This is a genomic window from Trinickia dinghuensis, from assembly GCF_003367175.1.
GTDB classification, from domain to species: domain Bacteria; phylum Pseudomonadota; class Gammaproteobacteria; order Burkholderiales; family Burkholderiaceae; genus Trinickia; species Trinickia dinghuensis.
The window spans coordinates 56919-172261 of record NZ_QRGA01000014.1; the positions used below are offsets into that span (position 1 = coordinate 56919).

The 115343-nt window shown below is 65.0% G+C and carries 106 protein-coding genes (2 of these 106 cut by a window edge); 55 read left to right on the forward strand and 51 right to left on the reverse strand.

Annotated features, from left to right (window positions below):
• Positions 1-1219, forward strand: partial view of an ArnT family glycosyltransferase gene (locus tag DWV00_RS22815; RefSeq protein ID WP_147297960.1) — the 3' portion only. It extends 596 nt beyond the left edge of the window; the window shows 1219 of its 1815 coding nt (coding positions 597-1815); the start codon falls outside the window, past its left edge; its stop codon occupies positions 1217-1219.
• Positions 1220-1239: 20 nt separating this feature from the next.
• Here the strand turns inward: DWV00_RS22815 and DWV00_RS22820 are convergent, their stop codons facing one another.
• The 8 genes from DWV00_RS22820 to DWV00_RS22855 form a co-directional block, all read right to left on the reverse strand.
• On the reverse strand, positions 1240-1866 hold the full coding sequence (locus tag DWV00_RS22820; RefSeq protein WP_245964993.1) for a DUF924 family protein: 627 nt from the start codon (positions 1864-1866) through the stop codon (positions 1240-1242).
• An 11-nt stretch (positions 1867-1877) separates the two neighbouring features.
• Entirely contained in the window at positions 1878-2297 is a 420-nt protein-coding gene (locus DWV00_RS22825; RefSeq protein ID WP_115535899.1) for a group II truncated hemoglobin, read from the reverse strand.
• Between the two features lie 23 nt (positions 2298-2320).
• A complete protein-coding gene (locus DWV00_RS22830; protein ID WP_115536060.1) occupies positions 2321-4840 on the reverse strand; it encodes an ABC transporter permease in 2520 nt (839 codons plus the stop codon).
• A 71-nt stretch (positions 4841-4911) separates the two neighbouring features.
• Positions 4912-5529, reverse strand: a complete 618-nt coding sequence (locus DWV00_RS22835; protein ID WP_115535900.1) for a DUF4126 domain-containing protein — start codon at positions 5527-5529, stop codon at positions 4912-4914.
• Positions 5530-5690: 161 nt separating this feature from the next.
• Positions 5691-6389: a two-component system response regulator KdpE gene (kdpE, locus tag DWV00_RS22840; protein ID WP_115535901.1), complete on the reverse strand. Its 699-nt coding sequence runs from the start codon at positions 6387-6389 to the stop codon at positions 5691-5693.
• A 55-nt stretch (positions 6390-6444) separates the two neighbouring features.
• On the reverse strand, positions 6445-7419 hold the full coding sequence (locus DWV00_RS22845; protein WP_115536061.1) for a quinone oxidoreductase family protein: 975 nt from the start codon (positions 7417-7419) through the stop codon (positions 6445-6447).
• Between the two features lie 155 nt (positions 7420-7574).
• Positions 7575-7964 carry a methylglyoxal synthase gene (locus DWV00_RS22850; RefSeq protein WP_115535902.1) on the reverse strand — a complete coding sequence of 130 codons (390 nt, stop codon included), beginning with the start codon at positions 7962-7964 and terminating at the stop codon, positions 7575-7577.
• 94 nt (positions 7965-8058) lie between these two features.
• Entirely contained in the window at positions 8059-8838 is a 780-nt protein-coding gene (locus DWV00_RS22855) for an SDR family oxidoreductase (protein ID WP_115535903.1), read from the reverse strand.
• A gap of 229 nt (positions 8839-9067) precedes the next feature.
• On the opposite strand from DWV00_RS22855, the gene upp reads away from it, so the two are divergent.
• From upp to rng, 10 genes are all read left to right on the forward strand, one after another.
• Complete coding sequence (gene upp / locus DWV00_RS22860) at positions 9068-9718, forward strand: uracil phosphoribosyltransferase (RefSeq protein ID WP_115535904.1); 651 nt, start codon at positions 9068-9070, stop codon at positions 9716-9718.
• Between the two features lie 184 nt (positions 9719-9902).
• Positions 9903-11996 carry a putative bifunctional diguanylate cyclase/phosphodiesterase gene (locus DWV00_RS22865; RefSeq protein WP_115535905.1) on the forward strand — a complete coding sequence of 698 codons (2094 nt, stop codon included), beginning with the start codon at positions 9903-9905 and terminating at the stop codon, positions 11994-11996.
• 291 nt (positions 11997-12287) lie between these two features.
• Positions 12288-13016 carry a YebC/PmpR family DNA-binding transcriptional regulator gene (locus DWV00_RS22870; protein ID WP_115535906.1) on the forward strand — a complete coding sequence of 243 codons (729 nt, stop codon included), beginning with the start codon at positions 12288-12290 and terminating at the stop codon, positions 13014-13016.
• 131 nt (positions 13017-13147) lie between these two features.
• The gene (purD, locus tag DWV00_RS22875; RefSeq protein ID WP_115535907.1) at positions 13148-14422 is read left to right on the forward strand and encodes a phosphoribosylamine--glycine ligase; all 1275 of its coding nucleotides are present in this window, start codon (positions 13148-13150) and stop codon (positions 14420-14422) included.
• Positions 14423-14435: 13 nt separating this feature from the next.
• Complete coding sequence (hemF, locus tag DWV00_RS22880) at positions 14436-15359, forward strand: oxygen-dependent coproporphyrinogen oxidase (protein ID WP_115535908.1); 924 nt, start codon at positions 14436-14438, stop codon at positions 15357-15359.
• 83 nt (positions 15360-15442) lie between these two features.
• Positions 15443-16171: a nicotinate-nucleotide adenylyltransferase gene (locus tag DWV00_RS22885; RefSeq protein ID WP_245964994.1), complete on the forward strand. Its 729-nt coding sequence runs from the start codon at positions 15443-15445 to the stop codon at positions 16169-16171.
• A 2-nt stretch (positions 16172-16173) separates the two neighbouring features.
• Positions 16174-16653, forward strand: a complete 480-nt coding sequence (gene rsfS / locus DWV00_RS22890) for a ribosome silencing factor (RefSeq protein ID WP_115535910.1) — start codon at positions 16174-16176, stop codon at positions 16651-16653.
• Positions 16654-16714: 61 nt separating this feature from the next.
• Positions 16715-17185 (forward strand): 23S rRNA (pseudouridine(1915)-N(3))-methyltransferase RlmH, encoded by a 471-nt coding sequence (gene rlmH, locus DWV00_RS22895; RefSeq protein ID WP_115535911.1) that lies wholly within the window; start codon positions 16715-16717, stop codon positions 17183-17185.
• A gap of 51 nt (positions 17186-17236) precedes the next feature.
• Positions 17237-17872 (forward strand): Maf family protein, encoded by a 636-nt coding sequence (locus tag DWV00_RS22900; RefSeq protein WP_115535912.1) that lies wholly within the window; start codon positions 17237-17239, stop codon positions 17870-17872.
• A gap of 15 nt (positions 17873-17887) precedes the next feature.
• Positions 17888-19351: a ribonuclease G gene (gene rng, locus DWV00_RS22905; protein WP_115535913.1), complete on the forward strand. Its 1464-nt coding sequence runs from the start codon at positions 17888-17890 to the stop codon at positions 19349-19351.
• A 59-nt stretch (positions 19352-19410) separates the two neighbouring features.
• Here the strand turns inward: rng and DWV00_RS34995 are convergent, their stop codons facing one another.
• Complete coding sequence (locus DWV00_RS34995; protein ID WP_342767001.1) at positions 19411-19806, reverse strand: hypothetical protein; 396 nt, start codon at positions 19804-19806, stop codon at positions 19411-19413.
• A gap of 112 nt (positions 19807-19918) precedes the next feature.
• Here DWV00_RS34995 and DWV00_RS34170 point away from each other — a divergent pair, with 112 nt between their 5' ends.
• Positions 19919-20077, forward strand: a complete 159-nt coding sequence (locus DWV00_RS34170; RefSeq protein WP_181885565.1) for a hypothetical protein — start codon at positions 19919-19921, stop codon at positions 20075-20077.
• Positions 20078-20125: 48 nt separating this feature from the next.
• Entirely contained in the window at positions 20126-20443 is a 318-nt protein-coding gene (locus DWV00_RS22915; protein WP_115536063.1) for a hypothetical protein, read from the forward strand.
• A gap of 182 nt (positions 20444-20625) precedes the next feature.
• Here DWV00_RS22915 and msbA read toward each other — a convergent pair whose 3' ends face one another.
• The gene (gene msbA, locus DWV00_RS22920) at positions 20626-22410 is read right to left on the reverse strand and encodes a lipid A export permease/ATP-binding protein MsbA (RefSeq protein ID WP_115536064.1); all 1785 of its coding nucleotides are present in this window, start codon (positions 22408-22410) and stop codon (positions 20626-20628) included.
• Positions 22411-22640: 230 nt separating this feature from the next.
• Here msbA and DWV00_RS22925 point away from each other — a divergent pair, with 230 nt between their 5' ends.
• Positions 22641-23435 (forward strand): glycosyltransferase family 2 protein, encoded by a 795-nt coding sequence (locus tag DWV00_RS22925; RefSeq protein WP_115535914.1) that lies wholly within the window; start codon positions 22641-22643, stop codon positions 23433-23435.
• Positions 23436-23456: 21 nt separating this feature from the next.
• Here DWV00_RS22925 and DWV00_RS22930 read toward each other — a convergent pair whose 3' ends face one another.
• From DWV00_RS22930 to dnaE, 5 genes are all read right to left on the reverse strand, one after another.
• Positions 23457-24629 carry a glycosyltransferase family 9 protein gene (locus tag DWV00_RS22930; RefSeq protein WP_115535915.1) on the reverse strand — a complete coding sequence of 391 codons (1173 nt, stop codon included), beginning with the start codon at positions 24627-24629 and terminating at the stop codon, positions 23457-23459.
• 79 nt (positions 24630-24708) lie between these two features.
• Positions 24709-26064, reverse strand: a complete 1356-nt coding sequence (locus DWV00_RS22935) for an O-antigen ligase family protein (RefSeq protein ID WP_115535916.1) — start codon at positions 26062-26064, stop codon at positions 24709-24711.
• Between the two features lie 111 nt (positions 26065-26175).
• Entirely contained in the window at positions 26176-27165 is a 990-nt protein-coding gene (locus DWV00_RS22940) for a glycosyltransferase family 9 protein (protein ID WP_115535917.1), read from the reverse strand.
• Positions 27162-28295, reverse strand: a complete 1134-nt coding sequence (locus DWV00_RS22945; RefSeq protein ID WP_115535918.1) for a glycosyltransferase family 4 protein — start codon at positions 28293-28295, stop codon at positions 27162-27164. Before DWV00_RS22945 ends, DWV00_RS22940 begins: the two co-directional genes overlap by 4 nt.
• A gap of 34 nt (positions 28296-28329) precedes the next feature.
• Complete coding sequence (gene dnaE, locus DWV00_RS22950) at positions 28330-31878, reverse strand: DNA polymerase III subunit alpha (RefSeq protein ID WP_425452817.1); 3549 nt, start codon at positions 31876-31878, stop codon at positions 28330-28332.
• Between the two features lie 204 nt (positions 31879-32082).
• On the opposite strand from dnaE, the gene DWV00_RS22955 reads away from it, so the two are divergent.
• Together DWV00_RS22955 and gluQRS are read left to right on the forward strand one after the other, a co-directional pair.
• Positions 32083-32958: a sulfurtransferase gene (locus DWV00_RS22955; RefSeq protein ID WP_245964995.1), complete on the forward strand. Its 876-nt coding sequence runs from the start codon at positions 32083-32085 to the stop codon at positions 32956-32958.
• A complete protein-coding gene (gluQRS, locus tag DWV00_RS22960; protein ID WP_245964996.1) occupies positions 32955-33968 on the forward strand; it encodes a tRNA glutamyl-Q(34) synthetase GluQRS in 1014 nt (337 codons plus the stop codon). The genes DWV00_RS22955 and gluQRS overlap by 4 nt, the downstream gene beginning before the upstream one ends.
• Here the strand turns inward: gluQRS and DWV00_RS22965 are convergent.
• The gene (locus DWV00_RS22965; RefSeq protein WP_115536065.1) at positions 33955-34971 is read right to left on the reverse strand and encodes a 1-aminocyclopropane-1-carboxylate deaminase; all 1017 of its coding nucleotides are present in this window, start codon (positions 34969-34971) and stop codon (positions 33955-33957) included. The genes gluQRS and DWV00_RS22965 overlap by 14 nt on opposite strands.
• A 194-nt stretch (positions 34972-35165) precedes the next feature.
• On the opposite strand from DWV00_RS22965, the gene DWV00_RS22970 reads away from it, so the two are divergent.
• Positions 35166-35738 (forward strand): Lrp/AsnC family transcriptional regulator, encoded by a 573-nt coding sequence (locus tag DWV00_RS22970; RefSeq protein WP_115535921.1) that lies wholly within the window; start codon positions 35166-35168, stop codon positions 35736-35738.
• A 97-nt stretch (positions 35739-35835) separates the two neighbouring features.
• Here the strand turns inward: DWV00_RS22970 and DWV00_RS22975 are convergent, their stop codons facing one another.
• Positions 35836-37290 (reverse strand): DEAD/DEAH box helicase, encoded by a 1455-nt coding sequence (locus DWV00_RS22975; RefSeq protein WP_115535922.1) that lies wholly within the window; start codon positions 37288-37290, stop codon positions 35836-35838.
• Between the two features lie 293 nt (positions 37291-37583).
• Positions 37584-38798 (reverse strand): formate-dependent phosphoribosylglycinamide formyltransferase, encoded by a 1215-nt coding sequence (gene purT / locus DWV00_RS22980; RefSeq protein ID WP_115535923.1) that lies wholly within the window; start codon positions 38796-38798, stop codon positions 37584-37586.
• A gap of 221 nt (positions 38799-39019) precedes the next feature.
• On the opposite strand from purT, the gene DWV00_RS22985 reads away from it, so the two are divergent.
• Together DWV00_RS22985 and DWV00_RS22990 are read left to right on the forward strand one after the other, a co-directional pair.
• Entirely contained in the window at positions 39020-39559 is a 540-nt protein-coding gene (locus tag DWV00_RS22985) for an META domain-containing protein (protein ID WP_115535924.1), read from the forward strand.
• Between the two features lie 42 nt (positions 39560-39601).
• Positions 39602-43171, forward strand: coding sequence for an FtsK/SpoIIIE family DNA translocase (locus tag DWV00_RS22990; protein WP_220274728.1), 3570 nt, complete (start codon positions 39602-39604; stop codon positions 43169-43171).
• 395 nt (positions 43172-43566) lie between these two features.
• Here the strand turns inward: DWV00_RS22990 and DWV00_RS22995 are convergent, their stop codons facing one another.
• Entirely contained in the window at positions 43567-44784 is a 1218-nt protein-coding gene (locus DWV00_RS22995; protein WP_484419730.1) for a lactonase family protein, read from the reverse strand.
• A 219-nt stretch (positions 44785-45003) separates the two neighbouring features.
• Here DWV00_RS22995 and DWV00_RS23000 point away from each other — a divergent pair, with 219 nt between their 5' ends.
• Positions 45004-45162, forward strand: a complete 159-nt coding sequence (locus DWV00_RS23000; protein ID WP_115535926.1) for a DUF3096 domain-containing protein — start codon at positions 45004-45006, stop codon at positions 45160-45162.
• Positions 45163-45195: 33 nt separating this feature from the next.
• On the opposite strand, the gene DWV00_RS23005 is transcribed toward DWV00_RS23000, so the two are convergent.
• Positions 45196-45441, reverse strand: coding sequence for a hypothetical protein (locus tag DWV00_RS23005; protein ID WP_115535927.1), 246 nt, complete (start codon positions 45439-45441; stop codon positions 45196-45198).
• Positions 45442-45742: 301 nt separating this feature from the next.
• On the opposite strand from DWV00_RS23005, the gene DWV00_RS23010 reads away from it, so the two are divergent.
• Together DWV00_RS23010 and DWV00_RS23015 are read left to right on the forward strand one after the other, a co-directional pair.
• The gene (locus DWV00_RS23010; protein ID WP_115535928.1) at positions 45743-47593 is read left to right on the forward strand and encodes a glycoside hydrolase family 15 protein; all 1851 of its coding nucleotides are present in this window, start codon (positions 45743-45745) and stop codon (positions 47591-47593) included.
• Between the two features lie 310 nt (positions 47594-47903).
• Positions 47904-49181: a polyhydroxyalkanoate depolymerase gene (locus DWV00_RS23015; protein WP_115535929.1), complete on the forward strand. Its 1278-nt coding sequence runs from the start codon at positions 47904-47906 to the stop codon at positions 49179-49181.
• Positions 49182-49249: 68 nt separating this feature from the next.
• On the opposite strand, the gene DWV00_RS23020 is transcribed toward DWV00_RS23015, so the two are convergent.
• On the reverse strand, positions 49250-49882 hold the full coding sequence (locus DWV00_RS23020) for a TetR/AcrR family transcriptional regulator (RefSeq protein ID WP_115535930.1): 633 nt from the start codon (positions 49880-49882) through the stop codon (positions 49250-49252).
• 301 nt (positions 49883-50183) lie between these two features.
• On the opposite strand from DWV00_RS23020, the gene rsxB reads away from it, so the two are divergent.
• Both rsxB and nth read left to right on the forward strand, forming a co-directional pair.
• Positions 50184-51035, forward strand: coding sequence for an electron transport complex subunit RsxB (gene rsxB / locus DWV00_RS23025; RefSeq protein WP_115535931.1), 852 nt, complete (start codon positions 50184-50186; stop codon positions 51033-51035).
• Between the two features lie 40 nt (positions 51036-51075).
• Positions 51076-51720: an endonuclease III gene (gene nth, locus DWV00_RS23030; RefSeq protein ID WP_115536066.1), complete on the forward strand. Its 645-nt coding sequence runs from the start codon at positions 51076-51078 to the stop codon at positions 51718-51720.
• A gap of 111 nt (positions 51721-51831) precedes the next feature.
• Here nth and DWV00_RS23035 read toward each other — a convergent pair whose 3' ends face one another.
• The gene (locus DWV00_RS23035) at positions 51832-52764 is read right to left on the reverse strand and encodes a DMT family transporter (RefSeq protein ID WP_115535932.1); all 933 of its coding nucleotides are present in this window, start codon (positions 52762-52764) and stop codon (positions 51832-51834) included.
• A 297-nt stretch (positions 52765-53061) separates the two neighbouring features.
• Here DWV00_RS23035 and DWV00_RS23040 point away from each other — a divergent pair, with 297 nt between their 5' ends.
• Complete coding sequence (locus DWV00_RS23040; RefSeq protein WP_115535933.1) at positions 53062-53493, forward strand: DUF1841 family protein; 432 nt, start codon at positions 53062-53064, stop codon at positions 53491-53493.
• A gap of 173 nt (positions 53494-53666) precedes the next feature.
• Here the strand turns inward: DWV00_RS23040 and DWV00_RS23045 are convergent, their stop codons facing one another.
• Positions 53667-54047, reverse strand: coding sequence for a c-type cytochrome (locus DWV00_RS23045; protein WP_115535934.1), 381 nt, complete (start codon positions 54045-54047; stop codon positions 53667-53669).
• A gap of 51 nt (positions 54048-54098) precedes the next feature.
• Positions 54099-54467 carry a c-type cytochrome gene (locus DWV00_RS23050; protein WP_115535935.1) on the reverse strand — a complete coding sequence of 123 codons (369 nt, stop codon included), beginning with the start codon at positions 54465-54467 and terminating at the stop codon, positions 54099-54101.
• Positions 54468-54724: 257 nt separating this feature from the next.
• Here DWV00_RS23050 and DWV00_RS23055 point away from each other — a divergent pair, with 257 nt between their 5' ends.
• From DWV00_RS23055 to DWV00_RS23075, 5 genes are all read left to right on the forward strand, one after another.
• Positions 54725-55567 (forward strand): AAA family ATPase, encoded by an 843-nt coding sequence (locus DWV00_RS23055; RefSeq protein ID WP_115535936.1) that lies wholly within the window; start codon positions 54725-54727, stop codon positions 55565-55567.
• A gap of 39 nt (positions 55568-55606) precedes the next feature.
• Positions 55607-56782, forward strand: coding sequence for a vWA domain-containing protein (locus DWV00_RS23060; protein WP_115535937.1), 1176 nt, complete (start codon positions 55607-55609; stop codon positions 56780-56782).
• Between the two features lie 36 nt (positions 56783-56818).
• Positions 56819-58042 carry a benzoate/H(+) symporter BenE family transporter gene (locus DWV00_RS23065; RefSeq protein WP_115535938.1) on the forward strand — a complete coding sequence of 408 codons (1224 nt, stop codon included), beginning with the start codon at positions 56819-56821 and terminating at the stop codon, positions 58040-58042.
• A 176-nt stretch (positions 58043-58218) separates the two neighbouring features.
• Positions 58219-59172: a transaldolase gene (gene tal, locus DWV00_RS23070; RefSeq protein ID WP_115535939.1), complete on the forward strand. Its 954-nt coding sequence runs from the start codon at positions 58219-58221 to the stop codon at positions 59170-59172.
• A gap of 38 nt (positions 59173-59210) precedes the next feature.
• Entirely contained in the window at positions 59211-59630 is a 420-nt protein-coding gene (locus tag DWV00_RS23075) for a VOC family protein (RefSeq protein WP_115536067.1), read from the forward strand.
• A gap of 15 nt (positions 59631-59645) precedes the next feature.
• Here the strand turns inward: DWV00_RS23075 and DWV00_RS23080 are convergent, their stop codons facing one another.
• The 9 genes from DWV00_RS23080 to DWV00_RS23120 form a co-directional block, all read right to left on the reverse strand.
• On the reverse strand, positions 59646-60695 hold the full coding sequence (locus DWV00_RS23080; RefSeq protein WP_115536068.1) for an FUSC family protein: 1050 nt from the start codon (positions 60693-60695) through the stop codon (positions 59646-59648).
• 264 nt (positions 60696-60959) lie between these two features.
• Positions 60960-62510 carry a monocarboxylate uptake permease MctP gene (gene mctP / locus DWV00_RS23085; RefSeq protein ID WP_115535940.1) on the reverse strand — a complete coding sequence of 517 codons (1551 nt, stop codon included), beginning with the start codon at positions 62508-62510 and terminating at the stop codon, positions 60960-60962.
• Complete coding sequence (locus DWV00_RS23090) at positions 62507-62749, reverse strand: DUF3311 domain-containing protein (RefSeq protein ID WP_115535941.1); 243 nt, start codon at positions 62747-62749, stop codon at positions 62507-62509. The genes mctP and DWV00_RS23090 overlap by 4 nt, the downstream gene beginning before the upstream one ends.
• 248 nt (positions 62750-62997) lie before the next feature.
• On the reverse strand, positions 62998-63957 hold the full coding sequence (locus DWV00_RS23095; protein ID WP_115536069.1) for a class I SAM-dependent methyltransferase: 960 nt from the start codon (positions 63955-63957) through the stop codon (positions 62998-63000).
• Positions 63958-64124: 167 nt separating this feature from the next.
• On the reverse strand, positions 64125-64898 hold the full coding sequence (locus DWV00_RS23100) for a glycosyltransferase family 2 protein (protein WP_115535942.1): 774 nt from the start codon (positions 64896-64898) through the stop codon (positions 64125-64127).
• A 71-nt stretch (positions 64899-64969) separates the two neighbouring features.
• A complete protein-coding gene (locus DWV00_RS23105) occupies positions 64970-66136 on the reverse strand; it encodes a chorismate transformation FkbO/Hyg5 family protein (protein ID WP_245964997.1) in 1167 nt (388 codons plus the stop codon).
• A gap of 8 nt (positions 66137-66144) precedes the next feature.
• Positions 66145-67461, reverse strand: a complete 1317-nt coding sequence (locus tag DWV00_RS23110) for an NAD(P)/FAD-dependent oxidoreductase (RefSeq protein WP_115535943.1) — start codon at positions 67459-67461, stop codon at positions 66145-66147.
• 135 nt (positions 67462-67596) lie between these two features.
• Positions 67597-68313, reverse strand: coding sequence for a 3-oxoacyl-ACP reductase FabG (gene fabG, locus DWV00_RS23115; RefSeq protein WP_115535944.1), 717 nt, complete (start codon positions 68311-68313; stop codon positions 67597-67599).
• 20 nt (positions 68314-68333) lie between these two features.
• On the reverse strand, positions 68334-68642 hold the full coding sequence (locus DWV00_RS23120) for a phosphopantetheine-binding protein (protein ID WP_281272664.1): 309 nt from the start codon (positions 68640-68642) through the stop codon (positions 68334-68336).
• Positions 68643-69057: 415 nt separating this feature from the next.
• On the opposite strand from DWV00_RS23120, the gene DWV00_RS23125 reads away from it, so the two are divergent.
• From DWV00_RS23125 to DWV00_RS23170, 10 genes are all read left to right on the forward strand, one after another.
• Positions 69058-69723, forward strand: coding sequence for a COG4648 family protein (locus DWV00_RS23125; RefSeq protein WP_115535946.1), 666 nt, complete (start codon positions 69058-69060; stop codon positions 69721-69723).
• Between the two features lie 61 nt (positions 69724-69784).
• Entirely contained in the window at positions 69785-71563 is a 1779-nt protein-coding gene (locus tag DWV00_RS23130; RefSeq protein WP_115535947.1) for an ApeI family dehydratase, read from the forward strand.
• Positions 71560-72558, forward strand: coding sequence for a lysophospholipid acyltransferase family protein (locus DWV00_RS23135; protein WP_115535948.1), 999 nt, complete (start codon positions 71560-71562; stop codon positions 72556-72558). The genes DWV00_RS23130 and DWV00_RS23135 overlap by 4 nt, the downstream gene beginning before the upstream one ends.
• Positions 72559-72561: 3 nt before the next feature.
• Complete coding sequence (locus DWV00_RS23140; protein ID WP_115535949.1) at positions 72562-73212, forward strand: outer membrane lipoprotein carrier protein LolA; 651 nt, start codon at positions 72562-72564, stop codon at positions 73210-73212.
• A complete protein-coding gene (locus DWV00_RS23145) occupies positions 73212-75767 on the forward strand; it encodes an MMPL family transporter (RefSeq protein ID WP_115535950.1) in 2556 nt (851 codons plus the stop codon). Before DWV00_RS23140 ends, DWV00_RS23145 begins: the two co-directional genes overlap by 1 nt.
• Positions 75764-76675, forward strand: a complete 912-nt coding sequence (locus DWV00_RS23150) for a polysaccharide deacetylase family protein (RefSeq protein WP_245964998.1) — start codon at positions 75764-75766, stop codon at positions 76673-76675. The genes DWV00_RS23145 and DWV00_RS23150 overlap by 4 nt, the downstream gene beginning before the upstream one ends.
• 28 nt (positions 76676-76703) lie before the next feature.
• Complete coding sequence (locus DWV00_RS23155; RefSeq protein ID WP_115535951.1) at positions 76704-77918, forward strand: beta-ketoacyl-[acyl-carrier-protein] synthase family protein; 1215 nt, start codon at positions 76704-76706, stop codon at positions 77916-77918.
• Positions 77915-78766: a beta-ketoacyl synthase chain length factor gene (locus tag DWV00_RS23160; protein WP_115535952.1), complete on the forward strand. Its 852-nt coding sequence runs from the start codon at positions 77915-77917 to the stop codon at positions 78764-78766. The genes DWV00_RS23155 and DWV00_RS23160 overlap by 4 nt, the downstream gene beginning before the upstream one ends.
• A 2-nt stretch (positions 78767-78768) precedes the next feature.
• Positions 78769-79293, forward strand: a complete 525-nt coding sequence (locus tag DWV00_RS23165) for a hotdog family protein (protein WP_115535953.1) — start codon at positions 78769-78771, stop codon at positions 79291-79293.
• Between the two features lie 13 nt (positions 79294-79306).
• Positions 79307-79573, forward strand: a complete 267-nt coding sequence (locus DWV00_RS23170; RefSeq protein ID WP_115535954.1) for a hypothetical protein — start codon at positions 79307-79309, stop codon at positions 79571-79573.
• 72 nt (positions 79574-79645) lie between these two features.
• Here the strand turns inward: DWV00_RS23170 and DWV00_RS23175 are convergent, their stop codons facing one another.
• Complete coding sequence (locus tag DWV00_RS23175; protein WP_115535955.1) at positions 79646-79783, reverse strand: entericidin A/B family lipoprotein; 138 nt, start codon at positions 79781-79783, stop codon at positions 79646-79648.
• Positions 79784-79903: 120 nt separating this feature from the next.
• Here DWV00_RS23175 and DWV00_RS23180 point away from each other — a divergent pair, with 120 nt between their 5' ends.
• On the forward strand, positions 79904-80422 hold the full coding sequence (locus DWV00_RS23180) for a DUF1697 domain-containing protein (protein WP_115535956.1): 519 nt from the start codon (positions 79904-79906) through the stop codon (positions 80420-80422).
• Positions 80423-80603: 181 nt separating this feature from the next.
• Here the strand turns inward: DWV00_RS23180 and DWV00_RS23190 are convergent, their stop codons facing one another.
• Both DWV00_RS23190 and DWV00_RS23195 read right to left on the reverse strand, forming a co-directional pair.
• Positions 80604-81248, reverse strand: coding sequence for an MAPEG family protein (locus DWV00_RS23190; RefSeq protein ID WP_115535957.1), 645 nt, complete (start codon positions 81246-81248; stop codon positions 80604-80606).
• 99 nt (positions 81249-81347) lie between these two features.
• On the reverse strand, positions 81348-82001 hold the full coding sequence (locus tag DWV00_RS23195; protein ID WP_115535958.1) for a glutathione S-transferase family protein: 654 nt from the start codon (positions 81999-82001) through the stop codon (positions 81348-81350).
• A 95-nt stretch (positions 82002-82096) separates the two neighbouring features.
• Here DWV00_RS23195 and DWV00_RS23200 point away from each other — a divergent pair, with 95 nt between their 5' ends.
• The gene (locus DWV00_RS23200; protein WP_115535959.1) at positions 82097-82372 is read left to right on the forward strand and encodes a DUF2164 domain-containing protein; all 276 of its coding nucleotides are present in this window, start codon (positions 82097-82099) and stop codon (positions 82370-82372) included.
• A 143-nt stretch (positions 82373-82515) separates the two neighbouring features.
• On the opposite strand, the gene katG is transcribed toward DWV00_RS23200, so the two are convergent.
• The 3 genes from katG to DWV00_RS23215 all read right to left on the reverse strand — a co-directional run bounded on the left by katG (position 82516) and on the right by DWV00_RS23215 (position 85852).
• Positions 82516-84663, reverse strand: a complete 2148-nt coding sequence (katG, locus tag DWV00_RS23205) for a catalase/peroxidase HPI (RefSeq protein WP_115536072.1) — start codon at positions 84661-84663, stop codon at positions 82516-82518.
• Between the two features lie 144 nt (positions 84664-84807).
• Positions 84808-85431 (reverse strand): hypothetical protein, encoded by a 624-nt coding sequence (locus DWV00_RS23210; RefSeq protein ID WP_181885566.1) that lies wholly within the window; start codon positions 85429-85431, stop codon positions 84808-84810.
• A complete protein-coding gene (locus tag DWV00_RS23215; protein WP_115535961.1) occupies positions 85376-85852 on the reverse strand; it encodes a hypothetical protein in 477 nt (158 codons plus the stop codon). The genes DWV00_RS23210 and DWV00_RS23215 overlap by 56 nt, the downstream gene beginning before the upstream one ends.
• A gap of 421 nt (positions 85853-86273) precedes the next feature.
• Here DWV00_RS23215 and DWV00_RS23220 point away from each other — a divergent pair, with 421 nt between their 5' ends.
• Positions 86274-88262 (forward strand): sulfatase-like hydrolase/transferase, encoded by a 1989-nt coding sequence (locus DWV00_RS23220; RefSeq protein ID WP_115535962.1) that lies wholly within the window; start codon positions 86274-86276, stop codon positions 88260-88262.
• A 36-nt stretch (positions 88263-88298) separates the two neighbouring features.
• On the opposite strand, the gene DWV00_RS23225 is transcribed toward DWV00_RS23220, so the two are convergent.
• The 3 genes from DWV00_RS23225 to DWV00_RS23235 all read right to left on the reverse strand — a co-directional run bounded on the left by DWV00_RS23225 (position 88299) and on the right by DWV00_RS23235 (position 91764).
• Positions 88299-88859 carry a YbhB/YbcL family Raf kinase inhibitor-like protein gene (locus DWV00_RS23225; protein ID WP_115535963.1) on the reverse strand — a complete coding sequence of 187 codons (561 nt, stop codon included), beginning with the start codon at positions 88857-88859 and terminating at the stop codon, positions 88299-88301.
• A gap of 58 nt (positions 88860-88917) precedes the next feature.
• The gene (locus DWV00_RS23230) at positions 88918-89475 is read right to left on the reverse strand and encodes a hypothetical protein (RefSeq protein WP_115535964.1); all 558 of its coding nucleotides are present in this window, start codon (positions 89473-89475) and stop codon (positions 88918-88920) included.
• Between the two features lie 108 nt (positions 89476-89583).
• The gene (locus tag DWV00_RS23235) at positions 89584-91764 is read right to left on the reverse strand and encodes a TonB-dependent siderophore receptor (protein ID WP_115535965.1); all 2181 of its coding nucleotides are present in this window, start codon (positions 91762-91764) and stop codon (positions 89584-89586) included.
• 38 nt (positions 91765-91802) lie between these two features.
• On the opposite strand from DWV00_RS23235, the gene DWV00_RS33765 reads away from it, so the two are divergent.
• Positions 91803-93311, forward strand: coding sequence for a FlxA-like family protein (locus tag DWV00_RS33765; protein ID WP_147297963.1), 1509 nt, complete (start codon positions 91803-91805; stop codon positions 93309-93311).
• A 32-nt stretch (positions 93312-93343) separates the two neighbouring features.
• Positions 93344-93706 carry a 5-carboxymethyl-2-hydroxymuconate Delta-isomerase gene (locus tag DWV00_RS23245; protein ID WP_115535967.1) on the forward strand — a complete coding sequence of 121 codons (363 nt, stop codon included), beginning with the start codon at positions 93344-93346 and terminating at the stop codon, positions 93704-93706.
• Positions 93707-93968: 262 nt separating this feature from the next.
• Here DWV00_RS23245 and DWV00_RS23250 read toward each other — a convergent pair whose 3' ends face one another.
• A complete protein-coding gene (locus DWV00_RS23250; protein ID WP_115535968.1) occupies positions 93969-96005 on the reverse strand; it encodes an NADH:flavin oxidoreductase in 2037 nt (678 codons plus the stop codon).
• Between the two features lie 217 nt (positions 96006-96222).
• Between DWV00_RS23250 and DWV00_RS23255 the strand changes: the two genes are divergently transcribed.
• The 3 genes from DWV00_RS23255 to DWV00_RS23265 all read left to right on the forward strand — a co-directional run bounded on the left by DWV00_RS23255 (position 96223) and on the right by DWV00_RS23265 (position 97962).
• Positions 96223-96870 (forward strand): TetR/AcrR family transcriptional regulator, encoded by a 648-nt coding sequence (locus DWV00_RS23255; protein WP_245964999.1) that lies wholly within the window; start codon positions 96223-96225, stop codon positions 96868-96870.
• Between the two features lie 90 nt (positions 96871-96960).
• Complete coding sequence (locus tag DWV00_RS23260) at positions 96961-97554, forward strand: nucleotidyltransferase domain-containing protein (protein ID WP_115535969.1); 594 nt, start codon at positions 96961-96963, stop codon at positions 97552-97554.
• Between the two features lie 108 nt (positions 97555-97662).
• Positions 97663-97962 carry a hypothetical protein gene (locus DWV00_RS23265; protein WP_245965000.1) on the forward strand — a complete coding sequence of 100 codons (300 nt, stop codon included), beginning with the start codon at positions 97663-97665 and terminating at the stop codon, positions 97960-97962.
• 44 nt (positions 97963-98006) lie between these two features.
• Here the strand turns inward: DWV00_RS23265 and DWV00_RS23270 are convergent, their stop codons facing one another.
• The 4 genes from DWV00_RS23270 to DWV00_RS23285 all read right to left on the reverse strand — a co-directional run bounded on the left by DWV00_RS23270 (position 98007) and on the right by DWV00_RS23285 (position 102722).
• Positions 98007-98504, reverse strand: a complete 498-nt coding sequence (locus tag DWV00_RS23270; protein WP_115535970.1) for a DNA-deoxyinosine glycosylase — start codon at positions 98502-98504, stop codon at positions 98007-98009.
• A complete protein-coding gene (locus DWV00_RS23275; protein ID WP_115535971.1) occupies positions 98501-99244 on the reverse strand; it encodes a chorismate--pyruvate lyase family protein in 744 nt (247 codons plus the stop codon). The genes DWV00_RS23270 and DWV00_RS23275 overlap by 4 nt, the downstream gene beginning before the upstream one ends.
• Complete coding sequence (htpG, locus tag DWV00_RS23280; protein WP_115535972.1) at positions 99244-101136, reverse strand: molecular chaperone HtpG; 1893 nt, start codon at positions 101134-101136, stop codon at positions 99244-99246. Before htpG ends, DWV00_RS23275 begins: the two co-directional genes overlap by 1 nt.
• A gap of 119 nt (positions 101137-101255) precedes the next feature.
• Entirely contained in the window at positions 101256-102722 is a 1467-nt protein-coding gene (locus DWV00_RS23285) for an aminotransferase-like domain-containing protein (protein WP_115536074.1), read from the reverse strand.
• A 158-nt stretch (positions 102723-102880) separates the two neighbouring features.
• Here DWV00_RS23285 and DWV00_RS23290 point away from each other — a divergent pair, with 158 nt between their 5' ends.
• The 7 genes from DWV00_RS23290 to DWV00_RS23320 all read left to right on the forward strand — a co-directional run bounded on the left by DWV00_RS23290 (position 102881) and on the right by DWV00_RS23320 (position 111410).
• The gene (locus DWV00_RS23290; protein WP_115535973.1) at positions 102881-103579 is read left to right on the forward strand and encodes a VOC family protein; all 699 of its coding nucleotides are present in this window, start codon (positions 102881-102883) and stop codon (positions 103577-103579) included.
• Positions 103580-103616: 37 nt separating this feature from the next.
• Positions 103617-104546, forward strand: coding sequence for a DMT family transporter (locus tag DWV00_RS23295; protein ID WP_115535974.1), 930 nt, complete (start codon positions 103617-103619; stop codon positions 104544-104546).
• An 89-nt stretch (positions 104547-104635) separates the two neighbouring features.
• Complete coding sequence (locus DWV00_RS23300) at positions 104636-105832, forward strand: aminotransferase-like domain-containing protein (protein ID WP_115535975.1); 1197 nt, start codon at positions 104636-104638, stop codon at positions 105830-105832.
• A 123-nt stretch (positions 105833-105955) separates the two neighbouring features.
• Positions 105956-106420, forward strand: a complete 465-nt coding sequence (locus tag DWV00_RS23305; RefSeq protein ID WP_115535976.1) for a RidA family protein — start codon at positions 105956-105958, stop codon at positions 106418-106420.
• Positions 106421-106455: 35 nt separating this feature from the next.
• Positions 106456-107346, forward strand: coding sequence for a PhzF family phenazine biosynthesis protein (locus DWV00_RS23310; RefSeq protein WP_115535977.1), 891 nt, complete (start codon positions 106456-106458; stop codon positions 107344-107346).
• A 388-nt stretch (positions 107347-107734) separates the two neighbouring features.
• A complete protein-coding gene (locus DWV00_RS23315; RefSeq protein WP_115535978.1) occupies positions 107735-110086 on the forward strand; it encodes a bifunctional diguanylate cyclase/phosphodiesterase in 2352 nt (783 codons plus the stop codon).
• A 52-nt stretch (positions 110087-110138) separates the two neighbouring features.
• On the forward strand, positions 110139-111410 hold the full coding sequence (locus DWV00_RS23320; RefSeq protein ID WP_115535979.1) for a chromate transporter: 1272 nt from the start codon (positions 110139-110141) through the stop codon (positions 111408-111410).
• Here the strand turns inward: DWV00_RS23320 and DWV00_RS23325 are convergent.
• From DWV00_RS23325 to parC, 4 genes are all read right to left on the reverse strand, one after another.
• The gene (locus DWV00_RS23325) at positions 111401-111919 is read right to left on the reverse strand and encodes a chromate transporter (RefSeq protein WP_115535980.1); all 519 of its coding nucleotides are present in this window, start codon (positions 111917-111919) and stop codon (positions 111401-111403) included. The two genes, DWV00_RS23320 and DWV00_RS23325, sit on opposite strands and share 10 nt — an antisense overlap.
• A complete protein-coding gene (locus DWV00_RS23330) occupies positions 111916-112497 on the reverse strand; it encodes a chromate transporter (protein ID WP_115535981.1) in 582 nt (193 codons plus the stop codon). Before DWV00_RS23330 ends, DWV00_RS23325 begins: the two co-directional genes overlap by 4 nt.
• A 127-nt stretch (positions 112498-112624) precedes the next feature.
• Entirely contained in the window at positions 112625-113083 is a 459-nt protein-coding gene (locus DWV00_RS23335) for a CopD family protein (RefSeq protein WP_115536075.1), read from the reverse strand.
• A gap of 91 nt (positions 113084-113174) precedes the next feature.
• Positions 113175-115343, reverse strand: partial view of a DNA topoisomerase IV subunit A gene (gene parC / locus DWV00_RS23340; RefSeq protein ID WP_115535982.1) — the 3' portion only. 147 nt of this gene lie beyond the right edge of the window; the window shows 2169 of its 2316 coding nt (coding positions 148-2316); its start codon lies beyond the right edge, outside the window — the gene reads right to left on this strand; it ends in the stop codon at positions 113175-113177.

Here is a 115343-nt window from a genome sequence, read left to right on the forward strand (position 1 = left end):
CCGCGGCGCCGCCGATCGCGCCGCGCTTGCGTTCGGCGCGGGCGTCGGCATCACCTTCATGACGAAGGGCCTGTTTCTGCCGCTCGTGTTCGGCGCGACGCTCTGCGCGCTGCCGGTGCTGTATCCGGCCTGCCGCGGCCGCGACTTTGCGCGCGCGATCGGCGTCGCCGCATTCGTCTTCGCGCCGTTCGCGTTGATCTGGCCCATCGCCTTCTACTGCCGCTCGCCCGAGTTGTTCAAGGTTTGGTTCTGGGACAACAACGTCGGGCGCTTCTTCGGTTTCTCGGTGCAAACGCTGGGATCGGGCAACGACAAGCCGTTTTTTATCTGGCGCGTCCTGCTCACGGCCGCCTTTCCGGCTGGCCCGCTCGCATTCGCGGCGCTCGCGACCGGCGCATGGCGCCGCCTGCGCACGCCGGGCGTGGCGATTCCGGCCGTCTTCGCCGCGGTCGGCATCGCCGTTCTGCAGGTGTCGGCGACGGCTCGCGAGCTTTATCTATTGCCCTTCATCGCCCCGCTCGCGCTGATCGCGGGCCAGGAACTCGAGCGTTGGCCGCGCGTTTTCCACGTTGCTTGGGATTACGCGAGCCGCGTGCTGTTCGGTGCGGCGGCGGTATTGACTTGGCTCGTCTGGTCCGAGATGACCGATGCGGCGAGCACGCATGCCAAAGTGCGCTGGCTCGGCCGCTGGCTACCGCTCGACTGGACGTTGCCGATCCATCCGAGCGCGGTCCTGACCGGCCTCGCGCTGACGCTCGGCTGGCTTTGGGCGATGCCCCGGCTGCGACTGACGGGCTCGTGGCGCGGTGCCTTCAGCTGGGCCGCCGGCGTCATGCTCGTCTGGGGGCTCGTCTTTACGCTGCTGTTGCCTTGGATCGACGAAGCGAAGAGCTACCGGTCGGTATTCGAGGATTTGTCGCTGCACCTCGATAGCTCGTGGAGGGCCGACGACTGCATGGCCAGCCTCGATCTGGGCGAATCGGAAGCACCGATGCTCTACTACTTCGCCGGCGTCTTGCACCGGCCGATCGCCGATGCCGACGTCGACGAGACGCGCTGCCGGTGGCTCATCGTCCAGGGCCGCCATACCGACTTCGATCCTGGCGTCACCTGGACACCCGTGTGGTCGGGCGCGCGCCCCGGCGACAACGACGAACTGCTGCGCGTGTTTTTGCGCAGGCGAATGCCGATAGAAGCGCGCACGCGCGATGACGGATAAGCCGGCGCTTGCCCTCGTCTTCAGAACGACGAACCGGGCTCGCGCAGGAAGGCAAGCTCCTCGTCGGTCGATTCGCGCCCGAGCGCGGCATTGCGATGGGGGAATCGTCCAAATCGCTCGATCACGGCCGCATGCCGGCACGCATAGTCGTAATAGCCGCCCTTGCCCGTCGAGCCCATTTCGCGAGACAGCGCTTCGAACAGACGCACGGATTCGCGCTGAGCAGCTTCCGACTCCGAGTGCTCGAACGGCAGAAAGGCGAACGCGCGATGCTCCGGAGACGGAAGATCGTGATGGGCGCCGATGCCCACGAGGCGCCGGGCCGCCGCGAGTGCGTATGCGTCGTACGCAAACGCGTCGGCGCGGCCGCGGCAGGTATTTCGCGAAAACTGGTCGAGCACGACGATGAGCGCCAACGCGCCGAGCGGCGTGCGCAGCCAGGCATCGCATTCGCCGCGCCGCGCGCGCTCGAGGGTTTCGCCGAAGCGCTCGAGAATCAGCGCGTCGAACGCGTCATCGCGCTTGAACCAACGCTTCGACGGCATGCCGAACGCCGGCATGCCGGGCTCGCCGAACCAAAAGTCGAGAACGGCCCGCGCGTCGGGATGGAGCGCGGCGTAGTCGGCGTCCGTTTCCATTCGATACATCAGCGGCTCCATCAACCCGGCCGATTCCGCATCCAATCGGCCGTATCGAAAAACGACGTGACGAGCCGCTCGCGCAGCGCCTGCGGCAACCCGGTGTCCTCCATCGCCCATGCCATGCAGCGCACCCATTGGTCGCGTTCCGACGAAGCGATCGCGAACGGCAAATGGCGCGCCCGCAGCCGGGGATGGCCAAAGCGTTCGATGTAGAGATCGGGGCCGCCGAGCCACCCGCAAAGGAACCAGAACAGCTTGTCGCGCGAGCCGTCGAGCGAAGCCGGATGCAGCGCGCGGATGCCCGCGAATTCGGGCTCGAGATCCATGAGATCGTAAAAGCGGTCAACCAGCTCGCGTACGCGCACTTCGCCGCCTACGAGGTCGAACGCGCTAGGCTGCTTCGCCTGCGCTTCGTCGTCGTTCAATTCGTTACTCATACCGTCAACCAAAAAACAAAATTTCACGCATCGCGCAACGATTGCGCGGCCGGGCGGCGCAGCACGCGCCGCAGACTGAGCCAGCCGCCGACGCCCGCGCACGCGATACCGGCGGCGATACCGGCCGGAAAGAGCCACGGATCGACGTCGACATGGAAATCGAAGACGCGCGTAGCCAGTACGATCGCCAGTGCCTGCGCACCGATGGCCGCCATCAAACCCGCGAGCGCCCCGACGACGGCGAACTCGGCGGCATGCACCGAACGCACCTGCCCATGCGATGCGCCGAGCGCCCGCAACAATGCCGATTCTCGCACGCGCTCGTCGCGCGTGCCGGCCAGCGCCGAATACAGCACGAGCAGACCGGCGGCCAACGTGAAACCGAACAGGAACTGAACGGCCCCGACCACCTGATCGACCACGTGCTGGACCTGCGCGAGGATCGGTGCGATATCGATCGCCGTCACGTTCGGGTGCGCGGCGATCAAGCCGTCGAGCACCGAACGCCGCGCGGGCGGCAGATAGAAGCTCGTGATGAACAGCGTCGGCAACCCTTTTAGCGCGGCCGGCGGCATCAAGACGAAGAAGTTGACTTTGAACGAGCCCCAATCGAGCGTGCGCACACTCGTGATCGGCGCCTCGATCGGAATGCCTGTCACCTCGAAACCGAGCTTGTCGCCCACTTTCAAGCCGAGCAGCTTGGCCAGCCCCGCTTCGATCGAAATCTCGGGCCGCGTCGTATCGCCGTACCATTTGCCGGCCGAAATGCGGTTGTCGTCGGGCAAGACGCTGCGATACGACAAGTTGAACTCGCGATCGACGAGGCGCCGCGCGTTGTCGTTCTTGTAGGCGTCGGGCACGACGCGCTTACCGTCGACCGAGACGAGCCGGGCGCGCACCATCGGTTCGAGCGACACGTTCGCGACGCCGTGCGCGGTCAGATAGTCGGTGATGGCCTGCTGCTCGTCGGGCTGGATATCGATCAGGAATTCGTTGGGCGCGTCGGGCGGTGTCGATTTGCGCCAGCCTTGCACGAGATCGTTGCGCGTCATCGCAATCAACAGCAGGCACATGAGACCGATCGCGAGCGCCGTGATCTGCAGCGCGCCGACCCAGCCGCGCCGCTCGAGCGAAGCCAGCGCGTAGCGCCAGCCAACGCCGGCCGCGACCCGCCGCCCGCCCTCGCTGCGGGCCGCGCGCGCACACAGCCAAAGCGCCGCGCGTGCCGTGGCGGCAAACACGACGAGGCCCAGCGCGAAACCGCCGGCGACGATCCCGCCGAGCTTGAGTTCGCCGGCCGCGAGCACGAGCAGGCCGCCGAACAGCGCGATACCGACCGCATAGGCCCACCATGCCGCGCTTGCCTGGCCGGCCCATTCGCGCCGCAACACGCGCAGCGGCGGCACGCGCGTGAGCGGCAAAAGCGGCGGCAGCGAAAACCCGAACAGGAGCACGAGCCCCGCGCCGATCCCCTCCAGCGCGGGCAGCGGACTCGGCGGCGGCAACGCGACGGCGATCAGGCTGCCGAGCAAGCCGAGCAGCGCGAAATGACCCAGATAGCCGAGCGCGGCGCCCAGCCCCCCTCCCGTCAGCCCGACGAATGCGAATTCGAGCGCGACGAGCGTGCGCAGGTCGCGCTCGCTCGAGCCGAGGCAACGCATCACCGCACAGCCGTCGAGATGGCGCCGCGTATAGCGATGTGCGGCCATGGCGATGGCGACGGCCGCGAGCAGCGCCGTCAATAGCGCGACGAGCCGCAGAAAGTGCCCCGCGCGGTCGAGCGTCTCGCGCACCTGAGGCTGGCCGTCCTGCAGCGATTCGAGCGCGACGCCGCGCAGCTTGCCGCCGTCGACCCGCTCATGCGCGAACGCGGCGAAACGCGCAACCGCGGCGTCGCTGCCAGCGACGAGCAGGCGATAGGTCACGCGGCTGCCGTAGCCGAGCAGCCCCGTCGATGCGAGTTCGTCGGAGCGCAGCATGACGCGCGGCGAAAAATTGACGAATGCGAACCCGCGATCGAGTTCGCGCGTGATGACGGCGCCGATCGTGAAGCGGCGATCGCCGAGCTGAACGGTGTCGCCGACTTTCGCATGCAGCGTCTCGAGCAGTTGTGCGTCGACCCAAACCGTCCCTTTCGGGGGAATGCTGTCTGCCGGACGATCGGGCGCATCGGGCCGGGGCGCGATGCGCAGCGCGCCGCGCAGGGGATAGGCCGACGATACTGCCTTGACGGCGGCCAGGCGCGCATTGGACAGCGCCTGATCTCCCGCGCCCGCGCCGGTAATACGCGACACCATGGTCGGGAAAATGTCCGTCGTCGCCGTGCGCAAACCCAAGGCGTGCGCCTCGTCGAAAAACGCGGGATCGACGGGATGATCGGCGCGCACGACGAAATCGGCGGCGATCATGCGCCGTGCGTCGCGCTCGAGCCCCTGCTGCAAACGATCGGCGAGAAAACCGACGCTGGCGAGCGCCGCGACGGCCAGCACGAGCGCGATGACGAGCATCGTCAACTCGCCCGCGCGCCAGTCGCGCGCGGTCATGCGCGCAGCCTGCCGGACCAGTTCGAACCGGCCGAGCGGCGCGCTAGGCTTGACGACGGGCGGCGCTTCGCTCAATCGCGCTTGCCTCCGATCGAGCCGAGGCGCGACACCATATGCGCCGCCATACCCCGGAAACCGCCCTGCACGCCGCGCCACAGCCGCGGCAACGCCCACATCGCGAACGCGAGAAAGCCGGCCATCAGCACGAGAAAGACGAGTGGCGCGAACAGTGCAAGCGCGAGACCGACGCAGACGAGCACGTCTTCGGTCGAGGACGCGACCCAGTTGGAAAACGGCTCGGGCGAAAGATTGATGAGCGCGCGCGTGCCGGCCTTCGTCAGATGCGCGGAGCCGGCCAGCGCGCCGCCCGCGAGCGCGGCGACGGTCAGCAGCACCGGATCGGCATGGCCCAGCGAACCCGCGGCGAGCACCGCGCCGGCGGGAATGCGGATGAACGTGTGGATGGCGTCCCAGAGCGAATCGAAGGCGGGGATACGATCGGCCAGGAATTCGAAGAAGGCCAGCACGCCGGCCGCGCCGATCACCCAGCCCGACGACTGCGTAGAGAGCGTCTCGGGCAGATGAACGATGCCGAACCGAGCGAGCACGCCGACGAGGAAGACCGTCAGATAAAGACGCAAGCCGCTGGCCCATGACAGACCCGCGCCGAGCGAAAGTGCGTCGATCATTGCGCCCTCCCCGCTTCTTTGGCGACGCCGAACAGCCCGCGCGCCGTCCGTATGCCGGATGCACGTCGAGCATGCCGGAGCATCACGTGCATGCCGCGCACCCTCGCGGTGCGCCGATGTCCCATTATAGACAGGCTGGACAGTCGAACGCCGCACCCATCTCAAACCGCGCCGACGAGCCGATAGCCGATGCCCGTTTCCGTGACGATGTGCTCGGGTTGCGCCGCATCGCGCTCGAGCTTGCGCCGCAGGTGCGCCATGTAGATGCGCAGATAGTGCTGGCTTTCGACGTGCGAGGGGCCCCACACTTCATTGAGCAACTGCCTGTGCGTCAATACGCGGCCCGCATGGCGCACGAGCGCAACGAGCAGGCGATACTCGATCGGTGTCAAATGCACGACCTCCCCGGCGCGCGTGACGATGCGCTGCGAGAGATCGACGCTGACCTCGCCGAAGCGAACCACGGCCGCCTCGCTCGCCCCGCCTCGCTGACGCCGCCGCAGGTGCGCGCGAATGCGGGCCAGCAGCTCCGGCACGCCGAACGGCTTCGTCAGGTAGTCGTCCGCGCCCGCGTCGAGCGCCGCGACTTTCTCGGCCTCCTGCGTGCGCGCGGACAACACGATGACAGGAATGTCGGCCCAAGCGCGCAACTCGCGGATGACGTCGATGCCGTCGGTATCGGGCAAGCCGAGATCGACGACGACGAGATCGGGCTTGCGCGTTGCCGCTTCGATCAAGCCCGCCTTGCCCGTTTCCGCTTCGTAGACGGTCATGCCTTCCGCCTCGAGCGAGACGCGCACGAAGCGGCGAATTTGGCGCTCGTCCTCGATCACGACGATGTTGACGGCTGATTCGGTCATGCGTTCCGAGGCGAAGCGCCCGCGTAAGCCAACGACGACATGGGCGGATGGCGGATCAGGGGATCAGAACGGTCGAACCGGTCGTCTTGCGTCCTTCGAGCGCCCGGTGGGCCTCGGCGACATCCTTGAGCGCGTAGCGCTGGCGCACGTTCGTCTTGACCTTGCCCGACGCAATGACGTCGAACAATTCCGCGGCCATCTGATCGAGCCATTCGCGCTTGGCCATGTAGCTGAACAGCGTCGGCCGCGTGAAAAAGAGCGACCCGCGGCTCGCGAACTCCGAGGCCTCGATCGGCGGCAGCGGCCCCGATGCGCTGCCGAAGCTGACGAAATAGCCGAGCGGCGCCAGGCAATCGAGCGAGCCCTTGTAAGTGTCCTTGCCGATCGAATCGTAGACGACGGGCACGCCCGCCCCATTCGTGATTTCCTTCACGCGTTCGGTGAAGTTCTCGCGCGTATAGACGATCGGGTAGTCGCAGCCGAACGTCTTCACGAGTTCGGCCTTTTCGTCCGAGCCAACCGTGCCGATCACGGTCGCGCCGAGCGCCTTGGCCCACTGGCAGACGAACAGGCCCACGCCGCCCGCCGCGGCATGAATGAGAATCGTCTGGCCGGGCTCGACGCGGAACGTGCGCCGCAGCAGGTACTGCGCGGTCAACCCTTGCAGCATCGCCGAAGCGGCGTCGTCGAAGCCGATCGCATCGGGCAGCTTCACGAGACCGTCGGCCGGCAGCACGCGCTCCTCGGCATAGGCGCCGGGCGGACGGCCGACATAGGCCACACGATCGCCGGCTTTCAAACGCGTCACGCCCGTGCCCACCTCGGTGACGACACCGGCGCCCTCCATCCCGAGGCCCGCCGGCAGCGGCATCGGGTAGTGCCCGGTGCGGAAATAGACGTCGATGTAATTGAGTCCGACCGCAGCCTGCTTGATGCGCACTTCGCCGGCGCCGGGCGCGCCTACGTCGACGTCGACCCACTGCATGACCTCGGGGCCGCCCGTTTGCTCCATTCGAATCGCTTTCGCCATGCCATTCTCCTTGCCGAGCGCGAGGCTCGAGTCGTTCGGTTCGCGCGGCAAAGCCAAAGCGAGCCGAAGCTTGTGGCCGCCGCGTCCTGGGTACCTTCAGGTCATACGGATCGTCGAAACGATTGAGACGATCGAAACGAAATACAGGTATTGCGTCAAACGGCAGCGGCAGTCCGCGCCGCCAGCGCGTCGAGCAGCATGCGCGCCGTGGCGACGTTCGTCGCGCAAGGCACGTCGTGGACGTCGCAGGCGCGCACGAGCGCGTTGATGTCCGGTTCGTGGGGCTGAGGCGTCATCGGGTCGCGCAGGAAGACGACGAGGTCCACCTTTCCTTCGGCAAGCATGGCCCCGATTTGCAGATCGCCGCCGTACGGGCCCGAGAGCATGCGCTGGACGGTCAGGGCGTGCGTATCGGCGATGCGCCCGCCCGTCGTGCCCGTCGCGATCAGCTTGCAGTGGCGCAGCGTTTGCGCATATTCGCCTGCGAGGGAGACGATGTCGTCTTTCTTATGGTCGTGCGCAATCAACGCGACGCAGGGGGTCATGGCACAGCTCCTTCGTGTTCAAGCCAAGTCAAATGAAAGGCCGATCGATCCGATCGGGAAACGCATGGGGGTGTCGGCACACCGAACGTCGAACTTAGAACGTGCCGGGATAGGTGCCGCCGTCGATGAGCCAGTTTTGCCCCGTAATGTAGCTCGCGTGCACGCTGCACAAGAACGCGCAGGCCTTGCCGAATTCCTCGCTCTGCCCGAGCCGCTGAGCGGGAATGCCGGCCGCGCGCTCGCGCCGCGCCTCGTCGACGCTGATGCCCTTCGCTTGCGCCTGCGCGTTGAGCGTCGTGGCGATGCGATCGGTATCGAACAGGCCCGGCAGCAGATTGTTGATGGTCACGTTGTGCCGCGCGACCTTGCGCGCGACGCCCGCGACGAAGCCCGTGAGCCCCGAGCGCGCGCCGTTCGACAGCCCGAGCACGTCGATCGGCGCCTTGACGGCCGAGCTCGTGATGTTGACGATCCGGCCGAAACCGCGGTCGATCATGCCGTCGATCGTCGCTTGCAAAAGCGCGATCGGCGTGAGCATGTTCGCTTCCAGCGCGCGAATCCAGTCGTCGTGCGTGAACTTGCGAAAATCGCCGGGCGGCGGCCCGCCGGCATTGTTGACCAGAATGTCGGGCGAGGGGCAGGCGGCGAGCGCGGCCGTCCGGCCCTCGGGCGTCGTGATATCGCAGGCGACCGTGCGCACCGATACGCCCGTCTTCGCGCGGATGTCGGCCGCAGTTGCCTCGAGCGTCTCCTGCGTGCGCGCGACGATGACGAGTTCGACGCCTTCGGCCGCGAGCGCCTCGGCGCAGCCGCGCCCGAGTCCTTTGCTGGCCGCGCACACGAGCGCGGTGCGTCCTGCGATTCCAAGGTCCATACTTGAGTCCCGATGAGGTTGGGCGATGGGGGCGATTGTAGAAGAATCGCCGCGACCGCGCGCGGTGTCCTCCGGCACGTCGACGATGCGACGATCGAGGGCCGCGCCGCCCCGCGCACCACGACGTCGCTCGGCCTGCTCGCCTGTCACGGAAATAACGGAAATTCGGTACGCTTGCGTCTTTCGGTAAACTTGTCTGAATATACTTAGCCGCCTCGCGCCCCCCGCCATGAAACAAGATAGCCGCTTCCCGAACCTATTCATCCTCGATCATCCGCTCATTCAGCACAAACTCACGCACATGCGCGACAAGGACACGTCGACGCGCACGTTCCGCGAACTGCTGCGCGAGATCACGCTGCTGATGGGTTACGAGATCACGCGCAACCTGCCGATCACGACGCGCCGCGTGGAGACGCCGCTCGTCGAGATCGACGCGCCCGTCATCGCCGGCAAGAAGCTCGCGATCGTACCGGTGCTGCGCGCGGGCGTCGGCATGTCCGACGGCTTGCTCGAGCTGATTCCGTCGGCGCGCGTCGGGCACATCGGGGTCTATCGCGACACCGACCATCGCCCCGTCGAATATCTGGTCCGGCTGCCCGATCTCGAGGATCGCACGTTCATCCTCTGCGATCCGATGGTGGCCACGGGCTACTCGGCCGTCCATGCGGTGGACGTCCTCAAGCGCCGCGGCGTGGCCGGCGGGGAAATTTCGTTCGTCGCGCTCGTGGCGGCGCCGGAAGGCGTGCAGGTGTTCCAGGATGCGCACCCGGACGTGAAGCTGTATGTCGCATCGCTCGATTCGCATCTGAACGACCACGCGTATATCGTGCCGGGTCTCGGCGACGCCGGCGACCGGTTGTTCGGAACCAAGAACTAAAACGGGGAAGCATCGACCTTGCGCCGCGCGGATCGCGGCGCACGCAGCGCCAGCGGCTCGCCGCCGCCGATACACACCGGCCACTTCATATCGCTGGACGCCATTCGGGTTTGTCTCGCATCAGAAAATCGCCCGGCGTGCCGTTAAACGACGTGGAACCACTCCCGTCATCGCAAGCATCGCCATGCACGGCACATATAATTTTTGGCTAGTCGCGCTATCGCTAGTGGTCGCGACACTCGCTTCTTTCACCGCGCTCGACCTTTCCGGGCGCATCGCTCAGCTGCCGAATCGCCGGCAGCGCCACGCTTGGCTCGCCGGTGGCGCCGGGGCCATGGGCGTCGGCATTTGGTCGATGCATTTCATCGGCGTGCTCGCGTTCAAGCTGCCGATTCCGGTCGGCTACGACTTCAAGATCACGGCCTGCTCGCTGCTGATCGCGGTCGGCGTGTCGTACTTCGCGCTGCACGTGATCGCCCACGACGCGCTCGGCGCGAAACGCCTCGCCAGCGCCTCCGTGCTCATGGGCCTGGGCATCGTCGGGATGCACTACACCGGCGACGCCGCGATGCTCATGCAGCCCGGAATCGTCTACGACCCCGTGCTCGTCGCGGCGTCGATCGCGATTGCCGTCGTCGCATCGGGTGCCGCGCTGTTCATCGCGCACAAGCTTCGGATCGAAGATCAGGGGCACGTGCTCGAGAAACGCATGGCGGCCTCGCTCATCATGGGACTGGCCATCACAGGCATGCACTACACGGCCAACGCGGCCGCGAACTATCTGCCGGGGGCAATCTGCGGCGCCGCCGACGGCGTCGATCTGCGCTGGCTCGGCACAACGATCTCGATCTTCACGTTCGCGATCCTGATCGTCACGCTGATGCTGTCGCGCTTCGATGCGCGCACGGCGTCGCTCGTGCAGTCGGTCTCGCAATTGAACAGCCGGATCGTGTACATGGCCGCGTTCGACGCGCTGACGGATCTCCCGAACCGGCTCACGCTCACCGAGCATATCGAGCGGGCAATCGAACACGGCAAGCAGGGCAAGGGACTGTTCGCGATCCTGTTCATGGATCTCGACGGCTTCAAGACGATCAACGATTCGCTCGGCCACACGGTCGGCGACCAGGTTCTGCAGGCCTTCGCCCAGCGCCTCGCCGATTGCGTGAGCGCCGGCGACACCGTGGCGCGCCTGGGCGGCGACGAATTCGTCATACTCGTGCGGCACATCGGCTTGCCCGAGGATGCGCAGCGCGTGGGCGAAGCCGTGCTCGAGCGCATGCGCGAGACGATTTGGGTCGAGGGGCGGCCGCTGCAGGTCGCGCCGAGCATCGGCATCGCCCTGTTCCCGCGTGACGGCGACACGGTCGAGACGCTGCTCAAGAACGCCGATGCGGCGATGTACGCCGCCAAGCGAGCAGGCCGCGGCACGTGCCGCTTCTTCGAATCGGACATGAACGAAGCCGCCACGCGCACGCTGCAGATCCAGCAGGCGCTGCACGAAGCGCTCGACAAGGAGTACTTCTCGCTGCGCTTCCAGCCGAAGTTCTACGGCCGCGACGGGGCACTGGCCGGTGCCGAGGCGTTGCTGCGGCTCAATCACCCGACGCTCGGCCTGCTCTCGCCCGCCGAATTCATCTCGATCGCCGAGCGCAACGGGCAAATCGTGCCGATCGGCTATTGGGTCGTACGCGAGGCGTGCCGGCAGATCCGCCGCTGGCAGGCGGCGGGACTCAAGACGACGAAGGTGGCGATCAACCTGTCGCCGCGCCAGCTCGCGCAACCCGATCTGCTCGAGACGATCCAGGAGATCGTGCACGCCGAGCGCATGAGCCCCGAGAAGATCATGTTCGAGATCACGGAGACGGCGGCGATGCACGACGTGCGCCGCACGGCCGAAACGGTGCACGCCTTTCAGAAGTGCGGCTTCGAGGTCGCCATCGACGATTTCGGCACCGGCTATTCAAGCTTGGCGTACTTGCAGCGCTTCCGCGTGCGGCAACTGAAAATCGACCGGTTCTTCGTCGACGGGCTCGACGCCCATGACAGCGAAGGCACGGCGATCGTCGCCGCAATCATCAAGCTGGCGCATTCGCTCGGCATGAACGTCGTAGCCGAAGGGGTCGAAACAGAGTCTCAGCGCGAAAAGCTCGAGGCGCTGCGCTGCGACCAGCTCCAGGGTTACCTGCTCGGCGTACCGCTCACGCCCGATGCATTCGGGGTCCTACTCGGCGGACCGGGCGAGCCCCTGCCGCCCAGTGCCACGGTGACGGCTTAATCCCCTCGCTCCCGCAGCCGCCGAGCCGAGCGTGCGGCTGCCGGACCGTGCGGTGCCGTGCCGCGCCTAGCGCTCGGCCCGGCAGGGGCCCGGCATGATAAAATCGCCGTCTGCTCTTCGGACGGCCTGCACGACTCGCATCGCGGCCTGCTTCACGCCAAACGGATAACCGCGACCCGCCGCCCGACACCCGAACACCGAGCCCGGCAGGACACGCACGGCTCACACGATTCGCAATCGACAAAAACGCATCATGCGTGTGCCGAAACGGCATGCGCCACGGAGAAAGGTATGGCTGGTCACTCGAAATGGGCCAACATCAAGCACAAGAAAGCCGCCGCTGACGCCAAGCGCGGCAAAGTCTGGACGCGCCTCATCAAGGAAATCCAGGTCGCGGCGCGCATGGGCGGCGGCGAGATCGATTCGAATCCGCGCCTGCGGCTCGCCGTCGAGAAAGCCTACGACGCCAACATGCCGAAGGACAACGTCAACCGCGCGATCCAGCGCGGCGTGGGCGGCGTCGACGGCGCCAGCTACGAGGAAATCCGCTACGAAGGCTACGGCATCGGCGGCGCGGCCGTCATCGTCGATACGATGACCGACAACCGCACGCGCACCGTCGCGGAAGTGCGTCACGCGTTCTCGAAGTTCGGCGGCAACATGGGCACGGACGGCTCGGTGTCGTTCCTGTTCGATCACGTCGGCCAGTTCCTGTTCGCCCCCGGCACGCCCGAGGACAAGCTGATGGACGCGGCGCTCGAGGCCGGCGCGAACGACGTCGTCACGAACGACGACGAAAGCATCGAAGTGCTGTGCGGCCCGAACGACTTCTCGAAGGTCAAGGAAGCGCTCGAGGCGGCCGGCTTCAAGGCCGAACTCGCCGAAGTGACGATGAAGCCGCAGACGGAAGTCGAATTCACGGGCGACGATGCCGTGAAGATGCAAAAGCTGCTCGACGCGCTCGAAAATCTCGACGACGTGCAAGAGGTCTACACGAACGCGTCGATCGCGGAAGAGTAAGGGATGCATCGCGCGCCGTCCGCTTCCCGCCTGAGTCGAGCGAAGCGGACGCCAAGCGCGCAGGGCAAAGACATCGCGGCCGGGCTCAATGCGCCGGCCGCCCCTTTTTTTAGTCTTCGGGGAACGATCATATGAAACTACTCGTCGTCGGTTCCGGCGGTCGCGAGCACGCGCTCGCCTGGAAGCTCGCGCAGTCGCCGCGCGTGCAACTCGTCTATGTCGCACCCGGCAACGGCGGCACGGCCAGCGACGAGCGTCTGCGCAACGTCGACATCACCGATCTGGACGCGCTCGCCGATTTCGCGGAAAAGGAGCAGATCGCGCTGACCGTCGTCGGTCCCGAGGCGCCGCTCGCCGCCGGCATCGTCAACGTGTTTCGCCGGCGCGGCCTGAAGGTGTTCGGCCCGACGAAGGAAGCCGCACAGCTCGAAAGCTCGAAGGATTTCGCCAAGGCGTTCATGAAGCGCCACGGCATTCCGACGGCCGAGTACGAGACGTTCTCCGATGCAGCCCTTGCACACGCCTACGTCGATCGCAAAGGCGCGCCGATCGTCATCAAGGCCGACGGCCTGGCAGCGGGCAAGGGCGTCGTGGTTGCCGCGACGCTCGACGAAGCGCACGCGGCCATCGACATGATGCTGGCCGACAACAAGCTCGGCGATGCCGGCGCGCGCGTGGTCGTCGAGGAATTCCTGGCGGGCGAGGAAGCGAGCTTCATCGTCATGGTCGACGGCAAGCACGTGCTGCCGCTCGCCTCGAGCCAAGATCACAAGCGCCTGCTCGACGCCGATCAAGGCCCGAACACGGGCGGCATGGGCGCGTACTCGCCGGCCCCGATCGTCACGCCGCAGCTGCATGCCCGCGTGATGCGCGAAATCATCCTGCCGACCGTGCGCGGCATGGAAAAGGAAGGCATCCGCTATACGGGCTTCCTCTATGCCGGCCTCATGATCGACGAGCAAGGCAACCCGAAGACGCTCGAATTCAACTGCCGCATGGGCGATCCCGAAACGCAGCCGATCATGGCGCGTCTGAAGGGCGATTTCTCGAAGGTGGTCGAAAGCGCGATCGCGGGCACGCTCGATACGGTCGAACTCACGTGGGATCGCCGCACGGCGCTCGGCGTCGTGCTCGCCGCTCACAACTACCCGGACACGCCTCGCAAGGGCGACCGCATCAACGGCATTCCGCCCGAGACCGACGACGCCGTGACGTTCCATGCCGGCACGACGATCGCCGACGGCAAGCTCGTGACGGCCGGCGGGCGTGTGCTGTGCGTCGTCGGCTTGTCCGATTCGGTGCGCGGCGCGCAATCGGCCGCCTACGAGGCGATCAACCAAATCGCGTTCGACGGCATGCAATATCGCCGCGACATCGGGTATCGTGCCCTGAACCGCAAGCACTGAGGCCGGGCCTCCCATGTCTGACACGACCTACGACGTCTCTCAAGTGCGCAGCTACCTGCAAGGGCTGCAAACGCGCATCGCCGACGCGCTCGGCGCGCTCGACGGCACGCCGTTCGGCGTCGACGCGTGGCAGCGCCCGGCGGGCGACCGCCTGCGCGGGGGCGGCGTCACGCGCATCCTCGAAGACGGCGCGCTGATCGAGCGCGGCGGCGTCGGATTCTCGGACGTGGCCGGCGACAAACTCCCCCCGTCGGCCACCGCGCTGCGGCCCCATTTAGCGGGACGCGGTTTCGAGGCAATGGGCGTCTCGCTCGTGATGCACCCGCGCAATCCGTACTGCCCCACCGCGCACATGAACGTGCGTATGCTCGCGGCCACCAAGGAGGGCGAAGCGCCCGTGTTCTGGTTCGGCGGCGGCATGGATCTAACGCCTTACTACGGCTTCGAGGAAGACGCGGCGCATTTTCACGGCGTTTGCCGCGATGCGCTCGCGCCGTTCGGTGCCGATCTTTATCCGCGCTTCAAGCGCTGGTGCGACGACTACTTCTTTCTGAAGCATCGCAACGAGACGCGGGGCGTGGGCGGCATCTTTTTCGACGATTTCGACGAACTCGGCTTCGAGCGCTCGTTCGCGATGATGCAAAGCGTCGGCGACGCGTTCGTGAACGCCTACCTCCCTCTGCTGGAAAAACGGCGGGCGACCCCGTACGGCGAACGCGAACGCGCATTTCAGGGGTACCGGCGCGGCCGCTACGTCGAATTCAACCTCGTCTACGACCGTGGCACACTGTTCGGGCTGCAAAGCGGCGGGCGCACGGAGTCGATTCTGCTGTCGATGCCGCCCGGCGCGAATTGGCGCTATAACTGGCAGCCGGAACCCGGCTCGCACGAGGCTCGGCTCTACAGCGATTTTCTGAAGCCGCGCGACTGGGTTTGATGGCCACCCGACCGATCGACGAGGACCGACATCTGATCTCGACCGCCCCCGCCACATCCGGCCTCGCGTCCGCCGCGCGCCCTATGCTGCCACGCCGCATCGGCCTGCTCGGCGGCACGTTCGATCCGATTCACAACGGGCACCTCGCGCTCGCGCGCCGCTTTGCCGAGCAGTTGGTGCTGACGGAACTCGTGCTGCTGCCAGCCGGCCAGCCGTATCAGAAATCGGGCGTCTCGGCAGCGCAGCATCGCCTGGCGATGACACGCGCGGCGGCCGCTTCGCTCGTGCTGCCCGGCGTCGCCGTGACGGTGGCCACCGACGAAATCGAGCATACGGGGCCCACCTACACGGTCGAAACGCTCGCACGCTGGCGCGCCAGAGAGGGTCAGAACGCTTCGCTCGCCCTGCTGATCGGCGCGGACCAGCTCTTGCGGCTGGACACCTGGCGAGATTGGCAGCGGCTGTTCGAATTCGCGCATGTGTGCGCGGCCACGCGGCCCGGCTTCGATCTGTCGAGCCTCTCGCCGGCGCTGGCCGGCGAACTCGGGCCGCGTCGCGCCGACGCGTCGATGCTGCGCTGCACGAGCGCCGGACATTTGCTTGTCGACGATACGCTCGCGCTCGACGTTTCGGCCACGGACATCCGCGCCCATGTGAAAGCCCGGCTCGCTCACGTCGGCAAGACGGGCGGCAAAGCGCTTGCCGCCGGTGCACCGAGCGCGGCAAGCACCGCGAGCGCGCCGCCGGCACCTGAACCGATCCCCGAGGCTGTCTGGGACTATATTCTTCAACATCACCTGTACCACCCGTAACCATGGATATTCGCAAACTGCAACGCGCGATCGTAGACGGTCTCGAAGACGTCAAGGCGCAAGACATCCGAGTCTTCAATACGACCCATCTGACCGAATTGTTCGACCGCGTCGTCGTCGCGAGCGGCAACTCGAACCGGCAAACGAAGGCGCTCGCCTCGAGCGTCCGGGAAAAAGTGAAGGAAGCCGGCGGCGACATCATCAGCACGGAAGGCGAGGACATCGGCGAGTGGGTGCTCGTGGACTGCGGCGATGCGATCGTCCATATCCTCCAGCCGGCGCTGCGCCAGTACTACAACCTCGAGGAAATCTGGGGCGACAAGCCCGTGCGGGTGAAGCTCACGGCCACGAGCCCGTTCGCGGGCGCGCATGCGAGCGAGCCGGAAGACGACGAAGACGAGGAGAGCGCCGCGCCCGCCGCGAAGGCCACCCGTAAGGCACCGGCCCGAAAGAGTCCCGCGCGCAAGACGAGCGCCAAGTAACGACCGCGGCGGCGCATGGGAAGAACGCCGATCCCGCGCTGCGCCTTGCTTTCTTGCTTGCATGAAACTCCACATCCTGGCCGTCGGCCATAAGATGCCCGATTGGATCAGCGCCGGCTTCGACGAATACGCGAAGCGGATGCCGCCCGAGTTGCGCATCGAGCTGCGCGAGCTCAAGCCCGAGCCCAGAACGGGCGGACGCTCGGCGCAAAGCGTGATGGCCGCGGAGCGCCAGCGCATCGAAGCCGCGTTGCCGAAAGCGGCGCGCGTCGTGGCGCTCGACGAACGCGGCCGCGACTGGACCACGATGCAACTGGCCGGCGCCCTGCCCGATTGGCAGCGCGACGGGCGCGACGTCGCGTTCGTGATCGGCGGTGCCGACGGCCTCGATCCCGAGATCAAACAGCGTGCCGAGTTGCTGCTGCGCATCTCCAGCCTGACGCTGCCGCACGGCATGGTTCGCGTGCTGCTTGCGGAACAGCTTTACCGCGCGTGGAGCATCACGCAGAATCACCCTTATCACCGCGTCTGATGCGGCGTCCGTCTTCTCGATCGGGCGCCTACGCCTAACGAGAACGAACACATGCCTCAGCCGAGTACACGCCTTTCCCCGTTTCCCTTCGTTTATCTTGCTTCGCAAAGCCCGCGCCGGCGCGAATTGCTTGCGCAGCTCGGGGTCAGTGTCGAGATGTTGCTGCCGCGCCCCGACGAAGACGCCGAGGCGCTCGAAGCCGAGCAACCCGGCGAATCGGCCCATGCTTACGTGCAGCGCGTCTGCGTGGCGAAGGCCGAAGCGGCTCGGGCGCGGCTCGTGACGGGCGGCCATGTGCCGGCACCGATCCTCGTCGCCGATACGACCGTCACGATCGACGATGCGATTCTCGGCAAGCCGAACGACGTGGAGCATGCCGTGCAAATGCTGGCTCGCCTCGTCGGACGCGAACACGAAGTTCTGACGGCGGTGGCCGTCATCGATGCCGAGGGCACCCTCCTGCCCCCGGCGCTGTCCTGCTCCACCGTGCGCTTCGCGCAAGCACCGCTCACCGCGCTGACACGCTATGCGTTGACCGGCGAGCCGCTGGGCAAAGCGGGCGCCTACGGCATCCAAGGCCGTGCCGCCGAGTTCATCGAGCGAATCGACGGATCCTATTCGGGTATCATGGGTCTGCCCCTATTTGAAACGGCCGCGCTGCTGCGCCTGGCGCGCGTTGACTTCTGAAGCTGCCGAGCCGACATGAACGAAGAAATCCTGATCAATGTCACGCCGCAGGAAACGCGGGTCGCGCTGATCCAGCAAGGTGCGGTACAAGAGCTGCACGTCGAGCGCACGTTGTCGCGCGGCCGCGTCGGCAACGTCTATCTTGGCAAGGTCGTGCGCGTGCTGCCGGGCATGCAGTCGGCCTTCATCGACATCGGCCTCGAGCGTGCCGCGTTCCTGCACGTCGCGGACATCTGGCATCCGCGCCTGGCCGGCGAGCATGCGAGCCCGCAGCAGCCGATCGAGAAGATCGTGTTCGAGGGCCAGACATTGACCGTGCAGGTCATCAAAGATCCGATCGGCACCAAGGGCGCGCGGCTGTCGACGCAGATCAGCATCGCGGGTCGCACGCTCGTCTATCTGCCGCAAGAGCCGCACATCGGAATTTCGCAGAAGATCGAAAGCGAGGCCGAGCGCGAAGCGATTCGCGCTCGGTTGACCGCCGTGCTGCCCGCCGACGAGAAAGGCGGCTACATCGTCCGTACGATCGCGGAAGATGCGACGAGCGAAGAACTTGCGAGCGACGTGGCCTATCTGCGCAAGACGTGGGCGACCGTCGTCGCGCTGGCACAGCGTCTGCCGCCCACGAGCCTGCTCTATCAGGATTTGAACTTGGCGCAGCGCGTGCTGCGCGACTTCGTCACGGACGAGACCTCGCGCATTCAAGTCGATTCGCGCGAGACGTTTCAAATGCTGACCGAGTTCGCCGCCGAATTCACGCCGGCCGTCAGTTCGAAGCTTCATCACTATACGGGCGAGCGGCCGCTGTTCGATCTCTACAACATCGAGACGGAGATTCAGCGCGCGCTCTCGCGCCGCGTCGATTTGAAGTCGGGCGGCTATTTGATGATCGATCAAACCGAAGCGATGACGACGATCGACGTCAACACGGGCGGCTACGTCGGGGCGCGCAACTTCGACGACACGATCTTCAAGACGAATCTCGAAGCCGCGCACACGATCGCGCGCCAGCTGCGGCTGCGCAATCTCGGCGGGATCATCATCATCGACTTCATCGACATGGAGAACGCGGAGCATCGCGATGCCGTGCTGGGCGAGTTGAAGAAGGCGCTCTCGCGCGACCGCACGCGCTCGACGGTGAACGGCTTCTCGCAGCTCGGGCTCGTGGAGATGACGCGCAAGCGCACGCGGGAATCGCTCGCGCATGTGCTCTGCGAGCCGTGTCCCACATGTGAGGGCAAAGGCCAGGTGAAGACGTCGCGCACGGTCTGCTACGACGTGCTGCGCGAGATTCTGCGCGAATCGCGGCAATTCAACCCGCGCGAGTTTCGGGTAGTGGCCTCGCAGCAAGTCATCGACTTGTTTCTCGACGAAGAGTCGCAGCATCTGGCGATGCTCATCGATTTCATCGGCAAGCCTGTCTCACTGCAGGTGGAGTCGAATCTGAGTCAGGAACAGTACGACATCGTGTTGATGTAGGACGCTCGCGCGCTGAGGCAAAGAGGCGGCCGTGCCGCCCTTTGCTCGTTCAATCGCGCTCAATGGCGCCACCCTCCGCCGTGCCCATGCCAGCCGCCGCCGAAGCCAATCCCGATGCCGACCGACGGCTCCGCGTAGTAGCCCGGATAGTAGGCGTAGCCCGGCGCGTAATAGTCGCCACCGTACCCGTAGTAGCCCGGTGCCGCCGGTGCGACGACGCATCCCGACAGCGAGCCGGTCAGCGCCACGGCCCCAAGCGAGATCATTAAGAAGACGAATGACTTGCGCATGATGCTCCCCTCCTGACTGTTGTTCTTTTTTAGACGAGCATCACCCACGCCGCGTTCGGCCCCGAGTTGTGTCAGCGCGTAAAAGCTGTAATGGCCGCTGTAATACGACGAAACGACCATGCCGCGGACCGCGCCGCGCATGGCCGTGCCCAATACGGGCCACATCGTTCACTTGCACCATGGGACGGCGATCCATACCTAAACGCATCGTAATTTGCGTGCTTCCGGCCAAATCTCCTACACTTTTTGTCAGTAGGGTGTTTGCAAGGAGGACATCATGGCCGAATCGATCGCAAACATAGTCGTCGCCATCATTCTGGTGATCGCCGTCGTCATCATCGCGGCATCGCACTACCACCGCGAACACCAAAGGGCACGCTGGATGCACCGCATGGACCACAATCGGCTTTGGGACAGGCTCAGGCATCGGCATTGATGTGCAAGTCTCGTCGGACCGAGCTGCATGGAGCCCCAGGAGAACGACATGCCGGAAGAAGAAGATGCGCTGTGGCAAATGAGCCAATACGAAGGCTTTGAAATCCACGTGGCCCCGCTCGTGCGGGAACACGAGGCGCAATCGCGCCCGCCGGCTTCGGAGGGATACACCTATATCGGCTACGTCTGCCATCCGGGCGCCGATCCCAAACTGCCGGGCCACGCCGTGCCGTTTCACGCCGACGGCGACGTCGGCTTCGCGAACGCCGCCGCCGCCCTCGACGAGGGCATGCATATCGGCCGCACCATCGTCGACGGGACGCACCCCGACCTGACCGTCCTCCCGCTCGTCACGGGCGGCGTGTGAGCCTCTAAGCGTCCAAGCCTCCAGCATGGATGTGTCTAAGCCGAGCGGCGAAGGTCCAGCCTGCTGACGAGCGCGGCGCGCAGCCCAGCGCCGCCCCGCCAGTCACGAACCCGAGGTCGCGCGGCCCCGCACTGCCGGAGAAGCCCGGTGCCAACGTGCGGCGAATTCGTCGAGCGCTCGCTTCACGCGGCCTGTTGCTGATATTGAATTCGATGCAGATGTGCGTACAGGCCGTTTTGCCGCAGCAGCGCCTCATGGCTGCCTTGCTCGGCAATGCGGCCCGCTTCCATGACCAGAATCCGATCGGCCCGCTCGATCGTCGAAAGCCGGTGAGCGATGACGAGCGTCGTGCGCCCTTTCATCAGCGTCTCGAGCGCCGCCTGCACGTGGCGTTCGGACTCGGAATCGAGCGCCGACGTGGCCTCGTCGAGAATCAGGATCGGTGCATCCTTGTAAATCGCACGCGCAATCGCGAGACGCTGGCGCTGCCCGCCCGACAAACGCATACCATTGCCGCCGACGTACGTGTCCATGCCGTCGGGCATCGCCTGCACGGTATCCCACAGGTTCGCGGCCTCGAGCGCCGCTTGCACGCGCGCGCGATCGGCCTCGCCGCCATAAGCGACGTTGGCGGCAATCGTATCGTTGAACAGCACGACGTCTTGGCTAACCATCGCGATCTGGCTACGCAGCGCGTGCAAGTCGTACTCGTGAATCGGCACGCCGTCGACGAGAATCTGTCCGCCCGTCGGCGCGAAAAAGCGCGGCAGCAAATTGACGAGCGTCGTCTTGCCGCTGCCCGACGGACCGGCCAGCGCGATCATCTCCCCAGGCTTCGCCACAAACGAAACGTGATCGAGCGTCATGCGATCGTCCACGCCGTAGCTGAACGTAACGTCTTTGAATTCGATCTCGCCGCGCGCGTGCTCGAGCGCGCGCGTGCCGCCGGCCGGCTCGAGCGGCTCGTCGATGAGGCCGATGATGAACTCGGCCGCCGTGACGCCGCGCTGCAGCGGCTGATTCACGTCGATCAAGTGCTTGAGCGGCGAGATCACCAGCAACATCGCCGTGACGAACGACACGAAGCCGCCGACCGTCGTCTGATTGTTCGCCGACTGCACGACGGCAATCGTGATGACGATCGCGAGCGCGAACGAGGCGAGAATCTGCGTGAGCGGCTGCGCGAGCCCGCCCGCCACCGTCATGCGCATGGCGTAGCCGCGCAGGCGCTGGCTCATCGCCTCGAAGCGATTCATCTCGTAGGCTTCGCCGTTGTGGATCTTCACGACCTTGTAGCCCGCCACCGTTTCCTCGACGATGTACGAGAGGTCGTTCGTCAGATTCTGCTGCTCGCGGCCGAGCCGGCGCAGCCGCCGGTTGATCTTGCTCACGAGCCAGCCGATGCCGGGGAGAATCACCGCGACGATCAGCGTCAAACGCCAGTTCAAGTAGAACAGATAGGCGAGCGTGAAGAAAACCGACAACGAATCGCGCACGAGCGTCACCACCACGCTCGTCAGCACGCCCAGGATCTGATTGACCTCGAAGACGATCGCATTGATCACCGTGCTCGCCGTCTCGCGCTGGAAGAACGTCGCGCTCGTGTGGATCATCCGCCGGAACATATCGAGCCGCAGTTGCAGCAAGATCCGGTTCGAAACGTACGCGAGCAAATATTGCGACGCGTACTGCGACACGCCTCGCACGAGCGCTAGGCCGATGACGGCGATCGGGACGTACCGCGTCGCGAGTTTGCTGGCATTGTGGCCGAAGCCGTGGTCGAGCAGCGGCTTGAGCAGCGCCGGAATGCCGGCGTCGGTCGCGGCGGAAAGCGCCATCGACACGACGGCGAGCACCAGCACCCAAACGACGGGTTTCAGATAAGGCCACAACCGCCGCATGACGGCCGGCGTCGACGACGTGTCCTCGCCGCCGATCGTTTTTCTCAAAGTGGCTCGGTTTTCCAAGGTATTCCTTACGTTGTTGCGCTTTCCGGCTGATGTCTCGGCCGCGTTTTGCGCCCGCGGCGATGCGATGACCGGCAAAGTTGGGCTAGCGCACCGGTGCGGCAAGACGCCTTGCGGATCGAAAGCGCCACATTATAAAGCCGGCCCGCAAAGCCCAAGCGCGCCGCGGCGCTTCCGTGGCCGGTATACTGGCGCCTTTTCCCGCCACCGCACCTTTGACCGCTTACGCCGTGAATTCGCCGCAGACCGCATCCGCAAGCGTTCAGCGCGCCTCGCTAGGCGTCGCGATCATTGCGTTGAACGCGCAACCAAGACTCGCGCAATGCCTCGAGGCGCTGCGGTTCGCCGACGATATCGTCGTAATCGACGGCGGCAGCGCGGACGAGACCGTGGCGATTGCGCGCGCGCTCGGGGCGCGCGTCGTCGTCGAGCCCGATTGGCCCGGTTTCGGCCGTCAAAAGAACCGCGCCGTCGCCGCACTCGATACCGACTGGATCCTCTCGATCGACACGGACGAGGTCGTCACGCCCGAACTCGCCGCCTCGATCCGGCAAGCGATCGATTCGCCTCGCGCCGAGGTTTACTCGCTCGATCGCCTCTCGAGCTTTTGCGGACATTGGGTGCGTCATAGCGGCTGGTATCCGGACTGGGTGCCGCGCCTGTTCAAACGGGGCGCGGCGCGTTTCTCGGACGATCTGGTCCATGAGCGGCTCGTCTTCGACGGACGCATCGAACGGCTCGCCGGCCACCTGCTGCACTACTCCTACGACGACTTCGAAACCGTGCTGCGCAAGGTCGACGCGTATTCGAGCGCCGGAGCGAGGCAACGCCACGCGGCCGGCAAGCGCGGCGGGTTCGCGCGGGCCGTGCTGCGAGGCTTTTGGGCGTTCGTGCGGACCTACCTGCTAAGAGGCGGCATCTTGGACGGGCGCAGCGGATTCATGATCGCCGTGTTCAACGCGGAAACGGTCTACTACCGATTCCTCAAGCTGCACTTGGCGAGGCAAGGCGATCGAAAGCATTGACGGCTCGCCGACAGGCTTCGATCACCCCCGATCAACCTTGAGCCATGTGGCGGCGACCGGACCGCGCGCGTCTTTCGGCAGCGGCAAATCGAGCAACTGAGCGGCCGCTTCGATGACGCGCGAAACGTCCAGCCCGGTCAAGCATTTGCTTTCGCTATCGCGGTGCCGATCACAGCCCTCGAGGCCGCACGGAACGCAAGCGCCTTCGCCCTGCAGCACATACACGTTCCCGCGCCGCCCTGATCCGATTTGCGGCCACGGTTCTTGACCCGCGGGCCACCCGGCGGGCCAAGGGCCCCAACGAACCGGATTGGACGGACCGAACAACGTGAGCGTCGGCGTGCCGCTGGCCGCGGCAATATGCGTCGCACCGGTATCCGGCCCGATAAAGAGCTTTGCCCGCCGTATCAACTCGGCCGTTTCTCCTAACCTCAGTTGACCGACAAGGTTCAACACAAACCCGCCCGCCGCCGCGGCGACACTGCCCGCATACTCGATCTCGGCTGCGGCCGGCCCGCCCGTCAATGCCACGGCGTAACCTTGATCGCGCAACCAAGCGATCATCGCGGCCCATCCCTCCAAACGCCATTGCTTGTAGCGGTACATCGGATACGGATGCAGGACGACGAAGGGGCGGCCCTGCAAAGGCGCGAGCCGCGTCTCGAACGCAGCGCGCTTGCCAGGCTCGTCGGCGATCCCCGGGGCAACGATTTCCGCACGCGGCGTGATACCCACGAGCGGCGCCAGAGCGAGGTAGCTCGTCACGGTGTGGACACGCTTATGCTCGTCGAGGGCCGTCCGGTTCAACAGAAAACGGCTCAACCGTTTGGCTCTATGAGGCTCGATGAGCCCTACCCGCTTGCGCCCCGCCGCCCAAGCGTAAAGCCGGCAACTCGACGACCCGATCGTCGCGCACGCTAAATCGTAGCGGCGCCAAAGGCGCGCTGCCTCGACTAGGCGTTGTGACCATCGCATGCGGCGAGCGACAGATATCACGCGGCGCAAGTCGGGATTGTTTTCGAGCACGCCCTCCGTCCCCTGATACACGAGCATATCGATCTGCGCCTGCGGCCATTGCCGTTTGATCGAACGCACAAGCGCAGTCGTCAGCAACACGTCGCCGATACGCTGTGTGCAGACGACTAGAACCGAGCGCGGAGCGTCGCCGAACGAAAGAGGGGACGTTGAGTTCATCGAAATCGGTGCACAGAAGTCTCGTTTGCGTCCGCACAAGCACGGGCGGCCGAAAGTGGCACCTCCCCGGACAGTTCGCTCATGCGTCGGTCGCTACGTTTTTTTCATCGTGACGGCCACGATTCGACGCGATCAACGCCGCACCGGCGTAGGCCTCCTGCCGAGCCCCCACCGTAGCGGCGCTGGCTCGATCCGCCTCCGCAAGCTCGCGCTTGCGCGCCTCGATCCAGGCCAGCAACGTTGCGCCGGTCAAAGCGAAGAACGCGGCGTTCATGACGAGCGTCAGCACATCGATCGTCAAACCAAAAATGACCGTGCTGCCGATCAGCATGATGCCGGTATACGCCGCCGTGGCGATGTGTGGGTCTGGGTTGTGCCGCTCGCGCCAAAATGGCCGGAACGTACCCGCGTACAACGAAAGCAGCGCAATCACGCCGATCGTCCCCATCTCCGCGAGGACCGAGAAGAATTCACTGTGGGCCCGCCCATTGATGATCATTTCGGGCCCCTTGCCTTGCTCGACGAGCGAGCGCATCGCCGATTCCAATCGGCCCCGCCCGACCCCGAGCACCGGATGGTGTACGTACAGTCTCACGGCGGCACGCCAAAGATCGAAACGCACGCCGACGGACGTATCCGAGTTTCCCTTGTAAAACGCTTGAAGATCCGAGCGGATAGCTTCGACCCGGGTATCCACAACCTTCGTGCTGGCCACCGCGGCGACGCAAACAATCAAAATGCACAAGATCGGGACGCGTGCCTTGACGAACCAATGCCGCCCCGCCAAGGCGGCCCATAGGAGAAACGGCACCGCAATCCAGCCGCCGCGAGCGCCCGACGCGTAAGACGCATACCCCCCGGCCAGCAACGCCAAAATGCGAATCGCGATCTCGGGCCACTTGGCCGAGCCGTCGCGGCTCAACGCCCCGAACGCCATGAAGCCCAAAATCAGCGCCGTATCGCCGAACGGAATCGGGTTCGTAAATGCATTGCCGACACGCACGGCACCGTATGCAAGGTTTGGGTGGGCGAGTTGGTACATCACCCATGCGCCCGCGAGCAAGGCACCCGCCACGAAGCCCCACCCAACGTGTCTCAGTTGCCGCACGTCCAGGGAAGCCAGCAAGAAGAAGCACGGAACCACCAACGCCAACCGCAAGAGCGGATCGAGCGCCGGGAAAGTGCCCGTGCGCAGTACGACGATCTGAAAAAAGACGATGAGGGGCATGCCGAGCATGGCCCAAACCCAGAAGCGATTTCGGCGATAAAGCTGAGCCGCGCGCGCGCGATGCTTCCCGTTGCACAAATAGACGAGGGATAGCGCAAGGATGACAAAAAAACAGTAGCCGGTGCCCCCTCTCAGCGACAGCATCAGCGCGGGTGAGAGGGCCGCCGCCGCCGCCGCGACGACACCCAACGTTCTTGCGGTATTCATCAGGTCAAACTTCCTGCATCTATCTGGTGGTACCGCAACCTGCTTGTACGAGCAGGCTCGGCTCGAGCATTCGCGAGGCCGCCATTATATCCGGTCTCAAATGGCCGACCGTCAAGCTCCCGGTGCCTCGTCGAGCAGTTGATTGACCGCCGCCGCCGCCGCGTCCGGTGAAACGGCGTCCACTCGAGCGCCGCCGCGCAATAGCACATGCCGAATGCCCAGGGGGTACCAGCGCAAGTATTTCTCCGGACGATCCTCGAAGAAGGCGACTGCCCGCAAATTCAATGCAGCCGCGAGATGGACCGGTGCGCTGTCGGCAGACACGACGACGTCGAGCAAGCTCATGGCCGCAATGAGATCCGGCACCGTCGGCGGCTCGATAACGCGCGCGGAGGAGACCGCCACGCGGTCCGAAATCAGACGATCGGCCGGATCGCGGAATATCACCAAATCGGCCCGCCCCCCCAGCGCATGCGCCAATCGAATCCAATTGTCTTCAGGCCATCGTCGCTGCTCGGCCTTGTTCGATACGAACAATCCGACTCGCGGCTTCGTGCTCGCCCCCAATGCCGCATGCCATTTCGTCCGCAACCCGGCGTCGGGATACACATGGGGTTTGAGCGCGCCGGCGTCGATGTCGGGCAGCTCGGGCATCAATCGGAAGCCGGAAAGCGCTTCGTGACGGATCGGGCGGCTGGCGACATGTTCCGGCTTGCGGTCGTCGAACTCGCTGTCCTCGTCATGCCAACGGCAATCTCGCACCTTCAGCTGCCGCGCAAACTGCATGCTGTTTTTATGCATGCCGCCGTTCGGAACGATCAGCATATCGAATCGCAAGCGCCGCAACCGCCAAATCAAAGCAAGGCGATCGACGATCGCGGTGAGGGCTCCGGGACGGACGTTCCGATCGAACTGCTTGCTATAGACATACGAGTGCACGGTGCTGACGTCGGGGTTCCCCTCGAGTACCGCCCGATTTGCCTTGTTGGCCAGCACATGGATTTCCGCAGCCGGCCATTTTGTCTTGAGCGCGCGTAAAAGCGGCGTGGTGCACACCATATCGCCAAGGAAATCGATGCGAATGACGAGTATGCGTTTCATCTGTTCAACGGCGAGTCATCACAACTCGATGCAACCAACGCCTCGGTGGACGGACGGCGCGCGTGACCGCCGCGAACCGTCGCGGCGAGTTCGAGAAGACGGGCGACATGCGATGCAACTGCCGCGTCGTAACGCAAGGCGTCTTGAGCAAGTTCGGGCGGCGCGCTCGTTTTGGAACGAAACGATTGGACCGCGCGATGCAGCGTCGCACGCAAATCGTCCACATCGCCGGATCGGAACATCAATTTCGCATGATCCGAAATCGCGTCGCAGCAACCAATGCTGTTCGAAAGAATCACGGGCGTACCGCACATCGCGGATTCGACGCCGACCAAGCCGAACGGCTCGTACTTCGACGCAAGAATCGTGAAATCGGCCGCGCTATACGCCTGTTCGAGGTCCTTGACGTAGCCGATGTAGCGGATGCGCTTATCGGCCGATACGGCCTTGCGCCCAGCCACCGCAACGACGACGGGCAAGTCGACGCCGCGCAAGGCGGCTTCGATCAGGGGCAACCCCTTGCGGTCGTGGCTGCTCGACGGAAAAAGCAGCACGATCTCGCCGTCGGCAAAATCGAACCGCTTGCGCAACTGCGCTCGCTCCGCAGCAGCACAAGGCTGGAAGCGCGCCGCATCCACGGGCGGGAACATGACGCGAATCTTCGCCTCGTCGAGGTCATACAACTCACGCAATTCGTCGCGCATCTGCACGGAATGGGCAACAACCACCTCCGCGCGCGCATACTGCCGCTTTTCCAGTGCAACCTGCCATCGATCGGAACGCCTAGGCGTGCGCCCCGTCGCCCTCATAAATCCGAGATGCGTGCCGCCGCAGATGGCGATCTCCGATGAATCGACGCGGTTACAGCCGATGAGAACATCGACCTCCGCCACCCGTCGCGCGCGTCGCAAGCGCCAAGAGAACCAATGATCGCGGAGCTTTCCCGGCAACAGCGATACCGCGATCCGGCGCGGCTCGACAAACCGGTACTCAGGCAACGTCTCGTCGAAACCGCGGGCGAAAAACGCCGGTTTCACGCCTTGCGCCGCCATCGCGCGCACCAAATCCATCGCGTATCGCTCGAGGCCCCCCCCGTAGCTCAACGCATTCGCTGAAATGCCGATCTTCATCCCGCGCGCCCGCTCCGCATCAAGTACCTGCTGGTCAATAGACAATTTCCACAGCGCTCCCCGCGAACTCGCTGCGAAGCACCGTCAGCAGATCATCGCTCGGCCGCACTCGCCATGTGTCCCCGAGGCGGATTTCCCCTTGCGCCCGGTCAGTGCAATAGGCGATCTGCACCGCCAGTCCGACGGGTGCGGGCGGCCGCTGCCGGCCTGCATCCGCGCCCCCGCCGCGGACTCCCCCGCGGCCCCCGCTCGCTTGAACCGCCACTACCGCTTCCGAGGCCTGCTGCTCCCGCGCGCAGTGCGCTTCGAGCACTCGCTTAAGGACAGCGGCGTCGGCATTGCCGTTCATCCGCATCTTCACCGCCTGCGCATAGCGGCTGCGCGCGCGTTCGAGATCCATCACCGATTCGACCGTGAAACGAATGCCACCGGTGAACGCGTCGTTACGCGCCTGCCCTTGCACGACGAGCAACTCATCTTCCTTGAACAACGCTTTGTTGGCCTCGTATTGCTCGTTGAAGACCGTCACTTCGCATTGCCCCGTGCCGTCGTCCACGAGCGCGATCAGCATCTTGCCGCGCTGGGTCATCTGCGTGCGCAGCGACGCAATGATGCCGGCGACGAGCTTGTCGCGCCCTTCCTTCAGATCGGCCAGCTTCATCCGCACGAAGCGCCGCACCTCGTCTTTGTAGGCATCGAACAAATGCCCCGACAGGTAAAACCCGAGCGCCGTCTTCTCTTCCTGCAGCTTGCGCTTCTCGTGCCACGCCGGCTCGTCGACGAGTTCGTGCCCTCGCGACGGCGCATCGCCCATGTCGAACAGGCCCGCCTGCATCGCGTTCGCGCTCGCCTGATCGGCCGCTTCCATCGCCAGCGGCACGGAAGCAATCAGCTGAGCGCGGTTCGCGTGAATCGAATCGAACGCGCCGGCGCGGATCAGCGCCTCGATCGTGCGCCGATTCACGACGCGCCGGTCGATGCGCGCGCAGAAATCGAACAGGTCGGTGAACACCCCCTCCTCACGCGCGCGCAGGATTTCCTCGATCGCGTTCTGACCGCTGCCCTTCACGGCGCCGAGACCGTAGCGGATCGTGCGCGAACGCTTGCCGTCGGCCTCTGCCACCGGTTCGAAGCGATAAGCCGAGCGGTTGATGTCGGGCGGCAGCACGGCCATGCCGTTCGTCTTGCAGTCCTCGTAGAGGATCTTGACCTTGTCGGTGTCGTCCATGGCCAAGCTCATGTTGGCCGCCATGAATTCAGCCGGGTGATGCGCTTTGAGCCAGGCCGTGTAATACGCGAGCAGCGCATAGGCGGCCGCGTGCGACTTGTTGAAACCGTAGCCCGCGAACTTCTCCATCAAGTCGAAGATTTCGTCGGACTTCTCGCGCGTCAGGCCGTTCTTCGCCGCCCCCTCGGCGAAGATCTCGCGGTGCTTGGCCATCTCCTCGGCCTTCTTCTTACCCATCGCGCGGCGCAGCAAGTCCGCGCCGCCGAGCGAGTAGCCGCCGATGATTTGGGCCATCTGCATCACCTGCTCCTGATAGACCATGATGCCGTAGGTCTCTTTCAGAACAGGTTCGACGCGCGGGTCGGGATACTCCACCGTCTCGCGTCCGTGCTTGCGCGCGCAGAAGCTCGGGATCAGATCCATCGGGCCCGGACGGTAGAGCGCCACGAGCGCGATGATGTCCTCGAAGCGGTCGGGCTGCGCGTCCTTGAGCATGCCTTGCATGCCCCGGCTTTCCAGCTGGAACACGGCGACCGTATTCGCTTTCTTGAGGATCGAGAACGACGCGGTATCGTCCAGCGGCACTTGCGCGAGCGACCAATCGGCCTTGGACGGATCGAGCCGCCGAATGTAGCGCTCGGCCCAATCGAGGATCGTCAGCGTCGTCAAGCCCAAGAAGTCGAACTTCACGAGGCCGACCGCTTCCACGTCGTCCTTGTCGTACTGGCTCACGACCCCGCCGTCGTCGCCTTGCGCGTAGAGCGGACAGAAATCCGTCAGCTTGCCCGGTGCGATCAGCACGCCGCCCGCGTGCATGCCGACGTTGCGCGTCAAGCCTTCGACGCGCTGAGCGAGCTCGAGCAACTGCCGCACTTCGTCTTCGTTGTCGTTGCGCTCTTGCAGCAGCGGCTCTTCCTTCATCGCGTCGGCGATCGTCACGTGCTTGCCCGGCTTGAACGGGATCAGCTTCGCCACGCCATCGGTGAAGTTGTAGCCGAGATCGAGCACGCGGCCGATGTCGCGCACCGCCGCTTTCGCCGCCATCGTGCCGAAGGTCGCGATCTGCGACACCGCATCGGCGCCGTACTTGCCCTTCACGTACTGGATGACGCGGTCCCGCCCTTCCTGGCAGAAGTCGATGTCGAAGTCGGGCATCGACACGCGTTCCGGGTTCAGGAAACGCTCGAACAGCAGGTTGTAGCGCAGCGGGTCGAGATCGGTAATACCGAGCGCGTAGGCGACCAGCGAGCCCGCGCCCGAACCGCGGCCGGGCCCCACGGGCACGCCGTTGTTCTTGGCCCAGTTGATGAAGTCGGCCACGATCAGAAAGTAGCCGGGGAAGCCCATCTTGACGATCGTGCCGCACTCGAAATCGAGCCGCTGGTAATACTTCTCGTGCTCGCGAGCCCGCTCGGCCTCGTCGGGATACAGCTCGACGAGACGCTTTTCCAAGCCCTCTTTCGACAACTGCACGAGGTAGTCGTCAAGCGACATGCCATCCGGCGTCGGAAACAGCGGCAGCTTCGGCTTGCCGAGTTCGAGCGTCAGATTGCAGCGCTTGGCAATTTCGACGGTATTGACGATCGCCGACGGAATATCGGCGAACCGCGCAGCCATTTCTTCTTGCGTCGCGAAGCGCTGCTCGTCCGTGAAGCGCTTCGGCCGCCGCGCGTTCGCGAGAATGTCGCCTTCGGAAATACACACGCGCGCTTCGTGCGCCGTGTAATCGTCCTCGGACATGAACTGGATCGGATGCGTCGCGACGACGGGCAGCTTCAACGCCGATGCGACCGCCACGGCCTGCTGCACGTACGACTCGCCGCCGGGCTGGCCGAAGCGCTGCAACTCGATATAGAACGCGTTCGGAAAAAGCGCGGCCCAACGCTCGGCATGGCGCTTGGCCGCCTGTTCGTTGCCGGCCGCGAGCGCGAGCCCGATGTCGCCCTGCTGCGCACCCGACAGCGCGATCAGGCCCTCGCTGAGCGGCGAATCGAGCCATGCCGAATCGATCTCGGCGCGCCCGCGGTATTGATTCGTGAGCCACGCCTTGGTCAGCAGTTCGCACAGATTCAAATAGCCGCGCCGGTCTTTCACGAGCAGCAGCAAGCGCGAAGGCTTGTCGCGATCGTCCGGGTTCATGACCCAGACGTCGCAGCCCGCGATCGGCTTCACGCCTTTGCCGCGGGCTTCCTTGTAGAAACGAACGAGACCGAACGCATTCGCGAGATCGGTCATGGCGAGCGCACCCTGGCCGTCGTCGGCGGCGGCCTTGACGATATCGTCAAGGCGCACGATGCCGTCGGCAATCGAGAATTCGGAGTGGACGCGGAGATGGACGAAGCGGGGATCTGACATGGGCCGTATTGTACATCCGGGCTCGGCCTCGGCCGGGTGCCGGATGGCCTAGGACGAGCTTTCGGCAGTTTGCGGGATAATAGCGGTTTCGCCGCCGCTCGCGCACCGCCGGAGCCGTCTTGGCCCGCCGGTCCGATCGCCTCTTTCGGGCCGCCGCCACGCCCGAATTGCCGCGGCAGTTCGTCTCGTCATTGCACCACCATCATGCGTATCGTCAATCTCGCCGCCTACCGCTTCGTCACCATCGACGCCATCGACACCTGGCGCGAAATGCTCACCGAGCGGTGCGAAGCGCTCGGCCTGCGCGGCACCATCCTGCTCGCGCCCGAAGGCATCAACCTGTTCATCGCCGGCGCGCCCGAGGCCGCGCGCGATTTCGTCGACTATCTGCGCGGCGATCCGCTGTTCGAAGGCAAATTCGCCGATCTGCAGTTCAAGGAAAGCTTCTCGGAGAATCAACCGTTTCGCCGCATGCTCGTCAAGCGCAAGCGCGAGATCATCACGATGAAGAAGCCGGCGATCCAGCCCGAACTGGGCCGCGCGCCGTCGGTCGATGCGGCCACGCTCAAGCACTGGCTCGATCGCGGCCACGACGACGAAGGCCGCCCCGTCGTCATGCTCGACACGCGCAACGCGTTCGAGGTCGACGTCGGCACGTTCGAGGATGCCGTCGATTACCGGATCACGAAGTTCAGCGAGTTTCCGGACGTGATCGAAGCGAATCGCGGCGAGTTCGAAGGCAAGACCGTCGTCTCGTTTTGCACGGGCGGCATTCGCTGCGAGAAAGCCGCGATTCATATGAAAGAGGTCGGCATCGATCACGTCTACCAGCTCGAAGGCGGCATCCTCAAGTACTTCGAGGAAGTCGGCGGCGCGCACTATCGCGGCGAATGCTTCGTGTTCGACTATCGTACGTCGCTCAATCCGCAGCTCGAGCCGACCGAGACCGTTCAATGCTTCGGCTGCCGCGCGGTGGTGACGCCCGAAGATCAAAGCTCGCCGCTTTATACGCCGGGCAAGACGTGCCCCGCGTGTCATCCGGACAAGGCCCAGGGCGAGGACGCGGCGCACGCGGCGTGAGCGACGCTCATCCTTCCGGCGCGGCGCACGCGGCGACACCCAAATCTGTTTACCGCGGCCGCTTCGCCCCCTCGCCGACGGGCCGGCTGCATGCCGGCTCGCTCGTCGGCGCACTCGCGAGCTACCTCGACGCCCGCGCGCATGGCGGCGTCTGGCTCGTTCGAATTGAAGACATCGACGGCCCCCGCACGGTGCCGGGCGCCGATCGCGCGATTCTCGACACGCTCGCGCGCTTCGGCATGGAAAGCGACGAGCCGCCCATCTGGCAAAACACGCGCACGGCGCACTACGCGCAGGCGTTTGAACGCCTTCAGCGCGCCGGGCTCATCTACCCGTGCGGCTGCACGCGCAAGGAAATCGCCGATTCGCTCGCGAGCGCTCATGCGCGCCATACGACGCTCGCCTACCCCGGCACCTGCCGGCACGGCCTGAACGGGAAAGTCGCGCGCGCATGGCGTCTGCGCGTGCCCGACGGCCCCGACGCCGTCATCACGTTCGGCGATCGCTGGCAGGGCCGGCAAACGCAGGATCTCGCGCTCGAAGTCGGCGATTTCGTGCTCAAGCGTGCCGATGGGCAGTGGGCGTATCAGCTTGCCGTCGTCGTCGACGATGCCGAGCAAAACATCACGCACGTCGTGCGCGGCGCCGATCTGCTCGATTCGACGGCGCGTCAAATCTATCTGCAACGCTGCCTGCACGTGCCGACGCCGTCCTATCTGCACGTACCCGTCGTTGCCGATGCCCACGGCGAAAAGCTCAGCAAGCAAACGGGCGCGCTTGAACTCGACGCCGCCGAGCCGCTGCCCGCGCTCGTTGCCGCGGCCCGGCACCTGGGCCTCGCGCTGGAACGCGATGCTGAGGCTGATGCGAATGCGGACGCTAACGCCAACACCAACGATGGCCGCGCGGGCAGCGCGCGCGCCGCGCCGCCCTATCGATCGCTCGACGCGTTCTACGCCGATGCCGTCGCGGCCTGGGCGAAACGGCTCGCCGCGCTCAACCGTCCCTGAAAATGAAGCTGTACGCGCTCAATGCGGGCGCACCGCCCAAGTGGGCGTAAAGCACGCGCGATCCCGGCGGGAATTCGCCGCGGCGCACTTTGTCGATCATGCCGTGCATCGACTTCCCCTCGTAGACGGGATCGGTCAGCATCCCTTCCGTGCGCGCGCACAGCCGAATCGCCTCCAGCGTGCCCTCGCTCGGCAAGCCGTATTCGGGGCCGCCGTAGCGCGTGTCGAGCACGACGTCGTCGGCACTGATCGGACGCCCGAGTCCGACGAGTTCAGCGGTGTTCTCGGCGATACGCGTGATTTGCGCGCGCGTGGCATCGGGCTTGGCCGACGCATCGATACCGATGACGCGCTCGGCTCGCCCGTCGGCCGCGAAGCCGACGATCATCCCCGCTTGCGTGCTGCCCGTCACCGAGCAGACGACGATGTAGTCGAACTTGAATCCGAGCGCCGCCTCCTGCTCGCGCACCTCCTCGGCGAAGCCAACGAAGCCTAGCCCGCCCAACGGATGCTCCGAGCAACCCGCGGGAATCGCATAGGGCTTGCCGCCGGCCGCGCGCACGCTGTCGAGCGCATCTTCCCAGCTTTTGCGGATGCCGATGTCGAAGCCGTCGGGGACGAGACGCACGTCCGCGCCGAGAATACGCGACAACTCGATGTTGCCGACACGATCGTAGACGGCGTCGGAATAGTTGACCCAGTTCTCCTGCACGAGCACGCACTTCATGCCCAGATGCGCTGCCACAGCCGCGACCTGCCGCGTCTGATTCGATTGAATGCCGCCGATCGAGACCAGCGTGTCGGCGCCCTGCGCAAGGGCCTCGGGAATGAGGTATTCGAGCTTGCGCGTCTTGTTGCCGCCGAATGCGAGGCCGCTGTTGCAGTCCTCGCGCTTCGCATACAGCTCGACATTACCGCCCAGATGCGCGCTCAAGCGTTTGAGCGGCTGGATCGGGGTGGGGCCGAACGTCAGCGGATAGCGGGGAAATCGCTTGAGGTTCATCAAGAACTCCGGTTGGGTCGAGGAAATGCCGGCGAGCATGGACGGCGGGGCCGTCGCACTGGCGGCATGTGTATGGAACACGGAAAAATGATAGGCAAATCGCCACGAAATGAGCTTGCGAAGTTTTATTGCTTGCTCTACTTTTGATCCGGTCTCACACGCTATCGATTAATAAATCGGGTTATTTCACGATCATGTGCGCAACGAAATTGCGTCGCGATTCGAGTCGCGATACCGAGCCCGCTCCGCGAACCCGCCGTCGCGCGGTCCGCACCGCGGCACCCGTCGTCGAACCCGTAGCGGTCGCGCAGCTCGACCGCATCGATCGCGCGATTCTCAAGCAGCTGCAGCGCGATGCGTCGGTTTCGAACGTCGCGCTGGCCGAGAAGGTCAAGCTCAGCGCGCCGGCCTGTCTGCGGCGCGTCGAGCGGCTCAAGTCGTTAGGATTGATTCGCGGTGTCGTTGCGTTGCTGGATCCGAAAGCGGTCGGCGCCGGCATGCTCGTCGTCATCGGCATCGTGCTCGACCGATCGACGCCGGAAGCGTTCGCCGCGTTCGAGCAGGCGGCGCGCAGTGTGTCGGGATGTATGGAGTGCCACGTCGTAACGGGCGAATTCGACTACTTCATGCTCGTGCGCACCCGCGACAGCGACAGCTTCAATCGGCTGCACGCCGAGCAATTGCTCTACCTGCCAGGGGTGCGGCAGGTTCGCTCGTTCATGGTGCTCAAGGAGATTTTGTCGACGACCGAATTTCCGATCGCATGAGGCGGGGACGAAGGCGAGTGCCTTGCAGGAGAGAGAGCGGGAAGCGGTTGCGCAGGGTGCGATGACCGCACCCTGTCCGCCGGCCGCGTGCCGTTGCTTAGGAAGACGAACTATTGCGCCGCGGCATGCCGAACCCGCCGAGCAGCGCGGCGAGCGGCTGCTTCGGCGTTTTCGATTGCGGCGCTTCGGGTGCCTTCGTTTCCTCTTCCTTGCGTGCCGACGGCGACGGCTCGTACGGCTTCAGGAAGAAATCGTCGATCGGCGCGTGATTGGCGCGATGGGCCGGGCGCTCGTGCGCCCCCGGGCGACGGCGCCCGGAGCCCGCGCGCTCGTCGCGGTCGCGGCGGCCATGATGCTGATGCTCTTCATGACCGCGGCGCACCGGGGTTTCCACCGCCAGCCGCTGCACCTGCAGCGGCTTCTTGATCAGTTTCTCGATCTCGGCCAACTGCTTGCGTTCGTTAGGACTGCAAAGCGACAGCGCATCGCCCGACGCCCCCGCTCGCCCGGTGCGGCCGATGCGGTGCACGTAGTCTTCCGCGTTGAACGGCAGATCGAAGTTGATGACGGCGGGCAGCTCGGCGATGTCGAGCCCGCGCGCGGCCACGTCGGTCGCCACGAGTGCCTCGATTTCCCCGCGCTTGAATGCGTCGAGCGCCTGCATCCGCTCGTTTTGCGATTTATCGCCGTGGATCGCCGAGGCCACGACGCCGTCGCGCTCGAGCTGCCGAGCGAGCCGGCTCGCGCCGATCTTGCTGTTGCAGAACACGATGACTTGCTTCAATTCGCGTTCGCGTATCAATTGCACGACGGCGCCCGTCTTGTCGCCCTCGGCAACCTCGTAGACGAGCTGCGTGACGTTGGTCGCCGTGGAATTGCTGCGCGCCACTTCGATCGTCTGCGGGTTGCGCAGATAGGTGGAGGCCAGCTTTTTGATTTCGCCCGAGAACGTGGCCGAGAACAGCAGCGTCTGGCGCTCCTTCGGCAGCAGATTCAGGATCCGCTGCAAGTCGGGCAAAAAGCCCATGTCGAGCATGCGGTCGGCCTCGTCGAGCACGAGGATCTGCACCTGGCCGAGATTGGCCGTTTTCTGCTGAACGTGATCGAGCAGGCGCCCCGGCGTCGCGATCAAGACTTCGACGCCGCGCCGCAACTCGGCCGACTGCGGATTCATGTCGACGCCGCCGAACACGACGGCGCTGCGCAGCGGCGTGTGTTTCGCATACGACTGGACGTTCGCGGCGACCTGGTCGGCCAGTTCGCGCGTGGGCGTGAGAATCAGCGCACGCACGGGATGGCGAGCCGGCGAGGCGCTCGTGTTCGCGGCCGGCAGCAGGCGCTGGATGATCGGCAGCGAGAAGCTCGCGGTCTTGCCGGTTCCGGTTTGCGCGGCGCCCATGACGTCGCGGCCGGCCAGGACGACCGGAATCGCCTCCGCCTGGATCGGCGTGGGCGTGGTGTAACCCTGCTCGGTGACGGCCCGAAGTATTTCTGGGGCGAGACCGAACTGGTCGAAAGTCGCGGTAGTAGGCGTGACAGCGGGATCGGACATTGTGGCGTTCGCTAAAAATGCGCCGCAAAGGCGCTGCGTCGTTCGAGCGCGCGGCGGCGGCAGCAGGCCGCTCGATGAGATCGACGTGAAGGCGGAGCCACGGCAAGTCTCGCGCGCTCGCGCCGAGGACGCCCGTTATGAACCGCGCTTCTCGCGCGCGGCCGGCTCCAGCCGGCGGATATGCCGCCGGAAAGGCCGGTATTGTAGCACCGCAAGGTTGCAGGAGCCGTGCCTGCCCCCGGGCCCGCCCCGAAAGACCGCCTGATCGGGCCCCTTGGGGCGCCCGGAAAGCGTCAGCGCGTGGACACGGGCCGTACGGCGGCAGCGGCAGCCGCCGCCCGCTCGCGGGCTTCGTCGACGTTCGCGCCGGTCGCCACGGCCACCCCCATGCGCCGCTTCTTGAAGCTCTCGGGCTTGCCGAACAGCCGCAAATCGGTGCCGGGCACCGCAAGCGCCTCGCGCACGCCCTCGAAGGCGATGCCCGCTTCCTCGAGCCCACCGTACACGACAGCCGAGGCGCCCGGCGCCAGCAGCGACGTATCGACGGGCAGGCCCAAAATCGCGCGTGCATGCAGTTCGAACTCGGAGAGGCGCTGCGAGCGCAGCGTCACGAGCCCCGTATCGTGCGGACGCGGGCTGACTTCCGAGAACCAGACTTCGTCGCCGCGCACGAACAGCTCGACACCGAATACGCCGCGGCCGCCGAGGGCGCCCGTGACGCTTTCCGCGATCTCCTTGGCGCGCGCGAGCGCAGCCGGGGACATCGGCTGCGGCTGCCACGACTCCACGTAGTCTCCGTCGACCTGCAGATGGCCGATCGGCTCGCAAAACGACGTGCGCACTTCGCCGCTCGCCGGATCGACGGCGCGCACCGTCAGCAGCGTGATCTCGTAATCGAAGGTGACGAATCCTTCGACGATGACCCGGCCGACGTTCACGCGCGCCCCGGCCGTCGCGTATTGCCAGGCGCCGTCGACGTCGGCCGGCGCGCGCACGACGGACTGCCCCTTGCCCGATGACGACATCACGGGCTTGACGACGCACGGATAACCGATGCGCGCAATCGCCTCTCTGAACGACTCGAGCGAATCGGCGAACGCGTACGGCGAAGTGGGCAAGCCCAGTTCTTCGGCGGCCAGGCGTCGAATGCCTTCGCGATTCATCGTCAACTGCGTCGCACGGGCGGTCGGGATGACTTCGGCGAGACGCTGTGCTTCGATTTCGGCGAGGGCGTCGGTGGCGATCGCCTCGATTTCGGGCACGATCAGATGCGGCCGTTCGGCTCGCACGAGCGCCTTGATCGCCGCGCCGTCGGTCATGTCGATCGTATGGGCACGGTGCGCGACCTGATGGCCCGGCGCATTCGGATAGCGATCCACCGCGATCACTTCGACCCCGAGCCGCTGCAGCGCGACGATGACTTCCTTGCCGAGCTCGCCCGCGCCGAGCAGCATGACGCGCGTGGCCGAGGGCGAAAGCGGCGTGCCGATCCGTTGACCGATCTGCATGGCGAATCCCGTATATGCGAAAGAAATGGAAGAAGCCGATGTTAACACGCGCGATAACACGCGCGAGACAGCCGATTCGGAGCGATTCGCGCGGTTGCGGGCGCACCGGGCAAGCCGCCGCCGGCCGGCCGCAATACCGACCTTGCGTACCTTGCTCGCTAGCGACGACAGGAGTGCGTTACCCTTACGCCTTCGCCAGTTTTGAAAAAAGGTTCGGGGCCATGCCGATCTCATTCATTGCGCCGACACGGGGTGCGTCGCGCAAGCGCTCGCTCTCGCGCGTGGGCGCGCTCGCCGCCGTGCTCGCCGTCGCCGGCTGCGCGATGCCGACGCACCCCGACTCCGCCGCGGGACCCAGCAACCCGCTCAATCCGGCCGCCGTCCAATTGCTCGACGGCACGAGCTGGGTTTTGCGCAGCGCGCAAACGAGCGACGGCAAGAGCGCGTTCGCCCTCCCCCCGGCCGAAACGGCCGCCCCGACGCTCAAGCTCGACACCGCGTCGGGCCAGCGCCGCGCGAGCGGCTTCGCGGGCTGCAATCAATTTTCGGGATCCTATATGCTTCACAGCGGCGGGTTGACGCTCGGCCCGCTCGCGACGACGGGCAAAACTTGCGGGCAAGATGCCGAGCACCTCGAGCACGCCTATCTCGACGTGCTCTCACATATCGAGTCGACACTCGTGCAAATGCGGCCGCCGCAGCAGATGCGCATCATCGCGTCGAACGGCATCACGCTGACTTTCGCGCGCGAAGACCGATGATCGGCACGGCGCTCGCCCTTCTCGAACGTTTCACCCTTTAGCATGCATACGGTAGTTTTCGGCTGGTTCGGCATGTCGGTCCTGTGGACCGTGCCTTTGGCCCTGCGTCTGGCGATTGCGGCATTGATGCGCGATGCCGGAGCGCGCGGCCGCGGCACGATCCGGCTTTGGCTCGGCTTCGCGGGCGTCTACGTCGGCAGCGGCGCGCTCGAGGCCGCGCTCGCGCCCCATACCGGCAACGCGCTCGGGCATGCGCTGCTCGGCGTCGCACTGCGCGCGCTCGGGCGCGGCGCGTTCGCCGTGTTGCCCGTGCTCTTGGTTGCCGGTCTGCCTTGGCTCATGGGCTTTTCCTGGCGCGACACGCTGCGCTGGGCCGATCGGGCGTTCGGCCTCGGCCTGAACATCGGGCCTGGCCGCGCGTCCTCCGGCGCCGCAGGTACACGCCAGGACGAACCGCGCTCGGCGCGCGGCGGCCTGAACAGCTCCGTCATCCGCACGAGCACGACCCACTCGATGGCGCCGAAATCGACGGGCCGCTATGCGCGGCCCACGGTATGGCAGCCGCCCCCGCCGGCTTCGGGCACGAAAGCGCGCCCTGCCGCGACGGCGTCCGGTACGGAGCGGGGTGTTGGCGGCATGGGGGGCATCGGTATTCAGCGCGATCGGCGCGGCACGAATGCCAAGCCGTTCGAGCCTGCCGTGCCGCCCGCTCGCGCCGCCTCCCACGGTCCGGCTTGGAGCCCCAGCGACGCACCCGGTTCAGCGCGCGCTTCGCGTCCGGGGCCAACCGGCGCGATCGCGCAGCCTCATCTTCATGCAACTCACGCCCGACCTAGTCAGCCGGTGACGCCAGCCGCCCCTAGCCGCCCCATCGCGACACCGGTTCCGCCGCGCGCGACCGGCAGCGCCGCCGGAAGTGCCTTCGCCGCCGTGGCCGGCTACGCGGGAGTCCGTACGGCGCAGGCGGCAGCGGGTGCGGCGGGAATCCCCGGGGCACCCGCGGCGCCGTCCGTCTCGCAGCCGGCGGCGCCGTCGGCCGGCCAAAGCGTCCAGAGCGCACAGAGCACCGCGGGCGACCGAGCGCGGCCGCCCGTCCGGCCGCCGGTGCCGCAAATGGATATCGCGCGTCGCGCGGTCCCACCCGCCGAGCCGTCACCGGGCGTGCTCGAAACGCTGAAGGCGATAGAAGCGAATGCCGCGCAGTGGACCGCCCTCGCGAGTTCCAGCCTGGCGCGGCGCGGAACGGCGGCAGCGCCGCGGCAAGCCGCCGCCGGCATGGAAGCGCCGAGCGGCGCCATCGCCGACAACACAGCACCGGTCCATGCGCGCCTAGCGGACGAGATCGAATCGGTGCCGGACACCGCATTCGAGCAGCCGGAGCCGATGCACGCGCCGGCTCCATCTCATTCGCCGCCGAATCAAGCGAGGAACGACGCGCCGGCCGAGCCTCCGTCCATCTACCCCGATGCCGCGTCCACGAATGCGGAGCCCGTGCAAAGCCCCACCGAGGATGCCGGCGCACACACCGAAGCCGAAGCGATCGACGAATACCCGATCCCGAACGAATCGGACGAGGAGCGTCACGGCGAGGCGCCTCGCGCCGCGGTTTCCGCGCCGCCGCCCTGGATGGAGGACGATGAGCCGCTCGTCGCGCCGGCGAACATCGCACCGGCGCCGGCCGCCCCCGTCCTGCTCGAACTCGCTTCGTCCGCGAAGGCCGACGCGCAACCCGCGACGCCGGTACTCGCGCCATCGTTGCCGCCTCGGTCGGAGGCGACCGCGGTGCCGGCAGCTCCGATCGCCGCGCCGGCGGAGCCGCGGACACCCGAGCCATCGTTGCCGCCTCAATCGGAGCCGATCGCCGCGCCGGCGGCTCCGCCGACAGGCCAAGCCCCTTCGGCCGAGGTCCCCTGGGCCGCCGTGCCCTCGCCGACGCCTGCGACACCGGTGCAAGCCCCCACGACTGCGGCGCCCCTCGCTGCGGCGGCCCAAGCGGCGGCAACCGTCACACCCACGCTCGCCCCCGACGACGCGCCAGCAGCCGACGCCTCATCCGCCGATGCCAACCCGCGCGCCCCGCTGCGCGGCCACGCGCCGACCGAATTCACGTTCCAAGCGCCCGCCGCCTCGACGGTCGAGCTGCCAACGCTCGATCTGCTCGAGCCCGCGTCGACCGAAACCGAGGAGATTCCGGCCGAGCGCCTCGCGCAAACGGGACAGCTGATCGAACAGCGCCTGCAAGAATTCAAGGTGCCCGTGGCCGTCGTCGGCGCGTCGGCCGGCCCCGTCATCACGCGCTTCGAGATCGAGCCGGCGCTCGGCGTGCGCGGCAGCCAGATCGTCGGGCTGATGAAGGATCTGTCGCGCGGGCTCGGACTCACGTCGATCCGCGTCGTCGAAACGATCCCCGGCAAGACCTGCATGGGCCTCGAACTGCCGAACGCGAAACGGCAAACGATCCGGCTCTCCGAGATTCTCGACGCCACGCCCTACCGTCATTCGCTGTCCTCATTGACGCTCGCGATGGGCAAGGACATCACCGGCCATCCGATCGTCACCGATCTCGCCAAGGCGCCGCACATGCTCGTCGCGGGCACGACCGGTTCGGGCAAATCGGTCGCGATCAACGCCATGATCGTCTCGCTGCTCTACAAGGCCACGCCCGAGGAAGTGCGGCTCATCATGATCGACCCGAAGATGCTCGAGCTGTCGGTCTACGAAGGGATTCCGCACTTGCTCGCGCCGGTCGTCACCGATATGAAGCTCGCCGCCAACGCGCTGAACTGGTGCGTCGGCGAAATGGAAAAGCGCTACCGGCTCATGTCGGCCGTCGGCGTGCGCAATCTCGCCGGTTTCAATCAAAAGCTGCGCGACGCGCAAGCCGCGGGCAGGAAGATCGGCAACCCGTTCTCGCTGACGCCCGAAGCACCGGAACCGCTCTCGCCGCTGCCGATGATCGTCGTCGTCATCGACGAGCTCGCCGATCTGATGATGGTCGCCGGCAAGAAGATCGAAGAGCTGATCGCCCGGCTCGCCCAAAAGGCGCGCGCGGCCGGCATTCACTTGATCCTCGCGACGCAGCGTCCGTCCGTCGATGTCATCACGGGGCTCATCAAGGCGAACATTCCGACGCGCGTCGCTTTCCAGGTATCGTCGAAGATCGATTCGCGCACGATTCTCGATCAGATGGGCGCCGAGTCGCTGCTGGGCCAAGGCGACATGCTGTTCCTGCCGCCCGGCACCGGCTATCCGCAGCGCGTGCACGGCGCGTTCGTGGCCGACGAGGAAGTCCATCGCGTGGTCGAGCATCTGAAGCAGTTCGGCGAGCCGGAATACATCGAAGGCATCCTCGACGGCCCGGCAACCGATGGGGCCGCGCAAGACTTGTTCGGCGATGCGCCCGATGCCGAAGCCGATCCGCTCTACGACGAAGCCGTCGCGTTCGTCGTGCGCACGCGCCGCGCATCGATTTCGGCCGTGCAGCGGCAGCTGCGCATCGGCTACAACCGCGCGGCGCGCCTCGTCGAGCAAATGGAAGCGGCGGGACTCGTTTCGGCGATGGGCGTCAACGGCAGCCGCGAGGTGATCGCGCCGCCGAGTTCCGAGCCCTGATTGCACGTGCCCGCGTAAAAGGTGCGCGGCAATTGCAAGAACTAGCCGGTCGGCCGCCCGCTTCGCTGCAATGCGGCGGGGCCCACGTGATCCGACACCCCAAACCGTGCACTCCCGGCCGCCTCCAGGATCCGGCACGACCCTTGCGCATAGAATTAAGACCGATTGCCGCACGCGCGCAAGGAAACGGATCAGGCGCGTTCGGCTTTCATGGCAGTACCAATTGGTCATCCCCTGCCGCCCCGCCCCCCGTGAGGCGGTAGCTTCGAGCCTACGCGCTTGCTCTGACGCGTAGGCTCTCTTTGTTTGTGGAGGCGCGGCGCGGCAACGAGTGCCCCATAGCGGCTACTCATGGCCGCTACCGGTCGCTATCGGCAATCGCTAGAGATCAGAGATCACGACGACGGCGTGAACTGGAAGTCGACCGGCGAGCCGATGGATAGGCGCGTCGGGTTCGCGAGCAGCCCCGTGGCAGGGTCGCGCCGGAAAACATAAGCGCTGTCGCTGTCTTGATTGCCGACGATGAGCCAGCGGCCCGTCGGATCGATCGCGAACTCGCGCGGCGCGCGCCCGAGCGTCGATTGCCGTCCGACCAGCGCGAGCCGTCCGTCGGAGGCGTCGACGGAGAAAATGACGATCTCGTTCGCGTCGCCGCGATTCGTCGCGTAGAGGAATTTTCCGTCGGGCGAAAGATGAATCGCGCCGGCGCCCACCTTGCCCTTGAAGCCGTGCGCCGCAAGCGGCAGCACTTGAAGCGATTCGAGCTTGCCGTTCGCGTATCGCAGCGTCGTCACGGTCCCGGCCAACTCGCTCGTCAAATAGGCGTAGTCCCCGTTCGGAGCAAACACGAGGTGACGTGGGCCGGAGCCCGCCGGCATCTGCACGTACCCTTCGGGCGTCGGGCTGATGAGGCCGCGGCTGCCGTCGCTCGTGTAGCGATATTCGTAGAGTTTGTCGTTACCGAGGTCCTGCGTGAAAAGGTAGCGGCCGTCCGGCGAAAACACCGTCGAATGCACATGCGCGTTGTCTTGCCTTCCTTTGACGGGGCCGCCGCCTTCCTGGTGCACCACCAGCGCGGCCGCGCCGACATGGCCGTCCTCTTGCAGCGGAAACACGGCGAAGCTGCCGCCCGGATCGGCCGCGACCGAATAGTTCGCCGTCAGTAGATAGCGGCCGTCCGGCGAAAAGGACAGGTAGCAGGGGTCGTTGCCTTCGGAGGACACGCGATTGAGGAACGTGAGCTGGCCCGCGTGCCGATCGAATGCGAAAGCGCTGATGCCGCCGCGCTCGGTTGCCGGGCCGTTGTCGCCCGGCAGTTCGTTGACGGCGTAGACGTAGCGGCCGTCGCGCGTGATCGCGAGATACGATGGATTGACGGTCTGAACCGAGGAGACGGGGGTGACCTGCCCGGTGGACGAATCGAAGTGATAGACGTAGATGCCATGGCTCTTGCCGCCCGTATAGGTGCCGACCAGCAAGTAGTAGACGGGGCCCGCCTTCGTAGCCGCGACATCGTGCGCGGCGGCGGGAATAGTGCCGAGCGCCCAAGCGATGAGAAAACCCGTGATCCAACCGCGCGCTCCCGTCGAAAGCGAAAGCGCGCGCCGCGGCATTGCAGGAACGATGCGGGACATGTAAATCCTCCATAGGGAATCGGACCCGAAACCCCGCAAACGGCCGTCGCGCGGCGCGCAACGCGGCAGGCCAGCACTTTGCATAGGGTCTGAGTAACGCTCGCGCCGGTTCAGGCCGCAAGCACGCAAAGGGCCTGAGCGGACGAGTCGAGCGTCGACTCAGTTCCCAATTTCCAAAAGGAAGTCAAAGGAGCCGCTATGAATATCTTCGTCAGCCTGGGACCGATTGCCGCGCTGATCGCGGGCATTTTGATTCTGATCGTGCCGCGACTGCTCAACTACATCGTCGCACTGTATCTCATTATCATCGGACTATTGGGGCTGCTGGGCCCGCACGCCCACTCGCTCCATTTGTGAGCGGGGGGCGCCGGGTGGAAGACGGATTTGGGCTCAGCCGTTGACGAACTGGTCGAGCCGCAGCTTGCCCTGCAGCGACAAGCCGCCGACCGCATAATGACCATCACCGTTGCGGTGGTGCTTGAAGCAGGCCCGCTCGATCAGGAACGCGGCAGCCGTTTCCATGGCGTTACGGGTCAGACCGAGGGTGCGGGCATCGAGATGGAGCAAGGCGTCGTCGCCCAGCTCGCGTGCTGCGGAGAGAATCGTGATGCAATCGACCTTCGACGGATTCTGCATGGCGTCAGTTCTCGCTTTGAGTGTTGATGACAGGCGCAATGATGGTCGCGTACGCCACGCGCTATGCGGTGCTCGTTTTATCGGAAGCGTACGGCCGGAATCCCCGAAACCCGATTGTAGCGAGCGATTTTGCCCGGTGCCAACGCAAAATCGTTTTCGGCGAAATCGGTCCACCCCGAGGCGTAAGCTTTGCTCGATCCCGCGCGCCGGCGTGTACGTATGCCCGCATTCGTCGTCGGATTCCCATCGGTAGTTGTATCGACATTCGATTCGTACGCACAGCAGGAGAACAACCATCACCATGCCTGCACACATTGAAGACTATGCTCTCGTCGGCGACGGCCATACCGCCGCGCTCGTCTCGCGTGATGGGTCGGTCGACTGGCTGTGCTGGCCGCGCTTCGATTCGGCTGCTTGTTTCGCAGCGCTGCTCGGCGAGGAGAAGCACGGCGCGTGGCGAATCGCACCCGCGCTCGGCGCGCCCGCCACGCGTACACGGCGCTATCGCGGCGAGACGCTGATTCTGGAAACGGATCACGAGACGCCCGACGGCGCCGTCACCGTGATCGACTTCATGCCGCCCGGCAACGGGCACTCCGAATTCGTGCGCATCGTCGTGGGCAAGCGCGGCAAGGTGCCGATGCGCATGTCGCTTACGTTGCGCTTCGACTATGGCCTTTCGGTCCCCTGGGTCACACGGCTCGCGCATGGCAACGGCATCAAGGCGGTGGTAGGGCCGGACACCGTCGTGTTGCGCACGCCGGTCGAGCTGCATGGCGAGAACATGCACACGGTGGCGGATTTCACGGTGTCCGAAGGGGATCAGATCCCGTTTACGCTCGCCTATTCGGCGTCGCATCAGCGGCTGCCGCCCGCGAAGGACCCGCTCGCCGCGCTCGAGCACACGGAGCGGTATTGGCTCGATTGGATCGCGCAATGCGCCGTGCAGGGCCGATACGCCGAGCCGATCCGCCGTTCGCTGATCACGCTCAAGGCACTGGCCTACAAGCCGACCGGCGGCATCGTCGCCGCGCCCACCACCTCGCTGCCCGAGCGCCTGGGGGGCTCGCGCAACTGGGACTACCGCTTCTGCTGGCTGCGCGACGCGACGATCACACTGCTCGGCTTGATGCGCTGCGGCTTCTACGATGAAGCCCGCGCTTGGCGCGTCTGGCTCGAGCGCGCGCTTGCCGGCTCGCCGGCGCAAGCCCAGATCCTATACGGCGTCGCGGGCGAGCGGCGCGTGCCCGAAATGGAGATCGACTGGCTGCCCGGCTACGAAGGCGCGGGGCCCGTGCGAATCGGCAACAAGGCGGTCGGCCAGTTGCAGCTCGACGTCTATGGCGAAGTGATGAACGCGCTGCATCTGGCCCGCGTCGGAGGCCTGCACGCGGACGAAGACGTGTGGGCGCTGCAATGCCTGCTGCTCGAGCACCTGGAAACGATCTGGGCCGAGCCCGACGAGGGGCTCTGGGAAGTACGCAGCGGCCCGCGCCAATTCACGTTCTCCAAGGTGATGGCGTGGGTCGCGTTCGACCGGGCGATCCGATCGGCCGAAAAGTTCAAGCTGACCGGGACGGTCGATCGCTGGCGTGCGATGCGCGATCGCATTCACGCCGACGTCTGCGACAAGGGATGGAACGAGTCGCGCCGGACGTTCACCCAGGTGTACGGCGGCGACGAGCTCGATGCGAGCCTGCTCTTGATGCCGCTGGTGGGCTTCTTGCCGCCCGACGATCCGCGCGTCACGTCGACGACGGCGGCGATCGAGGGGGAGCTCGCATTCGAGGGATTCATCCGCCGCTACCACACGCACAAGGTCGACGACGGCATGCCGCCCGGCGAGGGTGTGTTCCTCGCCTGCAGCTTCTGGCTCGTCGACAACCTCGCGCTGCAGGGGCGCATGGACGAAGCGCATGCGATGTACGAGCGCCTGGTGCGTCTCGTCAACGACGTCGGCCTGCTCTCGGAGGAGTACGATCCGCAGACGAAGCGCTTCACCGGCAATTTTCCGCAGGCGTTTTCGCACGTCGCGCTCGTCCATACGGGCTTGAACCTGATGCGCCACGAAGAAACGATCGCGCAGGCAACCGGCCATCCGTGCGGGGAGCGGGCCGGCACGCAGGACCAGATCGACAGCGGAGCGCTCTGACGCACTGACATTCGGCGCCCGCATCGGGTGTCCGCATCGCATCCGGGGTCCGACGCCCCTGTGTGCGGCGGCGCCTCGACGTTCGATCTCGCGGCTCCCTCTAATATCGGCACGATTGCTGCGCAGCAGTATTCGGGAAAGTCCCCGGCCGAGAGGGGCGATTGCTGCATTGCACCAACCTCCTTTCTCCTTTATCATCAATCGAGTAATACGACTAATACCGCCACGAGCAACCGTTCGGTACATCCAGCCGCGACGCCGAGCGCCGCATTTTGATTGCCCCGTCCCTACCCCGCGGGAGCCCCAAGCCATGCTTTACCAGTTTTACGAATTTCAGCGCGCGCTCTTCAATCCGTTGACCGCCTGGGCGCAAGCCGCCTCGAAGTCGTTTGCGAATCCGGCCAGCCCCTTTGCCTACGTGCCCGGCGCGACACGTCTTTCCGCCGGCTATGAATTGATGTACCGGCTCGGTAAGGATTATGAAAAGCCCGAGTTCAATATTCATCAAATTGTCAAAGACGGCCATAACATTCCGATCATCGAGCAAACGATCGTCGAAAAGCCGTTCTGCCGGCTCCTGCGCTTCAAGCGTTTTGCCGACGACACCGAGGCAGTCGCGCAACTGAAGGACGAACCGATCGTGCTCGTCTGCGCGCCGCTGTCGGGCCACCATTCGACGCTGCTGCGCGACACGGTGCGCACGCTGCTGCAGGACCACAAGGTGTACATCACGGACTGGGTGGACGCGCGCATGGTCCCGCTCGAGAACGGCCCGTTCCATCTCGACGACTACGTCGCCTACATCCAGGAATTCATCCGCCACATCGGCGCGAAGAATCTGCACGTGCTGTCCGTCTGCCAGCCGACCGTCCCGGTGCTCGCCGCGATTTCGCTGATGGCGAGCCGCGGCGAGGATACGCCGCGCACGATGACGATGATGGGCGGCCCGATCGACGCGCGGCGCAGCCCCACGTCGGTCAACTCGCTGGCGATGCAGCACTCGTACCAGTGGTTCGAAAACAACGTGATTCACACGGTGCCGTCGAACTACCCGGGCTTCGGGCGTCACGTCTATCCCGGCTTCCTGCAGCACGCGGGCTTCGTCGCGATGAACCCTGAGCGCCATGCCGCATCGCATTGGGACTTCTATCAAAGCATGCTGCGCGGCGACGAAGACGACGCCGAGGCTCACCGCCGCTTTTACGACGAGTACAACGCGGTGCTCGACATGGCCGCCGAGTACTACCTCGACACGATCCGCATCGTGTTCCAGGAATTCCGTCTGGCCGAGGGCACGTGGGAAATCGACGGCGAACTCGTTCGTCCGCAGGACATCAAGAAGACGGCGCTCTTTACGATCGAGGGCGAACTCGACGATATCTCGGGCAGCGGACAAACGCGCGCCGCGCACGATCTGTGCACCGGCCTTCCGAAGAAGGACAAGCACCACTTTACCGCCGAGAAGTGCGGCCACTACGGCATCTTCTCGGGCCGCCGCTGGCGCACGATCATCTACCCGCAATTGCGCGACTTCATTCTCGAGCACAACAAGGAAACGAAACGCTCGCGCGAGCCGATCGAAGCGTGACGCAACGATAGGCCGACGGGCTGACGGATAGGCCGGCGCGCGTCTTTGACGCGCGCCGGCCTATTTGCTTATTTGCGCATCAGATACGCCAGCAGCAGTTCGGTGTTCATGCGCACCATCTCGGCGCGTTCCGACGCCGAACTGAAATCGCGGCCCAGCGAAGCTTCGAGCGTGAAGCGATTCGACACGATGTAGTAGCCGAGCCCCGACAGCGCGACGTACAAGCGCAGCGGATCGATGTTCGAGCGAAATAACCCGGCCCGCTGCCCCCGGTCGAGAATCGAAGACAGCGTGGCCACCATCGGCGAAATCATTTCGCGGATACGCGGCGATTTTTGGATATAGCGTGCTTCGTGCAGATTTTCGTTGTTGATGAGACGCAGCAAATCGGGGTGATCGCGATAGTAGTCCCAAACGAAATGGGCAAGCCGCGTGATGGCCTCGACCGGGGCGACGCCGTTCAGATCGAGCGTCTTTTCCGCGTCGGTGAGCGCGCCGAAAGCATGTTCGAGTACTGCCGTGAATAGCTGCTCTTTGCTACCGAAGTAGTAATAGAGCATCCGCTCGTTCGTCTCCGCCCTGCGAGCAATTTGATCGACGCGCGCGCCGAACAAACCACCACTTGCGAATTCCTCGGCCGCCGCGAGCAGAATACGGCGCCGCGTACCTTCTGGATCTCTTTTGATTTTCGATTGATTCATGGTGGCCTTTTTGCTTCGTGAGCCGCGTTGCCCCGCCACGCGTCCGGCCCTCCTCCACCCTATGCCGGAAACGTGAACGAGCGCGCCATTTTTCTGAGAAACTCCGTGCGTCTCGTGCGAAAAAGCGCTTCGATTATGGCACAAGGGTGACCGATGGCAATCCGGGAAATCGGCGATAATGCGCTCTTTTCCCGCACGCTGAGCGCACCGCCGCCGCTCGAGGCCCGAGCCGGGCGCGACGCGTCCTCGGGCCGGCGCAATACGCGGCCCGCGTGCTTCTTGATGTCTTGATGTTCAGAACGTGACCGATCGTGTGACTCTCGCAGACCGCATCGAGGATCTGCTCCCGCAAACGCAATGCACGAAGTGCGGCTACGCCGGCTGCCGGCCTTATGCCGAGGCCGTCGCAAGCGGCGAGGCCGAATATAACCAATGCCCGCCCGGCGGCGTGCAAGGCATCGCGCGCCTGGCCGCCTTGCTCGGCAAAAACGTCGTTGCCTTGAACCCCGCCAACGGCGAGGAGCGCGCACGGCCGGTGGCCGTCATCGACGAAACGCTTTGCATCGGCTGCACGCTGTGCATGCAGGCTTGCCCCGTCGATGCGATCGTCGGCGCGCCCAAGCTCATGCATACGGTTGTCGCCGAACTTTGCACGGGCTGCGATCTGTGCGTGCCGCCGTGTCCCGTCGACTGCATCGAGATGGTGCCCGTGACCGGCGAGCGCACGGGCTGGGATGCGTGGAACGAGGCGCAGGCCGATGCGGCCCGCTTGCGCCACGATCGCCGCGCCGCGCGGCTCGCGCGCGAGCGGCAAGCCGCCGAGGCACGCGCGGCGGCCCGCCGCGCGCAGGCGGCCGCGGGCTCGGCCGAATCAGCCGAAACCGCCAAATCGGCCGCGCAAGCGCCTACGGACGATGAAGCCGCGAAGAAGCGCGCCATCATCCAAGCCGCGCTCGAGCGCGCACGCCAAAAGAAGGAAGCGCTGGCGGCTCAAGGCGTCGCGCCGAAGAACATCGCCAACGTCAGCGCCGAAGTCCAAGCGCAGATCGATGCGGCCGAAGCGCGTCGGCAACGTCTCGGCGCCGCCGCGGATGCGAACGGCGGCCCGCCGGGTGCCGATGCGCCGCCCCCGCCCGCCGACGACGATCGCTGAACCCTTTCCCCGCCCGCCACCCTGCCCGCCCGAGCGCCGCATGAACGCACAAAAACGACGCGCCATCTACGAGACGCTGCAAAGCCTCGATCCGCATCCGACGACCGAGCTCGAATACCGGACGCCGTTCGAATTGCTGATCGCGGTCATGCTGTCCGCGCAGGCCACCGACGTCGGGGTCAACAAGGCCACGCGCAAGATGTTTCCCGTCGCGAATACGCCGCGGGCCATGCTCGAACTCGGCGAAGCGGGCGTCACCGAGTACATCAAGACGATCGGGCTGTACCGGACCAAGGCCAAAAACGTCATCGCCACGAGCCGCATTTTGCTCGAGCAGTACGGCGGCGAAGTCCCGGCCGAACGCGAAGCGCTGGAAGGTCTGCCCGGCGTGGGCCGCAAGACGGCGAACGTCGTGCTCAATACGGCGTTCGGGCAGCCGACCATCGCCGTCGACACCCACATCTTCCGCGTCTCCAATCGAACGGGACTGGCACCGGGAAAAGACGTCCGCGCCGTCGAAACGGCGCTCGAGAAATTCACGCCGTCCGAGTTCCGCCAAGATGCGCATCACTGGCTGATCCTGCACGGCCGCTACGTCTGCAAGGCGCGCCGGCCCGAATGCTGGCACTGCGCGATCGAGCCGCTGTGCGAGTACCGGCCGAAAACGCCGCCGCCGGAGCTTTGACGCTGGCCGGCGCCGGATGCCGGCCCCTGCTCGCCTAAGCCGCGCATCACCGCCAGCAAGCCGCACGGCAATCCGCAGCCGGGTTCGAGCGCCGCGTCGGAGAGCGTCGCTTCAGAGATTGGCTTCGAGCGGGACGGCCTCGTCGGGCGGCCCACCCCCGGCGCGCACCAGCCACAGCACCGCCGCGAGCACGGCCGCACCGCCGAACCACTGAAGCGGCGTCAACCGCTCGCCGAGCAAAATCGCCGCGAGCAGGACGGTAACGACGGGCTCGAGCGTCGACAGCATCGACGTGCGCGCGGCCCCGAGCCGCGGCAGTCCGGCGAAGAAAGCAAGCATCGCGGTGACCGTCGAGACCAGCGCGATCGCGACGACCGCCGCCCAGCCGGATGGGGTCGCCGGCAAATGCGGCGGCGCACCCGACAGCGTGCGGACGATCGACACGCCGCTGAACACGGCGGCCGCGGACAAGCAGACGATGGCCGTCGTCGCGAGCGGATCGACGCCCGGCGTCACGCGCGCGCCGGCCACGATATAGAGCGAGTAGACCACGGCCGCCGTTAGCGAGAGCGCAATGCCGAGCGGTTCGCCGTGGCCGCCGCCGACCATCAGCGCCGAACCCGCCAGGCACAGCACGAGCGCGGCGGCCTTCACGCGCGTCAGGCGCTCGCCGAGCCAGAGCGCCGCCAGTAGCGTGACGAAAGCCGGATACAGATACAGCAGCAGCGCAACAAGGCTCGCCTCGGCGTGCTGCAGTGCGATGAAATAGCAGAGCGACTGGCCGACGTAGCCGATCGAGCCCATCGCAACGATGCCCGCGAGCGTGCGCCCACGCGGCCATTGCACGCCGCGCCGGTGCGCGATGGCCGCGAGCAGCGTCCCGCCGATGAGAAAGCGCAGGGTCAGCAAACCGAGCACGTCGGTGCCGCCGGCATAGGCATAGCGGCCGAAGATCGCCATCGCGCCGAAAGCACTGGCGGACAAGGCCACGAGCAAGGCGCCGCGCAGCGTGTCGGCGCGCGCGGGAGGGGTGGGAGCAAGCATGGGGAAGGGGCTGCTGTTGTCTCGGTTGCTATCGTGGTCGTTGCGGCGGCTGCGCGGACGTCGTTCGGTGGTTGTTGCCCTGGACGCCGCGGCGAGGAACGAAAGGCCGCACACGAGACGCGTTCCACGCGGCCGGCGCGCGTCCGAGGATTCTACCCGCGCGCCGCCGAGCCGGCCGGCAACGCCCTATCGCGCCGCGGCGTAAAATGGCGGACTGGCCGTACGCGGAGGGCGCAGGCCCAAGACCAAGGCCGCGCCGCGCGACACCCCTGATAGAAAGAAAGGTCGATTCCCACGATGTTCAATCCGAGCCGCGACGAAGTCCGACGCTTTTTCATCGATACCTGGCGCAAGCAGCGCGCGGGCGAAATTCTGACGCCGCTCGAAGCGATCGCGGCCGATTGGATCGTCGAGCACCCCGAATACCACGCCGAACTGTCGGACGAAGCGACAGCCTCGGCCGACTATTCGCCCGAAGCCGGCCGCACGAATCCGTTCTTGCACCTGTCGATGCATCTGGCCATCAGCGAGCAGCTCTCGATCGATCAGCCACCCGGCATCCGCGCGGCCCACGACCGGCTCGCCGCCCGGCTCGGATCGACGCACGAGGCGCAGCACGCGATCATGGACTGCCTCGGAGAGACGATCTGGGAAGCCCAGCGCAGCAACACGCCGCCCGACACTGACGCCTATCTCGCCCGCATCGAGCGGCGCGCATCGCGGGATTGAGCCGAGGAACGGAAGAGGCCTGTGGCACGCCTGCGACACGTTGTCGCAGGTGCGGTTTTCGAGCCATTTCCAAGCGTTTTCGCCTCGAATTGCGGCAAATCCGCAACAAAAAAACACCCCGCCGAAGCGGGGTGTTTTGCATTGAAGCCGGTGGCGGCGCGCGGCGCCTGCCCTTACTTCTTGTCGACCAGATCGCCCGGGAGCGATTCGAGGTACGCGCCGATGTCCTTCATGTCGCTCAGCGACAAGCTTTGCACCTGCGCCTGCATGATCGGGTTGCTGCGCCCGAAGTTCGGGTTGCCCGTGCCCGTCTGGTACGCGCGCAGCGCCCAGTAGATGTAATCCGCATGCTGGCCGGCCAGCTTCGGATAATCGTTGCTGACGGGCTTGGTGAACGTGGCCCCGTGGCAGGCCGCGCAGTTATGGGATTCGACGAGCGCCTTGCCGTTGTCGATGCTCGCCGCGTGGGCCGTACCGATCGCGCCTACGGCCGCGACGAGCGCTGCCCCTGCAGCCTTGGCGACGAAGCGCAGTGCCTGATCAGGCTTGTTCATGAATTCTCCTATCCCGCGAAATGAGGTAGCTGAAAGCGGCCGAGAGGACGGTCACTTGTCGGGATTGTTCTGCGACGCCGCCGTCTGGGACGAATAGTACGCCGCGATATCGGCGATATCCTGATCCGACAGCGAGGAGGCGATCGCGTGCATCGTCTGGAAGTGGCGATCGTCCTTCTTGTACTCGTGCAGCGCGTTTTCGAGGTATTGCTGGTTCTGGCCGCCGAGCTTCGGCACGCGATAGACCTCGGGGAACGCCGTGCGGTAGTCGGGAATGCCGTGGCAACCGATGCACATCGCGACCTTGCCCTGGCCCGCCTTGGCGTTGCCGACCACATCGGCCGCCTGCGCGCTCACCGCAAACCCCGCCAGCGCGGCGAGCGCTGCGGTCACGACATGTTTGCCGACGAAAGAGTTCATAGGTTCTAACCTGGCTTGAGGGGAAACGAGCGCCCGCTACATCCCGCGGGCAAATGGCGCTGCGCCGTTCTTGTTGTCGATACCGCAACGAGCGGCCAAAAAAATCGCGGTGATTGTACCGCGCCGCTCGGCTGGGCGTCCACCCGGCTCGGCCGGGCCGTCGCCGGGCGCGAGCCGTCCGACACGATAATGCGGACCGGCAAAGTCGCCTAGCCCTTCTGACTTATACTGGGTTTTTTTCCATCGAGCAGACCGCCATGCGCTTCGAAGGCTCGTCGCAGTACGTCGCCACCGACGATCTCAAACTCGCCGTCAACGCCGCGATCACCCTCAAGCGTCCGCTCCTGATCAAAGGCGAGCCGGGCACGGGCAAGACGATGTTGGCCGAGGAAGTCGCGGCCTCGCTCGGCATGCCGCTCTACCAGTGGCACATCAAATCGACGACCAAGGCGCAGCAGGGCCTGTACGAGTACGACGCCGTCTCGCGCCTGCGCGATTCGCAGCTCGGCGACTCTCGCGTGCAGGACATCGCGAACTACATCGTCAAGGGCGTGCTCTGGCAGGCGTTCGAATCGGACGTGCCGGCGGTATTGCTGATCGACGAAATCGACAAGGCCGACATCGAGTTTCCGAACGATTTGCTGCGCGAGCTCGACCGCATGGAGTTCCACGTCTACGAGACGCGCGAGATCGTGCACGCCAAGCACCGCCCGCTCGTCGTCATCACGTCGAACAACGAAAAGGAGCTGCCCGACGCGTTTCTGCGCCGCTGCTTCTTCCACTACATCCAATTCCCCGATCCGTCGACGATGCAGCGTATCGTCGACGTCCATTACCCCGGCATCCGCGAGGATCTGCTGCGCGCGGCGCTGTCGAGCTTCTTCGATCTGCGCGGCGTGTCCGGCCTGAAAAAGAAGCCGTCGACGTCGGAGCTGCTCGACTGGCTCAAGCTGCTGCTGGCCGAGGACATCCCGCCCGAGGCGCTGCGCTCGCCCGATCAGAAGCAGATCGTGCCGCCGCTCGCGGGCGCGCTGCTGAAGAACGAGCAGGACATGAGCCTGTTCGAGCGTTTGGTTTTCATGAATCGCCACAACCGCTAGCCTAGGGCTCGAGCGCTCGCGCATACGGAAGACATCGGCATGCTGATCGACTTTTTCTACTCGCTGCGCGCGGCTCAGTTGCCGGTGTCGGTCAAGGAGTATCTGACGCTCGTCGAAGCCCTGCGCGAAAGCGTGATCGCGCCTTCGCTCGACGAGTTCTACTATCTCGCGCGCCTCACGCTGATCAAGGACGAACGCTACTTCGACAAGTTCGACCAGGCGTTCGGCGCCTACTTTCGCGGCGTGCAGCAGCTTCCGAGCGACGCCCTGGAGGTGCCGCTCGACTGGCTCGAGCAGCGTTTGCGCCGCGAACTCACGCCCGAGGAAAAGGCGCAGATCGAGGCGATGGGCGGGCTCGACAAGCTCATGGAGCGGCTCAAGGAACTGTTCGACGAGCAGAAAGAGCGGCACGAAGGCGGCAATAAATGGATCGGCACGGGCGGCACATCGCCGTTCGGCAACGGCGGCTACAACCCCGAAGGCGTGCGCATCGGGGGCAAGTCGGCCGGGAATCGAACCGCCGTCAAGGTCTGGGAGGCGCGCGGCTACCGCGACTACGACGATCAGGTCGAAATCGGCACGCGCAACATCAAGGTGGCCCTGCGGCGCCTGCGCCGCTTCGCGCGCGAAGGCGCGGCCGACGAGCTCGACCTGCCCGACACGATACGCAGCACGGCCGCCAACGCCGGCTGGCTCGACCTGAAGATGGTGCCCGAGCGCCACAACACGGTGAAGGTGCTGATGCTGCTCGACGTCGGCGGCTCGATGGACGATCACATCTTGCGCACCGAGGAGCTGTTCTCCGCGGCGAAGGCCGAATTCAAGCATCTAGAGTTCTACTACTTCCACAACTGCGTCTACGACCACCTGTGGAAGAACAACCGGCGCCGGCACGTCGAGCGCATGCCGACCTGGGACGTCCTGCACAAATACGCGTCCGACTACAAGCTCATCTTCGTCGGCGATGCGACGATGAGCCCCTACGAAGTCTTGCAGGCCGGCGGCTCCGTCGAATACAACAATCCCGAGGCCGGTGCGGTTTGGCTGCGCCGCCTCGCCGATCGCTTCCCGCATCATGCATGGCTCAATCCCGAGCCCGAAGGATTGTGGGAATATCGCCAGTCCGTCTCGATCATCCGCCAGTTGCTCGCCGATCGCATGTATCCGCTGACGCTCGCCGGGCTCGAGGCAGCGATGCGCAAGCTCAGCAAATAACACAGCAGCCCGCGCGCGGGCCAAGCCTCACCACCGATGACTTCCCCTTCCGCCCCCAACTTGCCCGATTCGCCTTCGCTGCGCCGCGCGCTGCTTCGCCCCCTCGCCGATACGTCGCTGCATGCGATCGTCGCGGGCTTCGTCGCGATGATGACGGGCTATACGAGCTCGCTCGTGCTCGTATTCCAAGCCGGCCGCGCCGCGCAATTGTCCGACGCGCAGGTCTCGTCATGGATTTGGGCGCTGTCGATCGGCATGGCCTGCTCGACGATCCTGCTCTCGCTGCGCTTCCGCACGCCGGTCGTCGTCGCCTATTCCACGCCGGGTGCGGCGCTGCTGATCGCCGCGCTGCCGCATGTCCCGTATGCGGACGCGATCGGCGCCTTCATCGTCTGTGCCGTCCTGATCACGGCCGTCGGGCTGACGGGCTGGTTCGACGCACTGATGAAACGCGTGCCGGCCGGCATCGCATCCGCGCTGCTCGCCGGCATTCTGTTCGAGATCGGCATCGAGATTTTCCACGCGGCTCAGTACCAGACGACGCTGGTACTGACGATGTTCTTCGTCTACCTGTTCATGAAGCGGCTCGCGCCCCGCTATGCGATCTTGTCGACCCTCGTCGTCGGCACGGCCGTGGCGGCCATCCTCGGGCTCATCGATTTCAGCCACTTTCACGTCGCGCTCGCGCATCCCGTGTTCACGATGCCGCGCTTCTCGCTCTCCGCGGCCGTCAGCCTCGGCGTGCCGCTGTTCGTCGTCGCCATGGCCTCGCAGAACATGCCGGGTCTCGCGGTGCTGCGCGCCGACGGCTACACGACGCCCTCGGCGCCGCTGATCTCGACGACGGGCATCGCCTCGCTGCTGCTCGCCCCGTTCGGCTCGCACGGCATCACGCTCGCGGCGATCACGGCCGCCATCTGCACGGGCCCCGAAGCGCACGAAGACCGCAGCAAGCGCTACACGGCGGCGATCTGGTGCGGCCTTTTCTACCTCGTCGCCGGCATTTTCGGGGCGACGATCGCCGCCCTGTTCGCCGCGCTGCCGAAAGCGCTCGTCGTCTCGGTGGCGGCGCTCGCGTTGTTCGGCTCTATCATGAGCGGGCTCACGAACGCGATGAGCAACGTGCGCGAACGCGAAGCGGCGCTCGTCACGTTCATGGTGACGGCCTCCGGGCTCACGTTGCTGTCGATCGGCTCCGCGTTCTGGGGGCTCGTCGCGGGCGTCGTCACGCAACTGATCTTGAACGCACGGCGTCCGTGAGGGCTCTGCGCACCGCTCGCTCGCCGTACTTTCGGCCCACCGTCGCCACCTGAACGCGACGGGCATAAAATAGTCTCATGTTCGGCCGGTCGCCCGCGTTGCCGTTGCATTGCCGTTTTAGCGGTACGACCCTCATCCAACCCATACCGGAGGCGCTCCGCGTCAGACAATCAGCTATGACCAATGCTCTCGACCAACTGAAGCAGTACACGACCGTCGTCGCGGATACCGGCGATTTCCAACAATTCGTGCAGTACAAGCCGCGCGACGCCACCACGAACCCGTCGCTGATTCTGAAGGCGGTGCAAAAGGACGCGTACAAGCCGCTGCTCGAAAAGACCGTCCGTGAACACGCGAGCAAGCCGGCCACGGCGATCATCGATCATCTGCTGATCGCTTTCGGCTGCGAAATCCTCAAAATCATTCCCGGGCGCGTCTCGACCGAGGTCGATGCGCGGCTCTCGTTCGACGCCAAGCGTTCGGTCGAGAAAGGGCTCGAACTCATCAAGCTCTACGAAACGGCCGGAATCGGGCGCGAACGCGTGCTGATCAAGCTGGCATCGACTTGGGAAGGCGTGCGCGCCGCCGAAGTGCTGCAAAAGGAAGGCGTGAACTGCAACATGACGCTGCTGTTCGCGCCCGTGCAAGCGGCTGCCAGCGCGGAAGCCGGCGCGAAGCTGATCTCGCCGTTCGTCGGGCGCATCTACGATTGGTACAAGAAGCAGGCCGGCAGCGACTGGGACGAAGCCAAGATGGGCGGCGCGAACGATCCGGGCGTGCAGTCGGTGCGCAAGATCTACGCGTACTACAAGCACTTCGGCTACAACACCGAAGTCATGGGCGCGAGCTTCCGCACGACGAGCCAGATCACCGAGCTCGCCGGCTGCGATTTGCTGACGATCAGCCCCGAGCTTCTGCAAAAGCTGCACGACAGCAATGAAAAGGTCGAGCGCAAGCTGTCGCCCGAGGCAAGCGCAGGCGAACAGCTCGAACGCATCGCCATCGACGAGTCGTCGTTCCGCTTCCAGCTCAACGACGATGCGATGGCGACCGAGAAGCTCGCCGAAGGCATCCGCGCGTTCGCGGCCGACGCCATCAAGCTCGAAAAGCTGATCGACGGCTTGCGCTGAGCTCGAGCCCGGATCCCCTTACGTCCACGGAGGCGATGATGGTGGTTCAACCGTATCTGTACTTCCACGGCCGCTGCGACGAAGCGCTTGCGTTCTATGAGCAGGCGCTCGGCGCCGAGGTCACGTTCAAGATGCGCCACAAGGACGCGCCCGGCGAGTATTCGGTCGAGGGCGATGCGGGCGAGCGCATCATGCACGCCTCGTTCAAGGTCGGACAGACCACGTTGATGGCCACCGACGGCATGCCCACCGAAACGACGCCGCCGGCCTACTCGGGCTTCAGCATCTCGGTGTCGCTGGACAACGTGGCCAAGGGCGAGAAGATCTTCAACGCACTGGCCGAAGGCGGCCAGGTGCGCTTCCCGTGGCAATCGACGTTCTGGGCGAAGGGCTTCGGCATGGTCGCCGACAAGTTCGGGGTGCCCTGGATGGTCAATGTCGAGAACAAGGAGCCCTGAGCGGGCGGAACTGAATCAATGAGGGCGGTGCATCTGCGCACGGGCCGCCGCATCGCCTTCGATGTGCCAATGCCGCTCCGTATCCCCGAGCAGCCCCCTCAGCGCATCGACCTGCTCGGCGAACCACCCGGCAATCCAGCGCGGTCCCGGCAGGATGTCGTCGGGTGCGATCCTCACCCCGCCCTCCCCGCGCTCCCCGTCATCGTTCGAATGCCCGGCGCCCGCGCCGGGAATCCGTGCGGCTAGGCGTTGCCCCGCGCGCGATTCGGAGCCGAACCTCAAGGCGCGCGCCATTGTCAGCAAAGCGGCCCGATCGGCGTAGGCATCGTCTGCTCCTCCCGCCGCCGCCGGATGAAGCGCGGCGCTCGTCGACATCATTTCCAGCGCGCTCAACGTCGAGCGATGCAGGCGCTGGATCGCCTCGAGCCGCTTGACGGGAATGTCGATCTCCTTCGCCACCGACGGCATCAGCGAGCGCAGCTTGACGAGCCGGCCGTTCAAAGCCGCGAAAGCCGCGACGTGCCCCTCGACGTCGAGCGGCTGTCCGCGTGCGATGCGGGCGCGGATGCGCGCGCAGTCGCGCAGATTGCGGGCGAGCAGATAGCGCCACGAATAGGTGGCGTAAAGCGGCAGCGCGAACGAAAACGCGAGCGCGATGGCAATGCCGATCAGTACGTTCAGCGTGCGCCAGAGGCCGGTCGCGATCGTGCTGTCGCCGTGCCCCGCCACGATGCAGATCGTAATGGCCGTCAATAGCGCGATGTAGCCGGCATTGCCGATCGCGTAGTACCCGCAGACGCCGGCCGCGATCGACAGCAGCACGTAGTGGAACGGCATCGAGCCGATGAAGTGCAGTTGCGCGATCAACAAAAGCCCGACCAGCGCGCCGAGCGTGGTGCCGAGCGCGCGGTCGGTCGCCTTTTTGCGAATGTTGCCGTGGTGCTGCAGGCCGCCGATCACGACGAGCACCGTCACCGAGGCCCAGATGCCGTTCGGCACGTGGATGCCCGATGTGACGAGGATCGACACCAGCATCGCGAGGCCGACGCGCACAGCGTGGAGCATGGCCGCATGACGGTATCGGTAGTACGGCGAGACGATGACGCTCGCGAGCGTCGTAGCAAGCCACTGGAAGGGGCGGAAGCGTTTGATCACGGGTCGATTCTCGGCTAAACGAGGCACTTCGTCGATATACGCAACGAACGTGACAGACGTAAAAAAGGGCGGCACGGGGCCGCCCTGGCGTTGAATCGCAGCAGATGAACATGAAGCCCGCGTGCCGTTCCCGTTCCCGTTCTCAACACGCGAACGGGAACGACGCGCGATGTCTCAGCCTTCGACCACGTCGAGGTAGTCTTCCGGACGCGTGCGGTCTTCCGCGTGGCTCATGCCCATCGCACGGACGACCATGCTGACGACGATCGCTACCACGAGGTTCACGATCAGCGACCACACGGCCGCATAGCCCGGAATGGCATAGCCGCCGAGATGGATCGCGAAGATCGAGCTCTTGAGCCCCGACGATGCCGCCATCAACGTACCGATGGCAATGCCGACCGCCCAGCCGGCCAGCAGACCGCGCGAATCGAGCTTGCGCGTATAGAGGCCGAGCACGATCGCGGGGAGCGTCTGGATGATCCAGATCCCGCCGAGCAACTGCAACTGAATCGCATAGGTGAGCGGCAGGCCGAGAATGAAGGCCACGGCCCCGACCTTGACGATCAGCGAAACGAGCTTGGCCACGCCCGTTTCCTGTTCGTGCGACATGTTGCGGTTGACGAACTCGCGGTGGATGTTGCGCGTGTACAGGTTCGCTGCGGCGATCGACATGATCGCCGCGGGAACGAGTGCGCCGATCGCGATCGCCGCGAACGCCACGCCGACGAACCACGACGGGAAGAAGTGCAGGAACAGCGCCGGCACGGCGAAGTTCGGGCCGAACGCCTTGAAGTACGGCGCGAACTCGGGCATGTCCTTCACGCCCGAAGCAAGCGCCATGTAGCCGAGCAGCGCGAGCAGGCCGAGCACGAGCGAGTACGCCGGCAACATCGCCATGTTGCGGCGGATCGTGTTGCCCGAGGACGACGACAGAATCGCCGTCACCGAGTGCGGGTACAGGAACAGCGCGAGCGCCGAGCCGACGGCCAACGTCGCGTAGGCACTATAGCCGTTCATGCTCGCAACGTCCGGTGCCTTGAGCAGCAGCTTCGCGTGCGGCACGACGCTGAAGATGTGGCCGAAGCCGCCGAGCTGAGCCGGAATGACGATGACCGCGGCGATGATCGTGATGTAGATCAGCAAGTCCTTGACGACCGCGATCATGGCCGGCGCGCGCAGGCCCGACGTGTACGTGTAGGCCGCGAGAATCGCGAAGGCGATGATGAGCGGCAGATCGCCGACGAAGCCCGACGTGTCGAAGCCGAGGCCGCCGATCACCACTTCGATGCCCACCAGCTGCAGCGCGATGTAGGGCATCGTCGCGACGATGCCCGTCACGGCGACGGCCAGCGCCAGCGTGCGGCTGCCGTAGCGGGCGCCGACGAAGTCCGCCGACGTCACGTAGCCGTGGCGTTTGGCGACGGCCCACAGCTTCGGGAAGACGACGAACGCGAACGGATAGATGAGGATCGTGTAGGGCAGCGCGAAAAAGCCCGTCGCGCCGGCGCCGAACACGAGGGCCGGCACGGCCACGAACGTGTAGGCCGTGTACAGATCCCCGCCGAGCAGGAACCACGTGACGATTGTGCCGAAGCGGCGGCCGCCGAGGCCCCACTCTTCCAGATGGTTCAGATCGCCCCGCCGCCAATGCGCGGCGACGAAGCCGAGGATCGTCACCCCGACGAAGAACAAGACGAAGACAAATGTTGCCGTTGCGTTCATCGAGCGTCTCCCGAAGAGGCGCCCGGCTTCGAACGCGCTTTGGTCTTGAAATAGACGACGCCCGTGATGACTGCGCTAATCAGTACCCACAGCAGCTGGTACCAGTAGAAGAACGGGAAGCCACCCAGTTGCGGGTCGACCTTGTTGTACGAAGGCACCCAGATCATCGCGATCCAGGGCACTACCAGCAGCCAGAGCCAATGCTTGGAGGCTCGATTGGCGTCGGCATTGTGAGCCATGACGTCTCCTCTTTTACTCTTTATCACCCCGCGGAAGATCCCTTTTGGGGGGACACTCCGATTCCCGGCCGGCCCGAAACCCGCATGGAGAGCGGCTGGCCGGCATCCTTCAGCTTATTAAGCAAGGGAAGAGTATAGGCGCGTTGCCCGAACGGTCAAGCGGGACAGACCCGGGGCCGGAGGGCACCCGGACAAGCCCGCCCGCCGCGTTCGAGCGCGGAGGCGAGCAAGAGAAGCCGGCGAGATGGTTAGATCGCGAACGTGGCGGCCGCCGATGGGGCACTTGATGTGCGCGGAGCATGCACCTCGCGCAGCGCCTTCACCCAGCGCCGCGCCGGCAACGCGAGCTTGTCCTCGATCAGCTCGGCGCGGCGCGCGAGCGCCGCATACGGAATCTCGAGCGCCGGGCCCGAGAAGGCGAGCGCGATGCGATTGCCTTCGTGCACTTCGGGCAACGCGATCACACGGCCGTCGAACGCCGCGTTCAGATGCTTCATGTTGCGCACGAAGCTCGGATGGTCGCCGAACAGGTTGATCGTCGCGATGCCCGCGCCGGTCAGGCAGGCACGCACGGCACGGTAGAACGCGACCGTGTCGTGCACGGGGCCGCGGGCCGTCGCATCGTAAAGGTCGATCTGCAGCGCGCCGATCGTGCCGTGGTTCGCGTGGTCGTTCACGAAATCCCAGGCATCGGTCTCATGCACCGTCAAACGCGCGTCGTCGTGCGGCAGCGCGAACATCGTGCGCGCGGCCACGACAACCGCGGGATTGAGTTCGACAGCCTCGACCCGCGCGCGCGGCAAGAAACGATAGGCGAACTTCGTCAAGGCCGCCGCCCCAAGACCAAGCTGCACGACGCGCTTCGGCGTTTCCAGAAACAGCAGCCACGCCATCATTTGCTGCGCGTATTCGAGCTCGATCCGGTCGGGCTTGTTGATGCGCATCGCACCCTGCACCCACTCGGTACCGAAGTGCAGGAAGCGCACGCCCCGCTCTTCGGAAAACGTGACGGGCGCATAGCGCGGCTTGCGCGGCATCTCGATGCGCGGGGGGACGCCGTCGCTCGAATCGTCGGCCGCGGCAGCGCGTGCCGCCCGCTTCGAAGACGACACCGCTTCGGCATGGCGCGTACGTTTGCTTTGCTCGTCGCGCCGGTCGCGCGCGAAAGCGCGCGCTTCGGCCGAAGCGCGCTTGATGAGATCGGTCATGGAAAGATAGATGCGCTTTACGCGCCAGGTTGAATCGGACGAGAGGATAGCACTGCCGGACAAGCGAGCCGGTTGCGAGCCGGTTGCGAGCCGGTTGCGGGGCGTTTGCGAGCGGGTCCCGGCCGATGCGCACGAATGCGCGCATCGGCGTTCGCGCATTCCGATCGCTAGCGGGGAGCCTGCGTGAAGCGGCGCAGCACGAGCAGCGGCAGCCGCGGCACGAACTCGAACAACAGCCTCAGATACATCCACATCAGCAACACGTTGCTGCGAACGTAGCGGAAATGCGAAACGCCGCCCTCCTCGGGCTTGAAGTAGCGCACCGGCGCCTCGACGTTGATCGGCCTGACGCCGATCCAGCACAAGCGCACGGCCGCCTCGGGATCGAAGTCGAAACCGCGCATCCAATGCCGATTGGACATGAGCGCGCGCAGCGGCGCGATGGGATAGACGCGGAACCCGAAGAGCGAATCGCCGATGCCGGCCCAGAGCGTCTCGATGTTGGCGCACAGGTTCGACAGCTTGCGGCCGAGCACGCGCACGCGCGGCGCGCTCTCGTCGAACTTCGGACGCCCGAGCACCATGCAATCGGGCCGCGACATGGAAGCCGCCATGAACGCGCCGATCAGATCGGCCGGATGCTGGCCGTCGGAATCCATCGTCAGCACGTGCGTGAAGCCGTGTGCCACCGCTTCGTCCAGCCCCGCGAGCACCGCCGCGCCCTTGCCGCGGTTGCGCGGCAACAGGATCACGCGCAGGTCCGAGTCGTCCTTCGCCATCGACTGAAGACGCTCGGCGCTCCCATCGGTGCTGCCGTCGACGACGACCCAGACGGGCGCCCATTGCGCACGCGCCTGACGCACGGTGTCGTCGACCTTCACGCCCGGGTTGTAGCTCGGGATGAGGACGAGGTGGGTGGTCGAGGCTGCGGGCGTCGGCATAGTCGTACGGAGGGGCGGCTTCGTTCTCGGTGTCAGTCTTGGTCTCGGTCGTTCGATGAGGCTCGCATCGCTCATGCGAGGCGCTCCACGCCATGTCCCGCGCTCGCTTCGATTTCGAGCAGCAGATCGGCCCGGCAGATCTCGGCGTGCAAGTACAGCGCGCGCAGCGGCGAGGCGCACCGCGCCCGCAGCATGTCGTCGATCGCGGCAAGCGCATCGACGTCGTGCGGATCGCGCACATAGACCTTGTACGTCAGGTCCGACAGCGCCGGATGGCCGTGTCCCTTGCGCGCGGCTTCCGCGAGCACCGCATCGATATTGGCGAGCGTCTCGCGCAGTTGCGCCATCAGATCGCCGCGGTGAACGGTTTCGTGCCCGACGATGCTCGCCGTGCCCGAAACGAACAGCGTAGGCACCGCGCCCGGCCGGCGCAAGCCGGGCCAAGCCGCCGCGCGGGCGAACGTCGGTGCGCTCGGACCGTATTGCGCCGGATAGCGATACGCGCTGACCTGCCGCGGGTTTTCGACGGCGTCCGAGGCCGAGCGCGTGGCGAGGAACGAGACGACGAGCGGAATCGCCGGGGGGGCATCGCCCTCGATCCGCACTGACGCGCCCAGTGCGCTCGCGGCCGGCACGCTGTCGATGACGGGCCGGCCGAACGCCTGGAAAACCCGCTGGCGTCCGGTATTGAATTGACGATAGCGCTCACTGCCGAACTGGGCGGCATTGATGGCCGGCACGACGTTCCAGATCCGCAGGGGATGGCGCATGCCCAGCGTGTCGAGCACGCGAAAAATCGCTTCATACGCCGCGTAGGCGGCGCGCTCGAGCGGCGTCGCGCCGTCCGCATGCTCGATACCGGCCGCCCCCTCGTGCACCGAGACGCTCCCGAACACGATACCGGCCGCTTCGCTGAACCGGTAGCGCAGCGGCCCGTGCCCGCCGCTGACGAGATCGGCGGCATCGCATTGCCAGATCTCGAAGCAGGCGTCGCCCGCTTCATCGGCTCGCTGCGAAGCCGGCACGAGCCGCGCCATGCATTCGGGCGCGAGCGGCAAATCGGGCGCCGCCTCGGCCAAGAGCGGCCAGCATGAGGCGTCGCCGAAGCACGCGGCGCCGAGCGCGCCCGGGAACGTCTCGGCGAACGCTTCGCGCCGGGCGTGCGCGGGCCGCTCCCGCAAGAGCGCGGCCAGCCGCGCGTGTTCGAGACGAATCAGTTTGAGCGTTGCCGCGGACATCGAATGCCTCACCCTGCCGCCACGGCTGCCTCGTCGGCTTGCCGCAGCATACGGCGGCGCGCGCGCCACGCACGCAGCGAGCGGCGCGCGGCGAGTACGGCCGACAGGTAGTAGATGGCCTTGAACGTACGCACCGACCGCCAGATCGGCGTGTCGTCGAAAATGTCTCCGGCGAGCACCGACAGCAGCGCTTCCTTCACACGGAACACATTGCGCGGATTCATGAACAGATCGCGCATCGCCGGGGTCGTCATCCGGTAGATGAACCAGGAGAACACCTTCGGCCCGCGACGGACCTCGCGATCGAATTTGGCGAGCGCCGCGCCGGCCCGGGCCGGATCGCGCAGGCACGCATCGACGGTTTCGGCGCCAATGAAGGCGCTCTGCATCGCGAGCATCACGCCGGTCGAGAACACGGGATCGATGAACGAGAACGCATCGCCAAGCAGCACGAAGTTGCGCCCGTGCGTCACCTCGCCCGAGTACGAGAAGTTGCCGGTCGCCTCGACCTCGGTTGCAAGCTCCGCCCCGTTAAGCCGCTCCGCGAGCGGCACGCACATGGCGATCGTTTCGAGGAAAAACGCCTCGATCGACGTACCGCGCGGACGCTGCTTCAGATAATGCGGCCAGACGACCGCACCGATACTGGTCGCGCCGTCGGAAAGCGGAATGAACCAGAACCAGCCGTGCTCGAACCAGTAGATCGTGATGTTGCCTTCATCGGCGCCCGGGTGGCGTCGTGCGCCGGTGAAGTGAGCGTATAGCGCGCTGCTGTTGTGCTTCTTGTTGCGCTGCTTCGTGCGAAACCGGTTGGCCAGCAACGTATCGCGCCCCGACGCATCGACGACGAAGCGAGCGCGGCAGCGGTACGGCCGGCCGTCGTCATGCGTCCCGCTTAGGATCGCGCCGCTGTGATCGTCGAGGAATTGCACGTCACGGACTTGGCATCCTTCGACGACGTCGGCACCGTGAGCCGCCGCATTGCGCAGCAGGATCTCATCGAGCTCCGAGCGGCGGACTTGGTAGGCATGAGGCATCGATTTGTCCCACGCCTGCGCGAAAGGGAATCGTTCGAGGCGGCCGCCGTGCTGAGGCGAGACGAATTCCGCGGCCGGCTTCATCATGCCGATCTCGCGGACGGCCTCGCCGACGCCGAGCCGCTCGAACAGCCGCAAATTCGCCGGCAACAGCGATTCGCCGATGTGGAAGCGCGGATGACGCGCTTTTTCGAGCAGCTGCACGCGGTGGCCGGCCTTCGCCAGCAAAGTCGCCGCCGTCGAACCCGCCGGCCCGCCGCCGATTACGGCAACGTCCCAGCTCGGCATGTCCTCGCAGCTTGATTGATTCGTCACAGATCTGCTCCTCGCGGCTGGACCGCCCGGGCCGCCGGCTCGGTCCGATTACGCTCGTACGTTCGTTTAGGTTCCGCGGCGGCCCGGCCGAACCGCCGGCGCAGCTAACTAAACCTGACCACCATTGACGGACATGACCTGACCGGTCACGAAACCAGCCGCGTCCGAGACGAGATACGCCACCATCGCGGCGACCTCGTCGGCCCGGCCGCTCCTGCCGACCGGCACCAGTTGCTTGACGCGCTCGGGAGGAAACACAGCCTCGGTCATCGGCGATTCGATAATGCCGGGAGCCACCGCATTGACCGTAATGCCGCGCGAGGCCAGCTCGAGCGCGAGGGACTTCGTCGCACCGATGAGCCCCGCCTTCGCCGCGGCGTAGTTCGTTTGCCCGCGATTGCCGGTCAACGCCGACACCGAAGCGATATTGACGATGCGCCCTCGGCGCGTGCGTATCATCGGCAACAGCAGCGGCTGCGTGACGTTGAAAAAACCGTTCAGCGTGACGTCGATGACGCTGCGCCATTGCTGCGACGACATGCCGGCCATGGGCGCGTCGTCATGGATGCCCGCGTTGTTGACAAGAATTTGCACGGGGCCGTCTTCGATCACGCGTTCGAGCGCGGCGCGGGCCGCCGCCTCGTCCGTGACGTCGAACGAGACCGCATGGGCCGCGCCGCCGGCCGCGACAAGGCGCGCGGCTACCGCCTCGGCGGCCTCGACGTTGCGATGCGCGTGCACGTAGAGCTCATGGCCGGCTCGAGCAAGCGCTTCGCAGATCGCTTGCCCCAATGCACCGCTGCCGCCTGTCACCAATGCCTTCATCGGGACTCGTGCCTTGGCAATCAGCGAACGCGATGCTCGGCCACGTACGTTGCCAAAGCACCGAGTGTCGCGAAGATTTTCGCGTTGTCCGGATTGTCCGAGCGCAGCTCGAAGCCATACTTCTTCGAGATCAGAAGCGCGATTTCGAGGATATCGATGGAATCGAGCCCGAAGCCTTCGCCATAAAGGATCGTATCCCCTGATACGTCGGTGATCTGAATATCCTCGAGGTTCAATTCGCGGATCATCAGCTCGGCGAGTTCTCTTTCCAGTTCATTCATCATACTTACGGCAGACTGACTGCGGGGAGGCGCGGCTTTACCGGGCAACGCGTGCGAAGCCCGGTAAAGCCGCTTGCAGGCCCTCCCAAGCAATAAGGGGGCCCGTTCAAGTTCGAGGGATTCTAGACGATGCCTTTCGTGACGTATACTCGGAAAGGTTACTGAATGAAGCGGCCGAACCACCGTTCGGCTTTGCCTAAAGACCGGGCCGACGCACGCCACGCATGGCGGTACAGCCCGTGCGGCCGAATTGCCGCACACCGCGGGTACGCCGATCGCTGTACAAAAAGGTTACAAAACGAAGCACCGGCGCGACGCGAACTCCGTATGATCCATCGAACGCAGCAATCGCAGTTGCCGGCGAGGATTACCGGGGCGTTATCGGAATGGCATTGGTTTCTTTTACTTTCGTACGGTTTCATTCGGGTGTCGCAGAACATCGTTCGCAGCGAGGAGACATCGAGTGAATCGGTCAGGTTCGATCTCTATCGCGCGCGGGGTGGGCGGCGCGGCGCTTGTACTCGCCTACGAGGCCGGGGCGCATCATGCCGTCAGCACGCCGGGGCTCGAAGGCCTGGGACTCGCGCTCGTCCTCGCGCCGGCGGCGGTCCTCGCGCTCGGCGCCGCGCTGCGCTCGCCGCGCCGTTTCCTGCTCCTGCCGCTCATGGCCATCGTTTGCGCGCTGCTATGGGTCTCGCGCGCCGCGCTCGTGCGCCACTACGAATGGGGCCTCTTTCTCGAGCATGTGATGTTCAACGGCGCGCTCGGCTATCTGTTCGGCCGCACGCTGGCTCGAGGCCGCGAGCCATTGTGCAGCCGATTCGCGGCCATGGTTCACGGCAGACCGCTGGCACCGGAAATTGCCGCTTATACGCAGCGCATCACGGTGGCCTGGACGTGTTTTTTCGGGGCCGTCGTAGCCGTCTCGGCCTTGCTTTTCGCCGCGGCCTCCATCGAAGCATGGTCGACGTTCGCCAACTATCTGACGCTGCCGCTCGTCGTGCTCATGTTCGTCGCCGAACATGCATGCCGGCGCTTCGCGCTGCCCAATGTCCGCCGCTCGGGCATGTTGGAAAGCTTTCGCGCCTACCGCCGCTCGAGTCGGGCGGGGCCCATTCCGTTTCGTTGAGCGCGCGATCCGACCCGCTAAAATCGCATCTCACCGCAATTAGCAACCTGCTTCCAACGTTATGCCGCATTTTCCGCTCGTCTCTCATGCTTCACCCGATCGAACGATCGCCTGGCGCGACGGCGTTCCGGTGACGGTGCGCGAGTTTCTCGCGGATACCCGAGCGCTTGCGGCGGCATTGCCGGCCGGCGGGCATGTGTTCAACGTCTGCAAGGACCGCTATCGCTTCGCGGTCGGGCTCTGCGCCGCATTGCTTGCCGGCAAGGTGAGCCTGCTACCGTCGAGCCATACCCTGCAAACGATACGGCAGCTGAAAGCGTTCGCGCCCGACATCTTCTGCCTGCACGACGCCGACGACTGTACGGTCGAGCTGCCGCGCTTTCGGTATCCCTCGATGCTGGCCGGCGCCGCGTTCGAGGACGACGCCGCGCCGCACATCGACGGCGCGCGCGTGATGGCCTATGTCTTCACGTCGGGATCGACGGGCGAGCCGGTGCCGCATCGCAAGACCTGGGGCTTTCTCGTCAAGAACGTGCGGGCGGCGGCCGCGCGGCTCGGCTTGCTCGGCGCCTTCGACACCACGCTCGTCGGCACTGTCCCGCCGCAACACATGTACGGGTTCGAATCGACCGTCCTGCTCGCGCTGATCGGCGGCTTGGCGTTCAGCAACGGACAGCCGTTCTATCCGAGCGACGTGCGCAGCGAGCTCGAAGCCGTGCCGGCGCCGCGGATTCTCGTCACCTCGCCGATTCATCTGCGCGCCCTGCTCGCGTCCGAACCGGCGCTGCCGCATGCGTCGCTGATCCTGTCCGCGACGGCCCCCCTTTCCGAGAAACTCGCCGCGCAGGCGGAGGCACGCCTCGCCGCCCCGCTCGTGGAAATCTACGGGAGCACCGAGACGGGCCAGATCGCCACGCGCCGCACGGCCCGCGGCGCCGTCTGGGAACTGTTCCCTGAAGTGACGCTGACCGCCCGCGCGCATTCGAGCGGCAACGACGATGCCGACGAGGTATGGGCGGCCGGCGGCCATGTCGAAGTGCCGATACAAATGGGCGATGCGCTCGAACTGATCGACGACACCCACTTCCTGCTGCACGGCCGCAAGGCCGATCTCGTGAACATCGCCGGCAAACGCACGTCGCTCGCCTACCTCAACCATCAGCTGACGGCCATTGCGGGCGTCGACGACGGCGCGTTTTTCATGCCCGACGACAACGAGGCGGCATCGCTCGAGCATGGCGGCCAAGGCACCGTGCCCGTGACGCGGCTGGTCGCGCTCGTGGTGGCGCCGACGCTTTCCCCGGCCGAGCTGCAACGCAGCCTGCGCGAGCGCATCGATCCCGCGTTCATGCCGCGCCCGCTCCTATTTGTCGACAGCTTGCCCCGCAACGGTACGGGCAAGCTGCCGCGCGATGCGCTCGCCCCCCTCGTGACGGCATTGCTCGACAAGCGCCCGGCCGGCCCCGCCGCCAGTGCCAGTGCCAGTGCCAGTGCCAGCGACGAGCGCGCGGGCAGGGCCGAGGGGCAATTCGGGCCGATCATGTTCGAGATTCCCGCCGACCATCCGGCCTTGCCCGGTCATTTCCCGGGCCACCCGATCGTCCCAGGCGTCGTCCTGCTCGACTACGCGATCGAGCGGATCGGCGAATTCCTGGGACGGCGGCTCGATGCCTGCAACATCGCATCGGCGAAATTCACGTCGCCGGTTGCCCCGGGTGAGCGGCTCGCGCTCACGTTCCGCCGCGACGAACGCGGCACGATCCGATTCACGATCAGCGCGGGCGAACGCACGGCCGCGCTCGGCGTGCTGACGGAGCGAGCGGAGCGGACTTCGCCATGAGTACGCAGACGCCGCCCGACCGTTCGATCTGGGCGCAGCGCGAAGAGCGCAGCAACTTCGCCGCGCTGCGGGCCATGACGTGGGTCTCGCTGCGTCTCGGGCGGCCCTTCGGGCGCGTCCTGCTGCGCGGCATCGTCTTGTATTACCTGCTGTTCGCGCCGGCGGCAAGGCGCGCCTCGCGCGCCTACCTGACGCGCGTGCTGGGACGGCGCGCGCACTGGCGCGACGTCTATCGCCACCTGTTCGTGTTCGGCGCGACGATCCACGATCGCGTCTACTTGCTCAACGAACGCTTCGACATGTTCGATATCCGCGTCGAAGGCGGCCAGCTCGTCGACGCCGCGCTGGCGGGAGAACGCGGCGCCTTGCTCATCGGCGCGCACTTCGGGAGCTTCGAAGTGCTGCGCGCGATCGGCCGCACGCGGCCGCATCTGCGCGTGGCGATCATGATGTACGAAGAGAACGCGCGCAACGTCAATGCGGCGCTGGCCACCGTCAATCCGGCCGTTAAGCAGGACGTCATCCGCCTCGGCCGCCCCGAAGCCATGCTCGAGGCGCGCGAGTATCTCGACGGCGGTGCGATGATCGGCATGCTCGCCGACCGCACGCTCCGACAGGACGGCGGCGATACGCTGCTGCCGCTCGAGTTCCTCGGCGCGCGCGTGGGATTTCCGCTGGGCCCGATGCGGATGGCCGCTATGCTCAAGCGTCCCGTGATCTTCCTCACGGGCGTCTATCGTGGCGGCAACCGCTACGACGTCCATTTCGAGGCACTCGCCGATTTTTCCGACACCGCTCGCGGCGATCGCGCGGCGCAGGTCGAGGCCGCGGTGGAACGCTATGCCGCACTGCTGGAAAAGCACTGCCGCAACGCGCCGTACAACTGGTTCAATTTCTTCGACTTTTGGCGCGAAAGCGCGGAAACGGCAAGCGGCGAGCGGCAGCGCGTCCCGGCAAACGCCGCAACCCACCTCCCTCTCGGCAAGGATCTTTGACGCATGACGCCATCGCAGCCTCTCGCCACCCGCCGGCCCCGGCCCAATGAATCGCGGGCACTCGGCCTGCTGGGCCTCCTTTGCCTCGGCATGTCGCTCTCCTGTTCCTGTATCGCGGCAACGGCTTCAAGCTCGAGCACGGGGGACTGGACCCTCGATCGGCTGATGTCGACGCTCGCGCAGCGCAAGTCCGGGCATGCGGACTTCGTCGAAACGCGATACCTGTCGATCGCAGCCAAGCCGATCGAATCGTCCGGCGAACTCGCATTCGCGGCCCCCGACCACCTCGAGAAGCGGACCGTGAGCCCAAAGCCCGAACGGCTCGTCGTCGACGGCGACAAGCTGACTATCACGCGCGACCAACGCACGTACACGGTTTCGCTCACGCACTACCCTGAACTCGATGCGTTCATCGAAAGCATCCGCGCGACCCTCGCCGGAAATCGCTTCGCGCTCGAGAAGATCTACAAGGTGTCCGTTGGCGGGCAGGGCGCGAACTGGACCCTGACGCTGACGCCGCTCGACTCGCGCATGCTGAAGACCGTGCGCACCGTCACGCTCGATGGAACGCGCGATTTGCTGCGTACCGTGGTCATCGAACAGCCCGACGGCGATCGCTCCGTCATGCGGCTCAGCAACGCGACGAACGAGTGATGCGAGAGGAGACGCCGAACCGATCCGCCCTTGCACCGCGCGCGCTGCTGAAGCGGCACGCGGTGCTGCTCTGGCTGCTGTTTCTGGCCGGATGCGCGATCGTCGTTCAGCGCGCGCATTTCACGGCGGATCTCTCGGCGTTCCTGCCGCGCGCCCCGACCGCCGAGCAGCGCGTGCTCGTCGATCAATTGCGCGACGGCGTGATTTCGCGGCTCATCCTGGTCGCGATCGACGGCGGCGACGCCGCTGCCCGCGCCGACATCTCGCGCGACATGGCCGCCGCGCTGCGCCGCGATCCGCGCTTCGTCTCCGTGAACAACGGCGAAAGCGTGAGGCAGGCGCGCGACGAGCGTTTCGTCTTCGAGCATCGGTACGTGCTGAGTCCCGCCGTGACGCCGCAACGATTTTCCGAACAGGGGCTCCACCGCGCGCTCGGCGACAGCCTCGATCTCCTGACCTCGTCGGCGGGCCTGATGACGAAGGCGCTCCTGCCGCGCGATCCCACCGGCGAAACGATGGCGATCGTCGGTCAATTCGACGGTGAAGCACAGCCGGCAACGAAGGACGGCGTGTGGGTTTCCCGCGACGGCAAGCGTGCCGTCCTCGTCGCCCAAACGGCCGGCGCCGGCTCCGATACGGACGCCCAGGAAAGCGCGATCGCCGCCGTCCGCGCCGCGTTCGGCACAGCGTCGGGCACCCGCCCGCATGCCGCCTCGTACCGGCTGCTGCTCACCGGCCCCGGCGTGTTTTCGGTTCAGACGCGTGACACGATCAAGCATGACGTCGAGCGATTGTCGACGCTGAGCATCGCGCTCATCGTCGGCTTGCTGCTGCTCGTCTATCGTTCGCCGCGCACGCTCGCCCTGGGGCTCGTTCCCGTGTTCTCGGGGATCGCCGCGGGCCTTGCCGCGACGAGCCTCGTGTTCGGCACCATCCACGGATTGACGCTCGGATTCGGCACCACGCTGATCGGCGAGGCCGTCGACTACTCGATCTATTTGTTCGTGCAATCGGCCCGCCCCGGGATGCCGGCGCAAACGAGCGACTCCGTCCGCGCATGGATCGCCGCCTACTGGCCGACGATCCGGCTCGGCATGCTCACGTCGGTCTGCGGCTTCGCCTCGATGCTGTTCTCGGGCTTTCCGGGGCTCGTGCAGCTCGGCGTCTACTCGATCGCGGGGCTCGTCGCCGCGGCCGCGGTCACACGGTATGTGCTGCCCCATCTTCACCGGCGCGCCGTCGCCGTGCGCGACCTTTCACGCGTCGGCGCCGTGCTTGCGCGCGCGGCCTGCGCCGCACCCCGCCTGCGTTGGCCGTTCGCCGCATTGATGATCGGCGCGGTGGCCGTGCTCGCGCTCCATCGCGGGCAACTCTGGAGCCACGAACTTTCCGCGCTGAGCCCCGTGCCCGCGTCGAGCCAAGCACTCGATGCGGCGCTACGCGCCGACGTCGGCGCGCCCGACGTGCGCTATCTCGTCGTCGTCTCGGGCGCCAGCGAGCAGGCGGTACTCCAAGGCGCGGAAAAGATCGCCGCCCGGCTGCAGCCGCTCGTCGAGTCGGGCGTGCTCGCGGGCTTCGAAAGCCCCTCGCGCTACCTGCCGAGCGACGCCACGCAGCGGGCTCGGCTCGCCAGTCTGCCGCCGGCCGACGTACTCGAAGCTCGGATGCGCTCGGCCGTCGCCGGTCAGAGCATCGACGTCAAACCGACCGTATTCGCGCCGTTCATTGCCGACGTCGAACGAGCGCGCAACGCGCCGCTGCTGACGCGGGCCGACCTGCGCGGTACGTCGATGGGGCTCGCGGTCGATGCGCTGCTGACCGAACGCGCGGGCCGCTGGCAGGCGATGCTGTCGTTGCGGGCACCGAATTCGCCGAGCGCGGGGCAAGCGGCATCGGCCGGCCCGCCAGCGGCGAGCGCGGACGAACCCAGCCTCGACGCCAACCGAGTCGAGGCTGCCGTAGCAGCGGCCGGCGTGCCGGGCGCGCTCTTCGTCGATTTGAAACGGCAGGCCGACGCGCTCTATGTCAACTATGTGCGCGAGGACATCCGCCTGTCGCTCGTCGGGCTCGCCGTCATCGTCGCCCTGCTCGCCGCCGCGCTGCGCGACGCAGGGCGCGTCACCGGGACGCTCGCGCCGCTCCTGGCAGCCGTGGTCGCCGTGACGGCAGGCTTCGCGCTGGCGCACGAGCCGCTCACGATCCTCCACTTGATCGGCCTGCTGCTCATCGTCGCGATCGGCTCGAATTACGCGCTCTTTTTCAACCGGCGCCAAGCGGCGCCGAGCACCGGCTCGTCCGAGCCGCCGCACGCCATTGCACCGCAGACGCTCGTCTCCCTGCTGATCGCGAATCTAGCCACCGTCGCGGGATTCGGGCTGCTGGCGCTGTCGCACGTTCCCATGCTCGAGTCGTTCGGGCTGACGGTGGGCCCGGGCGCCATGCTCGCCCTGCTCTTTTCGGCGATCCTCGCCCCGCGCGCGGCGCAAGCCGGCGCCCCGCAGGCGAGTCGTTCGACGGCGGAGGCAGACGCCCAACATGGAAGGAACACAGCTTGAACCCTACGCCACCACCGCTCGCCTCGCGGCCTTCGCGCATAACGGCCGGCGTCCCGCGCCGCTGGCGCCCGACACCGGCTATCGGCGGCATCGTCGCCGTCCATGCGGGCGCGGCGGCGCTGGCGGCAGTGCAGCCGGCCTGCTGGCCTTATGCGGCCGGCGCGGTCGCTGCCTCGCACGCGATGATGGCAACGGCCGGGCTGTGGCCGCGCAGCGCCCTGCTCGGTCCTAACTGGACTCGGCTGCCGGAGCACGTCGGCACCCAGATCGCGATCACGATCGACGACGGCCCCGATCCTGAAGTGACACCGCGCGTGCTCGATCTGCTCGATCGCTACGATGCGCGGGCCACCTTCTTTTGCATCGGCGAACTCGCCCTGCGCTACCCGCATCTCGTCGAGGCGATCGTCGCGCGCGGCCACGCCGTGGAAAACCACAGCCAACATCATCGGCATCACTTTTCGCTGATGGGACCGCGCGGAATGCATCGCGAAATCGAAGCCGCGCAGCGGACGCTGGCCGAATTGACCGGTACGGCGCCGCTGTTCTTTCGCGCCCCGGCCGGACTGCGCAATCCGTTTCTCGAACCCGTGCTGTGCGGGCTCGGCCTGCGGCTCGCGAGCTGGACACGGCGCGGATTCGACACGCGCGCAAGCGATGCGGCGAAGGTTGCCGACAGGCTCCTGCGGGGGCTCGCGGCACGCGACATCCTGCTGCTGCACGACGGCCATGCCGCACACGACGAGCAAGGGCGCCCCGTCGTCTTCGATGCACTCGACATCGTCCTGCTTGCCGCGCGAGATGCCGGGCTTTCATGCACGACGCTGCGCGCGGCGCTCACCGGCGCGCAAGCGCTTCCCTCGGCCGAGCGAACCGGCGCAACGACGGCCGCTCCCGGTTCCCGTTGAAACTCATTGGCCATAGGAATCGACCGCCTTGAAACCACTGGAACTGACTCACTTCACCGCGACGAGCTGCATCGGGCGAGGGCTCGGCCCGACATTGCAAGCGCTACGCGAGCAACGCAGCGGGCTCGCGCCGTGCCGTTTCGACCGCGCCGAGCTTGAAACGTGGATCGGCGCGGTTGACGGCGTCGACGACGAACCCGTGCGGGCCGACCTGCGAGATTACGAATGCCGCAATCACCGGCTCGCGCAGCTGGGCCTCGAACAAGACGGTTTCGCCGATGCGGTCGCGGCCGCCGCGGCGCGCTACGGTGCCGCGCGTATCGGCGTCTTTCTCGGCACGAGCACGTCGGGCATCCTCCAAACCGAGCAAGCCTATCGCCGGCGCGATCCGCAAAGCGGCGCGTTGCCGGCCGACTTCCACTACGCGCAGACGCACAACTGCTATTCGCTCGCGGCGTTCGTGCGCGCCTACTTCGCGCTCGGGGGGCCCGCCGCGTCGATTTCGACCGCCTGCTCGTCGGGGGCGAAGGTGTTCGGCTCGGCACGGCGCTTGATCGAGGCGGGACTGATCGATGCGGCCGTCGTCGGCGGCGTCGATTCGCTCTGTTTGACGACGCTCTACGGCTTCAACTCGCTCGAGTTGCTCTCGCGCGAACCATGCCGGCCGTTCGACGTCGCGCGCCGCGGAATCTCGATCGGCGAAGCGGCTGCATTCGCGCTGCTCGAGCGTCCTCGCAGCACCAACGGCGATGCCGTTTTGCTGCTCGGCATCGGTGAATCGAGCGACGCCCATCACATGTCGAGCCCGCATCCGGAAGGGCTCGGCGCGAGGCTTGCAATCGAAGGCGCGCTCGCGACCGCCGGCCTGACGGCGGCCGACATCGACTACATCAACTTGCACGGCACGGCCACCCCGAGCAACGATGCGGCGGAGAGCCTCGCCGTCAACGCTCTGTTCGACAAAACGCCGTGCAGTTCGACCAAAGGTGCGACGGGCCATACGCTCGGCGCCGCCGGCGCGCTCGAAGCGCTGATCTCGGCGCTGGCGCTGCGTCATCAGTTCATGCCGGCCGGCATTGGCGCGAGCGAGCCGGATCCGGCGTTGGACCTGCATTACGTGCTGGAAAGCCGCGACGCCCCGCTGCGGGCCGTGCTCAGCAACGCCTTCGGTTTCGGCGGGACGAACTGCAGCCTCGTTCTCGGCCGTGCCGATTTCGCTGACGAAAGGAGCACCGCGCGATGAAGGCGACGAGCGTTTATATCGACGGTGTGGGCCTCATCGGCCCGGGCCTGCCCAATTGGCCGCAAGCCGCCCAAATCCTGACGGGCGCTTGTGCGTATGAGCACGCACCGGCGGTCATCCCGCCGCCTGCCGCGTTGCCGTCGGCGGAGCGGCGCCGCACGAGCCCGATGGTCAAGCTCGCGCTTGCAGTCGGAGGAGAAGCCGCGCAAGACGCGCAGCGGGATGCAGCGCAGCTCGGCGCCGTCTTCGCCGCATCGGGCGGCGACGGCGAGAACTGCCATGCGATCTGCGAAATGCTTGCCGGCGAGGACCGCTTCATCTCGCCCACCCGCTTTCACAATTCGGTGCATAACGCGCCCTCGGGGTATTGGGGCATCGCGGCACATGCGATGGCCGCGTCGAACGTGATCTGCGCCTACGACGGCAGCTTCGCCGCCGGGCTGCTCGAAAGCGTCTGCCAAGTCGCCGTCGACGCGCGGGACTCGCTGCTGATCGCCTCCGACATCGGGTATCCTCATCCGCTGAGCGGAGCGCGCTCGATTCGCGATGCATTCGGCGCCGCTCTAGTGCTTGCGCCCGAAGCCGGTACCGGCACGCTCGCCCGCATCGACGTCCAGCTGACCGACGCGCAGGCCACGATCCTCTCGTCCCCGGCCCTCGAAGCCGTTCGCCTAGACAATCCCGCGGCCCGAGCGCTGCCGCTGCTCGAAGCACTGGCGGCCCGGCGCGCGGCGACGGTCGTGCTCGATTACCTCGACGATCTGCGTGTACGCGTCGACGTTACGCCCTTTACTCGCGTTGCGTCAGTTACGTCTGTGGACACTCGCAGGGAACCCTCACCCCAATGAACATGAATCGCCCGCTCGACCCGCCGCTCGACCCGCCGCTCGACCCGCCGCTCGACCCGCCGCTCGATCGCGCTTGGATCGCCGCGCATATCCCGCACAGCGGTTCGATGTGCTTGCTCGATGAAGTCGTGCGATGGGACGAGGAAACGATCGAATGCGTCGCCACGAGCCATTGCGATCCGCTCAACCCGCTGCGCCGGAACGGCCGGCTCGGGGCGGTCTGCGGCGCCGAATACGCCGCTCAGGCGATGGCCGTGCACGGCGCCGTGCTCGGCGCGCAATCGGGCCGGCCGCGTGCGGGCTTTCTCGCGAGCGTGCGCGGCGTCGAGATGCACGTCGAGCGACTGGATACGTTCGACGCGCCGCTGGCGGTGACGGCCGATCGCATCAGCGGTGACGCCGACAACATTCTTTATCGCTTCACCGTGCGCTGCGGCGCGCAGACACTGCTCGAGGGGCGCGCCGCCGTCATTCTCGATGCTCGGACCGCAACAGCAATACCAACCGCTCGATCTCACGACGCATAAAAGGAGAAACGTCATGAAAGGAACCCGCCAATTGCTGCTCGCCGCGTTCGTGGCGGCAACCCTGAGTCCTGTCGCTCATGCTGACGTAAAGACGACGGCGCACGAAGCGAAGGAGGACATCAAGGCGGCCGGAAAGAAGGTCGGCGAGGACACGCGCGAGGCCGCGCACGGGATCAAGCACGCGGCGAAATCCGCGGGCCATGCCGTGGCGAGCGGCACGCGCCGCGGATACTACGCAACGAAACACGCGGTGCGCAAGGCCGTGGGAAAAGACGATTGACCCAAGGCAGCGCCGAGCGCACCGGGTTCGAACGGCGGGATTACGTGCGCAGGTTTCGGCTGACGCCAACCGCTAATCGGAGTGCTGCTCGGCCGAGTTGGTGATGGCGTGACCGCCCTTGGAAATATCTTGGCCGGCGCCGGCAACCGTGTTGCAGGCGGCCAGCAAGACCGTGGATGCGAGCGCAAAGAGTGCGATGAATCGTGTCATGAGACTTCTCCCTTGGCAGGCGTACCGGGTACTGGGTATTGCAGCAATCCCTGTGCCTGACAGCCCAGCCTCGGCTCGTCGCGATTCGGTTCGGATCGAGGATCAACTTAGGAGCTACGCATGACGCAATACGTCGCCTTCTTGCGCGCTGTCAATGTCGGCGGAACCGGCAAACTTCCCATGGCCGAGTTGCGGGCCATGTGCGAATCGGCCGGGTTCATACATGTGCGCACTTACATCGCGAGCGGCAACGTCGTATTCGAAAGTCGGCTCGCCGCCGCTTCCGTCAAGCGGACGCTCGAGGCCAGTCTCGAGGCATACGCCGGAAAACCGGTGGGCGTCCTGATCCGGACCGGCGCGGAGTTGGCCGCGGTGCTGCAAGCCAATCCGTTCAAATCCGCGGCGCCGAATCGCACCGTGGCGATTTTTCTCGACGCGCAGCCTCCCGCCGATGCCTTGGCCAAGGCAAGCGGCAGGCAGGGAGAGGACATGGCACTCGGCACGAGAGAGATCTACGTGCACTACGGAGAGGGCATGGCTCACTCGAAGCTGAAGATCCCCGCCGCGAGCGCCGGCACCGCGCGGAACATGAATACGGTGGCAACGCTCGTCGAATGGACCACGGCGCCCGCCGATTGACGACACGGCCGACCACTCCGTCTTCCGTCTCCCCATGCCACTCGCTCGCATCGTGCTCGGCATCGAGTCCTGTCATCGCCTCCAATACTTCCTCGTTGGCCGATGCCTGATAATGAAGCATGCGGAATAAGAGGCCGCTTGCGCTCATGCCGGTGATCCTCCCATGGAAGGTGAAAGCTGTTCATCGTCTCGGCGTTGACGGGCGCGTTCCCCAAAACAAGACTGCCTCGATGGCGAGAAATGCAACGACCGGTACAGCTGCACCCACCACCCCAGCGATTTCTCGCCCGAACCGGCTCGCGACGTAAAGCAAGACGATCATGCTGATCGCCATGCTCGGCGCGCCGAGCCCGCGCAGCGCTGCGCTGCGATGGTAGCCCAGCCAGAACGCGGCGCGCGCGACGATCCACACCACGGTCGTCGCGACGACCGCTCGCATCGCCGCACCATCGAAGGAATAAGCGGCCAGGCCGAACAACGCCACGCCGAATACGATCGTCTGCTCGACCGTGTTCTGTAGATATCTCAGGTTGATACGCAGCCTGCGTGTCTCGAAGCCCGTCAGCGGATCGAAGGCGGGCGACCTCAATCGCTCGTGCGCCACGGCTTCGATGCCCGTCACGAGACAGAACAGCACGGCGACGCAAACGCACTTGAGCGTCAGCAGCATCCGAGCACCGAGGCTGTCCATTCCGACGAGCGGCGTCATCAGTTGGTCGATACCCACCCAAAGAGTCAACGCCACGAATGAGGCCGCTGCTATGGCGACGATGCCGACCTTGCGTTGACGGCGAAAATCGAACCAGTCATGGGCCTGTTCACTCATAGGCACTCCCCTCGGGAATCGTGCGGCGACTTCGGGACAACCTAAGCGAACAAGCCCGGCGTGCGTCGGAAGCAAAGCGGCCAACGCGTGGCCATCACCCTACGCATTACGCGGCGCGATCCGTTGCCCAGGCATCAGATCGTACGGCTGCCGCCAACCCGGCAGCGCCGCGATTCGATCCTTCCAGCGCGCGATGTTCGGGTGCGTCGCCGAAAAATCGAAGCCGGTCTCTTCGGTCGGATAAAAAACATAGCCGGCCATCGAGAAATCGGCGATGGTCGGCCTGTTCGCCACCATGAATTCGCGCTCGGCCAGATGACGATCGACCACTGCGAACGCAGCTTCGGCCCGCCCCCGGAAGAAAGCCAGGACTTCCGCATGCGGCGGCGGCGAAGCGAATGCATTGAGCCAGCGGTAAGTGGCGAGATAGCTCGTGAACTTATGATTGTCGAACAGCATCCATCGCAGGATTTCGCGCTTTTCGTCATCGCTGCGCGCACCGAACTCATCGAGACGATCGGCGAGGTAGTCGAGGATGACGCCCGACTGCGACAACGTTCGGCCCGCATGTTCGAGAACCGGCACCTCGCCCATTTCGTTGACGTCCTGACGCCATTGCGCCGTGCGCGTGACCCCGCCGAAGTAGTCGACAAAATCCGGCTCCCAATCGGCGCCGGCGCAGGAGAGCATCAGTGCCACCTTATAGGCATTGCCGGACTGAGCGAAGCAATGCAGCTTGTATTCTCTGTTCATCGGTCACGTATTCGATTTCGAGGGAGCGGCTACTATGCCATATCGGACGATACGAAGTAGCGATGCCGAGCGCCACCTTACAGAGGACAACGGCCATGACGATCGAATTGACTAGAGAAGCCCGCGCGGATGCGATCGCGTCGATCCAACGATATTTCGATAGCGATATGGCGGAGCCGATCGGCAACGTCGCCGCGGGGGCGCTGCTCGGCTTCTTTCTCGAGGAAATCGGCCCCACGATCTACAACAAGGCGGTGACCGATGTGCAGGAACGGCTCCAGCAGCGCATCCTGGAACTCGATTACGAAGTGCACGAGGATGAGTTCCAGTATTGGAAGAAGTTCGAAGGGAAATCCAAGGCACGCAAGTAATTGCGACAGGAAGAAACCCGCCGCCAGCCTCGCCGCGCGTCGAGGGATGACCACCCCATGACAGACGTGCCGTTCGTCCAAAAGAGAAAAGCGGGCAATCCCCCGCAAGTGGGATTGCCCGCTTCAAGCGACGCGTCTATCGATCAAGCGAGATCGAAACGTCCCAGGTTCATCACCTTGTCCCACGCGGCGACGAAGTCCTTGGCGAACTTCTCCTTGCCGTCCTCGCTCGCGTACACCTCGGCATAGGCGCGCAGCACCGAGTTCGAACCGAAGACCAAGTCGCTGCGCGTGCCCGTGAACTTCACGGCGCCCGTCTTGCGATCACGGCCCTCGAACACTTCGGCGTTGCTGCTCACCGGCGTCCAGACGGTAGCCATGTCGAGCAGATTGATGAAGAAGTCGTTGCTGAGCACGCCGACCTTATCCGTGAACACGCCGTGCTTGCCTTGATCGAAGTTGGCACCGAGCACGCGCAAGCCTCCGACCAATGCGGTCATTTCGGGCGCCGTCAGCATCAGCAATTGAGCACGGTCGACCAGCAACACCTCGGTCGGCGCGCCGCCGTTGCCGTTCCGGTAGTTGCGGAAACCGTCGGCCCGCGGCTCGAGCACGGCGAACCCTTCAACGTCGGTCTGATCCTGGCGGGCATCGACACGACCCGGCGTGAAAGGCACGTCGACCTGCACGCCGGCCTCCTTTGCGGCCAACTCGATACCCACGGCGCCGGCCAGAACGATCACGTCGGCGAGCGATGCTTTGCCCGACGCCTTTTGAATTTCGACCAGCTTCGGCAGGACGGCAACAGCGCGTGCATTTACCGCCCAATCCTTCTGCGGTGCGAGCGCGAGACGCGCGCCGTCGCTGCCGCCGCGCTTATCGCCGCCGCGGAACGTGGAGGCCGAAGCCCAAGCGGCCGACACCAACTCGCCGACGGAAAGATTCGACGCGACGATCTTCGCCTTGAGATCGGCAATGTCGGCCGGCGTCGGGTTGTGCTCGGGCGCGGGCAGCGGGTCTTGCCAGATCAGGTCTTCAGCCGGCACTTCCGGGCCGAGGTAGCGTGCCTTCGGGCCCATGTCGCGGTGCGTCAGCTTGAACCAGGCGCGCGCGAACGCATCGGCGAAGGCCTGCGGATCCTCGTAGAAGCGCTTGGAGATCTTGCCGAACTCCGGATCGAAGCGCAGCGTGAGATCGGTCGTCAGCATCGTGGGCTTGTGGAACGTTCCCGGGACGTGCGCGTCCGGAATGATTTCCGGTGCGTCCTTGGCCACCCATTGCTTCGCGCCGGCCGGCGATTTCGTGAGCTCCCATTCGTACTTGAACAGGTTCTCGAAGAAGTTGTTGCTCCACAGCGCGGGCGTTTTGGTCCACGTCACTTCGAGACCGCTCGACACGGTGTCCTTGCCGTTGCCTTGCCCGAAGTTGCTGGCCCATCCGAGCCCTTGCGCTTCGAGCGGCGCGGCCTCGGGTTCCGGGCCCTTGTGCGATTCGGGCGCGGCACCGTGGGTCTTGCCGAATGTATGGCCGCCGGCGATCAAAGCGACGATCTCCTCGTCGTTCATCGCCATGTTGTTGAACGTCGCGCGGATGTCCTTGGCGGCCGCCATGTAGTCGCCGCTAGCGTTCGGGCCTTCCGGATTCACATAGATCAGACCCATATGGGTCGCGCCCAGCTCGCGATCGAGATCGCGCTCGCCCGTGAAGCGCTTATCGTCGGCAAGCCACTTCGTTTCGGCGCCCCAGCTCACGTCGAGGTCCGGCTCCCAAACATCCTCTCGCCCAGCAGCGAAACCGAACGTGCGGAAGCCCATCGATTCGAGCGCCACGTTGCCGGCGAGAACGAACAGGTCCGCCCAAGAGATTTTCTGGCCATATTTCTGCTTCACCGGCCAAAGCAGGCGGCGCGCCTTGTCGAGGTTGACGTTGTCGGGCCATGAGTTCAGCGGCGCAAAGCGCTGTTGCCCGCGGCCGCCGCCGCCTCGTCCGTCGGAAATGCGGTAAGTGCCCGCCGAATGCCACGCGATGCGGATCATCAGCGGACCGTAATGGCCGAAGTCGGCCGGCCACCAGTCTTGACTGTTGGTCATCAGTCTGACCAGATCCGCCTTCAACGCGCGGTAGTCGAGCTTCTTGAATTCTTCGGCGTAATCGAATTGCTCGCCGAGCGGGTTGGATTTGTTCGAATGCTGGTTCAGCAGATCCACGCGCAGCTGGTTGGGCCACCAATCCTGGTTGGCGGTGCCGGCACCTGCAACGTGGTGGAAGGGGCACTTCGCTTCGGTTGTCATCGACATCTCCTGGTCGGGGAACTTGAGGTGGTATGTCGAGAAGTTAGCGGATTCCAGTGACATTGATCAAATTGATTGACGTTACCGATTCGATAGATATTTGCAATATATGAAATTGATTCGATAGCGTTTAGCCACTACGCTCTATTCAACTGACGCCAGCGCGGCGGCCTCGACCTCGTCCTCTTCGATAGGCGGCGTATGGCTCAGCCGAATTCGCTCGATCACCTCGGTCAAGATGTGGAACGCCGCTCCGGGCGAGGTCTGCGGTGGAGCCGGCTTGCTCGGGTTCCGATGCGCCACCCAATCACGGTATTGCTTGATCTGCTTCACTTTCCCGATGAGATCGGCACCGACTTCGCCCTTGAAGAGATTGAGAATTTCGACGAACCGCCAGTACTCGACCTCGCTCTCGAACTTTTGTGCCAGCTTCGCCGAGTACTGCTGCGGGTATCCCGCTCCCAACAAACGATTCGCTGTCTGCAGATGATCGATGACGAATCGCTCAAACGTCGCAAAGAGCGCCAAAATGGCAAGATCGGCCGCTTGTTGCTCCGCGTCTTGAAGAACCGTCTCGGCTTCCTCCCGAGTGGCTTTCATGAAACGAGCCGGACACATGAACTCCGTGTGTTGGGCTTCGATCGCGTACGTGGCAACTCTGAAGCAATCTTCCTCCACAGAGAACGCCTTGTAGACTGGATCGAGCGGGTTATCAGAATTCATAGAAGGAGACATACGTAAACAACTTGAGAAACAGGCTCTCGTCAACGAGCTTCGCCTCCCAAACTTGGGAGTCGATCCAGTACCACCCGTCTTCTTTGACGCGGGAAAACAGCGGCAACCACGACATGCGGGCCGTCGGTTTCGAAAGGGCGGGGCCCTTCCCAAGACACAAAAGCAATGTATCCCTGCTCGCATTGCCGACTAGGTCGATCCCTCCTTGCGCACCGATGAATCTCGACCCGGCGGACAGAATTTTGGCAAGTGACTTACCGTCTTTTGATATGCCGAGGCTCGGCGCTTGATATTCCGCGATCCCCTGCTCCCTGAGCGTGACTACACCGCGTTCGACAGCTAGACCACGGCGTTCGCACCAACCGCCGGCCTCATGCAGGAACGCCTCGACGTGTTGCAAATACGCTTCCGGGGAATAGCGGGAAGGCTTGAGTCTGGATTTGGATTCGATCAATGTTTATCCCTTTGCATCGTTGCAATCCGCTCGCAGCTGCACGCCTGCAAGTCAGGGCCGCTGAAGGAGTGCGCTACCGGTGAAGGATGAGCGCGACTTCTCTGCGCCCCCGGTGAAGGCGTCAGCCTACCACCGGGTACATCTCAAAACAGCCGTAGAAAAACGCTACTAGCTGTTCGGACGAGAGCGAGACCGAGCATCCCGTGATCGATGCCGCCTTCGCGACGCTTCGCCGACATCGGATCCCGGCTCAAGCGATGAGCGAATGGGCCGCCCATATCAAATCGTCGATCTCACTCGAGCGAATGTGTGCCGTGGCACAAAGCGCCGCGGGTGGCGGCGCCCCGATCACCTAAGCTTTTTCTATTTGGATTCCGGCGATTCGAATAGCCACAGCCGGAACGGGAAGCGCGGAGGCCCTATGAAGGAAAAAAGCGAATCCGAACCATCCGCGCCCGAGAACGTGAGCGACGCCTCGCGCCGCCGCTTCCTTCGCGACAGCATCGCAACGGGAGCCGGAGCCCTACTGTTTCCCGCCGCCGGCGCCGTTCCCGACGCAGCTGCGGCTACCGCATCCGCCGAGCAACCGCGAGGCAAGCAGCCGAACTTCCTCATCTTGATGTGCGATGAAAACCGCTTTCCGCCGATTTACGAGTCGCGAGAGACCCAGGCTTTCCGTCAAACGTTCCTCAATACGCAGAACCTGATGCGCCGCCACGGAGTCGATTTTCTGCGGCACTACGCGGCATCGGTCGCGTGCTCGCCCAGCCGTGCATCGCTCTACACGGGCCAGTACCCCTCGCTGCACGGCGTCACGCAGACGACGGGCGCGGCCAAGGAATCGTTCGAACCGGACGTGTTCTGGCTAGACCCGAACGGCGTGCCGACGCTCGGCGATTACTTTCGCGCGGCGGGCTACTCGACGTACTGGCGCGGCAAATGGCACGCCTCGGACGCCGACATGCTGATTCCGGGCACGCACGATCAGCTCTTGAGTTACGACGCGACGAGCGGCGCTCCCGACAGCGCGGCGCAAGCGCTTTATACCAACGCCGATCGCCTCGACGCTTACGGTTTCAGCGGTTGGATCGGCCCCGAGCCGCACGGCAAGTCGCCACTCAACAGCGGCTCTTCGGTGCCTCCCGGCCAACAGGGGCGCGACGTCGGCTTCGCTCAGCAAGCCAAGCATCTGATCCAGCAGTTGGACCACGATCGCATCACCCAGCCCTGGGTCATCATGACGTCGTTCGTCAATCCGCACGACATCACGCTCTGGGGGCTGTGGGCGAACTTGGGCAAGGTCGCGGATTTCGATTTTTCCATTCAGCCCTACGTGCCCATCAATTTGTTCGACCGCGAACGATTCAGCCTATCGCAACACGACGACCTGTCGAAGAAGCCCTCGGCGCAGGCCTCCTATCAGGAAAGCTACAAACAATGGATGCAGCCGATCCTGAACGACCCCGCAACGCTCGAGCGCTACTTCCGCTACTACTATCAACTGCAGAAGAACGTCGACGATCAGATGATGACCGTCTTTCAGGCCCTGCTCGCCTCGAGATTCGCCGACAACACGATCGTCATCTTCACCTCCGACCATGGCGATCTTCTCGGCTCGCACGCCAACATGCATCAAAAGTGGTACACGGCTTACGACGAGGCGATCCGAGTCCCGTTGATCGTCTATAACCGGACGCTGTTTCCGAACCCTCGAACGGTCGACTCGCTGACGAGCCACGTGGATCTGCTGCCGACGCTGCTGGGGCTCGCCGGCATCGACCCCGAACCGCTTCGCAAACTACTGGCGGACGATCACTCCGATGCGCTGCCCCTGGTGGGGCGCAATCTTGCGCCGCTGGTGCTGGGCGAGGCGGCTCCCGCGAGCGTCAACGACCCGCTCTACTTCATGACCGACGACGATCCGAGCCGGGGGCTCAACCAGGACAACTGGACGGGGATCGGATACAACTCCGTCGTGCAACCGAATCATCTCGAGACGGTGATCGTTCGCCTCGCGGATGGGAAGGTATGGAAGTACACGCATTACTTCGACAATCCGCAGTTCTGGAGCACGCCGGGCAAACCTGGCGATACCGGCGATTCGAACTCCGCAAAGGTCGAAGACGTGGTGTTGCGTCAGGTGGCGAAGACACCCGATCCGCCGGCGTATCCCGGTGCGGACGTCGGTCCGCAAGCGATTCCGTACACGGTCACGGTCAAGTCGACGCCGCGCAACGACGAGTACGAGATGTACAACGTCACCGACGACCCGATGGAACTCGCCAATCTCTATGACGACGGGATTCATGGGACACAGCAGAGCCAGCTCGCGGCACTGCTGCAGCAGCAGCGATGCGTCAAACGGCAGGTGCCTCAGAGTGGCGATGTCCCGGGGCAGCCGACGTGCTAGCCGAGGCGGAATCGCACGAGCGCAATGCGTAATGCATTAGCGCCCAAAGCGCATCACAGTGCTGGTATTGGCCAGCACGTGGCCTTTGATCGCCGCGTGCAGCGCATCGCGAGTCAACCCGGCCGGGAGCGCAGCCGGCGGGAGATCGAGCGCATAGATCTGCACGAAATAGTGATGAGCGATCTCGCCTGCCGGCGGACACGGCCCCCGATAAGCCGCCTTTCCGCTGACGTTCAGGCCCAAATGCGCGCCGGCCGGAGGTTCTCCTCCCGCTGCAAGCGACGTCGTCGAAGCAGGAATACCGTACATCACCCAGTGCACGACGCCCATGCCCTGCGCAGCATCCGGATCGAAGATCGTGATCGCGAAGCTGCGGGTGCCGGCAGGCGCGTGGCTCCACTGCAATGCCGGCGACACATCGCCGCCGCCGCAATTGTTCTGACTCCCGGCATGACTTAAAGGAAGCGTGCCGCCGTCGGGCAGGCCAGGCGAAGTCAGTTCGAACGCTTGCGCGGCGAACACGGCCGCGCCGTGCAGCGACAGTACGCACAAACTCGCGCCGAGGAAATGCCGGATTGCATTTGCGTTGCTCGTCATCGCACACCTCCCTTTCGCCGGCTCTGCGTATTCGCGTACGCGAAGTACGAATGCGCTATCAGCTCGGCCGGCGGAACTCGTTTTCCACCCAGCTCGCCGCACTCGCTTTGCTGAGTTTGAAGTTAGCGGCTACCTGCACTTGGGCAAGCTGCTCCCCAAAGGCGTCGAGCGCGGTCAGCAGCGCATAAGGTTCGTCCTCGTCGGGGACGATGTCCAGCGTGATCTCCAGGTCCTCATCGCCCGTCGCCGCGGCCACTCTCACGCTCTTATGCAACTGTGCGCGCAGCTGCTGCTCGTGCCGGCGCAAGACCTCCGACGCCGTCTTCACCAGCGTGTTGAACGCCGAAACGTCGAGCGGCTTCGGATCCTTCTTGTTGCGGCCCATCGTCCACGGGCCGACCAGCGCGGGCTCCTGCTCTCCGTCTTTGATCATCTCGACGGCCCAGCCATCGTCGTCCTCGTTCTTGATCACGCGCGCGGTCCAGCCGCCGTCGCGCCATAGCCTGTCCTCGTGGATCGCTTCGGGCGTATCGGTCTCCGCTTCATGGCTTTCGGGCGCGTTATCGGAGATGAGATCGGCGGCGGAGTCGGTCGACGAAAGGGACGTATCGGTCATTGCGGGTTCGGAGATTTCGTGCGGCGCATTCAGCGCGATGCACGCAATTCTACCCGCCCGGCAAGGGACTAACGCGCCGGCCGTTCGGCGAACGCCATGCCGATCACGTCACCAATCGTATTTGGCGCTGGCCAGCACGGTTCGCTCGTTGCCGAATGCGCAGACGGCGTACGACTGGCAGCCGCTGACGTAACGCCGGTCGAAAAGATTTTCCGCAGTCAGTGAGAAACGCCAATCACGCGTGGCATAGTGCAGCGCCGCGTCGTACAGCGTGTAGCTCGGGATCGTCAACGAGTTGTCCGGCGCGCCCGCCAACGCGCTCTGGTAGCGGATCCCGCCACCGATACCGAATCCCGCGAGGGCGCCGGTATGCCAGGTCCAGTCGGCCCACAGCGACGCCATCTGGCGCGGCCGTGCGATGTCGACGGGCCAGTGGTTCAGCGACACGTCGTTCGCCTGCACGTTCTTCACGTCTTGATAGATGTATGACGCGATGATCGACAGCTCGCGCGTCACGTTTCCGACCGCGCTCAGCTCGATGCCGCGCGAACGCACCTCGCCCGTCTGCACGGAGGACGTGCCCGTCGGATCGAGATTCGCCGGCGCCGGCGTCACGACGTTCGTCTGGTTGATTTGGTAGGCGGCCGCGCTCAACATCAAGTTCTTGCCGAGCGGCTGCCAGCGCAGGCCTGCCTCGATCTGCTTGCCGCGCGTCGGCTGGGGCAGTCCGCCACCGAACATCTTCACGCCGATCACCGGATTGAACGACGTCGCATAGCTGACGTACGGCGACAGACCGTAGTCGCCGCGATAGGTGAGCCCGACGCGGCCAGAGAACGCGCTGACGTCCTGTTTCGTCTGCGTGCCGGCCTCGCGGTCGTCCTGGCGCATGTCGACCCAATCTTCGCGGCCGCCGAACGTCAAGGTCCAGCGGTTCCATTCGATCTGGTCTTGCGCGTAGGTACCGACCGTATTCATCGCCGTATACAGATCGGAGTGGCCCAGCGACGTCGGGCCCGAGAAGATCGCGGTCGTGACCGGCGTGTAGACCGGATCGTAAAGATTCAGCCCCGGCGCCAGCGCGAGCCACTCGCTGTCGGTCGTCGTCTGCCGGTTGTACTGGAAGCCGAGCAGAACCGTATGCTCGAGCGGCCCCGTACCGAAACGTGCCTGTGCATTGTTGTCGATGTCGAAGCGGCTGTAGTTCATCTGGAACAGCCCCGCGTAACGCGTTATATCGGTCGTGCTGCCCGGGGCGAGGCCCTCGCCGAACACCGATGCATCGTCAAGCGACAGGTGCATCCACCGAACGCTCTGGCGCAACGTCCACGTCGAATCGAGGTTGTGCGAGAACTGGTAGCCGAGCGACCACTGCTTCTTCCGGTAGTCGTTGAATGTCGGATCGCCGGTGTAGACGTCATGCGTGAGTTGCCCGTTAGGGTTCGGCAGTACGGTACCCTGCGCGGGCAGGAAGTTGTGCGCAAAGTCGTTTCGGTCCTGCAGGTAGGTCGCAGTGAGCGTCAACGAGGTGTCGGCATCGGGCCGCCAGCGCAGCGAAGGGGCAAGCGCGACACGGCGGTCCCCATTCGGGCCGGTCAGTGCGTTGCCGTCGCGGGCAACGCCGACGAAGCGATACGCGTACACGCCGTCAGGGTCGAGTTTGTCGCCGATGTCGAGCATCGTCTCCTTGCGCGCGTAGTTGCCGATCTGCACGCCGGCCTCGCGCACGCGCTCGCCGTCGGCCAGCTTCGTCTGCGCATCGACGATCGCGCCCGGATCGCCCGCACCATACAGCACCGACGTCGGCCCCCTCAAAACAGTAATGCTATCGATCATGTACGGGTCGACGCGCCAATCCGCGATGGTCGTCGTATTCGGCGCTTGCAAACCGTCGACGAACAGCGTGGGCTTGAAGCCTCGCAGCGCTGCGTACAGGTCGGAGCGATTGTCGGATCCATACGATGCGAAGCCCGGCAGATAGCGCAGTGCCTGGTTAAGGTCTGTCGAGCCGGTCATCTCGATCTGCTGTCCGGTGACGACGTTGATCGTTTGAGGGATCTCGGTGATCGGCGTATCGGTCTTCGTGCCCGTCGCGGTGCGTTTGCCGACTAGGCCTACCGATGGCGCGTTCGCCGGGCCGTTCACCACGATCTCCGGCAACACGGCACCCGTCGTTGCTTGCGCCACGTCCGCCGGTTGCGCCGCCTGCGCGTATGCATGGCCGGCGGCCGTTGCGCAAAATATCGCGCCGGCGGCGATCGCACAGCTGGGGGGATTTTGTAATTTCATGAGTTTCGATACGGGCTTCGTTTTTATTGAATGCTTTCATGCGTACAGCGAGCGCGGCCTTATGCAGGCGCGCCGCCGCAGGCAAGCGTTGGCGTGAGACCCGAGGCACGGACGGACACCGCCCCTATATCGACACTGCGGCGGCCGACTTGAGGCGGAAGACGTTGCGATCGAGGCAGCGCTACACTGATCACATCCTCGATCGAATACCGAAACTGATTAAAATGATCGACAGATTTGACGTCCTGGCGGCCTCTGCAACCTGTCGTCGCCGTCGAATCGGCGAATACGCCAAAGCAGCCACAATAGCATGGCAACACATCCTGAATATTGAAGGGCCAGTGGGGGCGACGATGGGCAGAGTCACACCGATTAGCACACAAACGCAGCGGCAAAGTTCGACAACGGCGAGCAACGAACCCGCCTCGAATAAATCGGCGAGCACCTTCATAGACAACCGGCCGCAAGCAACGGCCCAGAGACAACTGCAAGAACTGTCGGACAACAGTCCCAAAACCCGGCAACTTCGAATGTTGCGCCAGTTGGTTCAAACCGGGCGTCCTGCACAGCGCGTTGCGCAAAATGCGGAACGGCCGAACGGCAACGGTCTCGAATCGGAGATTCGATCCGCATCCGGCACGGTGCAATTGGTGCCGTTCAAGCCCGAAAGCGCAGCAAAAACACTGACGGCAACCGTAAATCCCGGCGGTTGGCCGGCCGGCGGAACCTTTACTCACACCTCCAACCCGTTGGGCTATCCTACAACTGCGGCCACCAAGGCACGGGACAATAAGGGCGGCGGCTCCGTGACATCAAACATAGAACCGAACGGCATGAAAAAATGGCACGGGAAGAAATTGCTGCCCGATCCCACCCCGGGCAAAGGCAGTCAAGCGCTAACCAAAATGCATGCCATTAACTCGCACTTATATGGTCCAAACGACGAGTCGAATATTTTGTTGGGCTCGGCGAGCGCAAATGACAAGCATAGCGATGAAGTGGAAGAGCCGATAAAAAACTATTTAAAGAAGAAAAACCGCGCAGTTCACTATTCCGTCGCCGTAACCTATGGTCATCCCGGCTTCGTCAACTCGCCGGCGCACGCGGCACTGACATCGACCGAACAGACAGAATTTGCCAACTGGAAAAATCACGCGATCGCTCACACAATAAATTGCCAGGCGATTTATTATCAAAAGAGCTCGGCGGGATGGGAAGCTTCGGCGCCCGAGACGCATGCCATCGACGCATTGACGACCGATCACAAGAAAATCGGGGGATACCGTGCCGCCAAGAAGCAGAAAGTAGAAAAATACGAAAAAAAGAGAACAAAGCGAAAGATGAAAAATACCGCCCTCTACCAAGGCATCGTCGAGGCGTTGATCGGATTAGGTGGTGGCACCCCCCAGACTGTCAAAAAATACATCGACGCAAACCACCTGGGATCCTGGACTCCCCTTGGAATCAGGAATATGATGGTGGAAATGAAAGGCAAGGCACTGCTGTTACATTCAGGTGGCAAATACCAGATAAACAAGAGAACCTAACCACACGTTGGAATAAGAGCATAAAATGAAACATGCCACACCTTACGCTTGAATATTCGGACAACCTTCCGCAGTTTGATATCGATGGCATGTTGCTCGACTTGAATAAGACGCTCGTTGCGTCCGGCTACTTCGACGAAATCGACATCAAGAGCCGCGCCGTGCGACTCGGCACGTTTCTCGTCGGAACCGAAGTTGAAGGTCGGGGTTTTGTACACGTCAAGCTAGCCCTGTTGAGCGGACGATCGACAGAAGCGAAACGCGCACTCTCTGAGAGCCTGCTTCGGGTGCTCGAACATGCTCAAGAGCCGACTGATGGCGTGCATGTGCAGCTTTGCGTCGAGATACAGGAGATCGATCGGGAGACGTACGTCAAGGCGAGCATTGCGCCATAGCCGCCCCGTAGCAAAGGCATCCCAGCCTTCGCACTGCGGAGAAGGGCTGCTCGCTACCAAACAGAGCAAATGGCGCTTATGGGTACCGTTGAACGGCGACCGAGGCCGGCCATCAGCAGCCGTTGCGGGCTATATCCATTCGCTCCGAGCGCTGAAGTTGAAACGGTTGGCGAAGATGATGACGGCTGACACCGCGAAATCGGCTGGATCTCGGATCTGGCCAACCGCCCGTTGACTGACGGCTGGCGTCGGAAGGAAAGCCTCAAACGTCCTTCATCAAACGAAGCGCGTCATAGATGGCCGCGTGCGTGTTTCGCGCGGACACGGCATCACCGATCCGATAGAGCGAAAACAGGCCATTCGGGTTTCGGTCGACAGTCTGAGGCTTCCCCGCGATAAGCGCGTCATAGTCGAGCGCACCGAGGTTCCGAGACCGTGGCTTCAATTCGAAATAGAGTTCGTCCGACGGCACCGTCCCGTGATTGACGATGATTTGATCGTAACGCCGCTCTTCGCGGGCCTCGACATAATCACTGCCGATGATCGCAACCAACCCGTCGCCTTCGCGGCGGACGGCTTCGAGCGTATAGGCAACCGTGAATCTTGCATTCAGCTTCTGCAGCGATCGCATGTACGGCACCAGATTCATGCTCATCACTTCCGGCGAAAACGTGCGATCACGCGTCATGATCTCGACACGCCCGCCTGCACCGGCTATCGTTTCCGCCGCTTGCAACGCGGCATGGTCGCCCGCATCGTCGTAAATCAGGACGTTCGCCCCGGACTTGACCTCGCCGGAAATGATCTCCCACGTCGACACCAAGTGTTCGTTGCCTTCGCGCAGGATGTCGACGTGCGGCACGCCGCCGGTCGCGATCACAACGACATCCGGACGCTCGCGTGCGACGACCTCCGCATCCGCCCACGTTTCGAATAGGAAACGCACCCCCAGCCTCTCGCATTGCGACATGCGCCAGTCGATGATGCCCATCATCTCCTTGCGGCGCGGGAGCCGCGCCGTCAAGCGAATCTGGCCGCCCGGCGCCCCGGCCGCCTCCAACACGACGACCTCGTGTCCTCGCTCCCCGGCCACGCGTGCGGCTTCGAGCCCTGCGGGCCCCGCACCGACGATTACGATCTTGCGTTTCGCGGGTGCGGGCGCAATCGAATGGGGCATCGTCAATTCGCGGCCGGTCGCTGCGTTATGAATGCAGAACGCGGCACCACCTTGATAGATCCGGTCGATGCAGTAGTTGGCGCCCACGCATGGCCGGATGTCATGCTCCCCTCTCTCGACGATCTTGCGCACGATATGCGGATCGGTCATGTGCGCGCGGGTCATGCCGACCATGTCGACTTTGCCTGACTCGATCGCATAGCGCGCCGTCGCCACGTCCTGAATCCGGGCGGCATGAAAGGTCGGGAAATCCGTCGCCCGCCGAATCTCGCCGGCAAATTCGAGGTGAGGCGCGCTCTTCATGCCCATGATCGGGATGATGTCGGTCAAGCCCGCGTCCGTCTCGAGATGCCCGCGGATCACATTGAGGAAGTCCACGAGCCCGCTGTCCTTCAGTCGCCTTGATATTTCGATGCCTTCATCCCGCGTGATGCCGCCCGCGATGATTTCATCCGCCGTATAACGGATTCCTACCACGAAGGCATCGCCTACCCGTTGCCGGATCGCCCGCAGTACGTCGAACGTGAAGCGCAGACGGTTGTCGAGCGCCCCTCCGTAAGGGGCGTCCAGCGTGTTGGTCAGCGGCGACCAAAATTGATCCATCAGGTGTCCGTACGCTTCGAGCTCCAACCCGTCGAGTCCGGCCGCCTTCACGCGTTCCGCGGCATCCGCATAGTCTTTGACGATGCGCTCGATATCCCAGTCCTCCACTTTTTTCGGGAATGCCCGATGTGCGGGTTCGCGGTGGTGAGAAGGCGACACGGCCGGCAACCATTCGGCTTTGTCCCACCGTGTGCGACGTCCGAGATGAGTCAACTGGATCATCACCTTGGCGCCATGCTCGTGACATGCGTCCGCCAGATCCCGCATCCATGGTACGACTTCGTCTTTGTAGATCAGGATGTTGTTGAAAACCGGCGGGCTGTCCTTCGAGATCGAAGCCGATCCGGCAGTCATCGTCAGCGCGATGCCGGCTTTGGCCCGCTCGACGTGATACGCGCGGTAGCGCTCCTTCGGCATGCCATCGTCCGCATACGCCGGCTCGTGTGCCGTAGTCATGATTCGATTGCGGAACGTCAGATGTTTGAGCGTGTACGGCTGCAGAAGGGCATCGCTGGACATGGAATCGTCTCCGGACTTGTTGCGATGTTGGATCGCCTGTTTGTCCGATCAAGATTACGAGTCATGTACAGTACTGTCAAGTTAATGTTCATCGATGTTCATTGACTAGCGCGCGCACGACCGAGCGAAAATTGGCATCATCCGATGCGATGGCGCAACGCTGGCGCCAGAATGACGCGCCGGCTGCCCGGCCAATCTGACGAAATAAAGGCTCGACTTGATAGAACACACGAACGCCGATGAGGCGCGCGGCTCGCCGGAACGATGGCTCGAGTGCGCCTATGAGTGTCTGCTCGAAGGAGGCGTCGAGTCGGTACGCATTCTCCCCCTTGCGAAAAAGCTCAATCTGTCGCGGACGAGCTTCTATTGGTTTTTCAAGGACCGGGAAGCCTTGCTGGACGCGCTGTTGAACCGATGGAAGTCAAAGAACACGGATAACTGGATCCGGCAAACCGAAGCCTACGCAGAGAGCGTCTGCGAGGCGGTGTTGAATGTGTTCGACTGCTGGTTCGACGATTCGATTTTCGACTCTCGCCATGAAGCGGCGATCCGGAGCTGGGCGCAGCAATCTCCGGCAATTGCGGACGAAATCGCGGACGCCGACGCGAAGCGTATTGGGGCATTGACCAGGCTCTTCGAACGATTCGGCTACGAGCCGCTCACGGCCGACGTGCGGGCTCGCGCCATGTATCTCGTGCAGCTCGGCTATGTGTCGATGAAAACTCGGGAAGAGATGCCGGAGCGCATGATGCGCATTGCGGAGTACGTTGAAATCTTCACAGGGCGCCGAGCGAAGAATCGCGAACTGCAGCGTTTTTTTGCTCGCCGTGGCGTACCGGAATTTCAGTACTCACGGGTCGATTGAGCACCATGGGCCATGTCTGAGAGACACTGTTCGTAAGACGCCGCCCGCTATCGTGCTAGATTTTAGCTGGATCATGCTAGAATCTAGCACATGACAAAGCTCGGCGACGCCCTCTTCTCCAGCGCGCAGCAACCCATCTTGGCATGCCTGTTCGGGCGGCCCGAACAATGGTTTCACGTCCAAGAGTTGATTCGACTGACCAACCTCGGCAGCGCCACCGTCCAACGCGAATTAAATCGTCTCGAAAAGGGCGGTCTCATCGAAACGCGACGCATCGCAAACCTCAAACAGGTGCGCGCCTACGAAGGCAGCCCCGTTTTCGATGAGCTGCGTCTCATTATTCTCAAGACCTTCGGGGTCGTTGAAATTCTCCGAGAAGCGCTATCGCAGCTGGCTTCCGACATCAGGCTCGCCTTTGTGTACGGATCGGTGGCTCAAGGCAGTGACCGCGCCAGCAGCGATATCGACGTCATGTTGATCAGTGAAACCCTCAGCTATGGGCAAATCATGGCCGCGCTCGGGCCGGCTGAAACGCAGCTAGGCCGCGCAGTACAGATTACCCAGTACACTCTCGATGAATTCCTGGAGCGAAAGCGCAAAAGCCATCCCTTCGTTGCGGAAGTGCTGCGGCAGCCGAAGCTGATGGTCATAGGTACAGAGGATGACATCGACGATATTGGATAACCTAGTACGCATTGGAAAACTGAAGCCTTCCCGCCGAACAGCAGCGAGTTTGAGCATTTGCTCGGCCTCGCCCGAACCTTGCTAGGGACGGTCACGACTAGCGGCACAATGGCGACGGAGAGCCAGTTCATCCTCGCTTACGATGCGGCTCACGCGGCGTCGCGCGCCGCTTTGCGCGCTCACGGATACCGATGCGACGATCGGTACCTCGTCTTTCAGTGTCTCGAACACACCATCGGCTGGCCAACCGAAAAATGGCACGTGCTCGACAACTGTCACCGCAGGCGCAATGCGGCCGAATACGAAGGCAATATCGATCTTCCGGCGAGTCTGACTGCGGAGTTGGTTCGGCTCACGGCCGAACTCATCGACACGGTATCCGGACTCGAACATCTGCTGCCGCGTTGACCGCAAGTCGAGCTATCAAGTTGTGCACAATTGAAATGCCGATCTCACGGTAGCCATTTCCGCAACGCTTCCCACGCCCTTAATTTCTCGGCATAAGTCACGGCCGCATAGGCAGGACTACTCGACGGTAGCTTAACGAGGTCCAGCGATAGCCGGCTTTCCGCCAACGCCTGCATCCCGATCTTCGCCGCCGTTCCGCCGTTGAACGCAACCGCCGCAAGATTCGGCAACGCGGCCACGAGCGCGGCGAGATCATTCGTCGCATGATCGCGAATGCGGCTATCGAGGCTGCCTTCCCTTTTCGCCTCCGCGATCACATCCCACAGCCCCACGCGATGATCGAGCAGCGCCTGCAGCCGCGCCTCGTACTCCATGCTCGGCAGCGCTACGCCAACCACGTCCCCGATCAAATGCCAGAACCGATTTTGCGGATGCGCGTAATACCGGCTTTGTGCGAGCGACGCCTCGCCGGGCAAACTGCCGAGCACGAGAACACGAACGCCCTCGTTCACGACGGGCGCAAACGAACGCTTGAACGTCACGACGATGACGACGACGAGGGCGACCGTGCCGAACGCGGCTCGAGCGGCGCGCGCTCCGTCGCACGCCCGGGCCCATGCCCGGCATGCGAAGGCCGCGCGGGACGGCCGCCCCGGTCGTGAGGAAGATGAAGATATTGAACGGAGGGAGCGCCGCCCCGCTCCTCGGCCCCGCGCACCGCGGCAAGATGCGCCCACAACGCGGGCAGCATGCACTCGGTCACCATGAGCGGCGCACCGTGCCGCACGAACACCGACCGGCGCGCAAGCAGCGCATGCGGTGCATGCCCTGCAATCTGGCGCCGCGCGAGCACCGCGAGCGGATGCCGCGGCCCAAGACGGGTACTGACGAGCACCGAGCGCGCGACGGTGCTGTCGGCATACAGCAACTCGGCGAGCGGCCGCGTCTTGAGCCGCCGCATCGCCTGCCAGACGCTTCGGCTCGCCGCGAGCGGCGCGATGCTATGCGCGGCGACGAACGGCACGCCGTCCACCTCGAGGACGACCTCCCGCACCCACACGCGCATGCGCGGCGCCACGCGCAACGCGGCGCACTCGTCGGGCCACGCGCAATCGACAGCCTCGCGCGTCACGCGTACCCGCACATCGCCCAGCGCACGTAAATGCGCCGTCAGCGAACCGCCGCGCGTCAGCCAGTCCTGCTGATCGAACGTCGACACGGGCCTTTGAACCGCGCGCCAAGCGCGGCTCGCGGCGTCGTAACGAAGACGCGCGGCGCGCATCACCGCGCGAGCAGGAGCGCGTTGGTGCGCTTCACGAAGCTCGCCGGATCCTCGAGCGTGCCACCCTCGGCCAGCACCGCCTGGTCGAACAGCAAATAGCACCAGTCGGCGAAGTCGCCGTGCTCCGTCGAAAGCGCCTTCACGAGCGCATGCTCGGGATTGATTTCGAGGATGGGATGAAACTCGGGCGTGTTCTGCCCGGCCGCCTTCAGCATGCGCTGCAGATAGCCGGTCATTTCGCCGTCGTCGGCCACGAGACACGACGGCGAATCGGTAAGCCGGAACGTCAGGCGAACATCCTTCGCCTTGTCCTTGAGCACGTCCTTCATCTTCTCGACGAGCGGCTTCAACGTCTCGCCGACTGCTTCGTGCGCCTTCTTCTCCTCATCGTCGAATGCATTGATGTCGAGATCGCCGCGCGCCACGCTCGCGAGCGGCTTGCCGTCGAATTCGGTGAAATACGCCAGCGCCCATTCGTCGACGCGATCCGTCAACAAGAGCACTTCAATGCCCTTCTTGCGGAACACCTCGAGATGCGGGCTGTTCTTCGCGGCTAGCCACGCGTCGGCCGTGACGTAGTAGATCTTCGTCTGCTCGGGCTTCATGCGCGCAACGTAATCGGCAAGCGCTACCGTCTGCTCGGCCGAATCGGTATGCGTCGAGGCAAATCGCACGAGCTTGCCGATGCGATCGCGATTGGTGAAATCCTCGCCGAGGCCTTCCTTAAGCGCCTGGCCGAATTCCTTCCAGAACGTCGCATACTTGGCCTTGCCTTCTTCCGTTTCGGCGTTCGCCATCTCTTCGAGCATCGACAGCACACGCTTGGTCACGCCCTCGCGGATCGCCTTGACGTCGCGGCTTTCCTGCAAGATTTCGCGCGAGACGTTCAGCGGCAAGTCGGCCGAATCGACGACGCCCTTCACGAAGCGCAGATACGGCGGCAGCAGCTGCTCGGCGTCGTCCATGATGAAGACGCGCTTCACGTAGAGCTTGAGGCCGCTGCGATGGTCGCGATTCCACAGATCGAACGGCGCGCGCGCGGGCACATACAGCAGCTGCGTGTACTCGCTGCGGCCTTCGACGCGGTTGTGGGTCCACGCGAGCGGATCCTGCTCGTCGTGCGCCAGGTGGTGATAGAACTGCTTGTACTGCTCGTCTTCGATTTCACTCTTCGGACGAGTCCAGAGCGCGCTGGCCTGATTGACGGTTTCGTCCTCGTCCTTGACGATCATCTCGCCCTTCTCCGCATCCCATTCCTCTTGCTTCATGAGGATCGGCAGCGCCACGTGGTCCGAGTATTTGCGGATGATCGACTGGAGCCGGTGCGACGACAGCAGCTCGTCTTCCTCGGCGCGCAGATGCAGCGTGATCGTCGTGCCACGCTGAGCACGCTCGATCGTCTCGACCGAGAAATCGCCCTCGCCCGCGCTGATCCAGCGCACGCCTTCCGAGGCCGGCAATCCGGCGCGACGCGTTTCGACGGTGATTTTGTCGGCGACGATGAAGCCCGAGTAGAAGCCCACGCCGAACTGGCCGATCAGCGCCGCATCCTTTTGCTGATCGCCCGACAGCTGTGAGAAGAACTCCTTCGTACCCGAGCGCGCGATCGTGCCGAGGTGCGAAACGGCTTCCTCGCGGCTCATGCCGATGCCGTTGTCGTCGATCGTGATCGTGCGCGCGTCCTTGTCGAACGCGACGCGGATGCGCAGGTTCGGATCGTTCTCGTAGAGCCCGCTATTCGCGATCGCTTCGAAGCGCAGCTTGTCCGCGGCATCGGACGCGTTCGAGATCAGCTCGCGCAGGAAAATTTCCTTGTTGCTGTAGAGCGAATGGATCATCAGTTGCAGAAGCTGCTTGACCTCTGCCTGAAAGCTCATGGTTTCTTGTGCCATGGTCTCGAGTTCCTTTGCGTACGGTTACGGTTCGTAGAGATGAAGATGACGGATAAGCGACATCGGCGATGCGCGCGCCTGCCTCGGCCTGGGCGGACGGCGCAGCGCTCGGCGGTCCCTCAAATGGGGACGCCCGCCGGGCCTTTCAAGGGCCGCGCGAAGCGGTGCTGCGCTTCGATGTAATCGGCCAGAAAGCCGGGTAGCGCGGGATCGCCGCAGTTCGCGACGTTGAAGCGCATCCAAGTGGTGGGCGATTGATGCGGAGAAAACAAACTGCCCGGCGCGAGCAAGAATCCGGCCTCCTGCCCCGCCGCGGCGAACGCATCGGCGTCGACGCCGGCATCGGCCCAGAGGAACATGCCGGAAGCCGGCATCGAAAACAGCGAAAATCCCGCTTGTTCGAGCATGCGCGCGGCCTGGTCGCGCACGCCGTCAAGCCGCGCGCGCAACCGCTCGACGTACCGCCGGTAATGGCCCTCGGTCAAAATCTTGTAGAGCAGGCGCTCGTTGAGTTCGGGCGTGGCCATGCCGATCAGCACCTTCTGATCGGCGATCGCCTGTGCCACCTCGGGTGCGCACGCCACGAACCCGACGCGCAGATTCCCGGTGAGCGTCTTCGAGAAACTGCCCAGGTAGATCACGCGCCCGAGCTGATCGAGCGTCGCGAGCCGCGTGACCGGGTGGCTCGGCGGACACAGATCGCAATAAATGTCGTCTTCCACCACGACGAAATCGTACTCCTCGGCCAAGCGCAGAATGCGAAAGGCCTGCGCGGGCGAGAGCGAGGTGCCCGTCGGGTTCTGCAGAACCGAGTTGATCACGAGCATTTTCGGCCGCCACGTCTTGACCAGCTCTTCGAGCGCATCGAGGTCGGGCCCGGCAGGCGTGTAAGGCATGCCGACGAGCCGCGCGCCCTGCGCGGCGAACCGGCCGAACATCTGGAACCAGGCGGGATCGCCCACTATCACGGCATCGCCGGCCTGCACATACAGGCGCGCGATGAGATCGATCGCCTGCGTGATCCCGGAAGTGAGCACGATCTGCTCGGGCGAGGCGCCGATCTCCAATTCCTCGAGCCGCGTCTGCAATTGCTGCCGCAGCGGCAAAAAACCTTGAGCCGTTCCGGCGCCGAGCCACTGCCCACCGCTTTGCCGCGCCAGCGTGCGCAGGGCGGACACCATCAGTTCGCCGTCGAGCCAGGCGTTCGGCAGATAGCCGAGACCGGGCCCTTTTTCCGGCGCGCCCGTGTTCAGGGTATTGCGCACGAGCCAGACGACATCGATCGGGCGCTGGGCCGCGGCAGCCGGCGCCGTGCTCGGCTGCGCCCCGCCCCGCTCGCGGACATAAAACCCTGAGCCGCGGCGCGATTCGAGATAACCCTGCGCGACGAGCCGCTCGTAAGCCTCGACGACGGTGAAGCGCGACACGCCCTTGTCCTGTGCCAGCTTACGGATCGACGGCATGCGCATGCCGGACCGAAACACGCGCTCCTCGATGCGGCGCCGTGCCCACTGCACGAGCTGCTCGACGAGCGTGAGCGACGAAGCGCCGTGCGGCGCGGGAATTTGATCGAGGGCGGTGGACATGACGGCGACGAACTGTACCGAGAAGTATCGCGTCGATTGTACCGTTACTGTGCCGGCCATGCCGATTAAAGTGATTGCTCGTTCCAATCGATCGGAGCCGCTCGGGTGTTTGGAACTAACGCCCCGGCGACGCTATCCGTGCAACGTCCTTCATACCAATGAAAAACGCCTCCGCGCTCGAACTCGACCACCTCGTCGTGGCCGCCCGCAGCCTCGAAGAAGGCGCCGGCTTCATCGCCGATACCCTCGGCGTCGAACCGACGGCCGGCGGCGTCCACGCCGCCATGGGCACGCATAATCGGCTGCTCGGCCTCTGGGGCGGCGCTTATCTCGAGGTCATCGCGATCGACCCGTCCGCCGAATGCGAGCGCGCGGGCGACACGGACGCCCGCCCCCGCTGGTTCGCGCTCGACGACGCGGCGATGCGCGCGCGGCTCGAGCGCGGCCCCTACCTGGCGCACTGGGTTGCGCGCGTGCCGCGGCCCAAGGATCTCGGCCGCTGGCAAGCCCAGTATCCGGCGCGCATCGCGAGCGTCATGCCGATGGCGCGCGGCGACCTGACCTGGCGGCTGACGGTGCCCCCGGACGGCGCCTTCCCGAGCTGGCAAGGCGCCGGCGACGGCATCGTGCCGACGTTGATCCAGTGGGACACCGTCGCGCACCCCAGTGCGCGGCTGCCGCAAACCGGCCTCGCGCTCAAATCGCTCAAAGCGCGTCACCCGCGCGCGGACGAGGTGCGCGCCCAGCTCGAATGGCTCGGCGCGGCCCACCTGATCGAATGGGAGAGCGCCGGCGACGGCATCGCGGCGCTCACGGCCGAAATCGAAACACCGGCCGGCGTGCGCACGCTCGCGTAAGCCGTAGGCCCCCCGCCCCCAGGAGAGTTTTTCAATGATGAAGTCGCATGAAACGCAGGGCATGCTGCTCGGGCTCGTCGGCGTGATCATCTTCAGCCTGACGCTGCCGATGACGCACGTCGTCGTGCAGGAGTTCAACCCGGTGCTCAACGGCTTGGGCCGGGCGCTCGCGGCTTCGGTCCCCGCCGCGGCCCTGCTCGCCTGGCGCCGCGAGCGCCGGCCCACCCGCGCCCAGGTCAAGCAGCTGGCCGTGACGGCGCTCGGCGTCATCATCGCGTTTCCGGTCTTTTCGGCCTGGGCCATGAAGACGGTGCCCGCCTCCCACGGCGCGCTCGTGAACGGCCTGCAGCCTCTGTTCGTCGCCATCTACGCGGCCTGGCTCGCGCACGAACGTCCGTCGCCCGCGTTTTGGGCAAGCGCGGCCGTCGGCAGCGCCCTCGTCATCGGCTATGCCTTGCACGCCGGAGGCGGCGCGCTCCAAGCGGGCGATCTGTTCATGCTCGCGGCGGTCGCCGTCGGCGCGCTCGGCTATGCCGAGGGTGCACGCGTCGCGAGGGAGCTCGGGGGCTGGCAGACGATCTGCTGGGCGCTCGTCCTCGCCGCTCCGGTGCTCGTCGTGCCCGTCGCCTGGCTCGGCTGGCACCAGCATCTGGCGCATCCGGCGCCGTTTGCGCCGCGTACCTGGCTCGCGTTCGGCTACGTCACGCTGTTCTCGCAATTCATAGGATTTTTCGCCTGGTACGCGGGGCTGGCGAAAGGTGGAATCGCACGAGTGGGACAAGTTCAGCTATTACAGATATTCTTCACGATCGCATTCGCCTCGTTGTTTTTCGGCGAAACGGTCGCGCCATCGACATGGCTGTTCGCCGCGGCCGTCATCGCCACCGTGATGCTCGGCCGCAAGGCGGCCGTCCGGATGGGTACGACACCAACACAGGCACCCGCAACGGGACGACTCGCGCGATAATCGCGCTTCTCGTCTCGAAACATTACCCGTGTTTCGGTATCGACGACGGAACCCAACTCAACCACCATCGAGGACTAAGGAGACGTTTCATGGATCACAGCGATCTGCCGCATACGAACTGGCGCATTTCCGAGCGCGCACGCAAACTCACGAGCTCAGCCATCCGCGAGATCCTGAAAGTCACCGAACGGCCCGAAGTCATCTCGTTCGCGGGCGGCCTGCCCTCGCCGGTGACGTTCCCGATCGAGCGCCTGCGCGAAGCCTGCGATCGCGTGACGCGCGACGCTCCGTCCGCAGCCTTCCAATACAGCGCGACCGAAGGCTACATGCCGCTGCGCGAATGGGTGGCCGCGCGCTTTTCGAAGAACGGCGTCACGATCCGCCCGAGCCAGGTGCTCATCGTCACGGGCTCGCAGCAAGCGCTCGACTTGCTCGGCAAGGTCCTGATCGACCCGGCGAGCCCCGTGCTCGTGGAAACGCCGACCTACCTCGGCGCGCTGCAATCGTTCTCGATGTACGAGCCGCGCTACGTGCAGGTGCCGACCGACGAGCACGGCCTGATCCCCGAGGGGCTCACGCCTGCGCTGACCGAAGACGCGCGGCTGCTGTACGCGCAGCCGAACTTCCAGAACCCGACCGGACGCCGCCTGCCGCTCGAGCGCCGCCGCGCGCTGGCCGAGTTCGCGCGCACGAGCCCGTTCCCCGTGATCGAAGACGATCCGTACGGTGCGCTCGACTACGCCGGCGATCCGCTGCCGACGCTGCTGTCGATGGCGCCCGATCACATCGTGCACTGCGGCTCGTTCTCGAAGGTGCTCGCGCCGGGTCTGCGCCTAGGCTACATCATCGCCCCCGAGGAGCTGCACTTCAAATTCGTGCAGGCGAAGCAAGCCACCGATCTGCATACGCCCAGCTTCACGCAGCGTATCGTGCACGAAGTGGTCAAGGACGGCTTCCTCGACGAGCACATCCCGACGATCCGGGCCCTGTATCGCGATCAGTGCGAGGCCATGCTGTCGGCGCTCGAGCGCCACATGCCCGAAGGCGTGACGTGGAACCGCCCCGAAGGCGGCATGTTCGTCTGGGCAAGCCTGCCCAAGCACATCGACACGATGAAGCTGCTCGAAGCGGCCATTGCCGAAAACGTCGCGTTCGTTCCGGGCGCCCCGTTCTACGCGAACGATGCCGACCAGAGCGCGCTGCGCCTGTCGTTCGTCACCGTGCCGCCCGCGCGCATCGACGAAGGCGTTGCGCGCTTGGCCAAGCTGATCCGCGAGCGCCTGTAACCGCTTGCCGCCCGCCGCGTGCCCGGCCCACTCACGGGCCATGGCACGCGGCGGGGCTGCGGCTCGCGGCATGGGCCACCGATTCTTTCAACCGCATCCCTTTCCCACGTTCAAGGAACCGTCATGGCAAATCACAACGTTTACGACCAGCTCAAGGCAATGGGCATCGAGCTGCCCGCCACCGGCGCGCCGGCCGCGGCCTACGTCATGGCCGCGCAGACGGGCAACACCGTCTTCCTGTCGGGCCATATCGCGAAGAAGGACGGCAAGCCGTGGGCCGGCAAGCTCGGCGCGAACATGACCACCGAGGAAGGCAAGGCCGCCGCCCGCTCGATTGCCATCGACCTGCTCGCCACGCTGCACGCGCATACGGGCGACCTGAACCGCGTCAAGCGCATCGTCAAGGTGATGAGCCTCGTGAATTCGACGCTCGAGTTCACCGAGCAGCATCTCGTGACGAACGGCGCATCGGAGCTGTTCGGGGAAGTCTTCGGCGATGCCGGCAAGCATGCGCGCTCCGCATTCGGTGTCGCACAAATTCCGCTTGGCGCGTGCGTCGAGATCGAGCTGATCGCCGAAGTCGCTTAACTTTTCAACTTCCACCCAAGCACAGGAACGTGTCGATGAACGCCCGCCCGGTCCGCTTCAAGCAGGTCGACGTGTTCTCGGAGGTGCCGTTCAAGGGCAATGCACTGGCCGTCGTGTTCGATGCCGACGGCATGACCGACGACCAGATGCAAGCGATCGCCCGTTGGACGAACCTCTCGGAGACGACGTTCGTTTGCCGGCCGAGTGCCCCCGAGGCCGACTACCTGGTGCGCCTCTTTACGCCCGCGTACGAGTTGCCGTTCGCCGGTCATCCGACGCTCGGCACCGCGCACGCGCTGCTCGACGGTGGTTACCGGCCCCGGCAGCCGGGCCGCCTCGTCCAGCAATGCGGGGTCGGGCTCGTCGAAGTCGCCGTTCACGGCAGCGGCTCGATGGCATTCGTCGCGCCGCCCGCGCGCATCGAGCCGCTCGATGCCGATCAGTTGCAGGCACTGAAAGCCGCGCTGCGCAGCGATGAGATCGATTTCGACGATATCCCGCCTTGTTGCATCGACAACGGCGTGCCGTGGCTGGCAATCGGCGTCAAGTCGCCGCAGGCTTGCGTTTCGATGGTGCTCGATGCCGCCGCGGTGTCGCAGATAGTGCGAAAAACGGGTATGTCCGGCCTCGCCTTCTATGCATCGCACGCACCGAACGGCCCGGCGACGCTCGAAGTGCGCTGCATCGTCGTCGAAGGCGACGGCCCCCTCTACGAAGATCCGGCCACCGGCAGCGCCAACGCGGGCCTCGCCAGCCTGTTCGCGTCGCGCGAGCGCCGCCCGGCCTCGCGCTACACCGTGCGCCAAGGCACGGCCATCGGGCGCGAAGGCCGCGTGACGGTCGAATACGACGACAGCGGCAAGATCTGGATCGGCGGCACCTCGATCACGATCGTCGACGGTACGTTCCAGCGCCCTAGCCCCTAGGCAGCCGCTGCTCCCCCTCTTGCGCTTGGGCCGCTCCGGCTCGCCTTCCACGCGAGCGCCACTACGGTTCGTTGTAGAGTCCAAGGCGTTTTCATCTTCTTTCCACTCAGCGGAATACCCATTGCGCCTACCCGGCTTGGGCGGACCCGCGCCCGCGCATGCGATATCCCAGCGCCGCATCCGGTCCGCGCCCCGCCCGACGCCGCCCATGCAAGGCTCGCCACGACGGCGTTCTGTGCGAAACGGGAATACCATTGCCGAAATCGTGCCCGGTGCGGAGAACGTTTACCCGATAAACGGACGCTATCTTAATTTTTATCCATTCAGTAATATCCTCGATGAGGAACGTCTGCTTTATTCGAAGCCGCCCCAATCACTCACTGCCCCGATGAATTTCGCCAGGCTTCACTCCACGAGAGACACCCGCACGCGGTCGAACGCCGCGGGCTCCCGCCGTCGCGCGCTGATCGCGATCCCGGTGCTGGGCGTGCTCGTGCTTGCGCTGCTGTGGACGGTGATCTCGGCGCGGCTGTCGGTCGAGCGCGACTCGACCTACCGCGAGGCGACGGCCTCGGCCGCGATCCTGTCGGCCGCGCTCGAGCAGCACACGGTCAAGGCCATCCACCAAGTCGACCAGATCACACGTTTCGTCAAGTACGAGTACGAAAAGAGTCCGGACCACTTCGATTTGGCGAGTACGGTCGAAAAAGGCGTCGTGCAAAGCGACACGCTCGTGCAAGTTGCGCTCATCAACGAGCACGGCATCCTGACCGCGAGCACGGCGGAGCCCAACCCGACCCCGATCGACCTGTCCGATCGCGAGCACTTCAAAGTGCACGAGCACGAGAACGACGACCAGCTCTACATCAGCAAGCCTGTGCTCGGACGCGTCTCGCATCAATGGACGCTGCAGATGACGCGCCGCTTGAACCATCCCGACGGATCGTTCGCGGGGGTGGTGGTGGTCTCGGAAGATCCGAGCTACTTCACGAGCGACTTCTACAACAACGCGGCGATCGGCAAGGACGGCGTGATCGCGGTCATCTCGGACAACGGTGCCGTGCTCGCGCGCCGCACGGGCGTGGCGCGCGACCCCGCCGGCGCGTTCTCGGCCAGCGGGACCTACCCGATCTCCGAGCATGTCTCGGGCACGATGATCGACCCGATCGACCACGTCAAACGCATCGTCTCGTACCGGCACATCGACGGCTATCAGATGGGCGTGCTGGTCGGGCTCTCGCAGGCCGAAGAGTTCGCCGACTACAACCATACGCGCAACGTCTACCTGCTGATGGCCGGTTTCATCTCGCTCGCGATGCTCGGCTTCTTCGCCGTCGCGACGGGGCTCATCGGCAAGCTGCTCGGCCGCGAGCGCGAGATGACGCATCTGGTCGAGTACGATTTGCTCACCGGCTTGCGCAATCGCTACGCCACGATGCAAAGCCTGCGTCAGGATGTCGGCGATCCTGGCAACGTCGGACGGCTCGCCATCCTGTTCATCGACCTCGACAACTTCAAGACGGTGAACGACACGCTCGGACACAACGCGGGCGACATCGTCTTGCAGATGACGGCCTCGCGCTTGTCCGACGCCGTCGGTGCGGCGGGCGTGCTGTCGCGCATCGGCGGCGACGAGTTCGTCGTCGTGCTCAAAGGCGGCGACGTCGAACGGCAGGCGGTTCAGCTCGCCGAGAACGTCCGCGAAATCTTCGAGCATCCGTTCGACGTGCGCGGCACGTCGTTCGTGCTGCACGCGAGCATCGGCATCGCCCTGTACTCGGTCGGAAGCGAAAGCGAGATCGACCTGCTCAAGAAAGCCGACCTCGCGATGTACAGCGCCAAGGACGCCGGCAAGAACTGCTACCAGTTCTATTCGCCGCACCTCTCGCACCGCGCCGACCATCTCATGCAGTGGGAGCAGCAGTTGCGCGTCGCGCTGGCCGAAGGCCAGCTCTTCCTCGTCTATCAGCCGAAGATCGACCTCGCGCGCCGCTGCATCACGGGCTTCGAAGCGCTCGCGCGGTGGAATCATCCGCAGCAAGGCGTCATCTCCGCGAGCGAGTTCATCCCTGTGGCGGAATCGACGGGCCTGATCGTGCCGATCGGCGACTTCGTCATCGAAACGGCCTGCCGCCAGCTGGCCGCGTGGCAGCGCGACGGCTACGAATCGCTTTCGCTGGCGGTCAATATTTCGGCTGTGCAATTCTGGCGCGGCGACCTTTACGAAACGATTTCGCGCGCCATCGAGGAGACGGGCATCCCCGCCCATCGGCTCGAGCTCGAAATCACCGAGACGGCGATGATGGAGTACCCCGAGCTCGTCTCGGAAAAAATCGTCGCGCTGAAGCGGCTCGGCGTCGGGATCGCCCTCGACGATTTCGGGACCGGATACTCCTCGCTGTCGTACTTGAACCGTTTCTCGGTCGATACGCTCAAAGTCGACCGCTCGTTCGTACAGGCGATTCCGGCCGACCGCAGCGTGTGCGTGATGGTGTCGGCGATCGTCAATCTGGCACGTTCGCTCGGCCTCACCGTTGTCGTCGAAGGCACGGAAACGGAAGAGCAGATCGCGTGGCTGTCGGCGCTCGGCAATATCCAGGCACAAGGCTTCCTGTTCTCGCGCCCCGTGCCCGCAGACGGCATCCCCGCGCTGCTCGAGCGCTTCGGGGTATGCGATACTCAACAGCCGTTCGGTGCGCACGGCAAGAGCCAGAAGAACACGAGCAAACAATCGGCATGAGTGAAGTCGGCGCATTGGCGCTTGACACTAGAGCGAACGGAAGGACCGACCGATGGGCGAAGCGAGCACGCGCGACAGACGCGCTTCGCGAGACTTGCGTAGTCGTAGTGCCCCGACCTCCAAGGAGGAGGCGCGACCCGCGCCGGACCGCCATGCCGGGCCCGAACCCCTATGGACGTTGTTCCGCGTCGTCTTCGCGCTGTCGGCGCTGTCATGGGGTGGGCTCGCGCTGATGGCGCAGCTCGAACTCCATTACGTCGTGCGCGAGCGGCGCTTCACGCAAGTTCAATATTCCGATTTCGTTGCGCTGGCCTGGATGACGCCGGGGGCCGTAGGCTGCGGCGTCGCCGCGCAAGTGGGCTACGCGCTGCGCGGCCGCATCGGCGCCTGCGTTGCCGGCGCCGCGTCGGTGCTGCCGTTCTTCTGCACGATGACGGCCTTGGCGACGTTCTATCATGCGTCGTTCATTCACGCGCTCGCCGCGCCCGGCCTCATCGATCATTTCGCCGTCGTGCTCGCGGTGCTGATCGGCGTCACGTGGTATCGGCAAACGCGCGCGCTCGTGCACGCACCGCTCGAGTGGGCCGCAGCCGCGATCGCTTGTGTCGTGCTGCTGACGATGCACAGCACGGCGTCGTTCGTGCTGCTGCTGACCGGCTCCTTCGCGGCAGGCTGGATCACGAGTCCCGAGCGCGACGGGAAGCTCGAAGTCTCGCTCGGGCTGACCGACAAACTACTCGTGCTCGCGGTGCTTGCGTTGATTGCGCTGTTCGCGATTCCATTGCCGCCCGAGCTTGCCGCGCGTCTGATCTGGCCGCGCCTCGCAGGCGCGGGCATGACGCTGTTCGGCGGCGGCTTTTCGGCGCTGCCCGTGCTCAAGGCGTTGTTCGAAACCCCCGAAGTCGGCATCAACGCACGCGAGTTCACGCTCGCTTTCGCGCTCTCGCCCGTCTCGCCCGGCCCGCTGCTGAACGTCCTTCCGTTTCTCGGCTATCTGATCCAAGGCTGGGTAGGCGCCGTCGCGGCAACGTGTTCGCTGTTCGTGCCTGCGGGCATACTGATCGTATTCGCGCGCCGTCACTTGCATCGCCTCGAGACGAACGCGCGCTTCGAGCACGGCATGCGCGTGCTGCGCGCATCGACGACGGCGTTTTTATTGACGGCCGTCGTGCATATCGGCGAGCACATCCCCCATGAACCGGCCCACCTCCTGACCGCCGCTTTCGCGCTCGTCTGCCTCGCGCGGCTCAGAGTGCCCGTCTATGCCGTCTACGCCATCGTCGCCGCGGTGTACGGCAGCGCACACCTGTTCGGCTACGCGTAGCCGAGCACGCCGATCAGCGCGCCGGCCGCGATCAGCCACAGCGGATTGAATCTCGTGCTCACCCCGACGGCGACAGTGGCGATCGTCAATGCAATTGCGGCCGCGGAATGATCGGCGCCCTGCGCGAGAATAGCGCCCGTCGCCATCAGCAAGCCGATCGTCACGGGCGCGAGCGCGCGCCGAAACACGGTCATCCAGCGGGTATCGCGATGCGCGCCCGTGTAATGCTCGAACAACAGCGCGAACACCGACGAAGGGCCGCACATTGCCAGCGTCGAGACGATCGCCCCCGCCAAGCCCGCGACCTGCCAGCCGAACAACGCGACGAACAGCACGTTCGGCCCCGGCGAGGCTTGAGAAATCGCGAACAGCGCGGTGAACGTCGTGTCGTTGATCCAATGGTTCTCGACCACGAGAAAGCGATGCATCTCCGGAATCACAGCCGTCGCACCGCCGAATGCGATCGCCGACACGAGCGCGAAACGCCACGCGAGCTCGAAGAGAATCATCGATGAACCCTCCACTCGACGAGCAGCGCGGAAGGAATCAGCACGAGCATCGCCCAGCCAAGCGGAAGATGAAGGATGCCGACGGCGGTGAGCGACAGGAGCCCGAAAACGAGCCCACGGACCGTACGCGGCTGACTCTGCGCGAGCTTGATCGCCGTCATCAGCACGAGCCCCGCGGCGACGGCCATCATGCCGCGCAGCGCGCCTTGAACGGCCGGCAGCGCGCCGAAGCGATGGTAGAGTGCGCCGAGCACGAGCACGATGACGAACGGTGCAGCCATCAAGCCGGTGGCCGCGGCGAGGGAGCCGCGCCAGCCGCATTGCCGGTAGCCGACGATGACGGCGATATTGCAGATGTTAGGACCAGGGAGGATCTGCCCGATCGCGAGCAGTTCGGCGAATTCGCGATCGTCCAGCCAGCGGCGCCGCTCGACGAGCACGCGCCGCGCCCACGGCATGACCCCGCCGAAGCCGTAGAGGCTCATTTCGCCGAATGCGCGGAACAGCTCCGAGGGTGTGATGCGCGGCGAATGCTGCGTCCCGCCGTGCACGTCCGTGGGTGAATCCGAGGGGGTCATCGTCCGATTACCCGTAAAGCCTCAAGTATCGCGCAATGCGCCTGGAAACGGTTCCTTTTAAACGAATGGTAATCGTTGCGGGCGCAACCACCCTGCATCCGATCGGCCGCCGCCGGTCGAACCCCGATCAGAACCCGCGCGAAAGCACGGCGGCAATGATCGTTGCGATGCCGAGCACGAGATTGATCAGTACGAGCCGGCGCATCGTATCGACGGCGCGCGCTCCGTCGGGCCAACGCTGCGCCTGCACGGCGCGGCGGATGCGCGGGAACACGGCGAATCGCACATGACCGAAGATCAGCATCATGACGACGCCGAGCGCAGCCATCAGATTGATCTGCCACGGCGGATGGGCCCCGCCGAAGCGCGACATCAGAAAGCCGCCCGAGATCAGGATCGCGATCACCGACCCGCCGATCCAATTGAAGAACCGCCCGAACACGGCCTCGATCAGCGGCAGCCGAAGCTGCGGCGATACGTCGGCCAGCGCGGGACGCAAGCAAAAATGAGCGAACACCATGCCGCCGACCCATACGGCAACGGCGGCCAGGTGTGCGAACAATGCAACGTCGATCGCGATCGACAGTGACATAACACTCTCCAAGAGCAGTCGTTTCAATATCCGGCGCTCGCGCCCGTGCCGAGCGGCACGGGCATGCGCCGGTCACACCCGCGCGTCAATCGAGCGCGGGCCGCAGTGCCGAGATCTTCAAACGCGTATCGGGTGCGCGGCCGCGACGCGCCCGCTTGCCGACATGGGGCGTGAGCGCCGCGCCGGCAAGCCGTTCTTCTTGCGGTTTGCCGCCACGGCCGGTGCCGATCAGCACGACGCCGGCCGGTGCGATCGCCAACGCCTGCACAAGCTTTTCGCCGTCGTCGAGCCCCATCAGGATGATGCCGCGCCCGCCGCCCGCGAGCGACTTCATTTCGTCGAGGCCGAACACGGCGAGCCGCCCCGTGCTCGACAAGCAAGCCACCCGGTTCGCCTGCGGCAGCACGGGCATCGGCGCCAGCGGTTGCGCACCCTCGTCGATCGTCATGAACGACTTGCCTGCCTTGACGCGGCTCACCATGTCGCCGACGCGCGCGGTGAACCCATACCCGTTGCTCGACGCGAGCAGCAGTTGCTGCTCGGCGTTGGCCGCGTAGTAGTGCATGAGATGCGTGCCCGCCTCGAGATCGATCAATGAGGTGACCGGCGCGCCGTCGCCGCGCCCGCCCGGCAGAGCCGCCACGGCAACGGAATAGACGCGGCCCTTGCTGCCCCATGCGATGAGCGTGTCCGGCGTGCGGCATTGGAAGGCCGCATACAAGCCGTCGCCGTCCTTGAACGTGAAGCCCGCGGCGTCGAGCCCATGTCCCTTGAGCGCGCGCACCCAACCGCGCTGCGACACGACGACGGTGACCGGCTCGTCCACGACGCGCGCCTCGAATGTCGCGCGCTTCTCCTGCTGAATCAGCGTGCGCCGCTCGTCGCCGTACTGCTTGGCATCGGTTTCGATTTCCTTGACGATGTGCCGCTTCATCGAGGACTCGTTGCCGAGCAGCTCCTCGAGCTTGGACTTCTCGTCGCGCAGTGCTTCGAGTTCCTTTTCGATCTTGATCTTCTCAAGCCGCGCGAGTTGGCGCAGCCGAATCTCGAGGATGTCCTCGGCCTGCCGCTCGCTCAAGCCGAACGCGCTCATCAGCGCCGCCTTCGGCTCGTCCGACTCGCGGATGATGCGGATGACCTCGTCGATATTGAGGAAGACGATCATCCGTCCTTCGAGGATATGGATGCGATCGTCGACCTTAGTGAGCCGGTGGCGCGTGCGGCGCGTGACTGTCGCGAAGCGGAACCCGATCCACTCGCCGAGGATCTCGACGATGCCCTTTTGCCGCGGCCGGCCGTCCGCGCCGATCATGACGAGGTTCAGCGCCGCGTTCGATTCGAGGCTCGTATGCGCGAGCAGCGAGTTGACGAATTCGGTCTGATCGATGCGGCTCGACTTCGGCTCGAACACGAGCCGCACGGGCGCATCCTTGCCCGACTCGTCGCGCACGGCATCGAGCAGCGCCAGCAGCGTCTGCTTGGTCTGCAGCTGTTCCGGCGTCAGCGACTTCTTGCCGAGCTTGATCTTCGGATTCGTGAGCTCCTCGATCTCCTCGAGTACCTTTTGGCCCGAAGTATTCGGCGGCAGTTCGTTCACGACGAGTTGCCATTGGCCGCGCGCGAGATCCTCGATCTTCCAGCGTGCGCGCACCTTCAGGCTGCCGCGGCCCGTCTCGTATGCGGCGGCGATTTCGGCCGCGCTCGAAATGAGCTGACCGCCCCCGGGAAAATCGGGACCGGGCAGAATCTCCATCAATTCCGCGTGCGTGATCTTCGGATGGCGGATCATTGCCACGGCCGCCGCGGCGACTTCGCGCAGGTTGTGCGAGGGAATCTCCGTGGCCAGGCCCACCGCGATGCCCGATGCGCCGTTCAGCAGCAGGAACGGCAGCCGCGCGGGCAGCAGCTTAGGCTCTTGGAACGAGCCGTCGTAGTTCGGCGAGAAATCCACCGTGCCTTCGTCGATCTCGTCGAGCAGCAGCTTCGCGATCGGCGTCAAGCGGGCTTCGGTGTAGCGCATCGCCGCCGCGCCGTCGCCGTCGCGCGAACCGAAGTTGCCTTGGCCGTCGATGAGCGGATAGCGCATCGAAAAATCTTGCGCGAGCCGCACGAGCGCGTCATAGGCCGATTGGTCGCCGTGCGGATGGTACTTGCCGAGCACGTCGCCGACGACGCGGGCGGACTTCACGGGCTTCGCATCGGACGCGAGGCTCATCTCGCTCATTGCGAACAGAATGCGACGCTGCACGGGTTT

Bases quoted from the DNA above. Each gene is read 5' to 3' on its own strand.
- DWV00_RS23080 (WP_115536068.1), bottom strand. From the start codon at position 60,695: ATGCTCCACGCTGTGCGCGTCGGCCTCGCGATGCTGGTGTCGATCCTC.
- DWV00_RS23000 (WP_115535926.1), top strand. From the start codon at position 45,004: ATGAATATCTTCGTCAGCCTGGGACCGATTGCCGCGCTGATCGCGGGC.
- DWV00_RS23160 (WP_115535952.1), top strand. From the start codon at position 77,915: ATGAAGGCGACGAGCGTTTATATCGACGGTGTGGGCCTCATCGGCCCG.
- DWV00_RS22820 (WP_245964993.1), bottom strand. From the start codon at position 1,866: ATGTATCGAATGGAAACGGACGCCGACTACGCCGCGCTCCATCCCGAC.
- DWV00_RS23020 (WP_115535930.1), bottom strand. From the start codon at position 49,882: ATGAATCAATCGAAAATCAAAAGAGATCCAGAAGGTACGCGGCGCCGT.
- DWV00_RS23305 (WP_115535976.1), top strand. From the start codon at position 105,956: ATGGCAAATCACAACGTTTACGACCAGCTCAAGGCAATGGGCATCGAG.
- DWV00_RS23295 (WP_115535974.1), top strand. From the start codon at position 103,617: ATGAAGTCGCATGAAACGCAGGGCATGCTGCTCGGGCTCGTCGGCGTG.
- DWV00_RS23055 (WP_115535936.1), top strand. From the start codon at position 54,725: ATGCGCTTCGAAGGCTCGTCGCAGTACGTCGCCACCGACGATCTCAAA.
- DWV00_RS22940 (WP_115535917.1), bottom strand. From the start codon at position 27,165: ATGAAACGCATACTCGTCATTCGCATCGATTTCCTTGGCGATATGGTG.
- DWV00_RS23180 (WP_115535956.1), top strand. From the start codon at position 79,904: ATGACGCAATACGTCGCCTTCTTGCGCGCTGTCAATGTCGGCGGAACC.
- kdpE (WP_115535901.1), bottom strand. From the start codon at position 6,389: ATGACCGAATCAGCCGTCAACATCGTCGTGATCGAGGACGAGCGCCAA.
- DWV00_RS23170 (WP_115535954.1), top strand. From the start codon at position 79,307: ATGAAAGGAACCCGCCAATTGCTGCTCGCCGCGTTCGTGGCGGCAACC.
- DWV00_RS34995 (WP_342767001.1), bottom strand. From the start codon at position 19,806: ATGTGGCCCGTATTGGGCACGGCCATGCGCGGCGCGGTCCGCGGCATG.
- rlmH (WP_115535911.1), top strand. From the start codon at position 16,715: ATGAAACTCCACATCCTGGCCGTCGGCCATAAGATGCCCGATTGGATC.
- DWV00_RS22865 (WP_115535905.1), top strand. From the start codon at position 9,903: ATGCACGGCACATATAATTTTTGGCTAGTCGCGCTATCGCTAGTGGTC.
- DWV00_RS23110 (WP_115535943.1), bottom strand. From the start codon at position 67,461: ATGCCGAGCTGGGACGTTGCCGTAATCGGCGGCGGGCCGGCGGGTTCG.
- DWV00_RS22955 (WP_245964995.1), top strand. From the start codon at position 32,083: ATGCGTATCGTCAATCTCGCCGCCTACCGCTTCGTCACCATCGACGCC.
- dnaE (WP_425452817.1), bottom strand. From the start codon at position 31,878: ATGTCAGATCCCCGCTTCGTCCATCTCCGCGTCCACTCCGAATTCTCG.
- purT (WP_115535923.1), bottom strand. From the start codon at position 38,798: ATGCAGATCGGTCAACGGATCGGCACGCCGCTTTCGCCCTCGGCCACG.
- DWV00_RS23285 (WP_115536074.1), bottom strand. From the start codon at position 102,722: ATGTCCACCGCCCTCGATCAAATTCCCGCGCCGCACGGCGCTTCGTCG.
- DWV00_RS23095 (WP_115536069.1), bottom strand. From the start codon at position 63,957: ATGACCGATCTCATCAAGCGCGCTTCGGCCGAAGCGCGCGCTTTCGCG.
- DWV00_RS22855 (WP_115535903.1), bottom strand. From the start codon at position 8,838: ATGGACCTTGGAATCGCAGGACGCACCGCGCTCGTGTGCGCGGCCAGC.
- DWV00_RS23040 (WP_115535933.1), top strand. From the start codon at position 53,062: ATGTTCAATCCGAGCCGCGACGAAGTCCGACGCTTTTTCATCGATACC.
- DWV00_RS23330 (WP_115535981.1), bottom strand. From the start codon at position 112,497: ATGACCCCCTCGGATTCACCCACGGACGTGCACGGCGGGACGCAGCAT.
- DWV00_RS23035 (WP_115535932.1), bottom strand. From the start codon at position 52,764: ATGCTTGCTCCCACCCCTCCCGCGCGCGCCGACACGCTGCGCGGCGCC.
- DWV00_RS23230 (WP_115535964.1), bottom strand. From the start codon at position 89,475: ATGACCGATACGTCCCTTTCGTCGACCGACTCCGCCGCCGATCTCATC.
- DWV00_RS22970 (WP_115535921.1), top strand. From the start codon at position 35,166: ATGTGCGCAACGAAATTGCGTCGCGATTCGAGTCGCGATACCGAGCCC.
- htpG (WP_115535972.1), bottom strand. From the start codon at position 101,136: ATGGCACAAGAAACCATGAGCTTTCAGGCAGAGGTCAAGCAGCTTCTG.
- DWV00_RS23145 (WP_115535950.1), top strand. From the start codon at position 73,212: ATGCGAGAGGAGACGCCGAACCGATCCGCCCTTGCACCGCGCGCGCTG.
- DWV00_RS22990 (WP_220274728.1), top strand. From the start codon at position 39,602: ATGCATACGGTAGTTTTCGGCTGGTTCGGCATGTCGGTCCTGTGGACC.
- DWV00_RS23195 (WP_115535958.1), bottom strand. From the start codon at position 82,001: ATGAACAGAGAATACAAGCTGCATTGCTTCGCTCAGTCCGGCAATGCC.
- DWV00_RS23290 (WP_115535973.1), top strand. From the start codon at position 102,881: ATGAAAAACGCCTCCGCGCTCGAACTCGACCACCTCGTCGTGGCCGCC.
- nth (WP_115536066.1), top strand. From the start codon at position 51,076: ATGAACGCACAAAAACGACGCGCCATCTACGAGACGCTGCAAAGCCTC.
- DWV00_RS23175 (WP_115535955.1), bottom strand. From the start codon at position 79,783: ATGACACGATTCATCGCACTCTTTGCGCTCGCATCCACGGTCTTGCTG.
- DWV00_RS23250 (WP_115535968.1), bottom strand. From the start codon at position 96,005: ATGTCCAGCGATGCCCTTCTGCAGCCGTACACGCTCAAACATCTGACG.
- DWV00_RS22835 (WP_115535900.1), bottom strand. From the start codon at position 5,529: ATGATCGACGCACTTTCGCTCGGCGCGGGTCTGTCATGGGCCAGCGGC.
- DWV00_RS23045 (WP_115535934.1), bottom strand. From the start codon at position 54,047: ATGAACAAGCCTGATCAGGCACTGCGCTTCGTCGCCAAGGCTGCAGGG.
- DWV00_RS23320 (WP_115535979.1), top strand. From the start codon at position 110,139: ATGGGCGAAGCGAGCACGCGCGACAGACGCGCTTCGCGAGACTTGCGT.
- DWV00_RS23190 (WP_115535957.1), bottom strand. From the start codon at position 81,248: ATGAGTGAACAGGCCCATGACTGGTTCGATTTTCGCCGTCAACGCAAG.
- DWV00_RS22870 (WP_115535906.1), top strand. From the start codon at position 12,288: ATGGCTGGTCACTCGAAATGGGCCAACATCAAGCACAAGAAAGCCGCC.
- DWV00_RS23310 (WP_115535977.1), top strand. From the start codon at position 106,456: ATGAACGCCCGCCCGGTCCGCTTCAAGCAGGTCGACGTGTTCTCGGAG.
- DWV00_RS22830 (WP_115536060.1), bottom strand. From the start codon at position 4,840: ATGACCGCGCGCGACTGGCGCGCGGGCGAGTTGACGATGCTCGTCATC.
- DWV00_RS23135 (WP_115535948.1), top strand. From the start codon at position 71,560: ATGAGTACGCAGACGCCGCCCGACCGTTCGATCTGGGCGCAGCGCGAA.
- mctP (WP_115535940.1), bottom strand. From the start codon at position 62,510: ATGAACGCAACGGCAACATTTGTCTTCGTCTTGTTCTTCGTCGGGGTG.
- DWV00_RS23005 (WP_115535927.1), bottom strand. From the start codon at position 45,441: ATGCAGAATCCGTCGAAGGTCGATTGCATCACGATTCTCTCCGCAGCA.
- DWV00_RS33765 (WP_147297963.1), top strand. From the start codon at position 91,803: ATGCGTACAGCGAGCGCGGCCTTATGCAGGCGCGCCGCCGCAGGCAAG.
- DWV00_RS22825 (WP_115535899.1), bottom strand. From the start codon at position 2,297: ATGAGTAACGAATTGAACGACGACGAAGCGCAGGCGAAGCAGCCTAGC.
- DWV00_RS23220 (WP_115535962.1), top strand. From the start codon at position 86,274: ATGAAGGAAAAAAGCGAATCCGAACCATCCGCGCCCGAGAACGTGAGC.
- DWV00_RS23140 (WP_115535949.1), top strand. From the start codon at position 72,562: ATGACGCCATCGCAGCCTCTCGCCACCCGCCGGCCCCGGCCCAATGAA.
- DWV00_RS22885 (WP_245964994.1), top strand. From the start codon at position 15,443: ATGCTGCCACGCCGCATCGGCCTGCTCGGCGGCACGTTCGATCCGATT.
- DWV00_RS22945 (WP_115535918.1), bottom strand. From the start codon at position 28,295: ATGAAGATCGGCATTTCAGCGAATGCGTTGAGCTACGGGGGGGGCCTC.
- DWV00_RS22900 (WP_115535912.1), top strand. From the start codon at position 17,237: ATGCCTCAGCCGAGTACACGCCTTTCCCCGTTTCCCTTCGTTTATCTT.
- DWV00_RS23325 (WP_115535980.1), bottom strand. From the start codon at position 111,919: ATGATTCTCTTCGAGCTCGCGTGGCGTTTCGCGCTCGTGTCGGCGATC.
- DWV00_RS22935 (WP_115535916.1), bottom strand. From the start codon at position 26,064: ATGAATACCGCAAGAACGTTGGGTGTCGTCGCGGCGGCGGCGGCGGCC.
- rsfS (WP_115535910.1), top strand. From the start codon at position 16,174: ATGGATATTCGCAAACTGCAACGCGCGATCGTAGACGGTCTCGAAGAC.
- DWV00_RS22915 (WP_115536063.1), top strand. From the start codon at position 20,126: ATGCCGGAAGAAGAAGATGCGCTGTGGCAAATGAGCCAATACGAAGGC.
- DWV00_RS23315 (WP_115535978.1), top strand. From the start codon at position 107,735: ATGAATTTCGCCAGGCTTCACTCCACGAGAGACACCCGCACGCGGTCG.
- DWV00_RS23165 (WP_115535953.1), top strand. From the start codon at position 78,769: ATGAATCGCCCGCTCGACCCGCCGCTCGACCCGCCGCTCGACCCGCCG.
- upp (WP_115535904.1), top strand. From the start codon at position 9,068: ATGAAACAAGATAGCCGCTTCCCGAACCTATTCATCCTCGATCATCCG.
- DWV00_RS23130 (WP_115535947.1), top strand. From the start codon at position 69,785: ATGCCGCATTTTCCGCTCGTCTCTCATGCTTCACCCGATCGAACGATC.
- DWV00_RS23100 (WP_115535942.1), bottom strand. From the start codon at position 64,898: ATGCCGACGCCCGCAGCCTCGACCACCCACCTCGTCCTCATCCCGAGC.
- tal (WP_115535939.1), top strand. From the start codon at position 58,219: ATGACCAATGCTCTCGACCAACTGAAGCAGTACACGACCGTCGTCGCG.
- DWV00_RS23235 (WP_115535965.1), bottom strand. From the start codon at position 91,764: ATGAAATTACAAAATCCCCCCAGCTGTGCGATCGCCGCCGGCGCGATA.
- DWV00_RS34170 (WP_181885565.1), top strand. From the start codon at position 19,919: ATGGCCGAATCGATCGCAAACATAGTCGTCGCCATCATTCTGGTGATC.
- katG (WP_115536072.1), bottom strand. From the start codon at position 84,663: ATGACAACCGAAGCGAAGTGCCCCTTCCACCACGTTGCAGGTGCCGGC.
- DWV00_RS23010 (WP_115535928.1), top strand. From the start codon at position 45,743: ATGCCTGCACACATTGAAGACTATGCTCTCGTCGGCGACGGCCATACC.
- DWV00_RS23225 (WP_115535963.1), bottom strand. From the start codon at position 88,859: ATGACGAGCAACGCAAATGCAATCCGGCATTTCCTCGGCGCGAGTTTG.
- DWV00_RS23050 (WP_115535935.1), bottom strand. From the start codon at position 54,467: ATGAACTCTTTCGTCGGCAAACATGTCGTGACCGCAGCGCTCGCCGCG.
- DWV00_RS23090 (WP_115535941.1), bottom strand. From the start codon at position 62,749: ATGGCTCACAATGCCGACGCCAATCGAGCCTCCAAGCATTGGCTCTGG.
- DWV00_RS22975 (WP_115535922.1), bottom strand. From the start codon at position 37,290: ATGTCCGATCCCGCTGTCACGCCTACTACCGCGACTTTCGACCAGTTC.
- DWV00_RS23245 (WP_115535967.1), top strand. From the start codon at position 93,344: ATGCCACACCTTACGCTTGAATATTCGGACAACCTTCCGCAGTTTGAT.
- purD (WP_115535907.1), top strand. From the start codon at position 13,148: ATGAAACTACTCGTCGTCGGTTCCGGCGGTCGCGAGCACGCGCTCGCC.
- DWV00_RS23105 (WP_245964997.1), bottom strand. From the start codon at position 66,136: ATGTCCGCGGCAACGCTCAAACTGATTCGTCTCGAACACGCGCGGCTG.
- DWV00_RS22850 (WP_115535902.1), bottom strand. From the start codon at position 7,964: ATGACCCCCTGCGTCGCGTTGATTGCGCACGACCATAAGAAAGACGAC.
- DWV00_RS22985 (WP_115535924.1), top strand. From the start codon at position 39,020: ATGCCGATCTCATTCATTGCGCCGACACGGGGTGCGTCGCGCAAGCGC.
- DWV00_RS23265 (WP_245965000.1), top strand. From the start codon at position 97,663: ATGGCGACGGAGAGCCAGTTCATCCTCGCTTACGATGCGGCTCACGCG.
- hemF (WP_115535908.1), top strand. From the start codon at position 14,436: ATGTCTGACACGACCTACGACGTCTCTCAAGTGCGCAGCTACCTGCAA.
- rng (WP_115535913.1), top strand. From the start codon at position 17,888: ATGAACGAAGAAATCCTGATCAATGTCACGCCGCAGGAAACGCGGGTC.
- DWV00_RS23060 (WP_115535937.1), top strand. From the start codon at position 55,607: ATGCTGATCGACTTTTTCTACTCGCTGCGCGCGGCTCAGTTGCCGGTG.
- DWV00_RS22995 (WP_484419730.1), bottom strand. From the start codon at position 44,784: ATGCCGCGGCGCGCGCTTTCGCTTTCGACGGGAGCGCGCGGTTGGATC.
- DWV00_RS23260 (WP_115535969.1), top strand. From the start codon at position 96,961: ATGACAAAGCTCGGCGACGCCCTCTTCTCCAGCGCGCAGCAACCCATC.
- DWV00_RS22965 (WP_115536065.1), bottom strand. From the start codon at position 34,971: ATGAACCTCAAGCGATTTCCCCGCTATCCGCTGACGTTCGGCCCCACC.
- DWV00_RS23075 (WP_115536067.1), top strand. From the start codon at position 59,211: ATGGTGGTTCAACCGTATCTGTACTTCCACGGCCGCTGCGACGAAGCG.
- DWV00_RS22930 (WP_115535915.1), bottom strand. From the start codon at position 24,629: ATGAACTCAACGTCCCCTCTTTCGTTCGGCGACGCTCCGCGCTCGGTT.
- DWV00_RS23065 (WP_115535938.1), top strand. From the start codon at position 56,819: ATGACTTCCCCTTCCGCCCCCAACTTGCCCGATTCGCCTTCGCTGCGC.
- DWV00_RS23300 (WP_115535975.1), top strand. From the start codon at position 104,636: ATGGATCACAGCGATCTGCCGCATACGAACTGGCGCATTTCCGAGCGC.
- fabG (WP_115535944.1), bottom strand. From the start codon at position 68,313: ATGAAGGCATTGGTGACAGGCGGCAGCGGTGCATTGGGGCAAGCGATC.
- DWV00_RS22845 (WP_115536061.1), bottom strand. From the start codon at position 7,419: ATGGCGAAAGCGATTCGAATGGAGCAAACGGGCGGCCCCGAGGTCATG.
- DWV00_RS23200 (WP_115535959.1), top strand. From the start codon at position 82,097: ATGACGATCGAATTGACTAGAGAAGCCCGCGCGGATGCGATCGCGTCG.
- DWV00_RS23015 (WP_115535929.1), top strand. From the start codon at position 47,904: ATGCTTTACCAGTTTTACGAATTTCAGCGCGCGCTCTTCAATCCGTTG.
- DWV00_RS23275 (WP_115535971.1), bottom strand. From the start codon at position 99,244: ATGCGCGCCGCGCGTCTTCGTTACGACGCCGCGAGCCGCGCTTGGCGC.